This is a genomic window from Oligella sp. HMSC09E12 (assembly GCF_001808505.1).
In the GTDB taxonomy this organism is placed as follows: Bacteria; Pseudomonadota; Gammaproteobacteria; order Burkholderiales; family Burkholderiaceae_B; genus Oligella; species Oligella urethralis.
In genome coordinates this window covers 115,343-208,525 of record NZ_KV793587.1, presented here as the reverse complement: position 1 = coordinate 208,525, position 93,183 = coordinate 115,343, and the positions used below count along the sequence as shown (strand labels likewise).

At 45.8% G+C, this 93,183-nt stretch carries 78 protein-coding genes, 2 tRNA genes and 1 pseudogene (1 of these 81 running past the window's edge); 26 read left to right on the top strand and 55 right to left on the bottom strand.

Annotated features, from left to right (window positions below):
• The first annotated feature begins 105 nt into the window (after positions 1–105).
• Positions 106–717: a molybdopterin adenylyltransferase gene (gene mog, locus HMPREF3179_RS07730; protein ID WP_070470491.1), complete on the top strand. Its 612-nt coding sequence runs from the start codon at positions 106–108 to the stop codon at positions 715–717.
• A 79-nt stretch (positions 718–796) separates the two neighbouring features.
• Here the strand turns inward: mog and moaA are convergent, their stop codons facing one another.
• From moaA to mltG, 6 genes are all read right to left on the bottom strand, one after another.
• Positions 797–1,771 carry a GTP 3',8-cyclase MoaA gene (gene moaA / locus HMPREF3179_RS07725; RefSeq protein WP_070470488.1) on the bottom strand — a complete coding sequence of 325 codons (975 nt, stop codon included), beginning with the start codon at positions 1,769–1,771 and terminating at the stop codon, positions 797–799.
• A 105-nt stretch (positions 1,772–1,876) separates the two neighbouring features.
• Positions 1,877–2,512, bottom strand: coding sequence for an ankyrin repeat domain-containing protein (locus HMPREF3179_RS07720; RefSeq protein ID WP_083290726.1), 636 nt, complete (start codon positions 2,510–2,512; stop codon positions 1,877–1,879).
• A 31-nt stretch (positions 2,513–2,543) separates the two neighbouring features.
• Positions 2,544–3,323 (bottom strand): TatD family hydrolase, encoded by a 780-nt coding sequence (locus HMPREF3179_RS07715; protein ID WP_070470486.1) that lies wholly within the window; start codon positions 3,321–3,323, stop codon positions 2,544–2,546.
• A gap of 16 nt (positions 3,324–3,339) precedes the next feature.
• Positions 3,340–4,401: a DNA polymerase III subunit delta' gene (holB, locus tag HMPREF3179_RS07710; RefSeq protein ID WP_018026643.1), complete on the bottom strand. Its 1,062-nt coding sequence runs from the start codon at positions 4,399–4,401 to the stop codon at positions 3,340–3,342.
• Position 4,402: 1 nt separating this feature from the next.
• Positions 4,403–5,041 (bottom strand): dTMP kinase, encoded by a 639-nt coding sequence (tmk, locus tag HMPREF3179_RS07705; protein WP_018026642.1) that lies wholly within the window; start codon positions 5,039–5,041, stop codon positions 4,403–4,405.
• The gene (gene mltG, locus HMPREF3179_RS07700) at positions 5,042–6,055 is read right to left on the bottom strand and encodes an endolytic transglycosylase MltG (protein WP_070470484.1); all 1,014 of its coding nucleotides are present in this window, start codon (positions 6,053–6,055) and stop codon (positions 5,042–5,044) included.
• Between the two features lie 206 nt (positions 6,056–6,261).
• On the opposite strand from mltG, the gene HMPREF3179_RS07695 reads away from it, so the two are divergent.
• Positions 6,262–7,254: a CAF17-like 4Fe-4S cluster assembly/insertion protein YgfZ gene (locus HMPREF3179_RS07695; RefSeq protein WP_036559832.1), complete on the top strand. Its 993-nt coding sequence runs from the start codon at positions 6,262–6,264 to the stop codon at positions 7,252–7,254.
• A gap of 46 nt (positions 7,255–7,300) precedes the next feature.
• Here the strand turns inward: HMPREF3179_RS07695 and HMPREF3179_RS07690 are convergent, their stop codons facing one another.
• Together HMPREF3179_RS07690 and HMPREF3179_RS07685 are read right to left on the bottom strand one after the other, a co-directional pair.
• Positions 7,301–8,836: an RnfH family protein gene (locus tag HMPREF3179_RS07690; RefSeq protein ID WP_083290725.1), complete on the bottom strand. Its 1,536-nt coding sequence runs from the start codon at positions 8,834–8,836 to the stop codon at positions 7,301–7,303.
• Positions 8,820–9,260: a type II toxin-antitoxin system RatA family toxin gene (locus tag HMPREF3179_RS07685; protein ID WP_026156858.1), complete on the bottom strand. Its 441-nt coding sequence runs from the start codon at positions 9,258–9,260 to the stop codon at positions 8,820–8,822. The genes HMPREF3179_RS07690 and HMPREF3179_RS07685 overlap by 17 nt, the downstream gene beginning before the upstream one ends.
• 134 nt (positions 9,261–9,394) lie before the next feature.
• Here HMPREF3179_RS07685 and smpB point away from each other — a divergent pair, with 134 nt between their 5' ends.
• A complete protein-coding gene (smpB, locus tag HMPREF3179_RS07680) occupies positions 9,395–9,847 on the top strand; it encodes an SsrA-binding protein SmpB (protein WP_070470482.1) in 453 nt (150 codons plus the stop codon).
• Positions 9,848–9,889: 42 nt separating this feature from the next.
• Here the strand turns inward: smpB and HMPREF3179_RS07675 are convergent, their stop codons facing one another.
• The 4 genes from HMPREF3179_RS07675 to ppsA all read right to left on the bottom strand — a co-directional run bounded on the left by HMPREF3179_RS07675 (position 9,890) and on the right by ppsA (position 14,109).
• Complete coding sequence (locus tag HMPREF3179_RS07675) at positions 9,890–10,813, bottom strand: SPFH domain-containing protein (protein WP_018026635.1); 924 nt, start codon at positions 10,811–10,813, stop codon at positions 9,890–9,892.
• 2 nt (positions 10,814–10,815) lie between these two features.
• Positions 10,816–11,250, bottom strand: coding sequence for an NfeD family protein (locus tag HMPREF3179_RS07670; protein ID WP_018026634.1), 435 nt, complete (start codon positions 11,248–11,250; stop codon positions 10,816–10,818).
• A 19-nt stretch (positions 11,251–11,269) separates the two neighbouring features.
• On the bottom strand, positions 11,270–11,599 hold the full coding sequence (locus HMPREF3179_RS07665; protein WP_018026633.1) for an FKBP-type peptidyl-prolyl cis-trans isomerase: 330 nt from the start codon (positions 11,597–11,599) through the stop codon (positions 11,270–11,272).
• A gap of 134 nt (positions 11,600–11,733) precedes the next feature.
• Positions 11,734–14,109: a phosphoenolpyruvate synthase gene (gene ppsA / locus HMPREF3179_RS07660; protein ID WP_070470519.1), complete on the bottom strand. Its 2,376-nt coding sequence runs from the start codon at positions 14,107–14,109 to the stop codon at positions 11,734–11,736.
• Between the two features lie 175 nt (positions 14,110–14,284).
• Between ppsA and HMPREF3179_RS07655 the strand changes: the two genes are divergently transcribed.
• On the top strand, positions 14,285–15,115 hold the full coding sequence (locus HMPREF3179_RS07655) for a posphoenolpyruvate synthetase regulatory kinase/phosphorylase PpsR (RefSeq protein WP_018026631.1): 831 nt from the start codon (positions 14,285–14,287) through the stop codon (positions 15,113–15,115).
• Positions 15,116–15,125: 10 nt separating this feature from the next.
• Here HMPREF3179_RS07655 and HMPREF3179_RS07650 read toward each other — a convergent pair whose 3' ends face one another.
• The 16 genes from HMPREF3179_RS07650 to rpsB form a co-directional block, all read right to left on the bottom strand.
• Positions 15,126–15,941, bottom strand: coding sequence for a TrmH family RNA methyltransferase (locus HMPREF3179_RS07650; RefSeq protein WP_070470480.1), 816 nt, complete (start codon positions 15,939–15,941; stop codon positions 15,126–15,128).
• A 34-nt stretch (positions 15,942–15,975) separates the two neighbouring features.
• On the bottom strand, positions 15,976–16,626 hold the full coding sequence (rnhB, locus tag HMPREF3179_RS07645) for a ribonuclease HII (protein WP_083290724.1): 651 nt from the start codon (positions 16,624–16,626) through the stop codon (positions 15,976–15,978).
• 5 nt (positions 16,627–16,631) lie between these two features.
• On the bottom strand, positions 16,632–17,804 hold the full coding sequence (gene lpxB, locus HMPREF3179_RS07640; protein WP_026156855.1) for a lipid-A-disaccharide synthase: 1,173 nt from the start codon (positions 17,802–17,804) through the stop codon (positions 16,632–16,634).
• A 9-nt stretch (positions 17,805–17,813) separates the two neighbouring features.
• The gene (gene lpxA / locus HMPREF3179_RS07635; protein WP_018026627.1) at positions 17,814–18,608 is read right to left on the bottom strand and encodes an acyl-ACP--UDP-N-acetylglucosamine O-acyltransferase; all 795 of its coding nucleotides are present in this window, start codon (positions 18,606–18,608) and stop codon (positions 17,814–17,816) included.
• A 51-nt stretch (positions 18,609–18,659) separates the two neighbouring features.
• Positions 18,660–19,109 carry a 3-hydroxyacyl-ACP dehydratase FabZ gene (gene fabZ / locus HMPREF3179_RS07630; protein ID WP_026156854.1) on the bottom strand — a complete coding sequence of 150 codons (450 nt, stop codon included), beginning with the start codon at positions 19,107–19,109 and terminating at the stop codon, positions 18,660–18,662.
• 76 nt (positions 19,110–19,185) lie between these two features.
• Positions 19,186–20,262, bottom strand: coding sequence for a UDP-3-O-(3-hydroxymyristoyl)glucosamine N-acyltransferase (lpxD, locus tag HMPREF3179_RS07625; RefSeq protein ID WP_018026625.1), 1,077 nt, complete (start codon positions 20,260–20,262; stop codon positions 19,186–19,188).
• 14 nt (positions 20,263–20,276) lie between these two features.
• Positions 20,277–20,843, bottom strand: coding sequence for an OmpH/Skp family outer membrane protein (locus HMPREF3179_RS07620; RefSeq protein ID WP_065421000.1), 567 nt, complete (start codon positions 20,841–20,843; stop codon positions 20,277–20,279).
• A gap of 120 nt (positions 20,844–20,963) precedes the next feature.
• Positions 20,964–23,351, bottom strand: a complete 2,388-nt coding sequence (bamA, locus tag HMPREF3179_RS07615; protein WP_036559842.1) for an outer membrane protein assembly factor BamA — start codon at positions 23,349–23,351, stop codon at positions 20,964–20,966.
• 169 nt (positions 23,352–23,520) lie between these two features.
• On the bottom strand, positions 23,521–24,966 hold the full coding sequence (rseP, locus tag HMPREF3179_RS07610) for an RIP metalloprotease RseP (protein WP_070470478.1): 1,446 nt from the start codon (positions 24,964–24,966) through the stop codon (positions 23,521–23,523).
• A gap of 81 nt (positions 24,967–25,047) precedes the next feature.
• The gene (dxr, locus tag HMPREF3179_RS07605) at positions 25,048–26,226 is read right to left on the bottom strand and encodes a 1-deoxy-D-xylulose-5-phosphate reductoisomerase (protein WP_070470476.1); all 1,179 of its coding nucleotides are present in this window, start codon (positions 26,224–26,226) and stop codon (positions 25,048–25,050) included.
• Between the two features lie 19 nt (positions 26,227–26,245).
• Entirely contained in the window at positions 26,246–27,118 is an 873-nt protein-coding gene (locus HMPREF3179_RS07600; protein WP_070470474.1) for a phosphatidate cytidylyltransferase, read from the bottom strand.
• A 24-nt stretch (positions 27,119–27,142) separates the two neighbouring features.
• Entirely contained in the window at positions 27,143–27,886 is a 744-nt protein-coding gene (gene uppS / locus HMPREF3179_RS07595) for a polyprenyl diphosphate synthase (RefSeq protein WP_048768201.1), read from the bottom strand.
• A gap of 30 nt (positions 27,887–27,916) precedes the next feature.
• Positions 27,917–28,477: a ribosome recycling factor gene (frr, locus tag HMPREF3179_RS07590; protein WP_018026618.1), complete on the bottom strand. Its 561-nt coding sequence runs from the start codon at positions 28,475–28,477 to the stop codon at positions 27,917–27,919.
• A gap of 31 nt (positions 28,478–28,508) precedes the next feature.
• Positions 28,509–29,228, bottom strand: coding sequence for a UMP kinase (gene pyrH, locus HMPREF3179_RS07585; protein ID WP_026156853.1), 720 nt, complete (start codon positions 29,226–29,228; stop codon positions 28,509–28,511).
• A 149-nt stretch (positions 29,229–29,377) separates the two neighbouring features.
• Positions 29,378–30,253 carry a translation elongation factor Ts gene (gene tsf / locus HMPREF3179_RS07580; protein ID WP_018026616.1) on the bottom strand — a complete coding sequence of 292 codons (876 nt, stop codon included), beginning with the start codon at positions 30,251–30,253 and terminating at the stop codon, positions 29,378–29,380.
• A 140-nt stretch (positions 30,254–30,393) separates the two neighbouring features.
• A complete protein-coding gene (gene rpsB / locus HMPREF3179_RS07575) occupies positions 30,394–31,167 on the bottom strand; it encodes a 30S ribosomal protein S2 (RefSeq protein WP_070470472.1) in 774 nt (257 codons plus the stop codon).
• Positions 31,168–31,386: 219 nt separating this feature from the next.
• Here rpsB and map point away from each other — a divergent pair, with 219 nt between their 5' ends.
• The 5 genes from map to HMPREF3179_RS07550 all read left to right on the top strand — a co-directional run bounded on the left by map (position 31,387) and on the right by HMPREF3179_RS07550 (position 38,737).
• Positions 31,387–32,166 carry a type I methionyl aminopeptidase gene (gene map, locus HMPREF3179_RS07570; protein WP_070470470.1) on the top strand — a complete coding sequence of 260 codons (780 nt, stop codon included), beginning with the start codon at positions 31,387–31,389 and terminating at the stop codon, positions 32,164–32,166.
• Positions 32,167–32,171: 5 nt separating this feature from the next.
• Positions 32,172–34,793, top strand: coding sequence for a [protein-PII] uridylyltransferase (locus tag HMPREF3179_RS07565; RefSeq protein ID WP_070470467.1), 2,622 nt, complete (start codon positions 32,172–32,174; stop codon positions 34,791–34,793).
• The gene (locus HMPREF3179_RS07560; protein ID WP_070470465.1) at positions 34,793–35,485 is read left to right on the top strand and encodes a MarC family protein; all 693 of its coding nucleotides are present in this window, start codon (positions 34,793–34,795) and stop codon (positions 35,483–35,485) included. The genes HMPREF3179_RS07565 and HMPREF3179_RS07560 overlap by 1 nt, the downstream gene beginning before the upstream one ends.
• 3 nt (positions 35,486–35,488) lie before the next feature.
• Complete coding sequence (locus HMPREF3179_RS07555; protein ID WP_070470463.1) at positions 35,489–35,968, top strand: disulfide bond formation protein B; 480 nt, start codon at positions 35,489–35,491, stop codon at positions 35,966–35,968.
• Between the two features lie 420 nt (positions 35,969–36,388).
• Positions 36,389–38,737, top strand: coding sequence for a nitric-oxide reductase large subunit (locus HMPREF3179_RS07550; protein WP_083290723.1), 2,349 nt, complete (start codon positions 36,389–36,391; stop codon positions 38,735–38,737).
• Positions 38,738–39,070: 333 nt separating this feature from the next.
• Here HMPREF3179_RS07550 and purF read toward each other — a convergent pair whose 3' ends face one another.
• From purF to aceE, 7 genes are all read right to left on the bottom strand, one after another.
• The gene (gene purF / locus HMPREF3179_RS07545; protein ID WP_036557028.1) at positions 39,071–40,498 is read right to left on the bottom strand and encodes an amidophosphoribosyltransferase; all 1,428 of its coding nucleotides are present in this window, start codon (positions 40,496–40,498) and stop codon (positions 39,071–39,073) included.
• A gap of 45 nt (positions 40,499–40,543) precedes the next feature.
• On the bottom strand, positions 40,544–41,032 hold the full coding sequence (locus HMPREF3179_RS07540) for a CvpA family protein (RefSeq protein ID WP_018026608.1): 489 nt from the start codon (positions 41,030–41,032) through the stop codon (positions 40,544–40,546).
• A 23-nt stretch (positions 41,033–41,055) separates the two neighbouring features.
• The gene (locus HMPREF3179_RS07535) at positions 41,056–42,057 is read right to left on the bottom strand and encodes an SPOR domain-containing protein (protein WP_070470461.1); all 1,002 of its coding nucleotides are present in this window, start codon (positions 42,055–42,057) and stop codon (positions 41,056–41,058) included.
• Between the two features lie 18 nt (positions 42,058–42,075).
• Positions 42,076–43,374, bottom strand: a complete 1,299-nt coding sequence (gene folC, locus HMPREF3179_RS07530) for a bifunctional tetrahydrofolate synthase/dihydrofolate synthase (protein ID WP_036557038.1) — start codon at positions 43,372–43,374, stop codon at positions 42,076–42,078.
• 90 nt (positions 43,375–43,464) lie between these two features.
• Positions 43,465–45,225, bottom strand: coding sequence for a dihydrolipoyl dehydrogenase (lpdA, locus tag HMPREF3179_RS07525; protein ID WP_070470458.1), 1,761 nt, complete (start codon positions 45,223–45,225; stop codon positions 43,465–43,467).
• A gap of 14 nt (positions 45,226–45,239) precedes the next feature.
• Positions 45,240–46,952, bottom strand: coding sequence for a dihydrolipoyllysine-residue acetyltransferase (aceF, locus tag HMPREF3179_RS07520; protein WP_070470456.1), 1,713 nt, complete (start codon positions 46,950–46,952; stop codon positions 45,240–45,242).
• A gap of 15 nt (positions 46,953–46,967) precedes the next feature.
• The gene (aceE, locus tag HMPREF3179_RS07515; RefSeq protein ID WP_018026603.1) at positions 46,968–49,664 is read right to left on the bottom strand and encodes a pyruvate dehydrogenase (acetyl-transferring), homodimeric type; all 2,697 of its coding nucleotides are present in this window, start codon (positions 49,662–49,664) and stop codon (positions 46,968–46,970) included.
• Between the two features lie 409 nt (positions 49,665–50,073).
• Here aceE and HMPREF3179_RS07510 point away from each other — a divergent pair, with 409 nt between their 5' ends.
• The 6 genes from HMPREF3179_RS07510 to HMPREF3179_RS07485 all read left to right on the top strand — a co-directional run bounded on the left by HMPREF3179_RS07510 (position 50,074) and on the right by HMPREF3179_RS07485 (position 56,943).
• The gene (locus HMPREF3179_RS07510; RefSeq protein ID WP_070470454.1) at positions 50,074–51,828 is read left to right on the top strand and encodes a PAS domain-containing sensor histidine kinase; all 1,755 of its coding nucleotides are present in this window, start codon (positions 50,074–50,076) and stop codon (positions 51,826–51,828) included.
• Positions 51,828–52,439, top strand: coding sequence for a response regulator transcription factor (locus tag HMPREF3179_RS07505; protein ID WP_181464256.1), 612 nt, complete (start codon positions 51,828–51,830; stop codon positions 52,437–52,439). The genes HMPREF3179_RS07510 and HMPREF3179_RS07505 overlap by 1 nt, the downstream gene beginning before the upstream one ends.
• A 25-nt stretch (positions 52,440–52,464) precedes the next feature.
• Positions 52,465–53,331 (top strand): bifunctional methylenetetrahydrofolate dehydrogenase/methenyltetrahydrofolate cyclohydrolase FolD, encoded by an 867-nt coding sequence (gene folD, locus HMPREF3179_RS07500; protein WP_070470449.1) that lies wholly within the window; start codon positions 52,465–52,467, stop codon positions 53,329–53,331.
• 2 nt (positions 53,332–53,333) lie between these two features.
• Positions 53,334–55,391, top strand: a complete 2,058-nt coding sequence (locus tag HMPREF3179_RS07495) for a M3 family metallopeptidase (protein WP_070470447.1) — start codon at positions 53,334–53,336, stop codon at positions 55,389–55,391.
• 12 nt (positions 55,392–55,403) lie between these two features.
• Positions 55,404–56,015 carry an SCO family protein gene (locus tag HMPREF3179_RS07490; protein WP_018026598.1) on the top strand — a complete coding sequence of 204 codons (612 nt, stop codon included), beginning with the start codon at positions 55,404–55,406 and terminating at the stop codon, positions 56,013–56,015.
• Between the two features lie 85 nt (positions 56,016–56,100).
• Positions 56,101–56,943: a glutathione S-transferase family protein gene (locus HMPREF3179_RS07485; protein ID WP_070470445.1), complete on the top strand. Its 843-nt coding sequence runs from the start codon at positions 56,101–56,103 to the stop codon at positions 56,941–56,943.
• A 61-nt stretch (positions 56,944–57,004) separates the two neighbouring features.
• Here the strand turns inward: HMPREF3179_RS07485 and HMPREF3179_RS07480 are convergent, their stop codons facing one another.
• From HMPREF3179_RS07480 to livH, 4 genes are read right to left on the bottom strand one after another with little or no spacing between them, the layout of a single operon-like run.
• On the bottom strand, positions 57,005–57,706 hold the full coding sequence (locus tag HMPREF3179_RS07480; protein ID WP_026156850.1) for an ABC transporter ATP-binding protein: 702 nt from the start codon (positions 57,704–57,706) through the stop codon (positions 57,005–57,007).
• 8 nt (positions 57,707–57,714) lie between these two features.
• Positions 57,715–58,476, bottom strand: coding sequence for a high-affinity branched-chain amino acid ABC transporter ATP-binding protein LivG (gene livG, locus HMPREF3179_RS07475; RefSeq protein WP_070470443.1), 762 nt, complete (start codon positions 58,474–58,476; stop codon positions 57,715–57,717).
• Positions 58,476–59,705: a high-affinity branched-chain amino acid ABC transporter permease LivM gene (locus HMPREF3179_RS07470; RefSeq protein WP_070470441.1), complete on the bottom strand. Its 1,230-nt coding sequence runs from the start codon at positions 59,703–59,705 to the stop codon at positions 58,476–58,478. Before HMPREF3179_RS07470 ends, livG begins: the two co-directional genes overlap by 1 nt.
• The gene (gene livH / locus HMPREF3179_RS07465) at positions 59,705–60,628 is read right to left on the bottom strand and encodes a high-affinity branched-chain amino acid ABC transporter permease LivH (protein ID WP_018026586.1); all 924 of its coding nucleotides are present in this window, start codon (positions 60,626–60,628) and stop codon (positions 59,705–59,707) included. The genes HMPREF3179_RS07470 and livH overlap by 1 nt, the downstream gene beginning before the upstream one ends.
• A gap of 248 nt (positions 60,629–60,876) precedes the next feature.
• Between livH and HMPREF3179_RS07460 the strand changes: the two genes are divergently transcribed.
• On the top strand, positions 60,877–61,479 hold the full coding sequence (locus tag HMPREF3179_RS07460) for a hypothetical protein (RefSeq protein ID WP_070470439.1): 603 nt from the start codon (positions 60,877–60,879) through the stop codon (positions 61,477–61,479).
• Between the two features lie 79 nt (positions 61,480–61,558).
• Here HMPREF3179_RS07460 and HMPREF3179_RS07455 read toward each other — a convergent pair whose 3' ends face one another.
• From HMPREF3179_RS07455 to HMPREF3179_RS07405, 10 genes are all read right to left on the bottom strand, one after another.
• On the bottom strand, positions 61,559–62,161 hold the full coding sequence (locus HMPREF3179_RS07455; RefSeq protein ID WP_083290404.1) for a queuosine precursor transporter: 603 nt from the start codon (positions 62,159–62,161) through the stop codon (positions 61,559–61,561).
• A gap of 28 nt (positions 62,162–62,189) precedes the next feature.
• Positions 62,190–63,029: a pyrroline-5-carboxylate reductase gene (proC, locus tag HMPREF3179_RS07450; protein ID WP_070470438.1), complete on the bottom strand. Its 840-nt coding sequence runs from the start codon at positions 63,027–63,029 to the stop codon at positions 62,190–62,192.
• A gap of 57 nt (positions 63,030–63,086) precedes the next feature.
• Complete coding sequence (selD, locus tag HMPREF3179_RS07445; protein WP_036557137.1) at positions 63,087–64,160, bottom strand: selenide, water dikinase SelD; 1,074 nt, start codon at positions 64,158–64,160, stop codon at positions 63,087–63,089.
• Positions 64,161–64,184: 24 nt separating this feature from the next.
• Positions 64,185–64,280 (bottom strand) — tRNA-Sec (locus HMPREF3179_RS07440).
• An 18-nt stretch (positions 64,281–64,298) separates the two neighbouring features.
• Positions 64,299–66,236, bottom strand: coding sequence for a selenocysteine-specific translation elongation factor (selB, locus tag HMPREF3179_RS07435; RefSeq protein WP_070470435.1), 1,938 nt, complete (start codon positions 66,234–66,236; stop codon positions 64,299–64,301).
• Complete coding sequence (gene selA / locus HMPREF3179_RS07430) at positions 66,208–67,671, bottom strand: L-seryl-tRNA(Sec) selenium transferase (RefSeq protein WP_083290722.1); 1,464 nt, start codon at positions 67,669–67,671, stop codon at positions 66,208–66,210. Before selA ends, selB begins: the two co-directional genes overlap by 29 nt.
• 16 nt (positions 67,672–67,687) lie before the next feature.
• On the bottom strand, positions 67,688–68,632 hold the full coding sequence (gene fdhE, locus HMPREF3179_RS07425; protein ID WP_083290721.1) for a formate dehydrogenase accessory protein FdhE: 945 nt from the start codon (positions 68,630–68,632) through the stop codon (positions 67,688–67,690).
• Between the two features lie 86 nt (positions 68,633–68,718).
• On the bottom strand, positions 68,719–71,790 hold the full coding sequence (gene fdnG, locus HMPREF3179_RS07420) for a formate dehydrogenase-N subunit alpha (RefSeq protein ID WP_141743455.1): 3,072 nt from the start codon (positions 71,788–71,790) through the stop codon (positions 68,719–68,721).
• Positions 71,791–71,978: 188 nt separating this feature from the next.
• Positions 71,979–72,692 (bottom strand): ABC transporter permease, encoded by a 714-nt coding sequence (locus tag HMPREF3179_RS07410; RefSeq protein ID WP_048768165.1) that lies wholly within the window; start codon positions 72,690–72,692, stop codon positions 71,979–71,981.
• Positions 72,685–73,392 (bottom strand): ABC transporter permease, encoded by a 708-nt coding sequence (locus HMPREF3179_RS07405; RefSeq protein WP_018026576.1) that lies wholly within the window; start codon positions 73,390–73,392, stop codon positions 72,685–72,687. Before HMPREF3179_RS07405 ends, HMPREF3179_RS07410 begins: the two co-directional genes overlap by 8 nt.
• A 216-nt stretch (positions 73,393–73,608) precedes the next feature.
• Here HMPREF3179_RS07405 and HMPREF3179_RS07400 point away from each other — a divergent pair, with 216 nt between their 5' ends.
• From HMPREF3179_RS07400 to HMPREF3179_RS12000, 5 genes and pseudogenes are all read left to right on the top strand, one after another.
• The gene (locus HMPREF3179_RS07400) at positions 73,609–74,394 is read left to right on the top strand and encodes a transporter substrate-binding domain-containing protein (RefSeq protein ID WP_070470507.1); all 786 of its coding nucleotides are present in this window, start codon (positions 73,609–73,611) and stop codon (positions 74,392–74,394) included.
• A 128-nt stretch (positions 74,395–74,522) separates the two neighbouring features.
• Positions 74,523–75,761 (top strand): MFS transporter, encoded by a 1,239-nt coding sequence (locus tag HMPREF3179_RS07395; RefSeq protein WP_070470429.1) that lies wholly within the window; start codon positions 74,523–74,525, stop codon positions 75,759–75,761.
• Positions 75,762–75,814: 53 nt separating this feature from the next.
• On the top strand, positions 75,815–77,053 hold the full coding sequence (locus HMPREF3179_RS07390; RefSeq protein ID WP_070470427.1) for an MFS transporter: 1,239 nt from the start codon (positions 75,815–75,817) through the stop codon (positions 77,051–77,053).
• A complete protein-coding gene (locus HMPREF3179_RS07385; RefSeq protein WP_070470425.1) occupies positions 77,053–77,241 on the top strand; it encodes an ATP-binding protein in 189 nt (62 codons plus the stop codon). Before HMPREF3179_RS07390 ends, HMPREF3179_RS07385 begins: the two co-directional genes overlap by 1 nt.
• Before the next feature lie 46 nt (positions 77,242–77,287).
• Positions 77,288–77,455 (top strand): annotated as a pseudogene (locus HMPREF3179_RS12000) (transporter substrate-binding domain-containing protein); the annotation flags it as partial.
• Positions 77,456–77,742: 287 nt separating this feature from the next.
• Here HMPREF3179_RS12000 and HMPREF3179_RS07380 read toward each other — a convergent pair.
• From HMPREF3179_RS07380 to HMPREF3179_RS07355, 6 genes are all read right to left on the bottom strand, one after another.
• Positions 77,743–78,720 (bottom strand): IS5 family transposase, encoded by a 978-nt coding sequence (locus HMPREF3179_RS07380; protein ID WP_070470423.1) that lies wholly within the window; start codon positions 78,718–78,720, stop codon positions 77,743–77,745.
• Positions 78,721–78,797: 77 nt separating this feature from the next.
• On the bottom strand, positions 78,798–81,767 hold the full coding sequence (locus tag HMPREF3179_RS07375; RefSeq protein WP_070470421.1) for a type III restriction-modification system endonuclease: 2,970 nt from the start codon (positions 81,765–81,767) through the stop codon (positions 78,798–78,800).
• Positions 81,768–81,776: 9 nt separating this feature from the next.
• Positions 81,777–83,642 carry a site-specific DNA-methyltransferase gene (locus HMPREF3179_RS07370; RefSeq protein WP_070470419.1) on the bottom strand — a complete coding sequence of 622 codons (1,866 nt, stop codon included), beginning with the start codon at positions 83,640–83,642 and terminating at the stop codon, positions 81,777–81,779.
• A gap of 32 nt (positions 83,643–83,674) precedes the next feature.
• The gene (locus HMPREF3179_RS07365; RefSeq protein ID WP_070470418.1) at positions 83,675–84,445 is read right to left on the bottom strand and encodes a DUF4391 domain-containing protein; all 771 of its coding nucleotides are present in this window, start codon (positions 84,443–84,445) and stop codon (positions 83,675–83,677) included.
• A gap of 1 nt (position 84,446) precedes the next feature.
• Positions 84,447–87,626 carry a helicase-related protein gene (locus HMPREF3179_RS07360; RefSeq protein WP_070470416.1) on the bottom strand — a complete coding sequence of 1,060 codons (3,180 nt, stop codon included), beginning with the start codon at positions 87,624–87,626 and terminating at the stop codon, positions 84,447–84,449.
• Positions 87,627–87,793: 167 nt separating this feature from the next.
• Positions 87,794–87,870, bottom strand: a tRNA-Pro gene (locus HMPREF3179_RS07355).
• Positions 87,871–88,013: 143 nt separating this feature from the next.
• Here HMPREF3179_RS07355 and HMPREF3179_RS07350 point away from each other — a divergent pair.
• The 5 genes from HMPREF3179_RS07350 to HMPREF3179_RS07330 all read left to right on the top strand — a co-directional run.
• Positions 88,014–89,186, top strand: coding sequence for an alpha-hydroxy acid oxidase (locus HMPREF3179_RS07350; RefSeq protein ID WP_070470413.1), 1,173 nt, complete (start codon positions 88,014–88,016; stop codon positions 89,184–89,186).
• 170 nt (positions 89,187–89,356) lie between these two features.
• Complete coding sequence (locus tag HMPREF3179_RS07345) at positions 89,357–90,313, top strand: Bug family tripartite tricarboxylate transporter substrate binding protein (RefSeq protein ID WP_070470411.1); 957 nt, start codon at positions 89,357–89,359, stop codon at positions 90,311–90,313.
• Between the two features lie 79 nt (positions 90,314–90,392).
• Positions 90,393–90,875: a tripartite tricarboxylate transporter TctB family protein gene (locus tag HMPREF3179_RS07340; protein WP_070470409.1), complete on the top strand. Its 483-nt coding sequence runs from the start codon at positions 90,393–90,395 to the stop codon at positions 90,873–90,875.
• Positions 90,876–92,369: a tripartite tricarboxylate transporter permease gene (locus HMPREF3179_RS07335; RefSeq protein ID WP_070470407.1), complete on the top strand. Its 1,494-nt coding sequence runs from the start codon at positions 90,876–90,878 to the stop codon at positions 92,367–92,369.
• Between the two features lie 247 nt (positions 92,370–92,616).
• Positions 92,617–93,183 carry the beginning of a Re/Si-specific NAD(P)(+) transhydrogenase subunit alpha gene (locus HMPREF3179_RS07330; RefSeq protein WP_070470404.1) on the top strand. Its footprint extends 972 nt past the window's final position, so the window shows 567 of its 1,539 coding nt (coding positions 1–567); it begins with the start codon at positions 92,617–92,619; its stop codon lies off the right edge, out of view.

Below are 93,183 nucleotides of genomic sequence, written 5' to 3'. Positions count from 1 at the left end.
TAAAGGAAGGGGTCTTACGGCAATTGTTGATAAAGCCTATCCTTAGTGCACAGCATGATATAGTTAACGGTACTGATTGTAAATTGTATATGAGGACTATAGTTAATGAGTCAGCAAAATGATTTCGCTTTTGAACTACAAACACTAAAAGTTGGTGTTGTTTCGGTGAGTGACCGAGCTTCACAGGGGATCTATGAGGATGAGGGGCTACCTGGACTCAAGGCATGGTTAGATGCGGCGGTTATTAATCCTATCGAGTATGTGCCACGCCTCATTCCTGATGAGTTAGACCTAATTTCAATGACCCTGAGAGAATTAGCCGATGAGGAGCAATGCCATTTGATCCTAACCACCGGCGGTACCGGTCCCACCCCTCGTGATGTGACGCCTGAAGCGACCTTAGCTGTGGCCGAACGTGTCGTGCCAGGTTTTGGTGAGCAAATGCGCCAAATCTCATTAAACTTTATTCCAACCGGCATTATCTCCCGGCAAGTGGGTGTATTACGTGGCAGTAGCGTGATTCTGAACCTACCTGGACGTCCTAAAGCCATTGCTGAAACCCTAGGCGGGCTAAAGGACGAAGCGGGTAAGCAAAAAGTTCATGGCATTTTTGCTTCAGTCCCCTTTTGTATTGAGTCCGTTAGCGGTTTAAAGGTCCGATGCAGACCAGAAATATGTAATGCCGTCTATCCGGGCGAAAAATGGCAACCCCTATAATGCAGCCTCACGCCTAACATACTAAAGGCTCCATTATCATATGACGGAGCCTTTTAGCTTTTAGTTTTTAATGCCGACCTTAACCACCGGTTTTGGCCATAATGCGGATAATCTGCTCAGGTTTTTCGTTAAACTCGTGCTTTTCAGGCTTTAGTTCAATCGCTAATCGCAGCGCCTCCTCTAACTCCTCATCGGAACAGCCACTGCGTAAATAAGGCTTTAAGTCGAAGCTATCATTTTGGCCAAGGCACAGATGTAATACCCCATCAGCGGTCATACGAACGCGATTACAGGTCTCACAGAAATGCTGCGAGCGCGGCGTGATAAAACCTAGCGAAAAACTGCCATCTGCCGTTTCCCAATAACGTGCTGGCCCGCCACCTTGAATCCGCGTGGACTCGATCAAATGAAACTTGGACTGCGCCTCCTCAATGATTGACTGTAGATTGACGTAGTCTAAGCGCTGCCCCGTCACGCCCATGGGCATAACCTCAATTAAACGCAGGATGAAGCCATGATCCATACAAAAACGAATCATCTGCTCAATGTGCTGTGTATTAATCCCAGCCAGGGGCACCATATTAATCTTGGTCCGTTCAAAACCAGCTGCCTTCACCGCTGCTAGACCCGCCAACACCTTAGGCAAGGAGTCACTACCGCTAATATTTTTAACCACCTCAGGACTTAATGAATCTAAACTGATATTAAATCGAGTTAAGCCGGCGTCCTTTAAGGCTTGGGCATAGCGAGCGAGCTGCGTGGCATTGGTGGTCATGGAAAGATCCTCTACCCCATCAAGTGCAGCGAGACGGCGCACTAAATCAACCACATTTTTGCGTAGTAGTGGTTCGCCGCCAGTTAATCTGAAGCGTGAGGTACCTAAACGGGCAAAGGCCGCCACTACCCGTTCGATTTCATCAAAGCTCAGGTAGTTTTCTGCATGCTCAAACTCTGTAAAACCCTCAGGAATACAGTAGGTACAGCGCAAATCGCATTTATCGATTAAGGAAATGCGTAAGTACTCAATGCGCCGATTAAATCGATCTACCAACATGATTACGCCAATCCTTTAACTAGTGAATTCAATATAGTGTCAATTATAGCAGATACCCGACTAATATGATCGGGTATCTCCGTGGTGAATTTTAAGCCAATGCCATTACTTAGAGAGTAATTCTAATATCTCGCGATGATTCATTTTCCTGGCAATATCCAAGGCGCTGATGCCATCAAAGTTAACTGCGCGCGGATCTGCGCCAGCTTCAAGCAAGGCCTTCACCGCTTCAACATTGCGTGCACTGACTGACATCATTAAGGGATTGGAGCCGTCTGGCGCAGGTGAATTAGGCCATGCGCCATGATCTAATAAATACTTGACGATTTTAGCATTACCCTTAATCGCTGCATAATGAATCGGTGACCAACCGAGGTTATTCAATTGAGCACCATGCTTTACCAACAGTTGTACCCGTGCTAAATCATCGGCCAAAGCAGGATACATGATGGCCGTTTCATAGTAGCTATTTTGCTTATTAATATCGACTTTAGGGTGAGTTGCCAAGGCCTCAAAGCTTTTTAAGGCACCCTCTCGATACGCATAGATTAAAGCAGTGTGGCCGTCACCATTTAATATATTAGGATCCTGACCTCGTTCGATGGCATCAAGGAGTTTACTAACGCGATCGTTACGCACATCAACCCACCAGTCATTCGCAAGTGCTGGGCTTTGCAGACATAACAAAAGCATCAAGGCACTAATAAAAGCAAAAATTTGTTGTTTAACACCTAATCGCATAAAAATCATTCCTAATAAAAACGCGTTGTGACTACACCGTAGGGCGTTGCACTTTTTTAAATAAGTTGAAAAAGTTTTCCGTGGTTGCCTCTTTGACCTCTTGTACCGAAATTTGTTTCAATTCGGCAATTTTTTCGGCCACATAAATCACTAAGGAGGGATCATTACGCTTACCTCGATAAGGAACGGGCGCCAGATAGGGAGAGTCCGTCTCAATTAATAAACGATCAAGCGGAGTTTTAGTCGCCACCTCCTGAACCTGCTGCGCATTTTTGAAGGTGACAATACCTGACATAGAAATATAAAACCCTAAGGCCATTGCCTCTTGAGCCATTGCCCAATCCTCGGTAAAGCAATGCATCACACCAGCGCAACGCTCAGCCCCCTCTTCTTTCAGGATACGTAGCGTATCTTCTTTGGCCTCACGGGTATGAATAATTAATGGCACATCGGCAGCAATGGCTGCACGGATATGGGTTCTGAAACGATCTCTTTGCCAATCCAAAGGCTCTTTGCCCCAATAATAATCTAAACCAGTCTCACCGACCGCCACAATTTTTGGGTGCTTCAAATACTCGGCAAAATCCGCCTCACTGAGCTCCGGCGTATCCTCATATTGTGGGTGCACACCGATACTGGCCCATAAATGATCGTGCTCCTCTGCCAGCTTTAAAACACCGGGGAAGTTTGGCACCGATACGGAGATACAAAGTGCTAAACCCACATCATTTTGTTTCATGGCAGCAAGCACTTGCGCCTGATCCTCAACTAACTCGGGAAAATCTAAATGACAATGTGAATCGATAAACATAATAAAATGAAAAAAATTAAGATGTTCGCGCCAAGCACAGGAGCATCACCCGTTGTAAACATGCTTGGATTAATAAACGCTTATTAAAACTATGCGCCGCAGTCGCCTGCTCTTGCCTCAAAAAATCAAATAAATCGGCTATTTTATGCGCATCCAAAGCAGCAGCTATTTGCTGTGTGGATTGCGCTAATGCGGGAAAATAGCGCGCCTCTAAACCGTGATGATATAGCTGTAAATCCACAAAAAAACGCTGCAAACTATCAAGCCATTGCTCAGCTGCAATTTTATCCAGCTTATCAACATAGGACTGCATATCCGGTATCTCACGTGCAGCCAGGCTCTGTACAAAATCGCCTAGCCAATAGCGCAAAGGCTCATAAGCCGATGCACTTTGCTGCTTTGCTTTAAGAGGTGCCCCACCCGCTGCCGCCAAGGCATTTTCAGGATCAGCCACACCCTCTGAGCCTAACCACGCAACACTGCTCTCATGGTCCGGGATCGCTAAATGCAAACGTTGACAGCGCGACACAATAGTTGGTAAAAGCTTTTTTATGCTGTTACTAACAATTAAAAAGCGGGTATCGCCGATGGGCTCTTCCAGAATTTTTAAAATCGCATTAGCCGACTCAGTATTTAATCGCTCAGCCGGATAAATAATTAATACCTTAGCACCACCACGATGGGTGCTAAGGGTGAAAAAATTCTTTTGCTCTAAGGCCCGAATTTGTTGCACCCGGATCTGATTGGAAAGACTTTTAGTCGCTTCACTACTACTCGCCTCCTCTTCGTTTGGTGCTAAACCCAGTGCCTCATACATACTTTCGGGCACCACTATCCGCAAGTCGGGGTGATGATTAAGCGCTAACCAACGACAAGATTGACAGGCACCGCAGGCCTGGTGTGAGACCTTAGGGCTCTCACACAGCATGGCAGCGGCTGCGGCATGTGCAAACTGAAACTTGCCAATACCCTCTTCGCCATGAATTAGCCAAGCATGAGTAAAACGCTCATTTTGCCCTAACCATTGCTCGGCAAGCGCTTCCTGCCAAGGTAAAAATTGCGGTGTTGAATAGCTCATATTATTTGATAGGCGGGTGTAACAGATGGGCTTGTAAGCGCTCAGTGAGGCTTTGCTGAAGTGTCTCAGCAACCTGCGCCATGGGCTGACTGCTATCTATCACAAGAAAGCGCTGCGTTTCGGCCGCTGCTCGAGCTAAATAGGCGTCTCGCACCCGTTTAAAAAACACTTCTTCCTCTTGCTCAAAACGATCCAATTGACGTTCTGCTGCAATACGCTCACGTGCAATCTCTAAAGGCAAATCAAACAACAAGGTCAAATCCGGCTGTAAATTAGGGTGCACTAACTCGACTAAGGATTGAATTTTTTTGGCCTCAATCTGCCGCCCACCCCCTTGATAAGCAAAGGTGGAGTCACTAAAGCGGTCGCAAACCACTGCCTTACCAGCCAATAGCGCGGGCTTAATTACCTGATTCAAATGCTCTTGGCGCGCGGCAAACATCAATAACAGCTCGGTTTCTAAACTCATGTCCTCGCTCAGCAACAAATGCCGTAAGGTTTCAGCTAAGGGGGTACCACCAGGTTCGCGAGTACGGATAATCTCATAACCAAAGGACTCGATCGTTGTGGCAATCAAATCCATATGACTGCTTTTACCGGCCCCGTCCACGCCTTCAATTGTTAAGAATAAACCCCTCACCTAATCCCCTTTATTTAAGATAAAACGTTTAACATTTCGATTATGTTGCTGCAAATTTTCTGCAAACTCACTACTACCATCCCCACGCGACACAAAATAGTAAAAACTATGCTCAGCCGGCTGACTAGCCGCTGTCAATGCCGCTAAACCCGGATTGGCGATGGGTGTCGGTGGTAACCCAGCGCGGGTGTAGGTATTCCACGGCGTATCCGTCTGTAAATCTACCTTACGTATGCGCCCCTGATACTTATCACCCATCCCATAAATCACCGTTGGATCGGTTTGTAATAGCATATTGGCCTTCAAGCGATTAGTAAAAACACCGGCGATGGTATCCCTATCACTAGCCAAACCTGTTTCCTTTTCAATGATGGAGGCCATTATCAATAGTTCATAGGGATTTTTATAAGGACTGTCTGGATTACGACTATCCCAAGCCGCTTGCAAATGACTTTGAGACTGCACATACGCTCGACGTAAGATATCAAAATCCGTATCACCCGGTACAAACACATAAGTGTCGGGGTAAAAAATTCCCTCTAGCGAGTTATAGCTACTGCCCAATTTAGCTAACAATTCCTCGGGCTTAGTGGCATCCAAGGTCACTGTAATGTCTGGATTAGCCTGAATACGCTCAATAAACTGCTTGGTGGTATGCCCCTCAATCAATGCAATGCGACGTTGACTCATATCACCACTGGCAATGCGCTCCAACACATCCAAGGGCGTGTCACCGGACTTAATCTCATAAGCACCCGCTTTAATCATACGATCCTGTCCTGTGTAACGACCGTATAAAATCATTAATGGCGCATGCTTGAGAATACCCTCACGCTCAAGCAAGCTAACCACAGTACGTAAGCTATCACCGCGTTTAATATGAAAATCATAAACACTGTCATTCAGCGTAACTGGGGTTTTAGACCAGTGATAAGCATAGTATGCAGCGACTGAACTCAGAATCAGGCTCAGTACGACAACTGGTAATATGAGGTACTTTAAAATCTTTGACATACGACCCGTAGTAAAAATACTCCCTTATGAATGGATCAATTTTAACAGTTTCGATTGTTTGGTGTTTACTTTGGACTCAAGCAATCTTAAGCCTTTGTAAATAAGTCGAACAAGCGTTACTGAGTACGACGATCAAAGCCCAATCACTAAAAGCATGGCATACTGTAACAAAGCAATAATTTACGCTAAACATCGTGGAGCTATTTATGTCTGATTCTTCTTTACCAGTAGTTAATTATGCGCTATTGGATGATTTTGCCCTAGTTAAGGCAAGTGGCGCCGATGCCGCTGAGTTTTTACAAAATCAACTAACCCAGGATATTAAGCAAGTTAGCACGGAACAAGCACGGCTTAGCGCCTGGTGTAATGCCAAGGGTCGTAGCCTAGCTAGCTTTATTTGCTGGCAAGATGCCGAGGCGGATGATAGTTATTATTTACTTCTAAAAAAAGATCTGTTGGACACGACCTTAAAGCGTTTAAAAATGTTTATTCTTCGCAATAAGGTAGTATTAGAAGAGGTGCCCAGCTCAATGCTGGCTTTATGGTCTAGCAATCATGAGCTGGAAATTGCGCCAGAAAAGCTTGCTCAGAAGGCGAATTTTGCCGTTTATCAGCATGATTTACAGCAATGGATTCGCTTCCCTTCAAAAGCCACTGAACAACGCTATCTGGTGATCTCACGCGGTCAGCAAAGCGCAGAAGTCACCACGCACCAATACCTACCTCAACAAAGTGATTTTGAATGGGCACCGGCTGCCGCAGCTTATTGGTCAGCCTTAGATATTATGAATGGCGTGGCTTGGGTGGAGCAGGCAAATTACGAAGCCTTTATTCCGCAGAGCATTAACTATGATGCAATAGGTGCCGTTAGCTTTAAAAAAGGGTGCTTCCCCGGTCAAGAGGTGGTAGCACGCAGTCACTATCGTGGCACGCTCAAGCGTCGCAGCTATATCGGCTTTAGTGGCAATAGCAGCGACGACATTCAGGTTGGCACAGATATCTATCAAGCTGATCAACCCGTGGGTCAAGTAGTCAACATCGCCAGATTGCCTGCCGCAGAAGGCACGTGGGTACTATTTGAAACACGTTTAGAAGCGGTTGATGGCACGCAGACAGAACCTCTGCATCTGGGCGCTGCTGACGGCCCAGTGCTCAACGTACAGGCACCACCCTACTCGCTTGAAAAACCTGAAAACTAACGGTGTAACTACTTAGGGGATGCCTTTAAAGACATCCCCTAATCACTTAATCTAGTTTAAATGCTTCGGCAGCTCCAGCCGACCACGGAGCTTCAAAATACTCATAGACCTTATTGATATCGACTTCATCAATGGCTTGATAGCGCCATTGAGGCTTGCGATCCTTATCAATTAATAAGGCACGAACCCCCTCTTGGAACATACCGTCGGCAGAGCAATGTAAGGCCACAATATACTCTAACTCAAACACCTCCTTTAAGGACATGTGCTTGCTATAGTCCTGTAGCGTCAGTCCTAATGCCACGGCAAAAGCTGAACCACGTAACATCGTGGTCGCAGCACGTGAGAGCCATTCATTGTCATGCTCAACTAACTTAGCGATACCTTCATAAACCCGCTTATAGTCACGCACATCGCATATCTCATCAATCAAGGCTGCATGCTGTTGCAATGGTCCTTCAACACGTGGGGTAGTATAAGCAAATTGACTTAAGACATCATGAATTAAATCATCACGTTCAATACGGGTTCGACGCTTACATGGGTAGCTAGGCCAAACTTGGGCAGCAAGGGCCTTAACAAAAGTATCCCAAGCATCGCTGGTCATGGCATAATCGGCTAAGCCGCTAAATAAGGCATCATCGCTATTGACAATGGCACCGGTGGCCGCTAAAAAACGACCGCTATGACCGCTAAGCCGTGGTAATAACCAACTACCGCCCACATCCGGGAATAGGCCAATCGTCACCTCAGGCATGGCTAAACGGGCATCATCACTGACAATACGATGACTGCCACCAGACAAAAGTCCGATACCACCACCCATTACAATGCCGCGACCCCACACAATCACAGGCTTTGGATAGCAATGTAGATAATAATCTAAGCGATACTCGGTGCTGAAAAAATCAACCGCATATTGATTAGCCAAGGGCTCACCGCTTTGGTTTTCAAGCATCCCCTGATACACGCTAGTAATATCACCACCCGCACAAAACGCCTTCTCACCGGCCGCAGCCAATATCACCGCCACGACTTGCTCATCTTGCTCCCACTGCTTTAATTGTGTATAAAGCATCTCTGCCATCTGCAGATCCAAGCTATTTAATACCTGAGGGCGATTCAAGGTAGCAACGGCGATTAATTTATCACCACTTTCAATTGTTGAAAACAACACCACATCACTCATACTTTCTCCTCCTAAGCTCATATCTTTATGTTCGATATATTCGAAACGTCGGGAGCGGTCAGGCTTTAAATGCTTCTTTTTGAGAATACCGGCCTTTCTATGGGCGGCCCGACGCCGTCGCGACTCCATTGGATCAAAGTTTAATTCTCTATAGACTTCAACTCTGTCACCTGCTGCGACATTGTGACTCAACGATTTTACTAAGCCGAAGATGCCAACACCATGAAGCTGGCTCCTAAGCTCGGGAAACTCCCTATATATATTGCTTTGCTGTAAGGCATCAGCTATAGTCACAGGCGCTGTCAGCTGCAATTGCTGTTGCCAAATACGATCAGGGGTGGCTGCATACACGATCTCTATCGTGAACAGCGCTGAATCAGAATGCCTCACCATACTGCTGCTCTGCTCTTTTGGTAAAGGAATCAATAAAACTGTTAGCCACTTTATTAAAAATGGGTCCTAAAATAAACTCCAACGGTCGGCTATTAAAAGCGTAATTTAGAGTAAACTCCACTTTACAGGCATCCTCGGCCAAGGGGGTAAAGATCCAATCCCCAGTCAGTGATGAAAAAGGCCCATCCACTAGATCCAGATGAATCTGATGCGGATAGTCGTGGGTATTACGTGTCGTAAAGGTATGCTTAATCTTTGACAGTGCGATGGTCACTGAGCCGACGAGTCCGCCATCGAAGCGCTCCTTAATCTCTGAGCCGCCACACCAAGGCATAAACTCCTCGTACTTATCGACATCAGCCACTAAATTAAACATCTGCTCGGCACTATAAGGGACTAAGACACTGCGTTTGACGGTATGCATAGAAATAAAATCGATAAATAGAATGATTGATGGCAAAAAGCTACTCTTCTGATTAGAATAGATAATTGACAAAAATTTTACAGGTGGGCTATATTTTAACGCCCTATAGCAAATAAAACACAGAATTAAATAGAATGACCAGGATTGCTGATAATAGAAAAGCACGACACGATTACTTTATCGAGGAAGAGTTTGAAGCCGGCATGGTGCTTGAGGGCTGGGAGGTTAAAGCCATCCGTGCTGGACGCACGCAAATCGGTGAAAGCCACATTGTGATTCGTAATGGCGAGTTATTTGTACTCAATATGCTGATTAGCCCACTTGGTACCGCCTCCACCCATATCCGCCCAGACGCCAGTCGCACCCGCAAACTGCTGATGCACAAACACGAGATTAATAAATTAATTGGTCGCGTAGAGCAACGTGGCTTTACCCTGGTGCCCTTAAACCTTTATTACAAAAACGGTCTCATAAAAATGACCGTGGGCCTAGCCAAGGGTAAAAAGCAACATGACAAACGCGCCACCATCAAAGAACGTGCTTGGGAGCGAGAAAAGGCCCGGATTATGAAAAATGATACGCGCTAAACAATCAGGCTGCTATTCATCTAGAATAACAGCCTTTAATTTTTACTGCTTGTCGTTATTTTTTACCACCGTCATAGCACTCGCAACTAAGCTACTGATATCCGATAAATTCGACGGGATAATCAGACTATTTCCCTTTTGTGCTAATTGGGAGAAAGCAGAAATATAGTTTTCTGCTACCTGTAAGTTAACCGCAGCCATACCGCCAGGTTCCTGAATGGCTTGGGCGACTTTTTTAATCGCTTCGGCCGTTGCATCAGCTACCGTTACGACGGCTTCTGCCTCACCCTGCGCCTGATTAATCTGCATCTGACGATCACCCTCAGAACGTGCAATCGCAGCCGCTCTTTCACCCTCAGCAATATTAATCTGCTCTTGGCGGCGCCCTTCTGAGGCCGCAATCAAGGCACGCTTTTCGCGCTCAGCGGTAATTTGTGCCTGCATCGCATGCAGAATCTCTTTAGGTGGGGTTAAATCCTTAATCTCATAGCGTAATACCTTCACGCCCCAGTTGGTGGCTGCCTCATCTAATGAAGAAACCACTTTGCTGTTAATCAATTCACGCTCTTCAAAGGTGCGGTCTAACTCCATCTTACCGATAACCGAACGTAAGGTCGTTTGAGAAAGCTGGGTAATCGCTAAAATATAATTAGAAGAACCGTAGGATGCCAACATAGCATCAGTCACTTGGAAGTACAGCACCCCATCCACCTGCAATTGCGTATTATCCCGCGTGATACATACCTGACTGGGGACATCAAGGGGAATTTCCTTAAGTGAATGCTTATAAGCCACCTTTTCAATAAACGGAATCACTAAACGTGGTCCTGGGCTTAAAGTACGGTCATAGCGCCCCAAGCGCTCCACCACCCAAGCATGCTGTTGAGGCACAATGGCAACAGACTTAACGAGAAAAATAACGACTAATACCAGTAGGATTAGCCAAAAACTTAGTAAATCAGCCACAACTAGATCTCTCCAAAAGGTTCTACAATTAAAACAATGCCTCGCACAGCCACGATACGATGCTTGCCGGGGCTAAGCGCTGTATAGTGCTCCGCCGGTTTAACCTGCCATGTGGCGCCCCTGAAGCTGACTTGTGCTTGACGACGCTCAGCTTGCCATGCTTCTACAAAAACAGAACGACCTATATCCAGATTTAGATTAGCATCTGACTCACTGGCTAAGGGATTACGCAGATGAAACTTGCCCATGCGCTTCATAATGAAAATCCCCAATACCGGCACAATGGCTAACACGGCTAATTGCACAATAAAATCCAATGCTAACCACGTCGCAATACCGGCAGCAAAAGCACCTAAACCGATTAGCAATAATACAAAAGTGCCGCTAAGCAACTCTAATATCACTGCCACCACAGCAATCGCAAACCAAATCCACATAGAAGCGCCTTAACAAAAATTAATTAACGGCTAATAACTCGACTTCAAACACTAAGGTCGCATTAGGCGGAATCACACCACCAGCACCGTAGGCACCATAGCCTAAGCTGGCAGGAATCGTCAGCTTACGCACACCACCGACCTTCATTCCCTGTACACCACGGTCCCAACCCTTAATCACATGACCTGCGCCTAAAGGAAAACTAAAAGGCTGATTGCGGTCCTTGCTGGAGTCAAACTTTTGACCACCGTCCAATAACCAACCAGTGTAATGTACTGTCACCTCTTGACCCGCTTTAGCCTCTTCGCCATTACCTACGGTCAAATCCTCAATCATTAATTCAGACATCAATATCTCCTATCAATTTTCATCATAGCAAAGGTAGTTTACCTGAAGATGAATTATCACATAAAAAAATCCCACTAAACCAGCAAGGATTAGTGGGAATATAAAAGCATCGGGCTTTAAACTAAAGAATAGAATTAGCCTTGCTGCTCAGCAAGTTTTTGCCATGTATCAACCACCGTATCTGGGTTAAGTGACATGGAAACAATTCCCTCTTTTTGGAGCCATAAGGCTAAGTCTGGGTGATCACTCGGGCCTTGACCACAAATACCGACATATTTACCGGCTTTGATACACGCTTGAATTGCACGAGACAGCATAAACTGCACCGCCTCATCACGCTCATCAAAGTCAGCCATCAGGATCTCCATACCGGAGTCACGATCCAAGCCCAAGGTTAATTGGGTCATATCGTTCGAACCGATGGAGAAGCCATCAAAGTGCTCTAAGAACTGCTCAGCTAAAATGGCATTTGACGGCACCTCACACATCATAATTACGCGCAAGCCGTTTTCACCACGTTTTAAGCCATTGGCTGCTAATAAGTCAATCACACGCTCTGCCTGACTCACAGTACGCACAAATGGGATCATTAATTCAACATTATCCAAGCCCATTTCATCACGTACTTTTTTCAGTGCTTCGCACTCCATGCGGAAACACTCAGCAAAGTCATCGGCTAGGTAACGTGATGCACCGCGGAAGCCTAACATCGGGTTTTCTTCCTCAGGCTCGTAGCGTGAACCACCAACTAATTTGCGGTACTCATTAGACTTAAAGTCTGACATACGTACAATCACTGTCTTCGGATAGAAGGCGGCGGCAATGGTGGCCACGCCCTCGGCTAATTTCTCAACGAAGAAAGCGCGTGGGCTAGCATAACCGCGTGCTGCTGACTCTACTGCTTGCTTTAATTCAGGATCAACATTGGGGTAGTCTAATACCGCTTTAGGGTGGACATTAATATTGTTATTAATAATAAACTCTAAGCGCGCTAGACCCACACCTTTGTTAGGGATACGGGAGAAGTCAAAGGCTAACTGCGGGTTACCGACGTTCATCATCACCTTGATGGGGATCTCAGGCATTTCACCACGCTTGATTTCCTCAATTTCAGTTTCTAATAAACCGTCATAAATACGACCCTCATCACCCTCGGCACAAGAAACCGTCACTTCCTGACCGTTTTTAAGTAGTTCAGTTGCTTCACCGCAACCTACAACCGCAGGAATACCTAATTCACGCGCAATAATCGCAGCGTGACATGTACGACCACCGCGATTAGTCACAATAGCGGAAGCCACTTTCATCACTGGTTCCCAGTTTGGATCGGTCATATCGGTTACTAAAATATCACCGGCTTGTACCTGATCCATCTCAGACACATCATGAATAATGCGAACCTTACCAGCACCGATTTTTTGGCCAATGGCACGACCAGTCAAAATCACATCACCTGTGGTTTTAAGCTTAAAGCGCTGCTGTACATCCTGCTTTGATTGTTGAGATTTAACAGTCTCAGGACGGGCTTGTAAGATGTAAATCTTACCGTCGATACCGTCACGACCCCACTCAATATCCATTGGACGCTGGTAGTGCTTTTCAATAATAACTGCGTATTTCGCTAATTCAATTACCTCTTCATCTGTAATAGAGAAGCGATTGCGCTCGGAGGTCGGAACATCGACGGTACGTACGGCGTTTTCACCTGGTGCACGATGCTCTTTAAACTCCATCTTAATCAATTTAGAACCAATGTGACGGCTCACAATCGGATACTTACCGGCCTCTAATGTCGGTTTGTAAACGTAGAATTCGTCAGGGTTAACCGCACCCTGCACCACCGTTTCACCCAGACCGTAGGATGAGGTTACAAACACCACATCCTCAAAGCCTGACTCGGTATCCAAAGTGAACATCACGCCCGAGCTACCGCTATCAGAGCGCACCATGCGCTGAACCCCTGCCGATAAAGCCACGTCATCATGACGATAGCCCTTGTGTACACGGTAAGAAATCGCACGATCGTTATAAAGAGAGGCAAATACGTGGTGAATTTTATCAAGCACGTCATCAATGCCGGCAACGTTAAGGAAGGTCTCCTGCTGACCAGCAAATGAAGCATCTGGTAAGTCCTCGGCTGTGGCTGAAGAACGCACTGCAAAAGTACCCTTGCCATCAGCATCCAACTCAGCATAAGCCTTGCGAATTTGCTGCTCAAGCTCCGCATGGAACGGTGTCTCGATAATCCACTGACGGATTTCTTGACCAGCTTCGGCGAGTTCGCGCACATCATCTGGATTTAAACGAGCAAGGCGCTCGCTGATACGCTTATCAAGATCGGACTGCTTTAAGTAGTCACGAAACGCTTGGGCAGTGGTAGCAAAACCACCTGGCACACGTACGCCTGCGGAAGCCAACTGGCTAATCATCTCACCGAGTGATGCGTTTTTACCGCCGACCACATCGACGTCACACATGCGACACTGCTCAAAAGGAAGAACGTAAGTCATAAAACATACCTCAAAGATAAAAAAGCTTATTTGTTCAAAAAAACACGTTTTGCTGAACAAATAGGCCTTTTGGTGTAACAATACTACTTGAGATAAAGTGTAAACATCATCAATCCGTCATCTAATTAGGCTATCATTGTAGCCCATTCTTCACTCCAGGGAAAAGGTTTTATCTATGCAATTACAAAAGCGCACTGTTTTCATCGTTTCTGATGGCACTGGCATCACTGCTGAGACTTTCGGACATTCAGTGTTGTCGCAGTTTACTCATAAATTTACCTTTCAACAAGAGCGTGAGCCTTTTGTGAATACGGTTGAACGCGCCCAAGAAATTGCGACACGTATTAATAGCACGGCTGAGCTGGATAAGCTACCGCCCATTGTTTTTAGCACCATTGTAGATGAGGACATTAACACTCACCTGCGCCATAGCAATTGCATCTATATGGATATTTTTGGGGCTTGTGTGCGCCAACTCGAAGAAAGTCTGCAGACCAAATCTAACCCGGCGATCGGTCGTTCGCACGTGAGTGCCAGTTCCGACGAATACCGTCGTCGCATTGAAGCGATCAATTTCACGCTGGCCCATGATGACGGTCAGTTTGTGCATGATTTAGAGCATGCGGACGTGATTTTTGTTGGTGTTTCACGTTGTGGTAAAACCCCAACAAGTTTATACCTGGCTATGCAGTATTCAATTAAGGCAGCAAATTTTCCTTTGATCCCTGAGGATTTTGACCGCGGCACCTTACCAGATACCCTATTACCGCACCGTCATAAGCTCTTTGGCTTATCGATTAATCCAGAGCGTTTGTATGAGGTACGACAAGAACGTCGTCCCGGTAGCGCCTATGCCGAACTCGATCAATGTAAATACGAGGTGGCTGAAGCGGAGCGGATGATGCGCCGTGAAAATATCGCATGGCTATCAACCACCACCAAATCCATTGAAGAAATCTCAACCACGGTCTTAAAAATTCTGAATCTTGACCGTAAAAGCTACTAGCGCTTAAGTACTAGCTAACTTGGGCTAAACGCTGTCTACGTTGCTCAAATAAAATAATGCCACAAGCCACTGCCACGTTTAAGGATTCGACCGCCTCAGCTTGAGGAATAAAAACTTCCGCCGTGGCTTGTGCTAATAACTCTCGACTCACGCCCTGCCCTTCATTACCCAAGAGCCAAGCACATTCCCTAGCCAAATCCAGCGCATACAAGGACCTGGCTGCATCACTTAAGGCAGTGGCATAAATTGGTAGCTTGAGCTTATTTACTAAGACCGTTAAATCTACCTCAGTAAAAATAGTGATCGCAAAATGTGCACCCTGAGCACTACGTAACACTTTCGGCGACCATGCTTTGACCGTGCCACTGGAGAGTACTAACTGCTTAATACCGGCTGCCGCCACGGTACGGATGATCGTGCCCAAATTCCCCGGATCCTGCACCCTATCAACTAGAACCATGGTTTTGTCCACTAAAAGCTCATCCAAGGGGCGTTGCGCTGGCTCAATTAAAAAGATCACCCCTTGCGGACTCGGCACATCACATAATTGCTTAAATAACTGATCCGCTAATATCGTAGGGCTAGTATTTAAGCACTGATAGAGCTGCATTAGTTCACTATTCGCCTCATTAGCCGCCTTACTTAAGGCAGAGGCTTGAAAAATGGCTGCTTTTAGCTGCGCACCATCCGCCTTAGCTAAAAAATCCTGACACAAATGAATCCCTTCCAACAAGCACAGTGCTTTTTCTTTATTCTGTGAGATTTTAACTAAGCGCTTAAAAAAGGCATTGTTTTTTGAATCGATTAGCTTAGCGTCAGAAAACATAATACAACTCCTGGGACGAGGAATGCTAAAGGCACTATGATTGTGGCTGCTGCAAAAAACGCTTAATAGGCGCAAAGCTTTGTCGGTGAATAGGACATGGTCCCAATGCTTCAAGCCGACTTAAATGTAGTTTGGTAGCATAGCCTTTGTGCTGAGCAAAACCATAATCGGGATATTGTGCATCCAAGGCATAAAGCTCTGCGTCCCTTGCGGTTTTAGCGAGGATGGAGGCAGCAGCAATCGCCGGTACTGAATCATCTCCTTTCACAATGGCTTCAACGAGCTGAGTGCTTAACAGATTATCCGGTAGCGTTGCACGCATGGCTTTAGGAATTTGATTACCGTCAATTAATACATAATGATGGGCTTGCTTGATTCCCTGCCAAGCACGCGTCATCGCCAACATTGTGGCTTCTAAAATATTCAAGCGATCAATTTCTTCAACGCTAGCCGAAGCGATACTCCAGGCTAGCGCTTGCGCTTTAATTATTGTTGCTAAATAATCACGCTTTTTTTCAGAGAGCTTTTTGGAATCCATTAAGCCCTCGATTGCTTTATTCGGATCTAAGATCACTGCGGCGGCAAACACCGAACCAGCTAAAGGTCCTCTGCCCGCTTCGTCAATACCAACGATTAGCACGCCTGCATCGAGCTTCATCGGATTGAAAGTTTTAATACTAGACATAATCACTATCGGGCAGTGGCAACTTGCCAAATCCTTTCTGCGGCCAAACGAGGAGTATCAATGGCTAGGGTGTTATAAAGCGCTTCAAATTTTGCCTTGGTGGCTGCGATATATGCTTTATCTTCGAGCGCACGCACACAAGAAGCCATTAGCTGTTCGGGCGTCACTGCCTCCTGTAAGTGCTCCGGCACTGCAAACTCACGCAATAAAATATTAGGTAAACCTATCCATGGCAATAAGGGTGCCGACTGCCCCGATTTCCATGCCATAACCTTAACCATCAAAGGTGAAAGTATATAGGCAATAACCATCGGCTTTTTATATAGAGCCATTTCTAAGGATGCCGTGCCACTGGCTAATAGTGCAGCGTCACAGGCCTCCATCACATCACGCGAAACCGGTTGCTGAGCCTGCTTTTGTTCAAAAAGATGTAGATTTGGCAGGGTAATCCCCTTACTTAGCTCAATAAATTGCTGCTTACGCGCCTCATTCACTAGAGGTACGGCAAATTGCAGCTCGGGGTATTTTTGATGTAATTTTTGTGCGGTTTGTAAAAAAACCTGGCTCAACGCCTTTAATTCAGATTGTCGACTACCAGGTAAAATAGCCAACAATGGCTTATCTGGATCTAATCCTAAACGAATACGTGCCGCACGAGCATCTGGCGTCTTAGGGATTTGCTGGGCTAAGGGATGACCCACAAAAGTAACCGGCACCCCCTCTTTTTCATAAATATCGACTTCAAAGGGGAACAGCACCAACATATGATCAACGGCTCGCTTAATCTGTTCGATGCGTTGATAGCGCCATGCCCAGATCGAGGGACTAACAAATTGCACCGTCGGAATGCCGGATTTTTTAAGCTGCTCTTCTAGCCGTAAATTAAAGTCCGGTGCATCCACCCCCACAAAAACATCAGGCGCATGCGCCAAGGTCTTTTTCTTAAAGCCTTGATAAATTGATATTAGACGTGGTAACTGCTTGATGGCATCAATATAGCCGAATACCGATAAGGCATCCATTGGGTAATCCAAGGCCAAACCGGCTTCTTGCATATGCGGACCACCAATCCCACGAAATCTCAGTCCTTGCTCATGAGCTTTAAGACCTTCAATCACACGAGCCGCAAGCAAGTCCCCAGAGGGCTCACCTGCGACCATGGTAATCCTGTGTGTCATAATGCTTGATTAGCGACCGATGCCGCGAGCAGATGATTTTTCAAAAAAATCAATAAAGGGCTCCAATACCTTGGCCACATCCTCCGCACTGCTTTGTTGAAGCTTACGTATCTCCACCAAGGCATCCTCGATTTTCAGGCTGCGCAGATAAATATACTTATATGCTTCACGAATGGCTTGAATTTGTGTCGCCGTAAAGCCACGACGTCTTAAACCCTCAGAGTTAACACCGGCCGGTTTATAAGGTTGACCCGCACCCAAGACATAAGGTGGAATATCCTGACGAATAGCACTCATACCACCCGTCATACTATGAGCACCGATATGAGTAAACTGATGGGCAGCCGCTAATCCACCAATAATCGCCCAATCACCAATATGAATATGACCTGCCAATTGGATGCCATTGGACATGATGATCTCATTGCCTAACTGACAATCATGCGCAATATGTACATACGCCATAATCCAGTTATTATTACCAATCACGGTCACCCCGACATCCTGCACCGTACCGGTATTAATGGTAACGAATTCGCGGAACATATTACCATCGCCGATTTGCAGCGCTGTTTGCTCACCACCATACTTTTTGTCTTGGGGCACACCACCAATGGAGCAAAAACGATAAAAGTGATTGTTTTTACCGATGGTCGTTTTACCATCAATCACACAATGCTCACCAACCACCGTGTTTTCACCGATGGTGACATCTGCACCAATAATGGAGTAAGCGCCAACTTTTACACTTTCATGTAGCTTTGCGCCCTCATGAATGATTGCGGTAGGATGAATATTAGCCATAAAAACCTGTCTGAAAATCTCTATAAAAAGGTGTGCTTAACGCAAGACGAACTAATCTAATTTGCGAATCGCACACATAATTTTTGCTGAGGCCACCACATTGCCATCAACCCGAGCTTCGGCCGTGTACTTACAGAGTGCCTTACTAATACGATCAGCATTTACATGCAGCATTAGTTGATCGCCCGGCACGACCGGTGTACGGAAACGCGCATTATCCACACCCACGAGGTAGTAGGCGGTTTTTTCAGGATCCAAGGGCTTACCGTCTTCAGAGATAAAAGTAAATAAAGCGGCTGCCTGAGCCAATGCCTCCACAATTAAGACACCGGGCATCACTGGCATATGAGGAAAATGGCCTTGGAAAAACGGTTCATTAATGGTGACATTTTTAATGGCAACAATACTCTCACCCGGTACAATATCCAACACACGATCAACTAATAAAAACGGATATCTGTGTGGCAAACGGCTCATAATACCGGCGATATCTAATTGCAATTCTTGACTCATTTTTCTTTCCCAAACGATTTATTATTTTTAATAACTTGAATTTATTACGCTACATGACGCTGTATTAGAGCTTTTTTTCCAATTCTTGTACGCGTCGGCGCAGCTTATATAAATTTTTAATCACTGCTGCATTTTTTTGCCACTCGCTATGCTCTTCGATAGGATAAGCGGAGGTGTAGCGACCTGGTTTATTAATGCTGGACATCACACCGGTGGCGCCTGAAATATGGACATCATCAGCTAGCTCTAAATGCCCTGCCAGCATGGCTGCACCGGCTAAGGTACAACGCTTACCGATAATACTTGAACCCGCAACACCTACGCAGGCGGCCATGGCGGTATGATCACCGATCACGCAATTATGACCAATCATAATTTGGTTATCAAGCTTGACGCCATTACCGATAATGGTGTCGCCTAGGGCACCGCGATCAATGGAGGTACATACACCGATTTCTACATCATTACCCACGATCACATTACCAAATTGGGCAATACGGCACCAAGCGCCCTTTTCTACCGTATTATCAGGGGCAAAGCCGAAGCCATCGGCACCTAAGGTTGCATGACTGTGTAATAGACAACGATCGCCAATTTGCGTACCACGGTATAAAGTCACATGGGGATGTAAACGCGTATCTTTGCCAATGGAGGAGTTTTTGCCAATCACGCAATGCGCTCCAATCACGGAGCCACTGCCAATTTTCACACCTTCTTCAATCACCACATAGGGACCAATCGCCACACCCTCAGCAATTTCTGCTGTCGCATCAATGACTGCGGTAGGATGAATTACTTTAGGTACTAAATCAATGCGACTATCATCAAAGTATTGAGAAATTCGCGCATAGAGTAGATAGGGATCCTCACACACCACCACCACAAAAGGCACCGTAGCAGGCAGCTTATCAACGCCCTGTTGTGGCAGAATCACTGCACCCGCCTTAGTCTCTAGCAGTAGATTAAACATTCGCGGATTAGATAAAAAACTAATCTGCTCACTGCCCGCATGCGACAAAGAACCCAAGCCTCGAATCGTCGGCATCGCTTGCGTGCTAGTGTTTAAAATTGAATAGGCTAGCCCCTCGGTATTAACCTGTGCTAATAATTTATCTAAAGGAAGACTAAGGCTGTGTGACATAAGAAAAGAAACAACTATTTATTATCTAAGACGTTAATCACTTTATCAGTGATATCAATACGCTCACTGACAGTCACCGCATCTTGTAGAATTAAATCATAAGATTCAGAGGCGGCCAGTTCGTGAATGGCGACGTTTGCTTTTTCAACGATGGTTGAAAAGGCATCATTACGACGACGATTGAAATCCTCTTGGAATTCACGACGTTTACGCTGCAAATCCGTATCTAAGTCGGTTAACTCACGCTGCGCCTTGGAACGATCCGCATCAGACATCACCGGTGCATTTTTTTCAAAGTCCTCGTATTTTTTGCGTAGATTATCCGCTAACTTCTGCAACTCCTCGTCACGCTTACCAAACTCCTCCTCAATTTGAGTTTGAGCTTCTTTGGCAGGCTTAGAGTCACGCAGAATCTTTTCAGTGTTAACAAAACCGATTTTAATACCATCGGCGGTCACGGGCGCCTGCGCTTCTTGTGCCGATACGGCAGATGCAAAAGCCAAGGAAGAAACAACGGTTGCAGACACTAAAAAAGATTGCAGCTTAGGCAGAATAAAGCCTTGGTTTGACGTAGTATTCATCTAATAAACACCTCTGATTGAAAAAATTTTAAAGGCGATGAGTCTTTATAAAAATAACATGATATACGCTATAAAAAATCATCGCTAATTGTTTTTAAACAGTTTGTAACGACTCGCTGCTTAGAAAGATGTACCAATTTGGAACTGGAACTGTTGTTTCTCATCACCCTGTTTAGATTTAATCGGTTTAGCGTAAGAGAGCTCCAAAGGACCTAAAGGCGACTGCCATGATAAACCCACGCCTGCCGAGTAGCGCCAACCGCATGGATCCTCTACCACCCCGCCATAGCGTGAGCTACCAGTATAGCAAGTGGTGGAGCCGGTGGTTGTGACCTTACCCGCATCGGCAAACACAAACCAACGCAAGGTACGATCCTGATTGGTGCCGGGGAATGGTAGGTATAGCTGTACATTCGCTAACACACGACTAGAACCACCTAGATAGTCACCAGACACCGGGTCACGCGAACCGAGTGAAGCTCCCTCATAACCTCGCACTGAACCGATACCACCAGCGTACATATTCTTAATGACCGGGAAGGGTTTGTTTTTATTAAATGAACGACCATAATCCACAGCCGCATTAAAGGCAAGGGTAAAGCTCTTACCTAAAGGCAGATAGTACTGTCCGGAAGCACTGGTGATCCAATAGTTTAAATCACCCACACCAACCACCGCATCTAGACTTGTACGATAACCACGCGTTGGCGCTAATGCGCTATCACGCGTATCCTTGGTCCAACCGGCATTTAATAAGAACACGTTACTCTTTTCACCGTAGTGCTTAACGAACTCACGATACGCCTCAGGAATGACAATGTTATTAATTGAGCGATCAGGTAGTGTAATGCGGTTTTGCTCAAAGGTAGCACCTAAGAAGATGCGATCATTTTCCGAAATCGGCACACCAAAATTCATACCAAAGCCGTAAGTACGAATTCTATAGGTACGCTCGTCCTGATCGTATACATAGTCGCTATAAGGACGATTTTCACGGAAATAAAGTGAGGTCGTACGACTAATGCCGCTGCGCGTGAAATAAGGATCGGTGTGGCTTAAGATAGCAGCACGATTATAGCGACCAGTATTTATCTGTAAACTTAGGTCTGTACCGGAGCCGAAAATATTATCCTGACTCACCCCAGCCATAAATGATAGCTTGTCCGTCGAACCATAGCCCACACCAAGGTTAATTAAACCAGTAGGCTTTTCCTTGACGTCCACATTGATATCAACCTGATCGTCAGTACCAGCCACCGGCACTTGGGTAATATCAACGGTATTAAAATAACCTAAGCGATCAATGCGATCGCGCGAGGTACTCAGGCGTGCCTCATCATACCAAGCCGACTCCTGCTGGCGCATCTCACGACGAATCACCTGGTCACGTGTGCGCACGTTACCTCCGATATTAATACGGCGTACATAAATACGCTTACCCGGACTAACAAAGTACGTCACATCCACTTGTTGAGTCTCTGGATCGGTAATCGGATGCACATTCACATCGGCTAGGGCATAACCTAACTCACCTAAACGTAGTTGAATACGACGCACCGTCTCTTGGGCACGGCTATTATCAAAGACCTGGCCCTCACGTTGCACAATCAATTGACGCAGCTCTTCATTTAAACCCAATAGATCACCAGCTAACTGCTGCTTACGAATGGTGTATGGCTTACCCTCATCGACTGTAAAGTTAAGTGAGATATCCTTGCGGTCGGTTGAAAGACTTACCTGGGGTTGGCTAATATGAAAATCTAAATAACCGCGATTCAAATAAAAATCACGGATATTTTGCGTATCACGCTCCAATCCCTCACGCGTAAAACGATGGCTACCAGTAAACCAGGTCATATAGCCCGGTGTGGTTTGTACCATTTCTTTACGTAACGTGGAGGAACTGAAGGTATCGTTACCAACAAAGTTAATATCGCGAATACGGGCTCGACTACCCTCTTGCACCTGAAAACTGATGCCCACACGATTACCAGGTAAAGGGGTTAAAATATGATCAATTGAGGCACCATAATGCCCCTTAAGAATATACTGTGAGCGGATCTCATCCTTGGCGCGATCGAGTAAGGCTGGATCTAACGGCCTACCCTCACCAAAGCCTACCTCTAGTAAGCTACTATTTAGCTGCTTATCATTAAAAGCATTCATCCCCTCATAAATCACTGAGGTAATGATTGGACGCTCGACGACTTGAATATTAACAATACGATTATGCGTCGTGATATTTACATCATCAAATAAACCTGTGGCATAAAGACGTTGTACCGTATCTGTAGCCTGCGCTTCTGTAAAGGTACCGCCCACACCGACCGGCAAATAACTAAAGACCATCCCCGGCTCAGCACTTTGTAAACCAGTCACGCGAATATCCTGCACCACAAAAGGTGAAAAAGCCATACCCTTGAGTGGCAATAGCACTGCGAAGGAGAGTGCTGATAATTTCAATGCTAAGGATTTTTGGTTATGGGTAAAGTTAGGGCGTAAACGCATCAACAATCCTTTATCTCTAAAAAAACTGCCTAAGAATAAAAAGCGATAACGGCATCATAGAAAGCCGATTTACAAGTTTATGACAAATTAGCCAATCTTGTTAGCAAAGTCAAATAAAGTGTAAAACTACTCAATTATGCCACTTGATTAACGTGGATTTATCATTTTTTTACAAAAGTCTGAAAATATCGCTGCTAAAGGCCAATACCATCAATACTAAAAGAAGTAAATAGCCTAGTTGATGGATATGCTGCAGCACTGCCTCAGGCAAGGGTCTACCACGTAAGCCCTCAATCACACAAATGACCATCTGGCCTCCATCTAAGGCCGGCACAGGGAGTAGATTAAGTACCCCAATGCTCAAACTAATCAAAGCAATAAATGAAAGAAAAGGCCAAACCCCTACTTGCGCTACCTTACCCGAATAATCGGCAATGGTAATCGGGCCACTTAGATTGCGCCAAGAAATATCACCTGTAACGATCTTGATGACGGCATTAACAGACATCGCAGCTAAATCATAAGTTTTACTGATAGCACGACTAACACTATCCACCAGCCCATAACGCACCGTAATCGTCGGCAAGTCAGCCGCTAGGCGCACACCAGCTCGCCCAACGCTTTGTCCCTCGCTAGTGACCCGTTTTGGAGTAATAGCGAGCTCTAGCAAAGCTCCATCTCGTTCCACAGATAAACATAGAGACTGTTCAGGATGCGCTTTAAACGCTTGCATCAAAGCAGCCAGACCGAAGCTGTCATCTGCTGGTGCTTCAGGCGTATCACCGCTACTAACGGCAGGTACAGGCTCACAAAAACCGCTGATAATATCGCCCTCACGCAAGTCTGCTTGAGCAGCCGCACTATCTGCAATCACCTCCATCACCTTAACCCGTGTGGTATCCAGTATCAGACCGCTTTCACGCATTAAATCTCGATTTTCCAGGGTACCATCCACTGAGTTAAAGCGAAGCAACAGATTTTCTCTAGGATAGGAAGCTAAGCGCTGTGTTAAATCGCTCATATGATCCGCTAAGGAGTGGCGATCCACTTGACGAATCACGCTCAACTGCGCCTCGCCGCCAAAATGCATGGGTTCCAATAATGCTTCACTCACCTGAGTCCAACTGTAGCCCGGTTTACCATTCACCGCCACAATTAAGTCATGCCGGCGCAAACCGGCCTCTGCTGCTAGCGACGCCGCAGGCGGTTCAGCTAAGATGGCCACCACCTGTTGTTCACCCTTAAGATTCAGTCCGGTATAAATTAGAATAGCCAAAATAAAGCTAAATAAGGGACCAGCCGCATAGACCACAAAGCGATGCCACGGTGAGACTGCCTCAATCGGTTTAGCAGGCAAGCCCTCAGGCCTATCCATTAAGGCGCCATATTGCTCCGAGGCAACCGATAAGGGCTTCACATAACCACCTAGGGGTAAGGCACTCAGCGCCCATTCGCAGCCCCGATGATCGGTTTTTTTATAAATCACCTGACCAAAACCAAGTGAAAAACGCTCCACATGAATACCAAAAAGACGACACGCCAAATAATGTCCCCATTCATGAAAAACGACGACAATACTAATGGTGATTAAAAAACTAATAACAGTGCTTAGCATGAATAATGTTGAGTAAGCTAATTAAAATAATACATCCTTGCGCTGTTGGCGCTTAAACGCATTCGCTGCGCTGGCACGCCTTTAGGCGCTAAATTGCATTAAATGTGCGGTGGCCTGACGACGCACCTCATGGTCTAGGGCATGCACGGCTTCAATCGAATCGACCGTATAAGACCAGTTTTGTTCCAACATCAGCGCAATCAAACGCGCTATATCAGTAAAGCGAATACGCTGATCTAAAAAGGCGGCAACGGCGATTTCATTCGCCGCATTTAATACAATAGTACTTTGCTGCCCCGCATTCATGGCTTGATAGGCTAAATCTAAACAGGGATAACGAGCCAAATCCGGCAGTCTGAAATTCAATTGACACAAATCACTTAACTCAAAGTCCGGCGCCTGATTAGTAAGCCGCTCTGGGTAAGCTAAGGCATAGGAAATTGGGATACGCATATCCGAGTGACCTAATTGAGCTAGAATCGAGCCATCCACATAATGCACCATGGAGTGGACAATGCTTTCTGGGTGTACCACCACCTTAATTTTCTCTAAGGGCATGTCAAATAGCCACTTCGCCTCAATCACTTCCAAGCCCTTATTAAGCATGGTCGCCGAGTCGACGGAAATCTTACGACCCATGGACCAATTAGGATGCTTACAGGCTTGCGCTGGCGTTACCCTATCCAGTAAGCTAAGATCTGTATCTCTGAAGGGGCCACCCGAAGCGGTTAGAATAATCTCCTTAATCTGTGAGGCTTGAATGGGCCGTGTCATGCATTGGAAAATCGCATTATGCTCGCTATCGATAGGCAGTAATTGCGCCCCACTCTGCTTTACCGCTTCCATAAACAGCTGACCCGAAGCAACCAAAGCCTCCTTATTGGCCAACAAAATACGCTTACCCGCTTGGGCAGCAGCAAAAGCAGAGGCTAGGCCAGCACTACCAACAATAGCGCAAACAACGGTATCAACCGCCGTATCAGTGGCTGTATCAACTAAGGCCTCAGCACCAAGACGGATTTCAGGTAGCGGCTGATTACTAGGCCATAAGGCAATGAATTGTTGCCGCGCTGCCGCATGCGGTAGGACTAAGACCTTGGGTTGATGCTTAATACTGAGGGCAACTAGCTTCTCAACTTGGCTAAAGGCACTCATGGCGTATACTTCAAAAGCCTCAGGGTGGCTTGCAATCACATCTAAGGTGCTTTCACCGATTGAGCCAGTCGCGCCAAGTATGCAAATCCGTTGAGCTTGTGCCATCTAGATCACCCCTGATATCCTAAACTTGAAATAAATAGATTAATAAAAAGGTTAATGGTGTGACTACCAACGCTGAATCCAAGCGATCCCAGACCCCGCCATGACCGGGTAAGATTCGACTAGAGTCCTTAAGACCGGCACGGCGCTTCATCAGTGATTCGTATAAATCGCCCATAATTGAATAAATGCTGAGTACACACGCACTCAACACCACGACAAAGAGATTGCTTTGCTGTAATAAGATACCACCAAAGGAACTGGGGCTGACATAAGCACTCAGCACTAACCAAATTGTTGCTGCCGCAATACCGCAAAGAGCACCAGAGCGAGTTTTGCCCGGACTGATGGCCGGCGCTAATTTAGGACCACCAAAATAGCGTCCACCAAAATAGGCAAAACTATCGGCACACCATATTAAGATAAAATAGGACAACACAAACCAAGAACCTAGGTATTGCACAAAAAACACCAAGGCCAAGGCGGTCGCTGCAACTGTCAATAAACCAAAAAGGCTATGAAAAACTGACTGTGCTTTATGCTCCGTTTGTGCCCTAGCTAAGACAAAAGGCACAATCACTAACCAAATAAAGGCACTAATCGCACTAAAAATAAAGCCTAACTGAAATAATAGGCTCGCCGTCAACGGCGCACTGTCCGCAGCACCTGTCGGTAGCTGAAACGTAACATAAATTGCGAGCAGTGTCAGTCCAGCAGCCACGGCATAGGCAGCCATTTGATAGCGTACATCCATACTGATACGCCACCATTCTGCCAAGGTTATGCCTGAGGCAACCACACAAAAGATGGCAAAATAAACACTTTCCTCTAGCGCTAACAACACGGCAAGTATTAATAACAAAACCACTGCCGTTATCAGGCGTTCACGCAACATAACACTCTCAACCGTGGAAATAAACTAGCTTAATAATTGAGCACTGGTCTGCCCAAAACGACGCTCACGCCCAGCATACCAAGCCAAGGCCTCATCCAGATGTTCAGCCTTGATATCCGGCCAATACGTCGGAGTAAAGTAGAGCTCAGTATAGGCTAATTGCCAAATTAAAAAATTGGAAATCCGCTGCTCACCGCCAGTACGTATAAATAAATCGGGCTCGGGTGCCCACGCCATACTAAGATAGCGATCGAAGACCGCCTCATCCACCACAGTGTCGGGATGCGTACCGTGCGCCTGCATATAGCGTTGAAATGCAGTCAAAATGTCCCAACGACCACCATAGTTTGCGGCGATGGTGAGATGAAGTAAGTCATTATCCTTGGTTCGCTCTTCGGCTTCTGCAATTAAGCGCTGAATTTGCGGACTAAAGGCGCTAATATCACCCACAACGCGTAAGCGAATCCCGTTTTTATGCAGATTATTGACCTCTTTTTGCAAAGAACGCAAAAAAAGGCGCATCAATAAGTCCACCTCTTCTTTGGGACGGCGCCAGTTTTCAGAACTAAAACTAAATAAGGTTAGGTACTTAATACCCTTGTCACCACAATAACGCACAATACGACGCACCGCATTAACGCCTCGAATATGGCCTGCGGTACGTGGTAAATGACGCTCAGTCGCCCAGCGACCATTACCGTCCATCACCACAGCGAGATGCTGCGGAATGGCGGATACGGCAGGCACAGCCTGCGTTGAACTAATCATTGACACCTACAAATGGAGATAATAACTGCACTAAACAGTCATCACCTCTTCCTCTTTGCGTGCAATTAAGGCATCAATCTCTTTGACGAACTTATCAGTTAAGTCCTGCACCACGGTTTGATAGCGACGCTCGTCATCCTCAGAGATCTCTTTGTCCTTGACCAAATTCTTAAGACCGTCATTGGCCTCACGGCGTAGGTTACGGATAGCGACTTTTGCATCTTCGCCTTCAGCACGCACAACGCGAGTTAATTCACGACGACGCTCTTCAGTTAAAGCTGGCATCGGCACCCGAATTAAATCACCGATAGGCACAGGATTTAAGCCTAAGTCTGACTCACGAATCGCCTTTTCAACCACGGAAAGCATATTTTTCTCCCATGGCTGTACACTTAAGGCACGCGCATCAATCACGGTGACATTGGCCACTTGGCTAACAGGCACCATGGAGCCGTAGTAATCCACCTGCACATGGTCTAATAGACCGCTGTGGGCACGGCCAGTGCGGATTTTGGCTAGATTCGTCGTTAAACTCTCGATTGATTTACCCATACGGCTTTCAGCCGATTTAATAATCTCACTTGTACTCATACGTTTTATCTCTTTACTAATTATTCTTAAACTAGACGTGCACCAAGGTACCCTCATCCTCACCACGAATCACACGCTCAAGGGCGCCAGGCTTATTGATGGAGAAGACATTAATGGGTAACTTTTGATCACGGCATAAAGCAAAGGCCGTTGCATCCATCACCTCAAGGCGCTTAGCGATCGCCTCGTCAAAGGTGATATTGCTATAACGGGTAGCTTTAGGATCCTTATTAGGGTCGGCGCTATAGATACCATCTACCTTAGTTGCTTTAAGTACGATTTCAGCACCAATTTCAGCACCACGTAGGGCCGCAGCCGTGTCCGTGGTAAAGAATGGGTTACCCGTACCGCCGGCAAAAATCACCACCTTGTGTTCTTCCAAATAGCGTAAAGCCTTTGGACGAATATAAGGTTCAACCACCTGATCAATACTGATGGCAGATTGCACACGCGCCACCACATCATGACTCTTAAGCGCATCCTGCAGTGCTAAGGCATTCATCACCGTGGCTAACATACCCATGTAGTCAGCCGTTGCTCTATCCATACCCTGAGCACCTGGCGCTACTCCCCGGAAAATATTACCACCACCGATAACAATTGCTAATTCCACACCCATCTTGGCGATTTCAGCTACCTCTTGGGTCATGCGGCTAATGGTCTGACGATTAATACCAAAAGCATCATCACCCATCAACGCTTCGCCGGAAAGCTTTAATAAGACTCGTTTATAAGCTATTTCACTACTCATTTGCGCACCATATAAAAAGACTTGCCCCATTTTATCAAAGATTACTGCTCGAATAAGGTCAAGCATAAAAAAACCGAGATCTTATAAATCTCGGTTTCTATGATTATCAGCCGACCAAGTAACTAGCGGCTGATAATTAAGCGATAGAATTACAGTGAAGACTGAGCAGCGGCTACTTCAGCAGCAAAATCCTCTTGCTTTTTCTCGATTCCTTCACCAACCACGTACAGCGTAAAGGCTTTTACAGAACCGTTATTCGCTTTAAGCATTTGAGCTACGGATTGCTTATCGTCCTTAACAAAAGGCTGAGATACTAAGGCAACCTCTTTGAGGAATTTAGCAACAGTACCCTCAACAATACGCTCGATAATATCGGCAGGTTTACCATCTTCTTCAGCTTTTTGCTTGGCTACTGAGCGCTCTGCTTCGATTAACTCGGCCGGTACACCCGCTTCATCTAAGGCTTTAGGACGAGAGGCAGCAACGTGCATGGCAAGATCCTTACCAACCTCATCCGCACCGCTGAAATCAACTAGTACACCAATACGACCACCGTGGTTGTATTGCGCTAATTTATCCTCAGTCTCAAAACGCTCAAAGCGACGTACAGAGATATTTTCGCCAATCTTACCAACTAAAGCCGCACGCACAGATTCAACCGTACCGTCACGGAAAGGTGTTGCATTTAAAGCCTCTAAATCAGCAGGATTCGTTTCTGCAACAAGCTTAGTCACATCATTAACAAAGGCGATAAAATCATCGTTTTTAGATACGAAGTCAGTTTCGCAGTTAACCTCAACTAGCGCACCAGTTTTAGCGTCATCAGCAACATAAATACCGACTAAGCCTTCAGCCGTAATACGGCTAGCAGCTTTGCTGGCTTTATTACCTAATTTAACACGCAAAATCTCTTCTGCACGCGCCATATCGCCGTCAGCTTCAGTTAAAGCCTTTTTACACTCCATCATTGGTGCGTCGGTTTTTTCACGTAGTTCTTTCACCATTGCAGCGGTAATTGCAGCCATGTAATTCTCCAAAAGTAAAAAAAAGCCCCGTATCGAAAGACGGGGCTATTCATTGTCTCTATTAGAACAGCCCAACTGTTCCAGTCAAATGTACCCTAATTTAATGACAAAATTAAGGCGTTATAAAACAACTGAGTAAATTACTCTTCAGTTGAGTCTTCAGTCTCAACGACTTCCTCTTGTGCAGCTTCTTCTGCTTGCTGCTCATCTTGAAGCATCTCAACTAAAGCACCGTCACGCTCCTCACGACCGGCGATAATCGCATCCGCAACACCGCGCGCATACAAGGCGATGGCTTTTGCAGAGTCATCGTTACCCGGGATGATGTAGTCAATATTGTCAGGTGAGTGGTTAGTATCCACTACGGCAACAATCTTAATACCAAGGGTGCGAGCTTCCTGAATAGCAATCTTGTGGTAACCAACGTCAATTACAAAGATCACGCTAGGCAACTTAGCCATGTCCTTGATACCACCGATCGATTTTTCGAGCTTATCCAACTCACGCGTAAACATAAGCGCTTCTTTTTTGCTCATCAGCTCAGTGCTACCATCAGCCTCAGCCGCTTCCATATCTTTTAAGCGCTTAACTGAAGACTTAACTGTTTTAAAGTTAGTCATCATACCGCCTAACCAGCGGTTGTTAACATCAGGTGAACCAGCGCGCTCTGCTTCTGCAGCAATAATTTCACGCGCAGCGCGTTTAGTACCTACGAATAAGATTTCCTCACCGCGAGCAGCAGCCGCACGTAGGAACTCCATCGCTTCGATGTACTTTTGTACTGTCTTTTCTAAGTTAATAACGTGGATTTTGTTACGCTGACCGAAAATATAAGGAGCCATTTTCGGGTTCCAGTAACGAGTTTGGTGACCAAAGTGTACACCAGCTTCTAGCATTTCACGCATTAATGACATAATATCAACTCCAAAGGGTTTGGTCTTGTGTGGGCTCAGGATTGGCTTAAGCGATTAAACTAAAAAAGCTTATACCAACACCCTCGGGTGGCACACACGCGATTAAAAATAGTAAATAATTTAAAATGATACTTTCCACAGCCACTTTTAGAGTGATTTTGCCGTAGAAAATAAAGTGTATAATTATATACGATTGTTTAATATTTTGGAAACGATTTAATGGCAACCATAAAAAACTCTGACGATATTGCAAAAGTTCGTCGCGCCGCGCAGACAGCTGCCGGTATTTTAGACTATTTAACCCCTTTTATTAAGGCCGGGATCACTACTGCTGAGATTGAGCATCTAACTTGCGAAAGGATTAAGGAATTAGGCATTCGCTCGGCCACGGTCGGCTATGGTAACCCACCCTTTCCAGCGGCTATCTGCACCTCCATTAATCATGTGGTGTGCCATGGCATCCCTAGCGATAAAAAGCTCAAAGACGGCGATATCATCAACTTAGATATTACCATTGAAGAGGATGGTTGGTTTGGTGATACCAGTCGTATGTTTATGATTGGCAAGCCCTCCATCTTGGCTCAACGCCTCGTTCAGACCACGTTTGAATGCATGTGGAAAGGCATTCGTGCGGTCAAGCCTGGCGCCACCTTAGGTGATGTTGGTCATGCAATTCAAAGCCATGCCGAAGCTGCCGGTTTCTCTGTCGTACGTGACTATTGCGGCCATGGTATCGGACAGGTTATGCACGCGGATCCACAGGTACTACATTATGGTAAGCCTGGCACCGGCCTTAAATTAGAAAAAGGCATGGTATTTACGATTGAACCAATGATTAATGCCGGTAAATATCATACGTCTGTACTGGGCGATGGCTGGACCGTGGTCACCAAGGATCGTAGCCTATCCGCACAGTGGGAGCATCAATTAATCGTGACCGATGATGGTTACGAAGTCCTATCCACCTCACCCGGCATGCCTGAACCGCCCGCTGAGTAATTGCGATGAATCTCACCGCCCACAGCATTCAGTTTAAGCAGCAATTGCGTCAACAATACGATGCGGCAATTGCATTGTATAAGCAGGATCGGAGTCGTCCTGATCAATTGCTGCAGCAACTGAGTTGTATTGTAGACAAAGTCTTACATCAAATGGCGGCTCATTATCCCCTACCCGCCAATGCTGCCTTATGCGCCGTGGGAGGCTATGGTCGCGGTGAGTTATATCCTTGCTCAGATATTGATTTATTAATTCTGCTAAATAGCCCACCAAGCCCTAGCGAGCAGGATCAACTGGAAGTATTTATCGCCACCTTATGGGATTTGGGGCTAGAGGTAGGCCATAGCGTACGCACCATTGATGAATGCGTAGAAGCCTCACAAAAAGACGTAACCATTGCCACCGGCTTATTAGAGTCACGCTGGCTGCTTGGTGAATCGGCGATTTTTCATAGACTACAACAACGTTTTAAGGCGGAATTTAATCCGGCCTCTTTCTACCGTGCCAAAGCCTTGGAGTACAAGCAGCGACATGCACGTTATGCCGACACGCCCTATGCTTTAGAGCCCAACTGCAAGGAATCGCCTGGTGGTATCCGTGATATTCAATTGATTCATTGGATTGCCCGTGCGGCTGGCATCAAGCCTTCGTGGCACCGCCTCGTTAGCGTGGGTTTGATGAGGGATAATGAAGCCTTGCAAATGAAAGCCGCTGAAAGCAATTATCAGCGTTTAAGGATTGAATTGCATCTGCTTAATCGTAAAAACGACGACCGTTTGCTGTTTGATGTGCAAATTGCATTAGCTCGCGAGTTTGGCATTCAGCCTGAAGCGAGTAAGCGTGCCAGTGAGGTACTGATGCAAAGATATTATCAAGATGCACGTACAGTCTATGTGATCACCGGCTTTATGATGCAGATTTTTGAAAGTTATTTTTTTGAAAATAGTGTTGAAACAGAGCAACTACTCGAGGGCGATTTTAAAATCGTCGATGAGGAGCTAGATGTGATTCGGGAGGATGCTTTTTTGCGTAAACCCCCGCTCCTCTTAAAAACCTTTTTAGTATTTCAACAGCACCCGCAAATCCAAACCATCTCCGTCAAAACCCAGCGTTTAATTTGGGACGCCGTCGAGCGTATTGATGAGCAGTTTAGAAGTAATCCGGTGAATCATTGGTTATTTTTGCAAATCTTAAAACAACCAAAACGCATCGTGCAAAGCTTTCGCATGATGAATTATCTGAATGTCTTACCCGCTTATATTCCTGCTTTTGAAAAGGTGGTGGGTCAGATGCAACATGATTTATATCATGTCTATACCGTAGATCAACATTCACTGATGGTGATTCGTAATATTCGCCGCTTTACGATGCCGGAGTTTAGCGATGAAAATCCGCTAGCGCATCAATTGATGGAAAACTTTGAGGATCGCTGGCTGCTGTATATTGCTGCCTTATTCCATGATATTGCTAAGGGACGCGGCGGCGATCATTCAGAATTAGGGGCCAAGGAAGTTACCGCTTTTGCTAAGCTACACAATCTTGAACAAGAGGAAATTGAGCTGCTCCAGTTTCTAGTTGCCGAGCATCTTCTGATGTCGAATGTGGCCCAAAAACGAGATTTATCTGATGAAAAAGTGATTCGTGAGTTTGCTGCCCGTGTTGGCACACAAAGCCGGCTGGCTGCTCTTTATTTATTGACGGTGGCCGATATTCGTGGCACCAGCCCCAAGGTCTGGAATAGCTGGAAAGCGAAGTTGATTGAAAACCTCTATTACCTCTGCGCCAGTGCTCTGGGTGATAATAATTTTAATCGCAACAAATTCCTTGAACAGCGTAAAAAGGCAGCAGATGCCTTAATTAGAGCCGCTGGTATGAACGAAGATGAGCGCGAGCAATTTTGGTCCAAAATGGATAATGCCTACTTTCTTCGACATGAACCGGAGGATATTGCCTGGCATACCCTGCACCTGTATCAGCACACAAATACCGAGCATGCGATTGTTAGAGCGAGACCCACGGAGCGAGCGGACTCCATGCAAATACTGGTCTTTATTAAGGACCAGGATGCACTCTTTGAGCGCATTGCCTCCTACTTTCATGAGCAACAAATTAATATTTACGAAGCGCAGATTCATACTAGCATCAATGGCTATGCGCTGGATAGCTTCCTGGTTGAAAGCTCGCGCTTTGCGGGCGATGCCACTGGCTTTGCCAAAATCATTGAAGCTGAACTTGCTAAAAAGTTGGATTTAGCACAACCCTTGGCAGAACCGGCGATTGATAATGAGCGCTTACCTACCACCTCGGCTGGGCAACGCCGCTCACGCAGTTTTCCGGTACGTCCTCGGGTGCAGCTTGATCGCGAAGAAAATGGACGCTACTGGCGTTTACAGCTAAATACCACCGATACCCCAGGCATTCTCTATAGCTTAGCCCATATTTTTAGTCAGTTTAAGATTAATTTGCGCATGGCGCGCCTGCTCACCTTAGGCGAACGCGTAGAAGATATATTTATTATTCAGGGAGCTGCGTTGGAGAATTTGCAATCACAATTAGACTTTGAACGTGCTATTATGGAGACCTTAAATGAGCTCCTCCCATCCACCACACATCACGCCGCAAATTAATGCTTTATTTTACTATTACCATCGGTAGTTTTTTACTGGTACTAGGTACCTTATTGCCGATCTTGAACCCGCTCTATGTGACACCAGTGTTTTGGACCATGACAGCGGGTGCGACCAAGGAGTTGCGCCGCCTTATCGCCCGCAAGGTCGGTATATACAGCTTTGTCATTTTATTAATTTCTGCTCTCTTCGGTAATGTCTTTTTAAAAATGTTTGGCATCACTATCCCCATCGTGCAGCTTGCGGGGGGCTTGATTGTGGTGCATGCGGGCTGGAAGTTACTCAATGCGGAGGACCCCGATAGCGGTCACCATGAAAAACTAGCCGATGATTTTAATATTGATAAGGTGAAGATGAAAGCGAGTACCTTTTACCCGCTCACCTTTCCCCTTACCGCAGGCCCCGGTTCCATTGCCGCAGCCATCACCGTAGGTGCCTCGCTCAAGGGTAGTAGCGGCAGCACGGAGCAGGTGTTTGCGGTCTTTGGCATCATCTTGGGGTGTTTTACCATCGGCTTTTTACTGTATATGGCTAATCGCTTCGCGGTGCGCATTATGACTAAAATGGGTCAAACTGGCATGGCTGTGGTGATGCGTTTGGTCGCCTTTTTGTTAATTTGTATTGGGATTCAGATTATGTGGAATGGTCTATTCCAATTAATTGTCAGTATTCCCTTTGTGAGTAGAGCGTGATCTATGCCACTATCGCAACCTCGTTTACTTAATCTTATCGCCTTTGTTTGCATCGCCGCTGTGGCGTTTGCGGTCTTTAGTCAGCACGTACTAGGGATGCTACCTTGTGCTTGGTGTGTATTACAACGCTTGATTTTTATTCTGATTGCCTTGATTTGTTTATTGGTAAATTTTTCAAATTCACTGAGTTATCAAAAAATCATCACCGCAATCGCTGCTGTTTTTTCTATTAGCGGTATGTGGGCAGCTTGGCATCAAGCCACTGTTGCCAGCCAAAGCTTTTCATGTGATATGAGCTTTGCCGATGTCTTTATTTCACGTCACACTGGCTTAGATAGTGCTATTCCCTGGTTATTTGGTATTTATGCTACTTGCATGGACGCCGCCGTCACGCTCTTTGGGGTGGAGTATGCGCTTTGGGCTTTAATACTATTTGCGCTATTAACTATTGTTTTGATTTTTAGTTTGTTTAGAAAGGCTTAAGGGCCAAGCAATAGCCAGTGTTTTAGTACTACGCCTCGAACTCGTCTCTGCATTCATTAGGCTAAGAAGCTAAGTTAGGCCTTGCCAATTGCTATTTCTAAGGCGTAGCTAGGCTCTTAGCTTAGTCAGCAGTAAGGTCATGACCATACTCCTTCAATTCAACACATTAGCACCATCCCCGCTTCCTTCGCTCCTTAAAGCTCAAATGCTAAACATGCATTTAGCTCATGGTCTAAAGACATTCTAAGTAATTAATTTAATCAATCTACGTCATAGCCATAGTCAAAAGAAGTAAAAGTTTGTATACTTTACCTTAAAGATGTATATTAAATACATCTTAGTTGTAAGTAAAAAAGAAAACACTGATTTACTTATCTTTTTTTAGCTCCGAAATTACTCGGAATTTCCAAGGAGTACCCTATGGGACAGTATAAAAAACTCTGGTGGACTCTGATAGCAACCCTCATGGTAACTTTATCTATTCTGGGTTACTACGGTGTCGAAATCTATCGCAATGTGCCACCCATGCCGGCACAGTTTAAGGTAGAAACTAGCGAGCAAGTCCTCATGAGTAAAGAGGATATTTTGCGAGGTCAATCCGCATGGCAAAGTACCGGCGGCATGCAGATCGGTTCAATTTGGGGTCATGGCGCCTACCAGGCACCTGACTGGACTGCTGACTGGCTCCATCGTGAGTTATTAGCTTGGTTAGAACTAGCTGCTCAAGACGAGTATGGTCAGAGTTATGATCAGTTGGAACCTACCCAACAAGCTATTCTACAGACTCATTTAAAAGCCGAGTATCGTACAAATACATACGATGAAGCAACTGATACTGTGACACTTTCTGAGCGTCGTGTTCAAGCGATTCAAAATATTGCTGGTTACTATCAAGATCTATATGGTGATGAGCCGAGTTTGCGATCGTCTCGCGAGAGCTTTGCCATGAAGGAAAACACGCTGCCGGATCCTGAGCGCCGTGAAAAACTAACTGATTTCTTTTTCTGGACAGCATGGGCTGCAGCCACAGATCGTCCTGGTCATGACGTCACCTACACCAACAACTGGCCACCTGAACCACTCATTGACAACGTCCCTTCTGCTGAGAACATCGTCTGGTCGATTATTTCAATTATTTTTCTAGTCGCTGGTATCGGCTTTTTAGTCTGGGGCTGGGCTTTCTTGCGCAATGAAGAAGAAGACGATACGGTACCGCCTAAACGCGATCCGATTACTGCTATGGCACTGACTGACTCACAAAAAGCGCTATGGAAGTATGCTTTATTGACAGTCGTTTTATTTATCTTCCAGATATTTTTAGGTGGCGCCCTAGCGCACTATACAGTAGAGGGTCAACACTTCTACGGCATTGAACTATCTAAGTGGTTCCCGTATTCATTACTTAGAACCTGGCACCTACAAAGTGCTGTATTATGGATTGCCAGTGGCTTTCTGACAGCTGGCCTCTTTTTAACACCCATTATTAATGGTGCTAAAGATCCTAAGTATCAGCGCTTGGGTGTTAATATCCTATTCGCAGCCCTACTCATTGTAACGGTTGGTTCATTTATAGGTAACTACATCGCTATTGCCGGTCATATGCCTGAACACCTAAACTTTATGTGGGGACACCAGGGTTATGAATACCTAGATTTAGGTCGTGTATGGCAGTTCTTACTATTTGTCGGCATTGCCTTCTGGTTAGTTCTAATGATGCGTGGACTGATCAATGGCTTAAGACAGAAAGGTGACAAGCATTTACTAGCAATCTTTACTGCCTCTGTTGTTGCGATTGGTTTATTCTATGGCACTGGTTTATTCTATGGTGAACATACACCACTTCCGATCATGGAATACTGGCGTTGGTGGGTTGTACACTTATGGGTAGAAGGTTTCTTTGAAGTATTTGCTACCGCATCCTTAGCACTTGTCTTTGTATCACTCGGTTTAGTATCTAAACGCTTGGCCACTGTTGCCACACTTATTGCGGCCACACTATTCCTAGTAGGTGGTGTTCCTGGTACCTTCCACCACTTGTACTTTGCGGGCACTACAACCCCAGTCATGGCCGTTGGTGCAGCGTTTAGTGCATTAGAAGTGGTTCCTTTGATCCTTTTGGGCTATGAAGCCTGGGAAAACTGGCGTCTTAAGGATAAGTCACCTTGGATGGAAAGACTACGTTGGCCGCTCATGTGTTTCGTGGCAGTTGCTTTCTGGAACATGCTTGGCGCAGGTGTTTTCGGCTTCCTCATTAACCCACCCATTTCTTTGTTCTACTTACAAGGCCTTAACACTACGCCGGTTCACGCACATGCGGCACTTTTCGGTGTCTATGGCTTCCTATCGCTCGGTTTTGTCTTGATGGTGCTACGTTATATACGTCCGAATATGGTATTTAGCGACAAACTGATGAAAATCGGCTTCTGGGGTTTAAACATTGGTTTAGTACTCATGATCGCCATCAGCTTGTTACCAATTGGTTTATACCAATTCTACGCAAGCGTGACTAAAGGAATGTGGTATGCACGTAGTGAAGGATTCTTACAACAAGATTTCTTAGAAACACTACGCTGGTTACGTACCATTGGTGATGTAGTCTTTATCGTAGGCGGGCTAGCTATTTTATTACAAGTAGTGAAAGGACTACTAGGCAAATCGGATTCTACAAGGCCAGAGCAAGTAGATGATGAAGCATTTAGCTGCTGCGGTGGTTGTGGTGGTCAAGCTCACGACACAGCATCCCGCACTACCAAGGTGGAAACCTTGTAAACTTAGTCCATAAACACTTAGCTGATATAATCAAAAAGCTAGAATCTAAAAAGCCGCTATTCACTGAATTTCAGGAGCAGCGGCTTTTATTTGCTTCCTTACTAAGTAAGAGAAACGAGTTATTCGATACTTTAAGCAGCTTAAGCCTCGGGATACACATAGCTTATAGCTATGTTAGGCTGTGCCTGATTGTGCCACTCTTATCATTCGGATATCTATGCCCTTAAGGCTAGCGATTCATTATTAAGCGCTGTCGGGTTCACCCGTCTCGACACACATTCACTAAAATGGCGCTTGCTAAAAACTATCGCAGCGCCATTTCCTATAAACCTACTAACCAGCTAAAACCACATCACCGGTGACATAATCGCCATCAAAGCACGACGCATCAAAGCGCTCAATCTTAGGGTTTAATTCGGATATCGCTAACTTTAGATCGTCCAAGTCTTGAAAGACCAACGCATCCGCACCAATTTCTTGCGCAATCTGCTCAGTCGATTTACCATAGGCAATCAAATCGCTCTGATCTGGCATATCAATGCCGTAGAAGTTAGGATAACGAACTGCCGGCGCAGCGGACGCAAAAAACACCTTATTGGCACCTGCATGACGCGCCATGCTCACAATCTCACGACTGGTGGTACCACGTACAATTGAGTCATCCACCAACAGCACATTTTTACCTTTAAACTCAATGCTCATCGGATTTAGCTTCTGGCGGACCGACTTCTTACGCACTGTCTGACCCGGCATAATAAAGGTGCGACCAACATAACGATTCTTGATAAAGCCCTCACGATAGGACAAATCGAGCGTCGAGGCCAATTCCATACCAGCTGGTCTGGAGGAATCCGGAATCGGCATCACCACATCGACTTCCGATAAACGTAGCTCACGTGCCACTTTTTGGGCCAACAACTCACCCATGCGTAAACGACAGTTATAGACATTAACCCCATCAATGGTAGAGTCGGGACGCGCAAAATAAACGTACTCAAAAATACAAGGACTTAATTGCGCATTATCAGCACATAAACGCGAATGCAGTTTACCCTCGGTATCAATAAAAATAGCCTCACCGGGCGCTACATCACGCACGAACTCAAATCCTATCCCCTCCACTGCGACCGACTCAGAGGCTAGGATCCACTCAACTCCCTGCGGCGTTTCCTGTGTGCCTAAACTAAGCGGACGAATACCATTTGGATCTCTAAAAGCTAATAGACCGTAACCAGCAATCTGCGCAATTGCGGCATAGGCGCCTTTGACACGACGATGCACCGCCGTTACTGCATCAAAAATCTCAGACACCTGTAAACTGCTGCTTTTACTTGCCTCATATAATTCATGGGCAAAAACATTGAGTAATACCTCGCTATTAGAGCTGGTATTAATATGGCGACGATCGTGCTTAAACAAAGATTCACGTAGCTCGTCCGAATTAGTTAAATTACCATTGTGCGTAAAGCAAATACCATAAGGCGCATTTACATAGAATGGCTGCGCTTCCTCGGTATCGCTTGGGGTGCCGCTAATTGGATAGCGCACCTGCCCGATACCGCTATTACCCGGTAAAGAACGCATATTACGCGTGCGGAACACATCACGTACTAAGCCTTGTGCTTTGAAAATATGAAATTGATTATTTTGGTAGGTTGCAATACCGGCGGCATCTTGACCGCGATGCTGCAATAACAACAAACCATCATAAAGTAATTGATTGACTGGGGAACAACCGTGAATGCCAATAATGCCACACATGAAAATACGCCTAAAAAAACACTAAGAACAATATTTTAAACCCTTTTAATAGGGTAAATAAACCGCAATCCCCTCCGGCACCCAAGTTTTTATCATTCGTATTGCATCGACCGACATCCGTGCAAAACTTGACTCAACCCACCATGGTTCTTGTGGTAAAGCACTCCAACCTGCGATTAAAACAAGAATTAAAACAATAATCACACCGCGGAAGATACCGAATAAAAAACCCAAACCGCGATCAGCCGAACCTAGGCCAGTCGCATCCAATAAGGCACCGAGTGTTTTATTGAGTAGACCTAACAATAATAAACTGGCAATAAAGACCAGAAAATAGGCTAAGCCCACGGTTAAAATTGCCTGATCGATATAGCGAGCGAGCGTAGGAATTAAGTGAGGGCCCCACCAGATGGCAGCCAAAAAGCTTAAGACATAAGCCAGAAGAGAAAAAATTTCCTTGAGGAAGCCTCGCATCAAGCCGAGTAGACCTGATGCGAGGATCACCGCTAAAACAACATAATCAAAAGTTGCCATGATTCAACTAAAGACAAGCAGATTTAGCGACCCGTGACGTAGCTATCACTGAAGTTAAGCGCGCGTAAACGGGTTTGTGCTGCCTGTGCTGCCTCGCGGGTTGAAAAAGGACCGACACGCAAACGATATACTTGCTTACCGTTAACGGTGGCACTTTGTACATAAGCATTAGATACGCCCGATCCTCTTAAACGATCACGCTGTACCCGGGCATCATTTGCCGAGCTATAAGAAGCCACCTGCAAACTAAACTCACCTCCGGTGCTAGCCGCTGGCGCCGAACTACTGGCGGCTGGGGTTCTACCCTCAAGAATGGCTAAAGCCTTACTACCATCATCGGTGCGCTTTTTATCATCAATTTGATTCTTAGCTTTTTGCTGCTGTTTGGCTTGCTCTTGTTGCTTTGCTTGGGCTTGCTGCTTTTGTTGTTGCTGCTTTTGCTGCTCAGCACGTGCCTGTTGCGCCCGTTCACGTTCGGCTGCCGCCTGCTCGGCGCGCTCACGCTCAGCTGCCTCTTGCGCCGCACTCTGAGTGGCTGTGGCTTCGGCAACGGAGACCGTAGATGAATCGGTACTTTCAGAACCTGTTTCGTTCTGAGTATTTGCAGCAGCAACCGCTACAGGCGTTTCTTGCTCTTCACCTTCTATGCCAGTAGCACTAGACTCAGTGCCCTGCTCCGCAACCTCAGGACTTTGGGTGGCTAAGTGAGGGTCACTTGGTGTTTGTACCCCAGGTGAGCTCTCAACCACTAAACCACTACCTTGACCAATGGGTGAACCCGGTTGGATCAAGGGGCTAGTGCTTTCACTGCTGCTACCACTATCATCCGTTTTTAAAACGAGCGGTAAAATAATAATCGCCGCTAGCACCAGAATCACCGAACCAATTAAACGATTGCGAGATTTAATACGCTGCTCTCTAAGTTCACGATCGTTTTGATAGCGTTGCTGCTGTCGGGAGCTGCTGCGTCTTTGTTCATACTGAACCTCCTGACGCTGGTTTTTACCTGAACCGAAAAATGCCATACTAGTTATAACCTCAGATTAATTCGATGATGGCAGATGCGCCAGCACATCTGCGACCGTTAAAAATGAACCAAAAACCACAATCCGGTCTTCGGGGTTGCTACGAGCCTTAGCCGCTTCATAGGCCTGATGTGGACTATCAAAGACCCTAACCTCCGGTAAGCCGTCTTTGTCTTTACTGATTAAACTGTTTATTTTATCAGCTAATGCCTGTCCTGAGACACCACGGGTGCCGGATAAACTTGCACAATACCAATAATCCACCGTTTTTTCCAAGCATTTAATGACTTGGCTGACGTCCTTATCGTCCAGCATACCGAATACCGCCGTGGTATAGGGGAAATAGGACATGGCATGGAGATTATGCTGTAGCACGGCAGCCGCATGTGGATTATGCGCCACATCCAGTACCGTGGTTGGTTGACCCGGCAGGATTTGAAAACGGCCTGCTAATTCAACCCTTAATAAACCCTCACGAATCGACTGATTCGGCACTGGTGCAGACATTTTTAACGCTTCAACGGCTGTCAAGGCAGCGGCTGCGTTAATTAATTGATTGGCTCCTCTTAAGGCAGGATATGCTAAAGCGTGGCGACGTTGATTCTTACCAATATAGGTCCACTGGATCTGATCGCCAGTATAATTAAAATCACGTCCAAATAACTGTAAGTCGGCGCCGATTTCCTGCGCATAATCAATTAAGCTTTGTGGCGGCTCTGGATCGGCACAGATGGCGACTTTGCCCTGGCGATAAATATGTGCTTTTTCCCAAGCGATTTGCTCTCGTGTATCACCCAAGTAATTAATATGATCAATCGCAATCGACGTGATAATCGAGCAATCGGCATCAATGATGTTAACCGCATCCAACCGGCCGCCTAAGCCCACCTCAAAAATCGATACCTGTATATCGTTTGCTTTAAAAAGCAGTATCGCCGCTAAGGTCGTGTATTCGAAATAACTGAGACTGATATCACCACGCGCTTCTTCAATGATGGCGAGTTGCTCCACAATTTGCTGATCGCTAGCTTCTAAGCCATTGAGACGAATGCGCTCATTAAAGCGGATGAGATGGGGTGAGGTGTATAAGCCCACTCGATAGCCAGCAGCCAAATAAATCGACTCTAACATAGCACAGGTGGAACCCTTACCATTGGTGCCGCCGACCACGATTTTAATACTATCTAACTCGATGGGTAGGCGTGCTGCCACTTGCTTAATTCGATCTAGACCTAAATCAATTTCCTGACGGTGTAAATGCTCTAAATAACTTAGCCATGTACTAAGACTGCTGTGGGAGGTGGGGATGATGCTCATTAACTACGGATATTTAAGAAAATAAAAAAAGCGTAAGAGGCATTTAATGTTTAATTAAAGCTTCTTACGCTTAGCCTAAACAGCTCTATTTTAACGCTTTACTGGCGGTAAGTCAGTACAAACGCCATGTGCCGCTTCTGCTGCCATACCAACAGACTCACCAAGGGTTGGATGCGGATGAATGGTGGCAGCAATATCATCGATATCGGCCCCCATTTCAATGGCTAAACACACCTCGGAAATTAAATCACCGGCATGATCACCCACAATCGCCCCACCCAGGATGCGCTTAGTTTCGGCATCAAATAACAACTTGGTAAAGCCATCTTCGGTGCCATTTGCAATAGCGCGGCCAGAGGCAGCCCATGGGAATAAGCCTTTTTCAACCTTAACCCCTTGTGCTTTTGCTTGCTCCTCGGTTAAGCCAGCCCAAGCAATTTCGGGATGGGTATAGGCAACAGAAGGAATCACCCGCACATCAAACACGGTTTTCTTACCGGCAATTACCTCGGCCGCCACATGCGCCTCATGCACTGCCTTGTGCGCCAACATCGGTTGCCCCACAATATCACCAATCGCAAAAATATGCGGTATATTGGTGCGCATTTGTGCATCTACCGCAATAAAGCCGCGCTCATCCACCGCAACACCAGCTTTATCGGCACCGATTTTAGCGCCATTAGGGCGACGACCCACTGCCTGCAACACTAAGTCATAGCGCTGCGGCTCTGTTGGCGCCTTATCCCCTTCAAAGCTCACATAAATACCGTCTTCCTTGGCTTCGGCACTCACAGTTTTGGTGTTAAGCATTAAATTATCGAAGCGATGCTGATTACGCTTTTGCCAAACGCGGCTTAAATCCTTATCCGCACCAGCAAATAAACCATCCATCATTTCAACCACATCAATACGTGCACCAAGCGCTGAATACACCGTGGCCATTTCCAAACCAATAATACCGCCACCAATGACTAGCATTTTTTTAGGTTGTTGACGTAATTGCAGAGCACCGGTCGAGTCGACGATACGTTCATCCTCAGGTAGGAATGGCAATTTAACCGATTCACTACCAGCCGCAATAATCGCATGATGGAAAGCCACCTCTTGTGAGGAGCCATCTTCCTTTTGTACCACAAAGTGATGATCATCCTTAAAGCTAGCATGACCAACGATCACATCTACCTTGCGCGCCTTTGCCATAAACGCAAGACCACCCGTGAGCTTATTTATCACTTGATCTTTAGCTTCGCGCAATTTATCCAGATCCACTTCCGGTTCAGCAAAATGGATACCCGCCGCAGATAAACCCTTGGCTGCTTCGAGTACGGAAACATTATGTAATAAGGCCTTAGAAGGAATACAACCCACATTTAAGCAGACGCCGCCCAGGGTTGAATAGCGCTCGATTAATGCCACCTTGAGACCCAAGTCAGCCGCTCTAAAGGCTGCCGAGTAACCACCAGGACCTGCGCCAAGTACCACCACATCATAGGCGCCCTCACCTGCTTTGGCGCTGACGGCCGCCGCACTAGCAGTTTTGGCCGGAGCCGCAGCGGCGCTCGCTTGAGCGGTAGTCGTTGATTTGGCGCTACTATCGGCAGTCTCCGCTGCCGCTGTACTTTCCAACGTCAATAAGACGCTACCTTGGGACACCTTATCGCCAACCTTAACCGCTAAATCAACGATTTTACCCGCATGCGATGAGGGAATTTCCATTGAGGCCTTATCTGACTCAACCGTAATTAAGCTTTGCTCAACTTGAATTTCCTCACCGACCTCGACTAACACCTCAATCACATCGACATTATCGAAATCACCGATATCGGGAACAACAACTTCAATTTTACTCATTGTTTTTTACTCCCTTAAAGTGAAACACGACGGAAATCAGACATCAGCTTAGCCAAATGCGCATTGAAGCGAGCTGCTGCTGCCCCGTCAATCACACGGTGATCATAGGATAAGGAGAGAGGCAACATCAGACGTGGTGTAAACTCCTTACCGTTCCAAACTGGTTCGATAGCAGAACGAGATACGCCTAAAATCGCCACCTCAGGGGCATTAATAATCGGCGTAAAATCAGTACCACCAATACCACCTAAAGAAGAAATGGTAAAGCAACCGCCCTGCATTTGACTTGGTGAGAGCTTACCCTCACGAGCAGACTTCGCTAACTCATTCATCTCTATCGCAATCTCAACGATCGACTTCTGATCCGCATCCCGCAGTACAGGCACGACTAAGCCATTTGGCGTATCGGCAGCAAAACCAATATGGTAATACTTCTTAAGCACCAAGTTATCACCATCTAATGAGGCGTTAAACTCTGGGAATTTCTTCAAGGTGGCGACCACGGCCTTGATTAAGAAGGCCAGCATGGTGAAACGCACCCCTTCACGCTCATGCTCTTTGTTCATTAATTTACGGAATTCCTCTAGCTCGGTAATATCCGCTTTGTCATTGTTAGTCACATGAGGGATCATGACCCAGTTACGGTGAAGATTAGCACCTGAAATCTTCTTAATCCGTGACAATGGCTGTGTTTCAACCTCACCAAATTTAGCAAAGTCAATCTTCGGCCAATCAAGCACTTGTAGACCACCACCAGCAACCGCTTTAGTTTCAGTGGTTGCACTTGGCTGGCTAAAGCCAACGGATAAGGCGTTTTTAACGAATTGACGGACGTCATCCAACACAATTCGGCCACGCGAACCTGTACCGGTCACAGCGGTTAAGTCAACACCCAACTCACGGGCAAACTTTCTGACCGATGGTGAGGCATGCGGTAAATTACGGAATTCCTGAGCTGATAAGGCATAGGAAGCCGTAGGCGATTCCCTATCATCACCTAACTCAGCACGCTGAATTGGATAAGCGTGTGTTGCCTCGGTTGGCGCTTTGACTGCTGTAGGTTCGGCTGCTGCTGGCGTAGGGGCAACGGTCGACGCTACTGGTGCTGCAGCCTCGGAGCCACCCGCTGCTGCCAACTCAAGAATCAAGCTACCCTTGGCAACCTTATCGCCTACCTTAACCCGTAGTGCCACAACTCGACCGGCATGGCTGCTTGGGATCTCCATCGAAGCCTTATCAGATTCAACCGTAATCAGGCTTTGCTCCTCTTGAACGGTATCACCCTCATTGACTAAGACTTCAATCACATCGACTTCATCAAAATCACCAATATCAGGTACGACGACCTGCACCACCCCACCACTCGCATCAGCTGGCGCGGCAGACGCTGAAGCCGCTGCTACAGACGCTGACGTGTCGGCTGCCGTCTCAGTACTCGCTTTATTCTCAGCTGTGGCGCTTGGCTCAGATGCAGATGCTGCCCCGGCATCTGGCTCAAGCTCAAGTAATACCGTACCTTCGCTCACCTTATCGCCGACCTTAACTTTAAGCGATTTAACAATACCCGCAGCAGACGAAGGAATTTCCATGGATGCTTTATCGGATTCAACCGTAATCAGACTTTGATCCTCCTCAATACGGTCACCCTCGGCCACTAGCACCTCGATCACATCCACTTCATCGAAATCGCCGATGTCAGGAACTTTAACTTCAATTAAGTTACTCATCTTGATGTTTCTCCATTAAGCGTGATGTGGGTTAGGTTTATTCGCATCGATGCCATATATATCAATGGCCTCAACCACTTTATCCATTGGAATCTTACCCTCATCCGCTAAGCTTCTGAGTGCCGCTAAGGTAATAAAATAGCGATCCACTTCAAAGTGTTTACGCAGCTGATGACGGAAATCAGAGCGACCAAAACCGTCCGTACCCAAGACACGGTAGCTACGCCCTTGAGGGATAAATTCGCGGATCTGATCGGCCACCGCCTTCATATAGTCGGTGCTTGCAATAATGGGGCCTTCAGACTCACTTAATAATTGCGTCACATAAGGCACTTTTTGTGTTGCGGTCGGATTTAATAAGTTTTGACGATTAACATCTAAACCCTCGCGACGTAACTCGGTAAAGCTAGTCACACTCCACACATCAGCGGCAACCCCCCAATCCTCTTCGAGTAGCTTTTGCGCTGCAATGCTTTCACGCAAAATCGTACCGGATCCGAGTAAGTTAACCTTGTGCTCACCGCCTTTGCCCTCGCTAAAGCGATACATACCCTTGAGGATGCCCTCTTCATCACCCGCTTTAAGACCAGGCATAGCATAGTTTTCATTCATCAAGGTGATGTAGTAGAAGACATTTTCCTGATCCTGAACCATACGTTTTAGACCATGCTGCATAATTACAGCCACCTCATGACCAAAGGCGGGATCGTAAGATACACAATTCGGAATGGTAGAAGATAGCAATAAGCTATGACCGTCTTCGTGCTGCAAGCCCTCGCCGTTAAGCGTAGTTCGACCTGCAGTACCACCCAATAGGAAGCCGCGCGCTTGAATATCACCGGCCGCCCACAATAAATCGCCCACACGTTGGAAGCCGAACATTGAGTAATACACAAAGAACGGAATCATAATGCGATTACTGGTAGAGTAAGACGTGGCTGCTGCAATCCACGAACACGTCGCACCCGCTTCGGTAATACCCTCTTGTAAAAGCTGACCGGATTCTGATTCACGATAGTACATCACTTGATCTTTATCGACCGGCGTATACTTCTGACCCTCTGGGGCATAAATACCAATTTGACGGAATAAACCCTCCATCCCGAAGGTACGACCCTCATCCGATAAAATCGGCACCACCCGATGACCTAATTGCTTATCCCGTAGTAATTGGTTTAAGAAACGCACAAAGGCTTGTGTCGTAGACATCTCACGCCCTTCCGGGGTGGGCTCAGTCACCGATTTAAAGTACTCTAGGCCCGGTACCGTTAAGCGCTCATCAGCATCACGACGACGGCGCGGATAAAAACCGCCTAACTGCTCACGTCGCTCACGCAAGTAGCGCATTTCGGCAGAGTCCTCAGATGGACGGAAGTATGGAATTTCGCTAATCTTGTCATCTGGAATAGGAATATTTAAGCGATCACGTAAATCACGTAACGCCTCTTCCTCTAGTTTCTTTTGCTGATGCGAAGGGTTCTTACCCTGAACTGTTTCACCCAAGGCATAGCCTTTAATCGTTTTGGCAAGAATCACTGTGGGCTGACCCTCAGTTTTCATCGCCGCATCAAAGGCAGCATATACCTTATTAGGATCGTGACCGCCGCGATTTAAACGCCAAATCTGCTCATCACTCATGCGGCTAACCATCTCTAAAAGACGTGGATCCTTGCCGAAGAAATGCTTGCGCACATAAGCACCGTCATTGGCCTTATAGGCTTGGTATTCACCATCAATGGTCTCTTCCATCACCTTGCGTAAAATGCCGTCCTTATCGCGCGCCAATAATGGATCCCAATAGCTACCCCAAATGAGCTTAATCACATTCCAACCAGAACCACGGAATTCACCCTCAAGCTCTTGGATGATTTTGCCGTTACCACGTACTGGGCCATCTAGACGCTGCAGGTTGCAGTTAATCACAAAGATCAAGTTATCCAGTTTTTCACGCGCAGCCAGACCAATAGCACCTAAAGACTCTGGCTCATCCATCTCACCATCACCGCAGAATACCCAAACCTTACGCTTAGAGGTATCGGCAATGCCACGTGCATGTAAATACTTTAAGAAACGCGCCTGATAAATCGCCATCATCGGGCCTAAGCCCATGGATACCGTCGGAAACTGCCAGAAATCAGGCATCAGATGCGGGTGAGGATAGGAAGATAGGCCCTTACCATCAACCTCCTGACGGAAGTTATCCAACTGCTCCTCACTAATACGGCCCTCTAAATAAGCACGACCGTAAATACCCGGTGAAGAATGACCTTGGAAATACACCAAGTCGCCGCCATGGTCCTCAGACTCAGCATGCCAGAAATGGTTTTGACCACTTTCGATCATGGTCGCTAAAGAAGCGTATGAAGCCATATGGCCACCTAAACCACCGCCACCCTCAGTTTCATGAAGATTAGCTTTTACCACCATTGCCACAGAGTTCCAACGAATATAGGCACGAATGCGTGCTTCCAATTCTAAGTTACCCGGATTAGGCGGCTCCTGCCCAGGAGGAATGGTATTTAAATAGGCTGTATAAGGAGAATAAGGGATATTTGAACCTGAACGGCGTGCTAAATCCGTTAGCTTCTCGATTAAAAAGTGCGCTCTCTCTGTACCCTCACGGTCTAACACCGCCTCCAACGATTCCAACCATTCCTGGGTTTCGACCTCATCAATATCTGGAATACTGGTTGCCGAATAATCTTTATCCATTCGAGACTCCTCTAATAGTGGTTGAATTAAGTCATCGCTAATTTATAAAATGACTTTAATAATTTATAGGATATACAACTTTAATTAAAAATGCGATCGGTTAAATACCTAAGGCACCACTGTCCTAATGATTAACCTCAAACAAATTTAAACTCGTACAGGCTAATTCTAGAAAAAACCGATATTTTGTCAAGGATTTTTCATATGGTAATATTATATTTTGTATAGTGAAATATTCAAATTCAGACTTCACGTAACGGCATAATCAGCTAGCTCAATAAAGTATTTTTTTAAGCTGCCTACTTTACTAAGTTCGTCTTACTAAACTTGTTAAAATAAAACGCTTATATACAATTTCGGCATCACAATCCTTTTACACGGTTTAGTGAGTAGTTTTTAGTAGATTGATATGGCGTCAAACTCCCATCTTTCGCTTATTTTGCCCCAAACGCTTAAAAACGAAAATAAGCGTAGAATGCATTGGATCATTCCGGTCTTTGTATTAGTGCTCTATGTCTTAGTGATTTTTGCCTTTATGGCAATTCAAAAGATTCAACATCAGCACGCCATTCTCTATTCAAACACAGAGGAAGTCAGACACCAGTTATTGATATTTCTGGTGGTGGCCATGTCATTTACCATCGTCATCAGTTTACTGACTTTGTGGCATTACACCCGTATCCGTTCTGAGGCTGAGGAGCAGCTCTTTTTAGAAACCACCTTTAGACGTGCCATGGAAAACTCCATGTCCACCGGGATGCGCGTTTTAGATTTGCAAGGTCGTGTGGTGTATGTGAATCCCGCTTTTTGCCGTATGGTTGGGTGGAATGAATCTGAATTACTAGGCACGCTTTTCCCCTATCCCTATTGGGTGGAGGATAAGTTCGAACAACATGAGAAATACCTAGATATCGTCTTAAGTGGCAAGACCCCTAGCTCGGGTATGGAGATGGAGGCAAAACGCCGGGACGGCTCTATTTTTACGGCCCGTCTGTATGTGTCCCCGCTGATGGATCCGAATGGCGAACAAATTGGTTGGATGACCTCAATGACCGATATTACGGAGCCTAAGCGTATTCGCGAGGCTTTAACAGCAGCGCACGAACGCTTTATGACGGTATTGGAAAGTCTGGATGATACGATTTCGGTAGTCGCCGATACGCCCAATGGCACCGAACTACTCTTTGCCAATCGTACCTATCGTCGACTTTGGGGTTCAGAAGCACATGGCCACACCTTACTTTATAATGCCGCCACCGCACATCATGAAAATGATCCCTTGGCAAATAACGAGCTCTACATCGCACAGATCGGTGCCTGGTTTGAAGTGCAACATCGCACCCTAAACTGGACTGATGGGCGTAAGGTACGTTTACAAGTAGCACGGGATATTTCTCAGCGCCGTGAGTATGAGCAAAAACTCAGTGCGCAGCAGGAAAAGGTGCAGTTAAGTGGCCGTTTAAGCACGCTGGGCGAAATGGCAAGTTCTTTGGCCCATGAGCTGAATCAGCCACTCACTGCCATTGTCAATTACAACTCAGCCATTGCCGCCTTAATTAAAAGTGAGCATCTGGATCAAGAGCGCTTATTACAGGTACTGGATAAATCCGTTTCTCAAGCCGAACGGGCCGGACGAATTATTGGTCGTATTCGTGATTTTGTGCGCCGTAACGAGCCCGAACGTCAAGCCGTTAAAATTGATACCATTGTTGAAAACACAATGGATTTAGCCTTTTTTGAAAGTCGCAAATATAGTAAGCAAATCGAGGTTAACCTACCCGAGGACCTACCTGAGGTGTATGCCGATCCAATATTAATTGAGCAGGTACTCCTAAATATAGTTAAAAATGGCCTTGAGGCGATGAGTCAAAGTGAGCACGAGACACTGTATGTGAATGTATCGCAAGTGGGCTTGGAAATACAGGTACAAGTCATTGATAGCGGTCATGGCCTCAAGGATCCTGAACGCTTATTTGAACCCTTTTACAGCACCAAAAAAGAGGGTTTGGGCATTGGTCTAAATATCTGTCGCTCAATTATAGAATCACACCGCGGCAGCTTATGGGCTGAAAATAATCCCAGTGGCGGTACAATATTTACATTCAGAATTCCCTGTTATAGAAAAGCTGATAACTCAACTTCACAAAATGGAGCAATAAATTAATTATGATAGACCATAGTAATAGTGTAATTTTTATTGTTGATGATGATGATGCCGTTAGAGATTCACTGCGTCTACTACTAGAAACTCAAAACTACCGAGTACAGACATTTGCCAGTGGTGAGGAATTTTTAGAGCAGTATAATCCTAATCTTGTCAGTGTCTTAATCACTGATGTACGGATGCCGGGTATGTCTGGCTTACAACTACAAGAGCAGTTATTAGAGCGTAAAGCCACCCTACCCATTATTTTCATCACCGGTCATGGCGATGTGAATATGGCGGTTTCAACCATGAAAAAAGGCGCAGTAGACTTTATTGAAAAGCCTTTTAATCTTGAAGATATCAAACCCGTCATTGCGCGTTTCCTCGATCAGGCTTATGAACAAATGCAGGAAGCGATTTCTCAACAAGCGGTAGACAGTTTATTAGCCCGCCTTACCTCACGTGAAGAGCAAGTACTTGAGCGTATTGTGGCTGGTCGTCTGAATAAGCAAATTGCCGATGACCTCAGTATAAGTATCAAAACGGTAGAAGCACATCGTGCCAATATCATGGAAAAGCTCGAGGTCAGCACCGTCGCAGACCTCATGAAAATCGTTTTAAAGAAGTAATTATCTAAAGGATTCAAGTTTTTGTATGAACGCTAGTATCATTGACGGCAAAGCTTTATCAGAAAAAATCAAACAGGGTTTAGCGCCCACCATTGAAGCAATTAAGGCAAAAGGCATCACGCCCTCGCTAACCGTGGTCTTAGTGGGTGAGGATCCTGCCTCCCAAGTCTATGTGCGTAATAAGCACAATACCTTTATCAAAATGGGCTTGGATTCCGAGGTAGTGAGCTTGCCTAGCGATATTTCTCAAGCAGAGTTATTGGCAAAAATTCATCAATTAAATGAGAATCCTAAGGTGAATGGCATCTTGGTGCAGTTACCCTTACCGGATCATTTAGATAGCCAGTTAATAATTCAACATATCAAAGCCGAAAAGGATGTGGACGGCTTTCACCGCTTAAATGCGGGCGCCTTAATGACCGGTGAACCGCAGCTCATTCCTTGCACCCCCTATGGCATCATGAAGATGCTAGAGGATCAGAACGTCACCTTACGTGGTGCTGAAGCGGTGATTGTTGGTGCCAGTAATATTGTTGGCAAACCCATTGCCCTACTCTTACAAAAAGCCGGTGCCACCGTCACCATTTGTAATTCCAAAACCAAGGATTTGGTCGCTCACACCAAGCGCGCCGATGTGCTTGTGGTCGCCACCGGTCGACCCATGATGATTAGCGGCGACATGATTAAACCCGGTGCCGTGGTCATCGATGTGGGTATTAATCGCCTGGATAATGGCAAGCTAGTGGGTGATGTTATTTTTGATGAGGCATCCAAAGTGGCGGCAGCCATCACCCCGGTACCGGGTGGCGTGGGTCCCATGACCATCACCATGCTATTAGTTAATACCATTCAAGCGACGATGCAACAACATGGTCTAGAGGAGCTGTCTTAAGCATGACTGGGCAACTTAGTAACAACCCCTTATTAACGCCGCTTGAACAATTGATGCCGTATGAGGCGATTGAGCCCGAGCATATTGTACCGACCATTGAGTTTTTACTCAAAGAAGCAAAAGCGCTGATTGAGCAATTAATCACCATAGCGGATCCCAACTGGGACAACTTTATCGAACCTATGGAATATGGTACGGCTCGCTTATGGCGTGCTTGGAATGTGGTCAATCACTTAAATAATGTACACAACACCGATGCCGTTCGTAGCGCCTACAATACCCTATTACCGCAAGTGTCTGAGTTTTCGACCTGGATTGGTCTGAATAAGGCGCTATTTGAACAGTATCAAATGCTCCACCAAAGTGAGGCTTTCCAAGCGCTTAGCAAAACTCGTCAACGCATTATCACCGAAGCGCTCAAGGACTTTGAACTCAGTGGCGTAAGCTTAGAAGGTGAAGCCAAAACTCGCTATGCTGAGATTAGTGAGCAACTCGCCATGACCAGTCAGCAATTTGCCCTAAACGCTTTGGATGCAACCGACAAATGGAGCTACCACACCGAAGATGCTGAAGAAGTAGCTGGCATCCCAGAGCAAGTATTAGCAGCGGCCAATGACTTGGCCGGTGGCAAAGGTTGGACCTTTACTTTAAAAATGCCCTCCTATCTCCCTGTGATGCAGTATGCTAGCAATCAAGCGCTACGCCAACGCATGTATCAAGGCTATGCCACCATTGCTTCAGAGCAAGGTGATAAGCAGTTTGATAACTCTGACAATATTGAAACATTACTAAAACTACGGCTTGAGCTTGCTAAATTACTTGGCTTTAAGGATTTTGCCACCATGCAATTAGAAAAACGCATGGCCGACAGCCCGCAGCAAGTGATCGATTTTATTCGTGACTTAGCCGCCAAAGCTAAGCCATTTGCCGAAAAAGATATGGCCGAACTGAGCGCCTTTGCCCGTCAAGAGCTGGGTATGGCAGCGTTGGAGCCATGGGATTTAGCCTATGTCTCCGAGCGATTACGCGAAAAGAAATTCGCTTATTCGGATGAAGAAGTTAAACAATACCTACCTGAAGACCAGGTATTAAATGGTTTATTTACGATTATTGAGCATCTCTTTAAGGTCAAATTCGAAGCCACGGAGGCCCAAACGTGGCATCAAGACGCCAAGGTCTTTGCCCTCAAAGAGGCAGATCAGTTAATCGGTTATTTATATACTGACTTACACGCTCGTAACGCCAAACAAAGTGGTGCTTGGGTAGCTAATGAGCGCACTCGCCAACGTCATCAGGGTGAGTTAATCACGCCGGTGGTCTATTTAACATGTAACTTTACCCCACCCCAAGGCGCTAAAGCTGGTCTACTGCGTTTAGATGATGTGGTGACGCTATTCCACGAAATGGGTCATGCACTGCATGCACTCCTTTCCAAGGTGGATGAGCCCTCTGCCTCACCCTTTGCTAGTGTGGAATGGGATGCGATCGAGTTGCCCTCACAGTTTATGGAAAACTTCTGCTATGAGTGGCCGGTGATGCAAAAGCTAAGCCGTCACCAAGAAAGTGGTGAGCCTTTGCCACGCCAGTTATTTGACAAAATTATCGCCGCAAAAAACTTCCAAACCGGTATGCAAACCGTACGGCAGTTGGAGTTTGCCTTATTTGATATGCTGCTACACCAGCAATTGGAGCAGCAAACCATCGCCGATGTGCTGACGCTGCTAGATGAGGTTCGACAGGAGGTTGCGGTCGTGATGCCACCTAGCTGGCACCGCTTCCCGCATAATTTCTCCCATATTTTTGCGGGTGGTTATGCGGCTGGCTACTATAGCTATAAGTGGGCTGAAGTGCTCTCAGCAGATGCCTATAGCTATTTTGAAGAGCATGCCACAGAGGAATTTGGCACGCTTAACCCGCAAGCTGGTGAACACTTTAAAAATGAAATTCTCGCCGTTGGCGGCTCCTTGCCTGCAACTGAGTTTTTTGAAAAGTTCCGTGGACGCCCAGCGGATCCTGCTGCCTTATTACGACACCACGGTATGGTGGATGAACAAAGCTAATAAGAGATTAAGATGATAAAGCGATTAAAAAAATCCTCGCTTGCCTTTGCCCTCTCCCTAGCGTGCCTGGGGATGGCAACGCCTATTGACTCGGCCTTGGCTGAAACTCAATTTTACTCAACCCGCTCACATCTGCCCGATTTAAAATTTGAGCTGCAGCACACCGATGAGCAGCGCTTAAGCGAGCAACAGTTTAAACAAAAAGTAGTCTTAGTTTATTTCGGCTATACCTATTGCCCCGATGTGTGTCCTACCACCATGGCGGAGCTGGCACTGATGAAAAGCATGCTCAGCGAACAACAACAAGCGCAGGTGCAAGTTATTTTTATCAGTGTCGATCCGCATCGTGATACCCCTGCCCGCTTAGAAAAATATCTAGAGGCTTTCGGTCTAGGTGCTATTGGTCTAAGCGGAACGGAAAAAGAAATTGCCGCCATTGCTAAACGTTATCGAGTGGCTTACCAAATTGAAAAGCCAAAAAATCCGAACAATCCGGAGCTCTATGATGTGATGCATGCGGAGGGGATTTATGTTTTTGATACCAATGGCAAAGCTGCTTTCCTCGCCTCCAATAGTCATGATATTGAGGGCTTACATCAGCGCGTCGTCGCCTTACTTAAGTAATAAGCTGCTGGAGGCGCACGGATATCGTTCACTTTAATTGACGCAACAAATTGCTTAACCTTATTTACCATTTCCCAAGGAGATAATGACCGTGATCACTATTTTTCACCTTCCCTCGACAGGCTCCTTTCGTAGTATCTGGTTAGCTTGTGAGCTTGGTCTCACCTTTCAACTTAATCATCGTCAAGAAGCCGACGAGGCTTCTGATAGCGAAACCCACCCCTTAAGCAAGGCCCCTATTCTCTTAGACGGGAATATTAGCATTGCGACGCATGGTGCTGTCCGTGAATACTTGCTCAGTAGCTATGACCGTTGCGGTATGCGCCCGCCAATGGCTCACCCTGACTATATCCAGTATTTACAATGGGTGCACTATCTAGAAGCTACACTTTTGCCGCTAGTTGAACAACAGAGCATCATTCATAAATTAGGTCAATCTAGAGTACCGTTTTTTGCTCGCTCAATTATGAAAAAAACGGTCTTAAACTACCTGAATACGCACATTATGCCGGAACTGCAGCGTCAATTAAATTACATCGATCAGTCACTGGCAGCCAGTGGTTGGACCTGTGGTAGCCGCTTCTGTGCGGCAGATATTGATTTAGCCTATATCTTATTAGGTTTAGAGGCTGAGGCTAAGCTGTTGCCTGAGCATAAAAATATTGAAATGTTCTTAAGCGCAGTTAAAGAGCGTGCTACCTATCAACTGGCCAAAGAAAAATCCACAACCACGAGCAATGCTTTGGGCTTTGAACAGAGCGCTCAAACCACTGCGGTGGCACAGGCTGAAGAGGTGGAACTAGTGGATGAGGAGCGAGCGGATGCTGTGGATACGAGCACTGCTGAAGCAGCACCACATGAAGCAGAAAGCGACGGCATCACCACCGGTCATGATATGACCGAGCAGCCTACGCCTAAGCGTGACTAAGCAATATAGTAAGAAGCCCACCATCAGGTGGGCTTTTTGCTTTTACCCGCAAGCGACTCCATCAATGACCTAAATAGGCCTTACCAACCTGATCATTAAGCAAGAGATTAGCACCCGTATCGTGCAACACAATACGTCCCGTCTCCAACACATAGCCACGATCGGCAATTTGTAAGGCCTTATTAGCATTTTGCTCGACTAGGAACACCGTGATACCATCATCACGGATGGTTTTGATAATCTCAAAAATCTGCTCAATAATTAATGGCGCTAAGCCCAGGGTAGGCTCATCTAACAGCAGCATTCTGGGTTTACTCATCAAGGCACGGCCAATAGCTAGCATCTGCTGCTCACCGCCCGACATCAAGCCAGAGCGCTGTGTGGCACGCTCACGCAAGCGAGGGAAAAGCTCAAATACATGCTCTAGCCCAGCCTCAATCTCCTCACGGTTTAAAAAGAAACCACCCATCTGGAGGTTTTCGAGTACATTCAGGTCCGGAAAAACGCGCCGTCCCTCCGGTGAAATCGCTAACCCCTTACGCATAATGGCATGCGTCGGTAGCTCTGAAATATCCTCACCCATAAAATGGATGCTACCGGTGCGAACGCGTGGATTACCGCAAATGGTTGAGAGCGTGGTGGTCTTACCGGCACCATTACTACCGATTAAGGTAACAATCTCGCCCTCATCTATGTGTAAGCTAACATCGTGCAGGGCCTGAATTGCACCGTAGCCCGAATTAATACTATCCAGTTTTAACATTGCCATGATTACTCTCCGAGATAAGCCTTAATCACTTCAGGATCATTACGTACCTGCTCCGGGGTACCGGTAATTAAAGGCTTACCATACTCCATTGCTAAAATACGATCGGAAATATTCATAATCAAGCCCATATCATGCTCAATTAATAGCACCGATAAATCATAATCATGACGTAACTGATTGATTAGACTAGCTAACTCAATCTTTTCCTGTGGGTTTAAACCGGCTGCCGGCTCATCTAACAATAAGAGCTTAGGCTCGGTAATCATACAACGCGCAATTTCTAAACGACGTTGATGACCATAAGCTAAATTACCCGCTTCGCGATTAGCGAATTCCTTGATACCCATAAACTCCAACCAAAAAACCGCCCTTTCTAAAGCTTGCTTTTCAGCGCGTCGATGACTGGGTAAATTCAATAAGCCGTGCAGAAAACCGGCGCCTTTATTGTGTTGCGCTACCAACAGATTTTCCAAGACCGTGAGATTTTTAAATAAACGCACGTTTTGAAAGGTTCTCACGAGGCCCTGTCTAGCCACCATATGACTAGTCCAGCCGGTGATATCCTTTGAGTTTAACGTGATGTTACCGCTAGTTGGCTTATAAAAACCGCTGACGCAATTAAATACCGTGGTTTTACCTGCACCATTCGGGCCAATAATAGCAAAGATCTCATTCTTCCTTACCTCAAAAGAAACATGATCAACTGCCAATAAACCACCAAAACGCATGCAGATATCACGAGCTTCTAAAACAATATCACTCATTACTTAATCTCCACATGGGCACGTTGTGCAGGTAATAAACCCTGAGGTCGCCAGACCATCATCAATACCATCACTAAACCGAAAATCAACATCCGATATTCAGCAAATTGACGTGCAATCTCAGGCAAGGCGGTTAATAAGATCGCCGCAAGAATCACGCCCACTTGTGAGCCCATACCACCCAGCACCACCACTGCAAGGATTAAGGCCGACTCAATAAAGGTAAAGGACTCGGGGTTAACTAAGCCTTGTCGCGCTGCAAAAAACGCACCACCGAAACCGGCAAACATCGCACCTAAGGTAAAGGCGGATAATTTGATCGTGGTCGGATTCAGACCCAAGGAACGACAAGCAATCTCATCCTCACGTAAGGCCTCCCAAGCACGACCAATGGGCATACGAATCAAGCGATTAGAAACTAATAAGGTAATCACCGCCAAAGCCAAAGCTAATAGATAGAGATAAATCACCACATGATTCGCATCATAGGCCCATCCCATCATCTGATGGAAAGTCTCCTCACCCGCCGGCGCGCGACGCGTCATGGCATGACCTAACAAAGTTGGCTTAGGGATATTGGCAATACCATCCGGACCACCCGTCCATTGGCTGAGGTTAATTAATAAAAGACGAATAATCTCACCAAAACCTAAGGTCACAATGGCTAAATAGTCGCCCCTTAATCTCAGTACTGGGAAACCGAGTAGATAACCGAACAAGGCAGCCATGCCACCGGCAACGGGTAAAGCGGACCAGAAGCCCCAACCAGCCCAATGGAATAATAAGGCGTAGGTATAGGCACCAACCGCATAAAAACCCACAAAGCCCAGATCGAGTAAACCCGCAAAACCCACGACAATATTTAAACCCAATCCTAACATCACATAAATGAGGACAAGCGTCGCAATATCGACATTAGAACGGGAACTGAAAAAGGGCCAAATTGCAGCAGCGGTAACCACTAATAGAATCAGTAAATTAATCGTCCGCGGCTTTAATACAGGTATCGCCCAACCACTGCCGCGCTTATTCTTGGCAAAGCTTTTAAAGAGATAAGGACGGAAGAGTTGCACCACAAAGACCGCAGCAATACCCATCAACACAAATTCCCAATTAGGAACAATGTGCGTCTGTGCGCCTTGACGTACGAGCTGTAAACCGAAAATAGGAATGGTTAAAATGGCGGTTAATACAGCAGAAAAAATTGCAGTTTTAAGATTTTCAGCCATTAGACTTTCTCCACTTCAGGTTTACCTAAGAGTCCAGTCGGACGGAAAAGTAGAATCAATACTAATAAGCTAAATGCCACAATGTCTTTGTATTCAGAAGACCAGTAAGCCGCCGCTAAGGTTTCTACCACACCGAGTAATAGCCCGCCTAAAATCGCCCCAGGAATACTACCGATACCGCCCAATACCGCCGCAGTAAAGGCCTTAATACCCGCAATAAAACCAATAAATGGATTTAATTTACCGATCGCCAGTGCAATTAATACACCGCCCACCGCGGCTAACATCGCTCCTAACACAAAGGTAAAGGAAACCACACGGTTGGTATCAATACCTAGTAGATTAGCCATCTGCATATCTTGTGAACAGGCACGTGAAGCACGTCCCATACGAGAATTCTTAATATAGAGCGTGAGCGCAATCATTAAGACAAAGACGACCAGGATAATCAACAGGCGTGAGTAGGAGAACATGACGGGATAACCAACGCCCATATCCCAGCGAAATGCGCCGGAAATGACATTAGGTACCGCCATATCACGCGCACCCTGACCAAGGGCTACCCAGTTCTGTAAGAAAATTGACATACCAATAGCCGCGATCAGTGAAACTAAACGCGGACTATTACGCGCCGGTCTATACGCTACTCGCTCAATGGTATAACCGTAGACACCGGTCACCACGGCGGCAACTAAAATCATAAACAGAATCAATAAAGGCAAAGGCAGAAAGCCATTAACCCCTATCGCCGTCAATGTAACCAAACCAACATATGCCCCGATCATATAAACTTCACCGTGCGCGAAGTTAATCATACCAATAATGCCATAGACCATCGTATAGCCAATCGCAATTAAGGCGTAAATGGCTCCTAGTGAGAGACCATTAAACAGCTGCTGTATAAGCTGAGGCAGAAAATCCATAAGTTCGTGCCCTTATAAGTAAAACAAGAGGCAATCATAATACGTAATTAGTTAAGAAACTATTGGCAATAACACTTAATTTTTGACACAAAACTAAGGATTAATATACCTGTGATTTTTAATGAGCGTTCACGACCCAAGCGACTGAGCAATGCAAATTCATATTTTTTAAATGTGATTATGCTATAAACATACTATTTTGCCTGCCATCGGGCAGCAGCGACTCTCAATTGATAAAAGGATACACTGTGCTTAGCCTACTCACTAGCGACCATCAACATAGCACCCCTCATCTTGATAAAAAAGGCTTAGCAATATTTGAAAAATATGTCGCTCAGGCGAATTGCTATGTAGAGTACGGCGCTGGCGCCAGTACTTGGCATGCACATGAATTAGGCGCCAAGCAAATTATCGCCGTTGACTCTTCGGTTGAATGGATTCACAAGGTACAAGCGCATCTCCCCGATAGCAAGCAGGTGGAGCTCATCTATTGCGATATTGGTCCGGTTGGCCAATGGGGTAAGCCAATGGATGATAGGAAGATTAAACACTACCATGAGTATATGCTGGCGCCTTGGCGCTTAGCCCAACAAAAAGGGCTGCAGGTAGATCTGATTATGATTGATGGTCGCTTCCGAGTAGCTTGTTTTTTATATAGTCTGCTCTGTGCGGAAGCTGGCACGGTTATATTATTTGATGATTACAGTCTACGCTTTCGCTACCACCTAGTTGAGGATTTTTGTCCTAAGGTTGCGAGTCATGGGCGCTTAGCTGAATTTCATGTCAGCAAGGATTATGAGCTAAGCGAACTGGTTGCCATGATAGCGAAGTATTCGATTATCATCGATTAGCCACACCGCTATCAAGGCGCCTTACTTGACTTAAGCCCTTAAAGCCACGCTGAATAGCACAGCGTCGGCAAACAACAGGCTAGTCACTGCTAACCACCATATTTTTTTTGGGTTTTGCCGTACCGAGGTTCCACATCAACGCTCTAAAGGGAGCCAGCAGCATAATCGACAAACTCACCTTGAGTAGCAAGTCACCTAGGGTAAGCGTAAACCAAGGCACGCCCGTACCCACAAAGGCAACAGCAAAAAACACAAAGGTATCGATAACCGAAGCGAGCACGCCCGCTAATAAAGGCGCCAACCACCATGCCTGTTGACGCAAGCGATGAAACACGAAAATATCAAGCACATGCGCCAGTAAAAAAGCCGTACCGGAAGCCAAGGCGATTCTCGGCGTTGACAAATAAATCGATACAATCAATGCCGCAGCAAAACCCCAGTACACAATTCGACGTGCCGCTTGCGGACCAAAGCGACGATTCATCAGATCGGTCACTAAAAAAGTCACGGGATAGGTAACAGCCCCCAAGGTTAACCAATCATTAATATGAAACTGTGGTTGCACAAAATAATTGGACGCTGCCACTAAGGCACACATAATCGCTAAAGCAATCAGGCGTTGATGCGGTCTGATTGGTTCAAATTGCATGCCACTAAAGTGCGTATCTTGTACTTGCGACATAAGGCTCAAAAAACTCCAACGATAAAAATTAAGAAGATCGATGAGGACTTAATTCCACGGCCAATTCCTTGGCGCGCTCATAGGCTGCCTGCATTGCCATGGCCACAATCGCTTTTAGATCCTCACGCTCGAATACGGATAAGGCCTGCTCCGTCGTCCCTTTTTTAGAGGTGACATTGGCTCTAAGCTGCGCAATTGGCAAGGACGACTGCGCCATCATCTGGGTCGCACCTTTAAGCGTCTGAATCGCATGTTGACGGGCTGTTGCTTGATCATAGCCAAGAGCAATAGCACCCTCAATCAGCGCTTCGGCAAATAAATACACATACGCCACCCCACTACCACTTAAGGCCGTCACCGCATCCAACATGGTCTCCTCAGCAACGAAGTCTACTCGACCACATGCCTTAAACATCGCTGCAAAACGAGTGCGCTCTGCGGCTGTCACGGCGGCCGCACAATAGGCCGCAATCACACCCTCACCCACTAAGGAAGGTGTATTTGGCATGGTGCGAATGATTTTCAATATAGAATCGTCACGCTGTGTGAGAAAATAAGCTAAGGAGGCAGTACTTAAACCGGCTGCCACACTAATTACCAGCTTATCAGCCGAAAAAAACGGCTGATACTCCTGCAGCACCGTCTGCATCATCTGCGGCTTAAGCGCTAATAACCAAATATCGGCATCGGCAAAAGCCGCACTAGCACCAATTTGTACCTGCTGTACACCCTTGGCACGCCAGTTATTCAAGGACGCTTCCGAATTTACAGAAATCAATAGCTCATCAGCTTGACAACTACCCTGCAGCAGCATGCCATCAATAATCGCGGCAGCCATATTACCACCGCCGATAACACCAATCTTCATAGTTTATCTAATGCTATACTAGGGCAACGCCATTGAAAATAGCATCGCTTATAGTTTTTAGGCTACCTTAACCTTAGGTTCAGCACTCGCTGCACCCACCTCACCAATCACACTGGCTAAGTTAAAGCCCTCCGCCTTAAGCAGCGCCAACACCTCATCCACCGCCTCCGGACTTACAGCTAATAACAAGCCGCCAGAGGTCTGCGGATCGGTTAAAAGCGCACGATCGACATCCGTCATGCCCTCAGCTAATTCGACACGCTCGCCAATCGCATGCCAGTTACGACCAGAAGCACCGGTAATATAGCCCTGCTCGGCAAGCTCACGTGCACCCTCTAAAAATGGTACTTGCGCTAGCTTAATATGCAAATCAACACCCGAAGCACGCGCAATCTCAGCCGCATGACCTAATAAAGCAAAGCCCGTCACATCCGTCATCGCATGCACCGCCGCCATAGGACCAAGCTTTGCACCTGGTGTATTCAGCTGAGTGGTGGAGGCAATCATCAATTGATAGGCAGCCTCAGGCAAGGCGTTTTTCTTAAGTGCTGCGGAAAATACACCGATCCCAAGCCCCTTGGTGAGAATCAACACATCACCCGTTTTAGCCTTTGAGTTACGCTTAATCTGCTCAGGATGCACTGTACCCATCGCCGCTAAGCCGTAAATCGGCTCAACCGAGTCAATTGAGTGCCCGCCAGCGACCGGAATACCTGCTTGCTGACACACATCGGCACCACCCTGAAGAATTTTAGCAATTTGATCATGCGGCAAAACATTAATCGGCATTGCCACCAAGGCTAAGGCCATCACGGGCGTGCCACCCATGGCATAAATATCTGATAAGGCATTGGTCGCTGCAATGCGACCAAAATCATAAGGATCGTCGACAATCGGCATAAAAAAGTCTGTAGTCGCAATCAATGCCTGCTCATCGTTTAAACGAAAAACCGCTGCATCATCGGCCGTCTCATTGCCCACCAAAAGATTTGGAAAAGCTTGCCCCGTCGGCATACTAGCCATCAGATTAGACAGTACATCGGGGGCGATTTTACAACCGCAGCCACCGCCATGCGATAAAGAGGTTAAACGAGGGGATTGATTAGATTGCGTCGTATTACTTTCAGCCATGAGACTCACCATCTGAAATAAAATTGGCGGAAGGTAGCAGGAGTCGAACCTACCTGGGAATGTCTGACATCCCCAACTGGATTTGAAGCCCAGCCGCAACACCGGTTACGCATACCTTCCGACGAAGTTAACGCTCTATTATAACCAATCTAAAGAGCGGTTGCGAACTAATCTTCGTTCCTTGACCCGACGCGTTAAACCAGCCCGATCAAAATACTCTAACACCTGCACCGCGCGCTTGCGTCCCAGCCCTGATGCGTCTCTAAACTCGGCCGTGCCAATATCATCTTGAGGTTCCATGCTGAGTACAATCTGTGCCAAGCGCTGTAATGACTTACGGTGATAAAAAAGATCATGCACTACTTGGAAAATTTCACCTTGACGGCTTAAGCGACGTAAAACCTGTCGTACATCACCCTCTTCTGCCCCTAATTGCTTAGCAATATCGCGCACCCATGGCGGATTAGAACCACCCGCTTCAACCATCGGTAAAATCTGCTCGGCTAACTGCGCCTCTTGCGCCGATAACACCGGGATATGATCTGGTAAATGCAATAAACTGCGAGTGCGAGCAATCCGCCCTTGCTCAATTAGCGAGCGCACTAATAACTGCCATAAGCCATCGCTCACCTTGGGTAAGCTCATACGTCGCATACGCAACAGCTCTACCCCCACCTCGTCCGGGGACTGCTCATGAAAAGCCGCTAAGCGCTGCACCACCTGCTCAGCTAAAGCCTGCCATTGATCCGCTAAAATCCAAATCGTCTGCGCTTGTGCACCACCCGGCACCAAAGCCAACACACCTGGTGGCTGGGTCAATTTATCCAAAGACTTAGCGGTTAAGCGTAAAAGTGTTTTTTCACTTAAACCATAGGGCGCTAATTTTAACAATACCTCGATACTGGCACCGTTTAAAAAAGCCTCCACCCCCGCTAACCACGCTAAGCGTTCGGGCGAGCGACGCTTACGATCGGGTGCATTAGGATGCAGAATCCGACCGCCGCCAATGGTTTGCGTCGCCTGCGGATTACGAATAATAAAGCGATCACCGGTCATACTGCAAATCGGCTCGGTGGACACCAACTGCACCATGGCACGCTGTCCTGGCTCAACCCTATCCTGACTTAATGGCACCGCATGCACATAATAATGCTTTGCCGCAATATGCAAATGCAAGGGCGTCCACGCCTGAATTCTTTGCTCTGATGAGTGCAGCAACTGCAAGCTCACATCAATATTAAACGAGGGCGTGAAGCTACGCGCATCAGCAATCCAATCACCGCGCTCAATGGCATCCTTAGCCAGACCAACGACATTGAGGGCACAACGTTGACCAGCACGCGCCGTTTGCGAAGGTTGATCCTGCGCATGGATAGAGCGAACTCGCAGCGACTGAGCTGAGGGAAAGTGCCTTAAATCAATCACCTCACCAGCGGCTTGAGCTGCTTGAACACGTAAGTCCAATTCACCCCCATGCACGGTACCCGTCACCACAGTACCCTGCCCACTTAAGCTAAAGACGCGGTCTACTGCCAAGCGAAATAGACCTTCAGCCTGTTGATTACCGCGCGCCTCAGCCTCTTTAAATAAATACTCACGTAACTCATCAATACCCAGATGGTCCTCAGCTAAGGCATCCGTTACAAAAAACGGTGCTTTTTCCAAAAAACTACCGGCGACCAAGGCCTCTATTTCTTGCTTGACCTCATCAATGCGAGCCCCATCAACCACAGCGGCTTTAGTAATCACAATGGCACCAGCCGTAATATGAAGTAAAGAAAGAATCGCTAAATGCTCACGGGTCTGCGGCATCACCCCGTCATCGGCAGCCACCACCAATAAGGCAAAATCAATACCAGTGGCGCCGGCAACCATGGTACGAATTAAACGCTCATGTCCCGGCACATCAATAAAGCCAAGCACATCGCCATTAGCTAAGGGAGTATAGGCATAACCTAATTGAATCGAAATCCCGCGTCTTTTTTCTTCCTCTAAACGATCGGTTTCAACCCCCGTTAAAGCCCGGATTAAGGTCGTTTTACCATGGTCAATATGACCTGCTGTACCAATAATCATGAATTAAACTCTCGTCAAATCCTGTTGCAGTTGCGCCAAAAACCTCCGCTTCTTGATGCCTTTCCAAACAACGCATATCTAATAATAATGTATCGTCAGCAATCCGCCCGATCACCGGTTTAGAGAGGCGACGTAAGCGCTTTTCTAAAGCCAGTAAATGACGACCAGGACGCCCCTCGCCCACATAGCGCATGGCTAAACCATAACTAGGTAGTAACTCGACTGGCATGGCGCCACTGCCGATTTGGCTCATCATGGCCTCTACCGTCACCCTAAACTCAGGACCCACCCATTGTTGAAGCGTCTGTTGCAGGCTTGCCGCACTTTGCTTGATCGCATCTGGGCTGCGAGTAAATAAACGCAGCGTAGTTAAGCGCTCTGCCAATAACTCCGGACTGCGGTATAGTTGCAACACTGGCTCCAGTGCCGCCAACGTGATTTTGCCAACACGTAGTGCACGTTTGAGTGGATTTTTTTTGATTTTTGCAATTAAATCGGCACGGCCTACAATCAAACCAGCTTGCGGACCACCGAGTAGCTTATCACCACTGAAGGTCACAATATCAGCACCGGCCTCAATGGTTTGCCGCACGGTGACCTCCGCTGGCAAACCCCATTGCCTGAGATCGACTAGGGTACCACTGCCTAAGTCAACGGTGCACGCTAAGCCATGCTGCTTCGCAATGGCTGCCACCTCAGCCACCGACACCTCTTTGGTAAAGCCATTAATTTCATAATTACTGCAATGCACCTTCATCAACATGGCGGTGTTATCAGCAATGGCTTGCTCATAATCATGTGCATGCGTGCGATTGGTAGTGCCTACTTCCACCAAGTTGACATAGGCACGCTTCATAATATCCGGAATTCGGAAGGCCCCACCAATCTCCACCAGTTCACCGCGTGACACCACCACCTCACGCTCAGCAGCGAGGGAATTTAACATAAGCAATACGGCGGCAGCGTTATTATTAACCACTGTCGCGGCTTCGGCACCGGTTAATTCACAGAGCAGCTCCTCAATAAGATCATCCCGATCGCCACGCCCACCCGAGGCTAAATCGTACTCTAAATTCATCGGCTCACGCATGGCCTCAACCACGGCCTCAATCGCTACCTCGGGCAATAAGGCACGACCCAAATTGGTATGCAGTACCACCCCAGTGAGATTAAACACTGGTCGCAGCTGGGATTGCGTCTTTTTTTGTAAAGCACGCGCTGTCAGCTGCGCAAAATCAAGACTCAAGTGAGGTGATCTTAAGTCAATCACTAAGGCTTTGTTTTGCTGAATGTTCTGACGCAAATCCTCTAATATCAACCGCGCTTGCTGACTCACCAATTGATGACCATACGCCGCCAGCAAAGGCTTAAAAGCCTCACTACTTAACAACTTATCAAGCGCCGGTAAATCCCTAAAAGAAACTCTCTGCGTCATACAACACCCTCAGTAACTACTCTTCTTCGCCTACTTCAGCCGCTTGCCATAAAAATGGATTACCGCTGCTGCGCTCCAAGCCCTCATCGGCCATCAAGATATCTAATTGCAATGTGGCCAAATCATCAGCAATTGGATCCACATTCAGATCCTTTTCCTGATAGAAAATCTTCCGATAGCTATGGCAACTCGGACAGGCCTCTGCCTTAATGGCTTCCGACTGCCCCTCCAAATGATAATAACTAATATCCTTAGTGCTTAAGCAGGTAGAGCACACCACACGTACCATATGCCAAAGGGTAGAACATAGGGAACAACTTAAATAGCGAATGCCTTGATTGGCACCGATTTGCACCACGCTACTAACAGGCAAAGAACCACAGCATGGGCAGACGCCGGATTCCTTTTGTACCACCGGTAAATTGTCCTCGCCCAAATCAATTGCTAACTGTGTCCAATAGACCTGCAAAGCCGCCATGATCACCGGCGCCATGGCCGGATCTGCATCCTCATCCGCCAACACGCGATCGGCAATGGCTTCGAGGGCCGCTGGCTCATCATTAATTTGCTTTAACATCGCTTGTGCGACCGTCACCGCCACCTCCGGAACGGAATCGGCCTGCATCAAATGCTGCAAAATATCAGCCAGTATCTTTAACCACACGGGATCACGCTCAATCGTGGCTGGTTGTAACGCTGGCATACCGTACTTTTGCGAGGATTCGATCCTTTCCTCACTCACCACCGGCAAGGCATAACGCGTCACCACCTCGGCTTGAGCCTCTGCTATCACAGCAATTAATAATAAATAATCACGTAGTGGATTATCCTCAGCGAGCTGCCTTAAACGCGCAGCACGTGAGCTAAAAACAGACTTCGCTTCAGGCAAAATAATGCGCGGAAAAGCAAAGGAACTATCATCTAAAATTTCATCTTTAGAACGAATTTTTTGCAATGTCATACTCCAATAAAAAACTGCCCTACAGATGGTTAATTGTAGAGCAGTTTTAAGGGACTACCTACCTAGTCCGTTAAGAAAAATATAGATTAAATCTTCTCAACATTGACCAGGAAGGACTTGAACTCAGGCGTCTGAGTGTTACCGTCACCGACCGCAGGCGTTAGACTATTGGCTATGAAGCCTTTTTTAGCCACACCTACAAAGCCCCAGTGTAACGGGATACCAACCTGATGTAACTCCTTACCGTCGACCGTGAGCGTTTTAATACGCTTAGTCACCACAGCAACTGCTTTGATGTAGTCACGTTTAGAAGAAACCTTAACACGATCACCGGCCTTAATGCCAAGTTTATTAGCTAGGCCCTCGCCAATTTCAACGAATTGCTCTGGTTGTGCAATGGCGTTGAGCTTGACGTTTTTAGTCCAATAATGGAAGTGCTCGGTTAAACGATAGGTGGTACCTACGTACGGGAACTCGTCGGCCTTACCCATATCTTCCAGGTCACGCTTAAACACACGGGCACCCGGGTTATTAAGCGCACGAGGCTCATTCGGGTTCAGCGGGTTAACGGCCAGTGGCGTCTCGAACGGTTCATAATGCTCAGGGAACGGACCTTCGGCCATACCCTTACGTGCAAAGAAACGACCTGTACCCTCAGGGTTCATAATAAATGGACCCATACCGTTAGCCGGTGCTTCATCCGCCTTATAGTCAGGTATGTCAGCGCCTACCCAGGCTCTACCGTTCCAGTAAACAAGCGCACGGTCACTATCCCATGGACGGCCATTAGGGTCAGCCGAGGCACGGTTGTATAAAATACGACGGTTCGCAGGCCATGCCCAAGCCCAGTTAAGGGTTAGACCAATACCTGTTGGGTCGCTATTGTCGCGACGTGCCATCATATTACCCTGCTCGGTAAAGGAACCAGAGTAAATCCAACAACCACAAGCGGTTGAACCGTCATCACGTAACTCGGCAAAGCCAGCAAGCTGCTCCCCGGCCTTACGCGTCACAATGCTCGGATCGCTCGGGCTAGTTAAATTAAGCAGTGCCTTACCACTCATCTCCTTAGCTAACTCCTCAGCTGAAGGATCTAAACGTGTGCTGTACGGCCAATCCAAGTTAAGGATTGGATCAGGGAAAGCGCCGCCCTCTTCGAGGTAAAGCTCACGAATGCGATTATAGAGCAAGGCCATAATCTCAATATCACTCTTGGCTTCACCCGGTGGGTTAGCACCCTTCCAGTGCCATTGTAAGACACGTCCGGAGTTTACTAGCGCACCCGATTCCTCAGCAAAGCAACTGGTCGGTAAGCGAATCACTTCGGTTTGGATAGATGCCGTATCGACATCATTTTCCTCGCCTGCATTACGCCAGAACTCAGAGGTATCTGTACGTAAAGGATCCATCACCACCATAAACTTCAACTTAGCAAAGGCCTCAGATTGCTTTTTCTTGTGAGGTGCCGCCGCTAATGGGTTAAAGCCCTGACAGATATAACCGTTAAACTTGCCCTGCGTCATCATCTCATAAGCACGTAACATATCATACGGCTTATCGAGTTTAGGGAACCAGTCATAACAGTAATCATTGGCTGCTGTTGCCGCCTTACCGAACCAGGCCTTACTTAAACTAACCCAGAACTTTTTGTAATTACCCCAGTAGCTTAACTGATTCTCACGCATCGGCTTATGGGCACGCGCTTTAATGTAATCATCAAAGCGCTGCTCACCGTCCTTAGCCAGGGTAAGGTAACCAGGTAATAGATCAGTCATCAGACCTAAATCGGTTAAGCCCTGAATATTGGAGTGACCACGTAAGGCATTAACACCACCACCCGGCATCCCGATATTACCCAAGAGTAACTGCATCATCGCTGCGGTTCGAATAATTTGCGAACCGATCGAGTGCTGCGTCCAGCCTAGGGCATAAAGAATGGTTAAGGTACGATTTGGTACATGTGTAGAAGAGATAATCTCGACAATCTCTAAGAACTTATCCTTGGGCGTACCGCAGACACGCTCAACCATCTCAGGGGTATAACGCTCATAGTGCTTTCTCATCAGCTGATAAACACAGCGTGGATGGGTCAAGCTCGGGTCAGTTTTAACATAACCCGTTTCTTCGTCAATCTCGTATTCCCACGTGTTACGGTCATAGGTACGAGTTTCCTCGTTATAACCGGAGTAAATACCCTCATTAAAATCAAAATCCTCACGCACCACAAAACTAAAGTCAGTGTAGTGACGTACGTATTCATGTTGGATCTTGTTATTATCCAATAAATACTTAATAACTGCGCCCAAGAACACAATATCCGTACCCGTACGGATTGGCGCATAGATATCGGCTACCGATGCTGTACGATTAAAGCGCGGGTCCACACAGATAAGCGTCGCCTTATTGCGTGTTTTTGCCTCGATCGCCCATCTAAAGCCCACGGGGTGTGCTTCAGCGGCGTTACCGCCCATCACTAATACAACATTGGCATTTTTAATATCGACCCAGTGGTTCGTCATCGCACCACGGCCAAACGTCGGAGCAAGACCTGCTACCGTCGGACCATGTCAAACACGAGCCTGGTTATCGAATGCTAACATCCCCATCGGACGAATAACTTTGTGAGTTAAATAACCCACCTCGTTAGGCGATGCAGATGCAGCTAACATACCTGTTGTTAACCAACGATTAACCGTTTCGCCCTTTTCATTTTTCTCGATAAAGTTAGCGTCACGGTCGTCTTTCATCAGACGAGCAACCTTGTCAATGGCCTCTTCCCACGACATACGAACCCACTTATCTGAACCCGGAGCACGATACTCGGGGTACTTTAAGCGATTCGGGCTGTGAATAAAGTCAATCAGACCGGCACCCTTAGGACAGAGGGCACCACGGTTAACCGGGTTATCCGGGTCACCTTCAATGTGTACGATCGTGTCAATAGAGTTTTTAGCACCATCACCAATACCGTACATTAATAATCCACAGGCCACTGAACAGTAAGGACAGGTATTACGCGTTTCTGTCATACGCGCTAATTTGTACTGTCTAACTTCTGCCATAGCGGGCGTTGGCGCCGCACCAAGTAGTGTCAGACTGGACCCTGCCGCTGCTGTACCGGTAGCCTTGAAGAATTGTCGTCTAGTAATCTTTACCATAACGAACCTCCAGACAATTAACGTATAGCAACGTCCGTATCAAGAAATGATACCTCAGTTAAAAAACTCCGCAGCGCAATAGCTACACTGCTCCACCATGCTAGTGTAACGCTTTTTTGAGGGCTTGAGTAGTCGCCCACACACTTTAGATAGTAAATTATTTATGTTCTAAAGAAATTGATAGCATCTTAATTACTACCGTGACGATATTTAAGGTGCAGCAAATGCTTTTTCTCAACTTGTCTAAATCCGACCACCAATAGCGTATTTAAAATCAAATATAAAACCGCAGCGGCAGAATAAGCGATAAAGGGCTCATAATAGGTGCTATTAAAATAGCTGGCGGCACCGGCAATCTCCACTATGGTCACGGTGGAAGCCAAGGCCGTCGCATGCATACTCATAATCACTTCATTACTATAGGCAGGCAAAGCACGTCTTAAGGCCGATGGGATAATAATTCGGTGCATGGCTTGAAAGCTACTCATGCCATAGGCCATGGCTGCTTCAACCTCACCACGATCGGTGTTTTTAATCGCACCGGCAAAAATCACCGTGGAGTAGGCTGCGGTATTGAGCGTTAAAGCACTTAAAACCCAGATATAACCGGATTTTAAAAACTCCCAACCCGGTTGCTGCATTAAGTCACGCACCGGTTCCAAACTAGGAATACCGTAATAAAAAATATACAGTTGCACTAATAATGGCGTACCAGTAAAAAAATACACAAAGCCATTGGTTAAACGACCCAGCAGAGTGCGATTCTTTAATGATATAACTGATAAGGGCAAGGCGATAAAAAAGCCTATCGACACCGATACCAAGGTCAACATAATCGTCACTGGCACGGCATCTAAACAGGTACGCAGGGCTAATAGAAAAAGCGCTAATGTATCACTCATCAGAACCCCCTACTAAGACACCACGTTGATAGCGCTTTTCTAAAAACACAAAGACTTTTAATGAAACATAGGTAATCAATAAATACAGTAGAGCGGACACAATATTAAAAGCAAAGGAGGATTGCGTAGCACTGCCCGCCTGCTGAGCCACTCGCGTCATATCGTCTAAACCGATGATCGACACCAAGGCGGTGGATTTGGTCAATACCAACCAGTTATTACGTACGCCCGGTAAGGCATAACGCATCATCAGCGGAAAAGTCACACTATACAGCACTTGAAACGGCGTCAGACCATAGGCATAACCGGCTTCAATCTGCCCACCCGGCACCGCTAAAATAGCGGCTCTAAAAGTTTCTGTGAAATAGGCCCCAAAAATAAAGCTCAAGGTAAAGACACCCGCAGCAAAAGGACTAATCTCAACATCAGACCAACCCAAGGCGGAGGTAATGGCATTAAGACCTAATTGCGCACTGTAATAAACCATCAACATCCAAATCAAATCGGGTACTGCACGCACGATGGTTGAGTAAGCACCGGCGATAGACGCCAACACCACACTACCCGACAGTCGCATCAAGGCGCCAATCAAGCCAATCATAATGGCACAAAGCACAGAGAGCACACCAATCTCAACCGTGAGCAAGGCGCCATGGAGTATTCTTGGCATATATTGCCAAATCACTTCAAAATCAAACATAGGTCCTCTTAAATGAATGAGGTGATTTTACCGAAAATACGCAACAAATCGTAAGAAAACTCAACTTGAAGAAATAACTCCTGATTCAGCCATGCCTCGCACTGAATAATTTGCTAATATCTTATGCTTATCCCTTATAGTAGCCGTCAGTAAAAAAGGCTATCATTTTAAAATCACTTTTAAAATCGTTTATACAAAAGGAAAAAGGACTTGATGATGACAATCACAAAAAAGCTATTTGGCGCTACGTTGCTTAGCTTTGCGCTTGCTAGTAGTCTCGCTCAGGCGCAGGAGCGTACGATTCGCTTTGGTAGCGATGCGACCTACCCTCCCTTTGAATCGACCACGCCGAGCGGTGAGATTGTGGGCTTCGATATTGACCTTGCTAAAGCGATGTGTGAGCGCTTAAAGGCGACATGTACTTTCCAAAATCAAGGATGGGACGGCATCATCCCTGCCCTTCGCGCTAAGAAATTTGATGTGATTGCCTCTTCCATGAGTGTGACGCCCGAGCGTGAGCGTGCCGTGGCTTTTACCCAAAAAGTCTGGTCAATTCCTAACCCATTATTTGGTAAAAAAGGCCTTAAGGCTGAGCCCACCAAAGAAGGTACTAAGGGACTCACTATCGGCGTGCAGCAAGGCGTGATTCAAGACGTTTATGCGACTAAATACTTCACTGAAGCAAATATCCGCCGTTATAAAACTTTCGAGGATGCGGCCAATGACTTAGTAACAGGTCGTTTAGATGCGGTCTTTGCCGATAGCGGCGTGGCTGATCAGTTTTTAGAGGGCCCACGTGGTCAGGACTACGAAGTGCTAGGCGAGCCTATCCCTACTTCTGCGGATGAGGCCATCTTTGGTAAGGGTACGGCCTTTGCTGTGCGCAAAGAGGACAAAGAACTACTAGCCGACCTCAACCGTGCCTTTGACGAGATTCGCGCCGATGGCACCTATGACAAAATCGCTAAGGAATACTTTGATTACGATGTGTATGATGAGTAATTAAAAAACGAATGTTTTTAAAACGGCACTTTGTAAGTGCCGTTTTTTGATGGCTAAAATGACCATCATCGATTAAGATCAAGCAACTAAACTCAAAATCAAAAATAACCTCTTCATCAGGGCATCACTTGAAGTCGACTACTATTTACTCCACGCCCGGTTTCCTGTCTTTTCTAGCAGCTAGACTATGCGCTGTATTTGCCATGCAGATACAGGCCATTGTTGTGGCTTGGCAGGTATACGATATCACTCGCGATCCCTTATCCTTAGCTTATGTCGGTTTAGTACAATTTATCCCCATGCTACTTTTACTACCCTATGCAGGGGATGTAATTGATCGTTTTAGCCGTAAAGCCATTCTTGCAATCAGTTGGTTTGTTGCAGCGCTTTGCAGTGGCATATTGGTCTGGATGTCATTGAGCAACAGTGCAAATGTGATGGGTTTTTATGTGGCATTGCTGCTTTTCGGTGCCAGCCGTGCCTTTATGATGCCCGCTCTGCAAAGCATCTTGCCACAAATTATTCCTCGTGAACGTTTGGCTCAAGCCATTGCAACCAATAGCATGACGGTAAAAATAGCTACCATCAGTGGGCCTATTATTGGTGGGGTACTTTATGCCTATGCCGGCGGTGTGTTGACTTATCTGAGCTGCTGTATCGCTTATCTTTTTGGCATTTTATTACTTAAATTCGTACCTATTCTGTATAGCGATCAGCATAAAAAGCCGACAAGCAATGACAATAAGGTGTGGCAACGATTTTCTGAGGGTATCCGCTTTATCCGGAAGCAACCGATTATTTTAGGTAGTATGAGTCTTGACCTATTCGCCGTGCTTTTAGGAGGAGTTATTGCACTCCTGCCCATTTATGCGCAAGATATCTTGCATACGGATTCAGCCGGGCTCGGACTGCTAAGAAGTGCGATGGCAATTGGTCAAATCGCTACCGGTATTTATCTAAGTCGCTGTCCGTTTGAACGCCATGTGGGTAAAGCCATGCTGATAGCCGTAGCGATTTTTGGTTGTGCTAACTTAGTCTTTGCACTATCAAGTATCTTCTGGTTATCATTTGCCGCCCTGATGGTGGCCGGTGCGGCAGATATGGTGAGCGTGTATGTGCGTTTGGCGCTGATGCAATATGCCACGCCAGACTATATACGTGGACGCGTTAATGCCGTTAATTCGCTCTTTTCAAACTCAGCGACGGAGCTCGGCAGCTTCCGTGCAGGTACCAGTGCTGCACTCATAGGCACTGTGCCGACGGCGGTATTGGGTAGTCTTTGCACCTTAGTCGTCGTCGCACTCATTACTAAGCGCATTAAAACGCTTAGACAAGTTGATCGCTTTGATGAGGTTACACCTAGCTAGCACATGTACTTTCGGCGTATTAAAAAATTAAAAAAAACATTATTGGTATTAAATTGAAACCTTCTAATATTTTCGCGACACTTGGTTTTTTACCCTTTCTGATTGCACGTATGTGTGCCGTCTTTGCGATGCAAATTCAGGCTATCGTGGTTGGCTGGCAAATCTACGAAATCACTCGCGACCCTATGTCATTAGCCTATGTCGGTTTGGCTCAATTTATCCCGATGCTGGTGTTTTTGCCTTATGCCGGTGACCTCATTGACCGATTTAATCGTAAAACAGTTCTCTCAATTAGCTTAGCTGTTTTAGCAGTCTGTAGTGCTTTATTGGTCTGGCTCTCTTATAGTGAAAACGATAAGGTCTATGCTTTCTACATTGTTTTATTACTCTTCGGCGTGGGACGTGCCTTTAACGGACCGGCATTACAAAGCTTATTACCGCAAATTGTGCCGCGTGAACGACTAGCTCAAGCACTGGCTACCAATAGCATGTTAATGAAAGTAGCCACCATCATCGGTCCCGTTTTCGGCGGTTTACTCTATGCTTATATCGGTGGTTTGAGCTATGCCGTTTGTTGCCTATTTTTTGTCATCGCTATCTTTTTATTAAGCTTTGTGCCGATATTATTCAGTGAACAACATAGCGCCCCCGCAAGTAAATCCACCACGGTATTTCAACGCTTCTCAGAAGGCCTGCGATTTATCTGGAAGCATCCGATTATCTTAGGCACGATCAGCTTAGATTTATTCGCTGTATTACTTGGCGGCGTCGTCGCTCTCTTACCCATTTACGCACTGGAAGTTTTACATGTTGACTCCACCGGTTTGGGGCTATTACGTAGCGCCATGGCCATTGGTGAAATCGGTACCGGGCTTTACCTGAGCCGTCGACCATTTAATCGCCATGTCGGTAAAGTCATGTTTACGGCCGTTGCGGTCTTTGGTATTGCCAACCTGGTCTTTGCCTTCTCAACCATCTTCTGGCTGTCTTTTGCTGCACTGGTGGTTGCCGGTGCCGGCGATATGATCAGCGTGTATATACGCTCGGCACTCGTACAATTCTCTACGCCTGATTACTTACGTGGTAGAGTCAACGCAGTCAATATGCTGTTTATCAGCTCATCTAATGAATTGGGCACCTTCAGAGCGGGCGCCAGCGCCGCTTTAATCGGTGCCGCGCCTGCTGCCGTCTTTGGAGGTCTCTGCACCTTAGGGGTGGTTGCTGCCATGGCCTGGCGCTTTAAGCCACTGAGAACGGTGGATAAGTTTGAAGAGGCGGAGCATATTAGGTGATGGGGATTAGGGATGCTTTTGTAAAATCCGCCTTTACAGCTACTCAAGAATGGGATGAATTATTTGACGATACCACAATGACGGTAGCAGCCATTGATCGACTAGTACACCACGCCACGATGATTCATTTTACAGGAGATAGTTATCGCAAGAAAGAAGCACTGGAAACTCAACAGAACAGGCAGTAAAACCGGCTAAGTTAATTGACGCAAAACCGGACAAAGTAGTTGACGTTCTATAGCCGATGAAGCCATCTTCGGTAAGGGTACTGGCTTTGCCGTTCGCAAAGAGGACAAAGAGCTACTGGCCGACCTTAACCGCGCCTTTGAAGAAATCCGCGCCGACGGCACCTACGACAAAATCGCTAAGGAATACTTTGATTATGATGTTTATGATGAGTAAATTGCTGTCGATTTTGACCTGTGGTCGAATTTGACGGCGAGTACTTAACTACTTAGTTCGAAAAACGGCGCCTTATGTGGATGAGGTGCCGTTTTTTGTGGGTATCAACGCAATTTATTTTTGAAAACTTAAGGAACCGCTGAACAAAGTCGCTCAAGCGAGCGAATTTATCAATTTTACAAATCAGCTCTGAAAATCGAGCGTCAGAGTCATAAAAACATCTATTTTTGAACGGTTTTACCCGTTTTTGCTGCTTCTCCGGGCAGCATCCCGGGTTTTAGGCGGATTTATCCCGCCAACGGCATAAATCGTTTCGATAAAAACAGGTTCGCCAAGGCAAACAAGCTATACAACTGGGCGGTGTTTTTCGCCAAACCACGGTAGCGCGTCTTGCGATGACCAAAGTGAACCTTGACCCAGTAAAACGGATGCTCAACCTTGGCGCGAATCCGGCTCTTTAACTGCTCGATTTTCTCGACCAGCCGACCTTTCTCCGTACCGCTTTCACGTAGTTTGCGGCGCTTCCCGTGACGCATGGCAATCACCCGGTTCACCTTTTTATCCTTGTTCTCTTCTCGTTCCCCGGCGCCCTGATAACCTGAGTCACCGTACACATCCTGCTCCTCGCCATGCAGCAGGGCATGGGCCCGGGTTACATCGTGAGTATTGGCAGGCGTAGTCACCAGCGTATGCACCGGACCGCTGGCCGCATCAACACCGATGTGGGCTTTCATGCCAAAGTAACACCGGTTACCTTTCTTGGCGTGACGCATTTCAGGGTCACGGCTTTTGCTTTCGTTTTTGATAGAAGGCGGCGCAGAAATGATGGTGGCATCAACGACCGTGCCCTCTTTCAAGTACAGGCCTTGGGCCGCCAGCCGGTAATTGACTGCGGCAAAAATTTGCCGGGTCAGACCATGAGTTTCCAACAACCGACGAAAGCGCAATAAGGTGGTTGCATCCGGCACGGCATCACGCCCAAGGACGATGCCCATGAAAAGCTGAATCGCCGCGCTGTCATAGACCGCATCCTCCGTGCCTTCATCGGAAAACCCCATCACCTGTTGCAGGATGTACATGCGCAGCATCCGAGAAAGCCCCATGGCCGGGCGGCCTTGTTTGCCGTCTGTTTTGGGATAGTGCGGCTCAATCACCGACTCCGGAACAGCCCAAGGCACCGGGCTTTCCGGGTCGGCCAACAGGCGATCACGACGGGTTTGCTTCTTTTTGCCGGTGAACTCGGCTTCGGCGAAGGTGATTTGCATGGGTACGGACTCAGTGTTAACGAATTGGACTATTTTACCAAGATATGCGCTGGGGATGGGGTTTGTTCAGCGCCTCCCTAAGTAAGATCAGCAATAGATGCGGCAACTTTATAAGTTATTCCGCTATCCAACGCCGCAAAGTGGGCTTCACCGCAAGTAATTTTATCTCGTTCAGAAAGGCGTAAATCTTCACTAAAGAGACTTCCCTTAGTCTCTACGACAAAGTAAAGGCGTTTTTCGGCATCATCATCCACAAGAATTGCCCAATCAGGGTTATAGCTTCCCAATGGGGTATCGATCTTGAACCAGCTTGGTAGCTTCGAATACAGTTTAACAGTAGCCTCTTGCTCTAACCCCTTAGCAAACTCACTTTCGATTTCTGAGTCATAAACGATATGGTCATAGATGCTTTTACTGACTTCGAGCATATTTTGATTCAAATAACCGATAAGCTCTTGCTCTAAAAACAGCTCCTGAGCATAAAATTCATGTTCCCCTATTTTCTCGTACTTAATGCCATCAACCAAAGCATGACGCTTCTTACGTTGAATAATTTGTAAGGTATTTTCAATGAACTTTTGCGGATTCTTTTTAAGATCGTTCAATCGACCACTTTCAATTAAAATGCGGGCGAGTGTCTTACGCGTTAGTTGAGTTTTATTTTGGAGATAGCTAAGCACATCAGGTAGGTGCTGATAATCGCGATCCAACAACTCTGTTTCACGTTTAATTTGTTTAACGTCAACACCACTCTGGTCTATGATTAAATTAGCAGTAACGATATTAAAACGCGCTTTAGGAATGACCATTAATTTCATCTCTTCGACACAATCATTAACCAGCTTATCCAAATTAAAACTAACTTGATAGATGGTTTTATATTTAATCCGATCCCAAAGCGCCTTAAAGTCAGGACCTAAAATGACTTCTTTACGTGGGTTGGAAGCACACTCTTGACGTGCATTCTTAACATCTAAACCACCCGCAATTTTCTTCAGGATGTTTTCGATTGCCGGCTTCGCATTAGCATATTCGTCAGGTAAAACAAGTTTATTTTGTTTTAAGGCGACTTTTAATTGGTCTTGTACTTTACCAGTATTATTAATATAACTTTGCTCTTTCAAATATTGATACAGTTGCTCTGAAGACGCTACACCGAGATAGCTTAATTCACCCTCATCGTTAGGCACGGTCAGACTGGCAAAGGTATGTGTTTCAACCACACCGAAACGAATGCCCTCTTCCTCTTCAATTTCTTTCTGTAACGCACTGGTAAATTCGGCGTATGATTCATTCGCAATCACTGTTAAGGTATTTACCGTAAAACCCGAATCCGTGACACGCTCACCATTCTGATTGACCGCCAAACGCAAACCGCGACCAATCTCTTGGCGCTTTTTAATCGTTGAGGCGGTTTCATTCAGTGTGCAGATTTGGAAAACGTTAGGATTATCCCATCCCTCTCTTAATGCCGAATGAGAAAAAATAAAGCGTAGTGGCGTTTTCATACTAAGCAAACGCTCTTTATCTTTCATAATCAAATCGTAAGCTGAAGCATCAGAAAGCGTTTGGCCACTGGTGTCTTTAATCACACCTTTATTATCCGCTGCAAAATAGCCGTCATGTATAGCGGACAGCGACGTCTCAAGGTCTATTCCTTTAAATAGGGGCTGATATTTAGGATGCTTAGCTAATTTAAGATACTCTTCTTCAAACATTTGACCATAAGGACCTAGACTTGCCTTGCCCTCCTCATCATAGACACGGTAATTAGCAACTTTATCAATAAAGAATAACGATAACACCTTGATACCCATCGGGTTAAGTGCCAACTCCCTATTAAGATGTGTTTCGATGGTTTTCTTAATTTGGACTCTTTTCAGCTCTAACTCATTTGAACCACCGATACTTTGACCTAAACTCAAAATATCAGTCCGTGAGCTAAAGTCGATCCATTCGTTTTCTGGCTCGGCACTAATATCTTTAATGATATAGCCTTCGTACAAATCTCGTTTAGTTATCTCGTACAAATCAGCGCCTTGCTTTAACCATTTTTTGTCTCGTTTAATTGCGCCTGTTCCAGTTATGGCATCGTATTCAAGCTGAGCTTCCACCGCTCCCTTGGTGTTACGAACAGCCAGAAAACGTATATAAGCAGCATTGTTATCGTGTTCAGGTAAAACCTCCAACACGGCAATTTCCTTAACGAGCTTTTGATTATAAGCATCAACTGAGTCAAGCTTATAAATAGGTAAATGCTTATCCCTATGTGTCGCGGAAAACCGCAAGGTAAATATAGGGTTTAATGAACGTATCGCCTCTGTAGAACGATCTGTCGTATCAACGGTTTGCGGTTCATCAATAATCACAACGGGATTGGTGGCGGCAATTAACTCAATCGGTTTAACCCCATCCAGACGGTCATTTTGACGGTGAATAATATTAACCGACAATTCTTTTTGAGAAAAACTTTTATTAAACGCTGCGATATTGATAACCATAATTTGAATATGGCTTGACTCAGCAAAACTGCGCACCATACCCAAATCGTCAGAATCATAAACAAATGCAGAAACTTTGGTTTCTTTATAAATGTCGCTAAAATGGTTGCGGGTTATCTCTATCGACTTTTTAACGCCTTCACGAATTGCAACATTAGGCACAACAATAATAAACTTGGTTAAACCGTAAGCGTGGTTCAATTCATAGATAGAACGCAGATAAACATAGGTTTTACCGGTGCCTGTTTCCATTTCTACGGTGTAGTGCAAATCGCTTTTATCCAACTCTTTACTGGGTTTTAATCCGTTTTTTAACTGCACCTGATTCAGGTTGCTTAGTAATTCATCCCTACTTAAAAGCAATCGGTTAGCGACACCTTGTGGTTCCGGATATAGATAATCATCAAACAATGTGCCATTATGACTACTTTGTACTTGTGGCATGGTAAATGGTGTAAAACAACTCTCTTGCCCTGTAAAAAGCCCTACCACCGCTTCCCATGCAGCCTTTTGATGCGGTAAATTTTGATCAAATTTTAATTTCATAATTAACTCTTAAATACTTAAAACATCCTCAATCCCTGCTTGCAGTAAGCGCTGGATAGCATTTGTTTTAACAATATCATCAACAAAGCTCGTATCACGGAAAACCACACGCAATACCGGCTGTTCCTCGGTGGATAGAGCAGCAATTGCTTGTACCGTCTCTAAATCAATGCCCTCATCAAAACAAGCGATTATCGAGCCATTAGCCACATTAAAGATCGTATGATCAGCAATTTTAATTTCTTCAACCGGATAGGTTAAAGGCAAACCATACTTAATTAATACCTCGTATAGCAAATCCTGATTGCTACGATCCGGCAAAATGTTATCAATCGCATCAAGTAAATCCTTTTCCAGATTACCGCTATCAGGCTGCCATTTTTTAAGGTTGGAGGTATCGAGTTTGAATACTTTAAAGCCTAAATCAATGTCAGTCTCCGGATATTCATTGCGAATTTTAGTAGCAGCACGACGGATGCGTTCTTTGCCTATATCACAAATCGTTTGATAACCTGCTTGATAAGCATTAGAATTCACTTCTGTTTGTTCAGGCAGCTGAATCATAATAAACTTTCTATTGCCTCCATCCTCGGCATTTAATTGCATAACAGCATGAGCGCTCGTGGCTGAACCGGCAAAAAAATCTAAAATAATATCTCCTGATGAAGTGTATAGTTGCATACAACGTTTAAGAAGATCGACTGGTTTAGGATATGTAAAAACAGCATTATCATCAAATAACTTTTTTAAATCTTGACTCGCTTTTTGTGAGTGACCTACATCTTGATACTTCCAAATCGTCATCGGCGTCATACCAGACCTTACTTCTGATAAAAACCGCTTAATACTCGGAACACTATTACCACCCGTCCCAAACCAAATACGGTTATCATTAACAAACTCAGCAAATCTTTCTCTACTTAAACGCCAGCTATAACCACTTGGTGGTAATACAACACGTCCTGAAGGTGTTGTGATTTCGTAGATGTTTTGTTCAATAGCTGGACCCACAGATAAATCACTAGACTTCCAAACACCTCTTGGATCATTATCAGGATTATCATATCGGCTATTTGCCTCTTCTGTTCTGGGCAATCCAAAGCAAACCAACTCAGATAAGTTTTTTGCATAAGCTAATATATAGTCATGACTTTCAGAAAAATGCTTTTTTAGATTAACTGGTGCATAAGCACGTTCCCAAACAACTTGTGCCACAAAATTTTCTTCCCCAAACACCTCATCACAAATTTTCTTTAAATTAGCTTGTTCATTATCATCAATCGAGATAAAAATCACACCATCATCAGTCAATAAGTTACGGGCAAGCTTTAAGCGTGGGTACATCATGTTAAGCCAATTACTGTGATAACGACCGTCGCTCTCTGAATTGGTTGTTAAAGGATTTCCTTCTCCATCACGTTGCCCGGTTAAGCGTTGATAATTTGCCAAATTATCTCTAAAGTTATCCTTATAAACAAAATCCTTACCCGTGTTATAGGGTGGATCGATATAAATCATCTTGATCTGATTAAAATAACTCTTCTGAAGCAGCTTTAGTACTTCTAAGTTATCACCCTCTATATACAGATTCTCCGTACTCTCCCAATTTAAGGATTCATCCGGTGCCGGACGTAGGGTACCTAGGCTAGGTGTGGTCGCAATACGCTTTGCTTGCTCTTTGCCTGCCCAAGTAAATTGGTAACGCTCGCCACTCCCCCCCGTGTTACAATTGTCGCCCAACTCGTTTTTTAAAACGTCAAAATCAATTTTCCCTTCACTGAACACATTGGGAAATAATGCTTTTAATTGCCGGATATTAAAATCCACTAAGTCCTTACTCGCTGAGGGAACCGGGGTTAACGATTTTTTTGTCATTTTGCTCTAAACTCCGCCGATATTAAAACAAATTATGTAGATAAATTCTTGAGTGCTAACTGTAATTTTTGTAGCTCCACATTAATTGCCACTTTTTCATTAAACTGTACCGCTGCATTTCGCTTAAGTTGTAGTGCTTTTATTTGCATTTGCAACTCTTGAATTTGCTGCAGTTGTGCTCGCTGACTAATAAGATCGATAGCATTATTAACAGGCACCTCATTGAAAGTTTTTCGTCCTAAACTATCGGCCGTTAAATAACTCACAAATGTACTAATCCAGCCGGTATAAAGTTGCATCAAATTACTTTGGTCTTGATTTGCAAATGCCAAACGCTGATAAAAAACATTTTGCAACTCATCAGCAATTGGGGGTAGCCAATCAGTCATCAATATTTCTTTCAACACTAATTGCTCATGTTGAGGATTAGCTTGATTAATGCTTTTATCAGCTACCGACCATTGCCGCTCATCCTCCCTGCATAATTCCAATAACACCGGATAAGCTATGCTTTGATGAATTAAGCGGTGAATGAATTTTGATTGGCCATCGCTCACCTCACCCTCTTTAAATACTACCCTGATATGAAATAACTCTAGGTATTCATGTACCTCATCAACATAAGCAGGGATATTAGTGTTATGGGGTGTTATATGAGCTTTTAGACTTATCGATTCTAATGCCGTCAATTGATTTGCTGTAACACTACTCTGCTGAACATTCTGTGAGAGACTCTTTTTTGGAATCTTTTGCTCGATTAAACATTCAGCCGGTAATTTCAATATATCCAATAAACTGGGCATGCTATGTATCCAAGATAATTAAATAAGCAACAACCTCAAAATCACCGCTACCCACCTCATTTTGTAAATGGGTACCACCTCGGCTAAATAAGCTATTAATACCAAGCTCTTGCTGCTCACCCTGTAAATGCTCAATCGCTTTTTGCAAGTAATTTCTATAAGACTTACTGTTGCCGACTTTGGCAAAAAGCCCCTTATCCGCTTTAGTCAAACCCATGCATTGACGCTTTAATATATCAAGTATTCGTTTAGCCTGGTTATAAGGCAAGCTTACGGTTCCACTTTCATTTACCTGCACCAAATAAAAGGGATATAAGGCATGCGGCTCTAATAGGTTATTTTGACTATCACTTAAACTCTTTAAACAAAACACCACACCGGCCTGCACATCGTTCTGCTTTAAACCCTCATCCAGTCTGACAACACTGTACAAACCATTAGGACTGCTTTCTAATATATCCTGATGTGTTTTTAAGTAATTCGCCAAGTCCATTTTAAAATCACTAAGGGTTAAATCCGTGATGGATAATCCACCTGAAATTTCCTCAAGGTCGAGTACGCTATCTTGTAGCTCCTTTAATTGCTTACGACGATACTCCAAATCACGCATACGCCCGGTGTTTTCACTGTCGATCAGATTTTCTTCACCGGTAGCCGATACGTCCAGCAGAACCATACGGCCACTCACACGCGCCTCTAAATCAATATACTCATCAAGCTCCATATTCGGCCAAAAATTAACTAGCTGAATTTGAGTATTTGACGACCCTAGACGATCAACACGACCAAAACGTTGAATAATACGCACAGGATTCCAGTGAATATCGTAATTAATCAAATAATCTGCATCTTGTAGGTTTTGACCTTCGCTAATACAGTCTGTTGCAAACAATAAATCAATATCAGCCGTTTCAGCCAACCCTGTTTTTTCACGCTCTTTTGATGTCGGTGAGAAAGCAGTAAGAAGTTCATTAAAATCGGCACGTACTTCCGGGTTATTACTTTTATTTGTTCCGGTACCAATGACCAAGCCACTAAACAGCCCATATTCTGTTCTTGCCCAATGTGATAATTGATCATATAAGTATTCGGCAGTATCAGCAAAAGCGGTAAATACAATGACTTTTTTATTGTCGCCATTTAAAGACTGCTTTAATTTAGCGGCTATTTGCTGCTTTAATAGATGTAATTTCTCATCTCGTTGAGGCGTAACTTGTCTTGCAGCATTAGCTAAGCTAATCAAATAGTTACGATCTTCCTTTAAATCGTATAGCCAACGTGCCTTATCCATGTCTTGAATCAAGACTTTGACTTTATTACCAACAAGCAATGATTCAAGCTCCGGTGAATCAAAATCAGTTTCTAAAATATCTAAAGCCTCAAGCGTATTGTCATAACGATCGAAATTTTCTATCTTTTTTATTGCTTCTTCGATGTTTTTTAACAAGCGTTCAACCGTTAGGCGAAAAGAATGTATCGAGCTTTCTAAGCGTTTTAACAAGTTGTTTTTTATTAAACCGACAAGGCTTTTTTCCCTATCGAGCTGACTAAATACAGAACGACCATCCCTAAGCTTAGTGTCATATTTTTCTTCATAAAGCGCACGCTTTTCCATCAATACGTATTTGAGAGGCGAATAAGTACTCAAATTTAAACGCTCAATAATGTTATTAATTGCTTTTAATGACGGAAATTCACTTTGCGTATCAAAGTCGGCTTTAATATTAATCGGTTTAAGCCTAATCGGAAATTGACCGATCTCTTCTAAGCTGTAATATTTTTCAATATGCTTACGCGAACGCGCAATCGTTAATAAATCAAGAATTTTAAAATAACCAAAGTTTAAGCCGGCAAGTAGTCTTTCAGTTGTACGCTGACTAACAGGCAATCGTAACCACTCATTAAAGCGGGTTTGTGCTTGTTTAAGTGTATTAGAGATATCTTCTATACCATAATCTTCTAGAGCAAAATCATTTCCCTCGGTAACAAAAGAGATTTGGTTCTTTAGATCATTCAATCGGTTATTAACGGGAGTTGCCGATAGCATAAGCACTTTGGTTTTGACCCCTGCCTTAATAATATCGTCCATCAGCTTTGAGTAGCGAGTATGCCTTTCACCGGCGACACTGGCGTTACGGAAGTTATGTGACTCATCAATAACAACTAAATCATAGTTACCCCAATTAAGGGTTGCTAAATTCAAATCACCGGAAGTACCTTGTTCACGAGTTAAATCGGTATGATTAATTACGTCATAGCCAAAACGATCCTGACTCAGCACGTTACGCTTATCATTCTGAGTGTATAGCGTCCAGTTTTCACGAAGCTTTTTGGGCGCCAAAACCAAGACTTTATTATTACGAAGCTCGTAATACTTAATAACGGCTAAAGCCTCAAAGGTTTTACCCAATCCTACCGAGTCAGCAAGAATACAACCGTTATAACGTTCCAACTTGTCTATAACGCCCAGCACGCCATCCTTTTGAAAGGGATAAAGCTTATTCCAAATTAAGGTCTGTTTGATACCCGTTTTACTTTTGACGATGGTATCTTCATCGATCTCCGTCAATAACTCTTGGAACAAACGGTAGAGAATTAAAAAATAAACTAATTCCGGTGGCTGATCGGCAGCAAGAAATTCAGTTGCCGCAATTAAGTCAGACTGAAGATCAACATTCGCTTGCTCTTGCCAATGCTGATTAAACCACCTTTGCATTTGCTGTGTCTGAGCCTCGTCATCACTGCCCATATTCATCTCAATACGTTCATTAAATACGAGGCCTAACCCGGCAGCAGTTAAATCGGAAGAGCCTTGAATAAAAGCCTGAGTACTATTGCTATTTAAGAGGTATAGCTTATTGCTGACTCGATTAGCATGAGTGCCTTTTGCCTTAACCCTCTTTTTAAGATATTTCAAAAATAAATGGGCTGACTCTTTTTGATTAAGCTGATGTAATAAGCGCTCTTCACCCTCGGCACAAGCCAAGCGTTTAGTTAGCGGAACTTCATTTATACCTAGTAATAACTTCGTATCACAGTGTCTTAACTGCTCGTATAAGGCTACAAAACCTGATAAAGTCATGTCCTTCAGGAGTAATGAAAGCTCCATATCGCCTTGAATTTGCTCTTGTAACACTGACAAAAGCTTCACTTCTCGATTATCAATTAGCCAATTAGTCACGAGCGTATCCTAAAAAATAGTTATAAACACAGACAAAACGTCTATAGTTTAAATTAATAATTCCTCATGATGTTGATAACGCTCATCGCTATTTAATGTGAAGTATAAACTTTCAAGAAACCAACAAAAAAGGACCTACAGCCTACACCGTAAGTCCTTGAATTCATTGGTCGGAACGGAAGGATTCGAACCTTCGACCCCTTGCACCCCATGCAAGTGCGCTACCAGACTGCGCTACGCCCCGACTACTCTCATTAGAGAATCATAGATTCTAGGATATTTTAAATTAAAATGCAAGTTATTCTGGACAAAGCCATTGCCAGGTATTAAATTTAATCTTAAATTGACATTATCAACTTAAAAAGCATTTAAACCATTTAAATTCCTATGTTCAATATTAATAAAATCACCTGCATCGACGATCTTCGTAAAGTCGCTAAATTCAAAGTGCCTAGAATGTTCTATGACTACATGGATACCGGTTCATTTACGGAAAGTACTTATCGCTCTAATGCAGCCGATTTTCAGAAATTGAAGTTTCTCCAAAAAGTCGCTCGCGATTTGAGTAATCGTAGCATTAAAGGCAAGTTACTGGGCACTGAATATGCCATGCCGGTGGCTTTGGCACCGACCGGACTGACCGGAATGCAGCGTGCGGATGGGGAAATTCTTGCCGCCAAAGCCGCCGAGCGTTTCGGTGTGCCCTTTACCCTGTCGACCATGAGTATCTGCTCCATTGAGGATGTCGCGGAAAATACCACGCAGCCCTTTTGGTTTCAGCTTTATGTGATGAAGGACCGTGATTTTATGCGCCGCTTAATCGGTCGCGCTAAAGCCGCCGGTTGTTCGGCCTTGGTTCTGACCCTTGATTTACAAGTGATGGGTCAACGTCATAAAGACATTAAAAACGGTTTAAGTACACCCCCTAAACCCACCCTTCTCAATTTACTCGATTTATTAAGACGCCCCGAATGGTGTTGGCATATGAGCAAAACCAAGCGTCGCAGTTTCGGTAATATCGTCGGTCATGTGAGCGGCGTTGCCGATACTTCTTCGCTCGCCTCTTGGACTGCCGATCAGTTTGACCCTCAACTCAATTGGAATGATATTGCATGGATTAAGGAGGTTTGGGACGGACCGCTGATCCTTAAAGGCATTATGTGTCCGGAAGATGCGCTACTTGCTCACCAACATGGGGGCGATGCCATTGTTATTTCAAATCATGGCGGACGTCAATTAGACGGCGCACCCTCTTCTATCTCCGCCTTGACACCCATTGTCGAGGCTTTAGCCCAACATGGCAGCCGGATGGAAGTGTATATGGATGGTGGCGTTTATCAAGGGCAGGATATTCTAAGAGCTAAGGCCTTGGGTGCGGATGGCGTTATGATTGGTCGAGCCTTTTTATATGGTCTGGCCGCCTTTGGCCAAGAAGGTGTTGAAAAAGCCTTAAAAATCTTGGCCAATGAACTTGATGTGAGTATGGCATTTTGCGGTCACACCCAATTATCGGAGGTGAATCGAGAGATTTTACTAAATCCGGAAGCGCTGAAAGTTTGATGTAATTCATCGCATCATTAATCTCCTAACCCCCTGATACCAGTAACAAGATGCTGAAATCAGGGGTTTTTACCTAAAGCTTTTTGATCCTCAACAATTGCAAAATAAATCCTTCATGATAATAATTATTAAAAATAACTAAGCATTTATTATTCATCTCAGGAGGATGTATGAAGCTTACAAGCAATCTTATCAAGGGCTTATTAATCAGTAGCTTATTCCTAAGCGCTTCAGTACAGGCACAAGTCAATGTGATGCTACCGGCAAATCCCGGCGGTGGTTGGGATGGCACCGGTCGTCAAACAATGGCCGCCATGAATAAAGCCGGTATTTATACCGGTACAGTTAACTACACGAACCGTGGTGGTGCGGGCGGTACCATCGGTTTAGCTGAGTTTAAAAACAAGGCCAACGGCAAGCCTGACGAGTTGGCTGTCTTTGGAGCGATTACGGTGGGCTCCATTACGATGAATAATTCGCCCATCAAATTAGACGACTTCAAGCCAATGGCTCGCTTAACAGCCGAATACCTGGTACTTGCAGTGCGTCCCGACTCGCCATATAAAACGCTGGCAGATCTGGCCAAAGCGCTTAAAGAAAATCCGGGCGCTGTGCCCGTTGGTGGCGGCTCGGCCGGCGGTGTTGATCACGTTGCTTTAGCACTTTTAGCTAAAGCCGGTGGTGCTGATGCCGGTAAAATCAACTATATCCCACAAGCAGGCGGCACCGAGACAATTACCGGTATTGTTAACGGCACCCTGGCAGCAGGTATTTCCGGCGTTTCAGAGTTCCAACAATTTGCTGAAATGGGTCGCGTCAAAATTCTAGGCATTACTTCAACCGAACGCATGGAGGGCTTTGACGTTCCTACCTTTAAGGAGCAAGGCTTTGATATTGAATTAGCAAACTGGCGCGGCTTCTTGGGTGCGCCTAATATGCCCGAAGACAATTACCGTGAGTGGATTGGCCGTTTTGAGCAGTTAAATGACAGTGACGAGTGGAAGGAAACCATGAAGACCCAAGGTTGGGAGCCATTCTTCTTAACAGGCGAGGCCTTTGGCGAGTTTATTCAAGCAGAAACCGAACGTATTAATGGTGTACTTAAGGACACCGGTTTAATTAAATAGTTTTCTGAACTAAGGCCGGTCGCTTCACACGCAGCCGGCTTTTTTTAATTCATACAAAGTATACAAAGGCAGTTTTACTATGCAAGACAACAAGTCAAAACCTTGGTGGCTTGGAATCGCCGTTATATTATTAGGGGGAGTCTGCCTCTATAGTGCGTCCAATCTCTCCAGCACCGCGCAATACGCTGCGTTAGGCCCGGGGTTCTTTGTCAATATGTCGGGGCTGGGTTTAGTTATTCTAGGCGTACTATTAACCATACAAATCGCTCGCGGTGAACAGTTTGAAGCACAAGACACTGAAAACGCCAGCGGTAAAACACCCATGGATAAGCGCGCTTTCTTTACTGCGCTGCTGGGCTGCCTGATGCCCGCCTTAACCATTAAGTTTTTAGGCTTACCTTTAACGGCTATGCTGGGCTTTGCTTTAATTGCCCGCGCATTCGGTTCTCGCAAATTATTGCTCGATCTATTAGCAGGCTTTCTGGTTGGTGCCCTCAGTTGGGGACTTTTCAGCTATTTAGGCTTGCAATTAGGTGAATTTTCTCCGCTCATAGGTGTATAAATGGAAACCTTAAATCTTCTTTTACACGGATTTACAGTCGCCTTTCAGCCTATGAATTTAGTATGGGCTTTTATCGGCGCAACCCTAGGTACCGCAATCGGTATTTTACCCGGCATCGGTCCGGCACTCACTATTGCCCTACTTCTGCCCGTCACCATTTCTGTAGGTCCGGTATCAGCCTTTATTATGTTTGCCGGTGTCTTTTATGGCGCAATGTATGGCGGCGCAACAACCAGTATTTTAATTAATACGCCGGGTGAAGCCGGTTCCATGATGACTGCTTTGGAAGGTAATAAAATGGCCCGCAACGGGCGTGGAGCGGCGGCTTTAGCTGCGGCGGCCCTCGGTTCCTTCGTGGCCGGCACCATCGCCACCGTGCTCTTAACTTTCGCTGCCCCGACAGTTGCCGAGCTTGCTTTCTTTATGAAGCCTGCCGATTATTTTGCCTTAACCATTCTAGCCTTTACTTCAGTGGCTGTGGTGATGGGCACCTCACGCGTCAGAGGTTTTATTTCCTTATTCATAGGTTTAGCCTTTGGTGTGATCGGCATCGATCAAATGAGCGGTCAAGCACGTATGACTTTTGGCATAGCCGATTTACTGGATGGCATGGAATTAACTGTGGTGCTTGTTTCTCTCTTTGCCGTTGGTGAGGTTATTTATGTTGCCAGTCGCTATCATCGAGAAAAAGATGAAATCACAGGTATTAACAAAGGCAAGCGCCGGATGACGAAAGAGGATTGGCGTCGCTCATGGAAACCTTGGCTGCGCGGCACCTTTATCGGTTTCCCGATGGGTGCTATCCCTGCCGGCGGCTCGGAAATACCCACCATGTTGTCTTATACGCTTGAGAAAAAACTGTGTAAACACAAGGAGGAATTTGGAACCACCGGTGCCATTGAAGGGGTTGCCGGACCCGAAGCGGCAAATAATGCCTCTGCCGCCGGTGTCTTGGTGCCACTTTTAACCCTGGGACTACCGACCTCCGCCACAGCAGCTATTTTATTGGCAGCCTTTCAGAATTACGGTTTGCAGCCGGGCCCCTTTTTATTTACTTCTAATCCGGAATTAATCTGGGGCCTAATCGCCTCACTTTATATCGGTAATGCCGTGTTATTGGTATTAAATTTACCACTCATCGGCATGTGGGTAAAACTTTTATTAATCCCTAAACCGCAACTTTACGCAGGGATTTTAATCTTTGCCATGATTGGCATCTGGGGTGTGTCCGGTTCTGTGTTTGATATGTATTGTATGGTGGCCATCGGCTTAATGGGTTATGTGATGCGGGTATATGACTTTCCCATTGCACCGCTACTTATCGGATTGATTTTAGGCCCGATGACAGAAAATCAGTTACGCATATCCCTAGCCTCTGCTCAGGGAAACCCAATGGTACTGGTTGAAACGCCTTTATCAATTACCCTATTAAACATTGCGGCTTTATTTATGCTGGCACCCATACTTCTAAAGCGTTTAAAATCACGGGCTTAAGTATAAAAAAACAGCATCAGAGATAGCTGCTGATTAAGCATCCAAGCCGGGAGTAAATTTAATCATTGACCTCCCGGCGCAACCCGACAATTATATTTCCTCTCTCCCATCACTTACAATTAGTTAAAAACAAGCTTCAAAAGCTCTCAACACATTTATAAATGCCTCATCCTATAGTATTATCTACTATCGGGAGAATGCATTTTTTGCAGTTTATTTTCTTTTAATCTTAACGAGGTATGAATTGATGAGAATAGGGATTCCTAAGGAGCAATTCGCCGGTGAAACCCGTGTTGCGGCTACACCGACGACTGTGACACAACTCATTAAGCTCGGTTATGACGTGGCGATAGAAAGCGGCGCCGGTCTGCTTGCGAAGTTTGACGACTCCGCATATACCGAAGCCGGTGCGAACGTAGTCAGTCGCGACGATGTTTTTAAAAGTGACATCGTCTATAAAATCAATGCGCCTAGCGACGCCGAAATTGACGCGATGAACGAGGGGACGATCTTAGTCTCTTTTGTACAGCCCGCACAAAACCCTGAGCTGGTCGAAAAACTTAGAGCCAAAAAAATCACCGCCATGGCGGTAGATATGGTGCCGCGTATTTCACGTGCACAGTCAATGGACGTCCTATCTTCCATGGCAAATATTAGCGGTTATCGTGCCGTGATTGAAGCAGCCCATCACTTTGGCCGTTTCTTTACCGGTCAAATTACCGCTGCCGGTAAGGTACCTCCTGCGCAAGTATTGGTTATCGGTGCGGGCGTTGCTGGACTGGCCGCCATTGGTGCAGCTGGTTCACTCGGTGCC

Excerpts from the sequence above, each read along its gene's own strand:
- mog (WP_070470491.1), top strand. The coding sequence starts at position 106 with ATGAGTCAGCAAAATGATTTCGCTTTTGAACTACAAACACTAAAAGTT.
- moaA (WP_070470488.1), bottom strand. The coding sequence starts at position 1,771 with ATGTTGGTAGATCGATTTAATCGGCGCATTGAGTACTTACGCATTTCC.
- HMPREF3179_RS07720 (WP_083290726.1), bottom strand. The coding sequence starts at position 2,512 with ATGCGATTAGGTGTTAAACAACAAATTTTTGCTTTTATTAGTGCCTTG.
- HMPREF3179_RS07715 (WP_070470486.1), bottom strand. The coding sequence starts at position 3,323 with ATGTTTATCGATTCACATTGTCATTTAGATTTTCCCGAGTTAGTTGAG.
- holB (WP_018026643.1), bottom strand. The coding sequence starts at position 4,401 with ATGAGCTATTCAACACCGCAATTTTTACCTTGGCAGGAAGCGCTTGCC.
- mltG (WP_070470484.1), bottom strand. The coding sequence starts at position 6,055 with ATGTCAAAGATTTTAAAGTACCTCATATTACCAGTTGTCGTACTGAGC.
- HMPREF3179_RS07695 (WP_036559832.1), top strand. The coding sequence starts at position 6,262 with ATGTCTGATTCTTCTTTACCAGTAGTTAATTATGCGCTATTGGATGAT.
- HMPREF3179_RS07690 (WP_083290725.1), bottom strand. The coding sequence starts at position 8,836 with ATGGTGAGGCATTCTGATTCAGCGCTGTTCACGATAGAGATCGTGTAT.
- HMPREF3179_RS07685 (WP_026156858.1), bottom strand. The coding sequence starts at position 9,260 with ATGCATACCGTCAAACGCAGTGTCTTAGTCCCTTATAGTGCCGAGCAG.
- smpB (WP_070470482.1), top strand. The coding sequence starts at position 9,395 with ATGACCAGGATTGCTGATAATAGAAAAGCACGACACGATTACTTTATC.
- HMPREF3179_RS07670 (WP_018026634.1), bottom strand. The coding sequence starts at position 11,250 with ATGTGGATTTGGTTTGCGATTGCTGTGGTGGCAGTGATATTAGAGTTG.
- HMPREF3179_RS07665 (WP_018026633.1), bottom strand. The coding sequence starts at position 11,599 with ATGTCTGAATTAATGATTGAGGATTTGACCGTAGGTAATGGCGAAGAG.
- ppsA (WP_070470519.1), bottom strand. The coding sequence starts at position 14,109 with ATGACTTACGTTCTTCCTTTTGAGCAGTGTCGCATGTGTGACGTCGAT.
- HMPREF3179_RS07655 (WP_018026631.1), top strand. The coding sequence starts at position 14,285 with ATGCAATTACAAAAGCGCACTGTTTTCATCGTTTCTGATGGCACTGGC.
- HMPREF3179_RS07650 (WP_070470480.1), bottom strand. The coding sequence starts at position 15,941 with ATGTTTTCTGACGCTAAGCTAATCGATTCAAAAAACAATGCCTTTTTT.
- rnhB (WP_083290724.1), bottom strand. The coding sequence starts at position 16,626 with ATGTCTAGTATTAAAACTTTCAATCCGATGAAGCTCGATGCAGGCGTG.
- lpxB (WP_026156855.1), bottom strand. The coding sequence starts at position 17,804 with ATGACACACAGGATTACCATGGTCGCAGGTGAGCCCTCTGGGGACTTG.
- lpxA (WP_018026627.1), bottom strand. The coding sequence starts at position 18,608 with ATGGCTAATATTCATCCTACCGCAATCATTCATGAGGGCGCAAAGCTA.
- lpxD (WP_018026625.1), bottom strand. The coding sequence starts at position 20,262 with ATGTCACACAGCCTTAGTCTTCCTTTAGATAAATTATTAGCACAGGTT.
- HMPREF3179_RS07620 (WP_065421000.1), bottom strand. The coding sequence starts at position 20,843 with ATGAATACTACGTCAAACCAAGGCTTTATTCTGCCTAAGCTGCAATCT.
- bamA (WP_036559842.1), bottom strand. The coding sequence starts at position 23,351 with ATGCGTTTACGCCCTAACTTTACCCATAACCAAAAATCCTTAGCATTG.
- rseP (WP_070470478.1), bottom strand. The coding sequence starts at position 24,966 with ATGCTAAGCACTGTTATTAGTTTTTTAATCACCATTAGTATTGTCGTC.
- dxr (WP_070470476.1), bottom strand. The coding sequence starts at position 26,226 with ATGGCACAAGCTCAACGGATTTGCATACTTGGCGCGACTGGCTCAATC.
- HMPREF3179_RS07600 (WP_070470474.1), bottom strand. The coding sequence starts at position 27,118 with ATGTTGCGTGAACGCCTGATAACGGCAGTGGTTTTGTTATTAATACTT.
- uppS (WP_048768201.1), bottom strand. The coding sequence starts at position 27,886 with ATGATTAGTTCAACGCAGGCTGTGCCTGCCGTATCCGCCATTCCGCAG.
- frr (WP_018026618.1), bottom strand. The coding sequence starts at position 28,477 with ATGAGTACAAGTGAGATTATTAAATCGGCTGAAAGCCGTATGGGTAAA.
- pyrH (WP_026156853.1), bottom strand. The coding sequence starts at position 29,228 with ATGAGTAGTGAAATAGCTTATAAACGAGTCTTATTAAAGCTTTCCGGC.
- tsf (WP_018026616.1), bottom strand. The coding sequence starts at position 30,253 with ATGGCTGCAATTACCGCTGCAATGGTGAAAGAACTACGTGAAAAAACC.
- rpsB (WP_070470472.1), bottom strand. The coding sequence starts at position 31,167 with ATGTCATTAATGCGTGAAATGCTAGAAGCTGGTGTACACTTTGGTCAC.
- map (WP_070470470.1), top strand. The coding sequence starts at position 31,387 with ATGGCAACCATAAAAAACTCTGACGATATTGCAAAAGTTCGTCGCGCC.
- HMPREF3179_RS07565 (WP_070470467.1), top strand. The coding sequence starts at position 32,172 with ATGAATCTCACCGCCCACAGCATTCAGTTTAAGCAGCAATTGCGTCAA.
- HMPREF3179_RS07560 (WP_070470465.1), top strand. The coding sequence starts at position 34,793 with ATGCTTTATTTTACTATTACCATCGGTAGTTTTTTACTGGTACTAGGT.
- HMPREF3179_RS07555 (WP_070470463.1), top strand. The coding sequence starts at position 35,489 with ATGCCACTATCGCAACCTCGTTTACTTAATCTTATCGCCTTTGTTTGC.
- HMPREF3179_RS07550 (WP_083290723.1), top strand. The coding sequence starts at position 36,389 with ATGGGACAGTATAAAAAACTCTGGTGGACTCTGATAGCAACCCTCATG.
- purF (WP_036557028.1), bottom strand. The coding sequence starts at position 40,498 with ATGTGTGGCATTATTGGCATTCACGGTTGTTCCCCAGTCAATCAATTA.
- HMPREF3179_RS07540 (WP_018026608.1), bottom strand. The coding sequence starts at position 41,032 with ATGGCAACTTTTGATTATGTTGTTTTAGCGGTGATCCTCGCATCAGGT.
- HMPREF3179_RS07535 (WP_070470461.1), bottom strand. The coding sequence starts at position 42,057 with ATGGCATTTTTCGGTTCAGGTAAAAACCAGCGTCAGGAGGTTCAGTAT.
- folC (WP_036557038.1), bottom strand. The coding sequence starts at position 43,374 with ATGAGCATCATCCCCACCTCCCACAGCAGTCTTAGTACATGGCTAAGT.
- lpdA (WP_070470458.1), bottom strand. The coding sequence starts at position 45,225 with ATGAGTAAAATTGAAGTTGTTGTTCCCGATATCGGTGATTTCGATAAT.
- aceF (WP_070470456.1), bottom strand. The coding sequence starts at position 46,952 with ATGAGTAACTTAATTGAAGTTAAAGTTCCTGACATCGGCGATTTCGAT.
- aceE (WP_018026603.1), bottom strand. The coding sequence starts at position 49,664 with ATGGATAAAGATTATTCGGCAACCAGTATTCCAGATATTGATGAGGTC.
- HMPREF3179_RS07510 (WP_070470454.1), top strand. The coding sequence starts at position 50,074 with ATGGCGTCAAACTCCCATCTTTCGCTTATTTTGCCCCAAACGCTTAAA.
- folD (WP_070470449.1), top strand. The coding sequence starts at position 52,465 with ATGAACGCTAGTATCATTGACGGCAAAGCTTTATCAGAAAAAATCAAA.
- HMPREF3179_RS07495 (WP_070470447.1), top strand. The coding sequence starts at position 53,334 with ATGACTGGGCAACTTAGTAACAACCCCTTATTAACGCCGCTTGAACAA.
- HMPREF3179_RS07490 (WP_018026598.1), top strand. The coding sequence starts at position 55,404 with ATGATAAAGCGATTAAAAAAATCCTCGCTTGCCTTTGCCCTCTCCCTA.
- HMPREF3179_RS07485 (WP_070470445.1), top strand. The coding sequence starts at position 56,101 with ATGACCGTGATCACTATTTTTCACCTTCCCTCGACAGGCTCCTTTCGT.
- HMPREF3179_RS07480 (WP_026156850.1), bottom strand. The coding sequence starts at position 57,706 with ATGTTAAAACTGGATAGTATTAATTCGGGCTACGGTGCAATTCAGGCC.
- livG (WP_070470443.1), bottom strand. The coding sequence starts at position 58,476 with ATGAGTGATATTGTTTTAGAAGCTCGTGATATCTGCATGCGTTTTGGT.
- HMPREF3179_RS07470 (WP_070470441.1), bottom strand. The coding sequence starts at position 59,705 with ATGGCTGAAAATCTTAAAACTGCAATTTTTTCTGCTGTATTAACCGCC.
- livH (WP_018026586.1), bottom strand. The coding sequence starts at position 60,628 with ATGGATTTTCTGCCTCAGCTTATACAGCAGCTGTTTAATGGTCTCTCA.
- HMPREF3179_RS07455 (WP_083290404.1), bottom strand. The coding sequence starts at position 62,161 with ATGTCGCAAGTACAAGATACGCACTTTAGTGGCATGCAATTTGAACCA.
- proC (WP_070470438.1), bottom strand. The coding sequence starts at position 63,029 with ATGAAGATTGGTGTTATCGGCGGTGGTAATATGGCTGCCGCGATTATT.
- selD (WP_036557137.1), bottom strand. The coding sequence starts at position 64,160 with ATGGCTGAAAGTAATACGACGCAATCTAATCAATCCCCTCGTTTAACC.
- selB (WP_070470435.1), bottom strand. The coding sequence starts at position 66,236 with ATGATTATTGGTACAGCAGGTCATATTGACCATGGTAAAACGACCTTA.
- selA (WP_083290722.1), bottom strand. The coding sequence starts at position 67,671 with ATGACGCAGAGAGTTTCTTTTAGGGATTTACCGGCGCTTGATAAGTTG.
- fdhE (WP_083290721.1), bottom strand. The coding sequence starts at position 68,632 with ATGACATTGCAAAAAATTCGTTCTAAAGATGAAATTTTAGATGATAGT.
- HMPREF3179_RS07410 (WP_048768165.1), bottom strand. The coding sequence starts at position 72,692 with ATGAGTGATACATTAGCGCTTTTTCTATTAGCCCTGCGTACCTGTTTA.
- HMPREF3179_RS07405 (WP_018026576.1), bottom strand. The coding sequence starts at position 73,392 with ATGTTTGATTTTGAAGTGATTTGGCAATATATGCCAAGAATACTCCAT.
- HMPREF3179_RS07400 (WP_070470507.1), top strand. The coding sequence starts at position 73,609 with ATGACAATCACAAAAAAGCTATTTGGCGCTACGTTGCTTAGCTTTGCG.
- HMPREF3179_RS07385 (WP_070470425.1), top strand. The coding sequence starts at position 77,053 with ATGGGGATTAGGGATGCTTTTGTAAAATCCGCCTTTACAGCTACTCAA.
- HMPREF3179_RS07380 (WP_070470423.1), bottom strand. The coding sequence starts at position 78,720 with ATGCAAATCACCTTCGCCGAAGCCGAGTTCACCGGCAAAAAGAAGCAA.
- HMPREF3179_RS07375 (WP_070470421.1), bottom strand. The coding sequence starts at position 81,767 with ATGAAATTAAAATTTGATCAAAATTTACCGCATCAAAAGGCTGCATGG.
- HMPREF3179_RS07370 (WP_070470419.1), bottom strand. The coding sequence starts at position 83,642 with ATGACAAAAAAATCGTTAACCCCGGTTCCCTCAGCGAGTAAGGACTTA.
- HMPREF3179_RS07365 (WP_070470418.1), bottom strand. The coding sequence starts at position 84,445 with ATGCCCAGTTTATTGGATATATTGAAATTACCGGCTGAATGTTTAATC.
- HMPREF3179_RS07350 (WP_070470413.1), top strand. The coding sequence starts at position 88,014 with ATGTTCAATATTAATAAAATCACCTGCATCGACGATCTTCGTAAAGTC.
- HMPREF3179_RS07345 (WP_070470411.1), top strand. The coding sequence starts at position 89,357 with ATGAAGCTTACAAGCAATCTTATCAAGGGCTTATTAATCAGTAGCTTA.
- HMPREF3179_RS07340 (WP_070470409.1), top strand. The coding sequence starts at position 90,393 with ATGCAAGACAACAAGTCAAAACCTTGGTGGCTTGGAATCGCCGTTATA.
- HMPREF3179_RS07335 (WP_070470407.1), top strand. The coding sequence starts at position 90,876 with ATGGAAACCTTAAATCTTCTTTTACACGGATTTACAGTCGCCTTTCAG.